Source organism: Bacteroides sp. 2_2_4, assembly GCF_000157055.1.
GTDB classification, from domain to species: Bacteria; Bacteroidota; Bacteroidia; order Bacteroidales; family Bacteroidaceae; genus Bacteroides; species Bacteroides ovatus.
This window is the reverse complement of sequence record NZ_EQ973358.1, coordinates 142,760-226,033: the sequence shown is the minus strand read 5'-3', so window position 1 is coordinate 226,033 and position 83,274 is coordinate 142,760. Positions and strand designations below refer to the sequence as shown.

General features: G+C 40.5%; 72 protein-coding genes and 2 tRNA genes. 48 read left to right on the top strand and 26 right to left on the bottom strand.

The features are described from left to right. Positions 1-22: 22 nt before the first annotated feature. Complete coding sequence (gene guaA / locus BSCG_RS18605; RefSeq protein ID WP_004304584.1) at positions 23-1,546, bottom strand: glutamine-hydrolyzing GMP synthase; 1,524 nt, start codon at positions 1,544-1,546, stop codon at positions 23-25. 131 nt (positions 1,547-1,677) lie between these two features. Then, on the bottom strand, positions 1,678-2,124 hold the full coding sequence (gene mscL / locus BSCG_RS18610; RefSeq protein ID WP_004301777.1) for a large-conductance mechanosensitive channel protein MscL: 447 nt from the start codon (positions 2,122-2,124) through the stop codon (positions 1,678-1,680). Between the two features lie 142 nt (positions 2,125-2,266). Between mscL and gap the strand changes: the two genes are divergently transcribed. The 7 genes from gap to BSCG_RS18645 all read left to right on the top strand — a co-directional run bounded on the left by gap (position 2,267) and on the right by BSCG_RS18645 (position 9,528). Further along, positions 2,267-3,277 carry a type I glyceraldehyde-3-phosphate dehydrogenase gene (gene gap / locus BSCG_RS18615; RefSeq protein ID WP_004301776.1) on the top strand — a complete coding sequence of 337 codons (1,011 nt, stop codon included), beginning with the start codon at positions 2,267-2,269 and terminating at the stop codon, positions 3,275-3,277. Between the two features lie 172 nt (positions 3,278-3,449). Beyond that, entirely contained in the window at positions 3,450-5,510 is a 2,061-nt protein-coding gene (locus BSCG_RS18620; protein WP_004308572.1) for a M3 family metallopeptidase, read from the top strand. 24 nt (positions 5,511-5,534) lie between these two features. Beyond that, positions 5,535-6,050 (top strand): DUF4847 family protein, encoded by a 516-nt coding sequence (locus BSCG_RS18625; RefSeq protein WP_004301774.1) that lies wholly within the window; start codon positions 5,535-5,537, stop codon positions 6,048-6,050. Positions 6,051-6,058: 8 nt separating this feature from the next. Next, positions 6,059-6,508, top strand: coding sequence for a dCMP deaminase family protein (locus BSCG_RS18630; protein WP_004301773.1), 450 nt, complete (start codon positions 6,059-6,061; stop codon positions 6,506-6,508). A 30-nt stretch (positions 6,509-6,538) separates the two neighbouring features. After that, positions 6,539-8,287 carry a S41 family peptidase gene (locus BSCG_RS18635; RefSeq protein WP_008775476.1) on the top strand — a complete coding sequence of 583 codons (1,749 nt, stop codon included), beginning with the start codon at positions 6,539-6,541 and terminating at the stop codon, positions 8,285-8,287. Next, a complete protein-coding gene (locus BSCG_RS18640; RefSeq protein ID WP_004308571.1) occupies positions 8,265-8,792 on the top strand; it encodes a 5-formyltetrahydrofolate cyclo-ligase in 528 nt (175 codons plus the stop codon). The genes BSCG_RS18635 and BSCG_RS18640 overlap by 23 nt, the downstream gene beginning before the upstream one ends. After that, a complete protein-coding gene (locus BSCG_RS18645) occupies positions 8,737-9,528 on the top strand; it encodes a histidinol-phosphatase (RefSeq protein ID WP_004320889.1) in 792 nt (263 codons plus the stop codon). The genes BSCG_RS18640 and BSCG_RS18645 overlap by 56 nt, the downstream gene beginning before the upstream one ends. Here BSCG_RS18645 and BSCG_RS18650 read toward each other — a convergent pair. Then, on the bottom strand, positions 9,515-9,802 hold the full coding sequence (locus tag BSCG_RS18650; RefSeq protein ID WP_004301769.1) for a DUF721 domain-containing protein: 288 nt from the start codon (positions 9,800-9,802) through the stop codon (positions 9,515-9,517). The two genes, BSCG_RS18645 and BSCG_RS18650, sit on opposite strands and share 14 nt — an antisense overlap. After that, the gene (recF, locus tag BSCG_RS18655; protein WP_008775475.1) at positions 9,789-10,907 is read right to left on the bottom strand and encodes a DNA replication/repair protein RecF; all 1,119 of its coding nucleotides are present in this window, start codon (positions 10,905-10,907) and stop codon (positions 9,789-9,791) included. The genes BSCG_RS18650 and recF overlap by 14 nt, the downstream gene beginning before the upstream one ends. Positions 10,908-11,067: 160 nt before the next feature. Between recF and BSCG_RS18660 the strand changes: the two genes are divergently transcribed. The 9 genes from BSCG_RS18660 (at position 11,068) to BSCG_RS18700 (ending at position 21,192) form a co-directional block, all read left to right on the top strand. Beyond that, positions 11,068-11,751 (top strand): tetratricopeptide repeat protein, encoded by a 684-nt coding sequence (locus BSCG_RS18660; protein ID WP_004301767.1) that lies wholly within the window; start codon positions 11,068-11,070, stop codon positions 11,749-11,751. 156 nt (positions 11,752-11,907) lie between these two features. Next, positions 11,908-12,402 carry a 6,7-dimethyl-8-ribityllumazine synthase gene (ribH, locus tag BSCG_RS18665; RefSeq protein WP_004301766.1) on the top strand — a complete coding sequence of 165 codons (495 nt, stop codon included), beginning with the start codon at positions 11,908-11,910 and terminating at the stop codon, positions 12,400-12,402. Positions 12,403-12,452: 50 nt separating this feature from the next. Then, a tRNA-Tyr gene (locus BSCG_RS18670) sits at positions 12,453-12,535 on the top strand. Positions 12,536-12,543: 8 nt separating this feature from the next. Beyond that, positions 12,544-12,616: transfer RNA gene (locus BSCG_RS18675), tRNA-Gly, on the top strand. Between the two features lie 62 nt (positions 12,617-12,678). Continuing rightward, positions 12,679-13,938, top strand: a complete 1,260-nt coding sequence (locus BSCG_RS18680; protein WP_004308568.1) for a Gfo/Idh/MocA family protein — start codon at positions 12,679-12,681, stop codon at positions 13,936-13,938. Positions 13,939-14,244: 306 nt separating this feature from the next. Continuing rightward, positions 14,245-15,654, top strand: a complete 1,410-nt coding sequence (locus tag BSCG_RS18685) for a Gfo/Idh/MocA family protein (RefSeq protein WP_008775474.1) — start codon at positions 14,245-14,247, stop codon at positions 15,652-15,654. A 114-nt stretch (positions 15,655-15,768) separates the two neighbouring features. After that, positions 15,769-16,659 carry a YitT family protein gene (locus BSCG_RS18690; RefSeq protein ID WP_004301761.1) on the top strand — a complete coding sequence of 297 codons (891 nt, stop codon included), beginning with the start codon at positions 15,769-15,771 and terminating at the stop codon, positions 16,657-16,659. A 72-nt stretch (positions 16,660-16,731) separates the two neighbouring features. Next, a complete protein-coding gene (locus tag BSCG_RS18695) occupies positions 16,732-20,073 on the top strand; it encodes a glycoside hydrolase family 2 TIM barrel-domain containing protein (RefSeq protein WP_008775473.1) in 3,342 nt (1,113 codons plus the stop codon). 30 nt (positions 20,074-20,103) lie between these two features. Continuing rightward, positions 20,104-21,192 carry a phosphotransferase enzyme family protein gene (locus tag BSCG_RS18700; RefSeq protein ID WP_008775472.1) on the top strand — a complete coding sequence of 363 codons (1,089 nt, stop codon included), beginning with the start codon at positions 20,104-20,106 and terminating at the stop codon, positions 21,190-21,192. On the opposite strand, the gene BSCG_RS18705 is transcribed toward BSCG_RS18700, so the two are convergent. Genes BSCG_RS18705 through truA form a run of 3 tightly spaced genes read right to left on the bottom strand, consistent with a single transcriptional unit; the run spans position 21,184 to position 23,614 of the window. Then, positions 21,184-21,834 carry a DUF3256 family protein gene (locus BSCG_RS18705; RefSeq protein ID WP_004304571.1) on the bottom strand — a complete coding sequence of 217 codons (651 nt, stop codon included), beginning with the start codon at positions 21,832-21,834 and terminating at the stop codon, positions 21,184-21,186. The two genes, BSCG_RS18700 and BSCG_RS18705, sit on opposite strands and share 9 nt — an antisense overlap. 44 nt (positions 21,835-21,878) lie before the next feature. Beyond that, complete coding sequence (locus BSCG_RS18710) at positions 21,879-22,781, bottom strand: DMT family transporter (protein ID WP_004308564.1); 903 nt, start codon at positions 22,779-22,781, stop codon at positions 21,879-21,881. Positions 22,782-22,810: 29 nt separating this feature from the next. Then, positions 22,811-23,614 (bottom strand): tRNA pseudouridine(38-40) synthase TruA, encoded by an 804-nt coding sequence (gene truA, locus BSCG_RS18715; RefSeq protein WP_004320895.1) that lies wholly within the window; start codon positions 23,612-23,614, stop codon positions 22,811-22,813. Between the two features lie 129 nt (positions 23,615-23,743). Here truA and BSCG_RS18720 point away from each other — a divergent pair, with 129 nt between their 5' ends. The 3 genes from BSCG_RS18720 to BSCG_RS18730 all read left to right on the top strand — a co-directional run bounded on the left by BSCG_RS18720 (position 23,744) and on the right by BSCG_RS18730 (position 27,207). Further along, the gene (locus BSCG_RS18720) at positions 23,744-24,241 is read left to right on the top strand and encodes a hypothetical protein (RefSeq protein ID WP_008775470.1); all 498 of its coding nucleotides are present in this window, start codon (positions 23,744-23,746) and stop codon (positions 24,239-24,241) included. A 20-nt stretch (positions 24,242-24,261) separates the two neighbouring features. Beyond that, positions 24,262-25,914, top strand: a complete 1,653-nt coding sequence (locus BSCG_RS18725) for a flotillin family protein (protein ID WP_008775469.1) — start codon at positions 24,262-24,264, stop codon at positions 25,912-25,914. Positions 25,915-26,076: 162 nt separating this feature from the next. Further along, positions 26,077-27,207, top strand: a complete 1,131-nt coding sequence (locus BSCG_RS18730) for an AAA family ATPase (protein WP_008775468.1) — start codon at positions 26,077-26,079, stop codon at positions 27,205-27,207. Positions 27,208-27,591: 384 nt separating this feature from the next. On the opposite strand, the gene BSCG_RS18735 is transcribed toward BSCG_RS18730, so the two are convergent. Continuing rightward, positions 27,592-28,029 (bottom strand): DUF6078 family protein, encoded by a 438-nt coding sequence (locus BSCG_RS18735; RefSeq protein ID WP_008775467.1) that lies wholly within the window; start codon positions 28,027-28,029, stop codon positions 27,592-27,594. Between the two features lie 194 nt (positions 28,030-28,223). Here BSCG_RS18735 and BSCG_RS18740 point away from each other — a divergent pair, with 194 nt between their 5' ends. The 21 genes from BSCG_RS18740 to miaA all read left to right on the top strand — a co-directional run bounded on the left by BSCG_RS18740 (position 28,224) and on the right by miaA (position 48,974). Continuing rightward, positions 28,224-29,084 carry a hypothetical protein gene (locus tag BSCG_RS18740; RefSeq protein ID WP_008775466.1) on the top strand — a complete coding sequence of 287 codons (861 nt, stop codon included), beginning with the start codon at positions 28,224-28,226 and terminating at the stop codon, positions 29,082-29,084. Between the two features lie 84 nt (positions 29,085-29,168). After that, positions 29,169-29,846 (top strand): DUF5715 family protein, encoded by a 678-nt coding sequence (locus tag BSCG_RS18745; RefSeq protein WP_008775465.1) that lies wholly within the window; start codon positions 29,169-29,171, stop codon positions 29,844-29,846. A gap of 101 nt (positions 29,847-29,947) precedes the next feature. After that, a complete protein-coding gene (locus BSCG_RS18750) occupies positions 29,948-30,964 on the top strand; it encodes a PhoH family protein (RefSeq protein WP_004301740.1) in 1,017 nt (338 codons plus the stop codon). 71 nt (positions 30,965-31,035) lie between these two features. Next, positions 31,036-31,980 carry a phosphoribosylaminoimidazolesuccinocarboxamide synthase gene (locus BSCG_RS18755; protein WP_004301731.1) on the top strand — a complete coding sequence of 315 codons (945 nt, stop codon included), beginning with the start codon at positions 31,036-31,038 and terminating at the stop codon, positions 31,978-31,980. Positions 31,981-32,142: 162 nt separating this feature from the next. Continuing rightward, the gene (gene ubiE / locus BSCG_RS18760) at positions 32,143-32,880 is read left to right on the top strand and encodes a bifunctional demethylmenaquinone methyltransferase/2-methoxy-6-polyprenyl-1,4-benzoquinol methylase UbiE (protein ID WP_004308553.1); all 738 of its coding nucleotides are present in this window, start codon (positions 32,143-32,145) and stop codon (positions 32,878-32,880) included. A 17-nt stretch (positions 32,881-32,897) separates the two neighbouring features. After that, positions 32,898-33,926, top strand: a complete 1,029-nt coding sequence (locus tag BSCG_RS18765; protein WP_008775464.1) for a hypothetical protein — start codon at positions 32,898-32,900, stop codon at positions 33,924-33,926. 6 nt (positions 33,927-33,932) lie between these two features. Further along, positions 33,933-34,679, top strand: a complete 747-nt coding sequence (locus tag BSCG_RS18770) for a shikimate dehydrogenase family protein (RefSeq protein WP_004304542.1) — start codon at positions 33,933-33,935, stop codon at positions 34,677-34,679. Positions 34,680-34,697: 18 nt separating this feature from the next. Continuing rightward, positions 34,698-35,648 (top strand): alpha/beta hydrolase, encoded by a 951-nt coding sequence (locus BSCG_RS18775; RefSeq protein ID WP_032849422.1) that lies wholly within the window; start codon positions 34,698-34,700, stop codon positions 35,646-35,648. A 72-nt stretch (positions 35,649-35,720) separates the two neighbouring features. Beyond that, positions 35,721-36,653, top strand: a complete 933-nt coding sequence (locus BSCG_RS18780; RefSeq protein WP_004308545.1) for a TPM domain-containing protein — start codon at positions 35,721-35,723, stop codon at positions 36,651-36,653. A gap of 48 nt (positions 36,654-36,701) precedes the next feature. Next, positions 36,702-37,283 (top strand): LemA family protein, encoded by a 582-nt coding sequence (locus BSCG_RS18785; RefSeq protein ID WP_008775461.1) that lies wholly within the window; start codon positions 36,702-36,704, stop codon positions 37,281-37,283. A gap of 69 nt (positions 37,284-37,352) precedes the next feature. Continuing rightward, complete coding sequence (locus tag BSCG_RS29615) at positions 37,353-37,697, top strand: hypothetical protein (RefSeq protein WP_130060920.1); 345 nt, start codon at positions 37,353-37,355, stop codon at positions 37,695-37,697. Positions 37,698-37,731: 34 nt separating this feature from the next. Continuing rightward, entirely contained in the window at positions 37,732-39,501 is a 1,770-nt protein-coding gene (locus tag BSCG_RS18790; protein ID WP_004308543.1) for a TIR domain-containing protein, read from the top strand. 128 nt (positions 39,502-39,629) lie between these two features. Continuing rightward, positions 39,630-40,796, top strand: coding sequence for an AIR synthase related protein (locus BSCG_RS18795; protein ID WP_032849421.1), 1,167 nt, complete (start codon positions 39,630-39,632; stop codon positions 40,794-40,796). Between the two features lie 3 nt (positions 40,797-40,799). Then, positions 40,800-41,912 carry a peptide chain release factor 1 gene (prfA, locus tag BSCG_RS18800; RefSeq protein WP_008775459.1) on the top strand — a complete coding sequence of 371 codons (1,113 nt, stop codon included), beginning with the start codon at positions 40,800-40,802 and terminating at the stop codon, positions 41,910-41,912. Between the two features lie 76 nt (positions 41,913-41,988). Beyond that, positions 41,989-42,813 carry an orotidine-5'-phosphate decarboxylase gene (pyrF, locus tag BSCG_RS18805; RefSeq protein ID WP_004304532.1) on the top strand — a complete coding sequence of 275 codons (825 nt, stop codon included), beginning with the start codon at positions 41,989-41,991 and terminating at the stop codon, positions 42,811-42,813. A gap of 30 nt (positions 42,814-42,843) precedes the next feature. Beyond that, entirely contained in the window at positions 42,844-44,073 is a 1,230-nt protein-coding gene (locus BSCG_RS18810; RefSeq protein WP_008775458.1) for an HD domain-containing protein, read from the top strand. 83 nt (positions 44,074-44,156) lie between these two features. After that, positions 44,157-45,197 carry a UDP-3-O-(3-hydroxymyristoyl)glucosamine N-acyltransferase gene (gene lpxD / locus BSCG_RS18815; RefSeq protein ID WP_008775457.1) on the top strand — a complete coding sequence of 347 codons (1,041 nt, stop codon included), beginning with the start codon at positions 44,157-44,159 and terminating at the stop codon, positions 45,195-45,197. An 11-nt stretch (positions 45,198-45,208) separates the two neighbouring features. Next, a complete protein-coding gene (locus BSCG_RS18820) occupies positions 45,209-46,594 on the top strand; it encodes a bifunctional UDP-3-O-[3-hydroxymyristoyl] N-acetylglucosamine deacetylase/3-hydroxyacyl-ACP dehydratase (protein WP_004301699.1) in 1,386 nt (461 codons plus the stop codon). Positions 46,595-46,612: 18 nt separating this feature from the next. Next, entirely contained in the window at positions 46,613-47,380 is a 768-nt protein-coding gene (gene lpxA / locus BSCG_RS18825; protein ID WP_004320906.1) for an acyl-ACP--UDP-N-acetylglucosamine O-acyltransferase, read from the top strand. A 21-nt stretch (positions 47,381-47,401) separates the two neighbouring features. After that, on the top strand, positions 47,402-47,956 hold the full coding sequence (locus BSCG_RS18830; RefSeq protein ID WP_004308535.1) for an IS1096 element passenger TnpR family protein: 555 nt from the start codon (positions 47,402-47,404) through the stop codon (positions 47,954-47,956). 121 nt (positions 47,957-48,077) lie between these two features. Continuing rightward, positions 48,078-48,974, top strand: coding sequence for a tRNA (adenosine(37)-N6)-dimethylallyltransferase MiaA (miaA, locus tag BSCG_RS18835; RefSeq protein ID WP_008775456.1), 897 nt, complete (start codon positions 48,078-48,080; stop codon positions 48,972-48,974). 49 nt (positions 48,975-49,023) lie between these two features. On the opposite strand, the gene BSCG_RS18840 is transcribed toward miaA, so the two are convergent. The 3 genes from BSCG_RS18840 to BSCG_RS18850 form a co-directional block, all read right to left on the bottom strand. Beyond that, positions 49,024-50,655 (bottom strand): M56 family metallopeptidase, encoded by a 1,632-nt coding sequence (locus BSCG_RS18840; protein WP_008775455.1) that lies wholly within the window; start codon positions 50,653-50,655, stop codon positions 49,024-49,026. Between the two features lie 23 nt (positions 50,656-50,678). Beyond that, entirely contained in the window at positions 50,679-51,047 is a 369-nt protein-coding gene (locus BSCG_RS18845) for a BlaI/MecI/CopY family transcriptional regulator (protein WP_004301694.1), read from the bottom strand. A gap of 139 nt (positions 51,048-51,186) precedes the next feature. Continuing rightward, positions 51,187-51,489, bottom strand: coding sequence for a hypothetical protein (locus BSCG_RS18850; protein ID WP_008775454.1), 303 nt, complete (start codon positions 51,487-51,489; stop codon positions 51,187-51,189). Between the two features lie 154 nt (positions 51,490-51,643). Between BSCG_RS18850 and BSCG_RS18855 the strand changes: the two genes are divergently transcribed. The 3 genes from BSCG_RS18855 (at position 51,644) to BSCG_RS18865 (ending at position 55,884) form a co-directional block, all read left to right on the top strand. Further along, a complete protein-coding gene (locus BSCG_RS18855) occupies positions 51,644-53,854 on the top strand; it encodes a S9 family peptidase (RefSeq protein WP_032849420.1) in 2,211 nt (736 codons plus the stop codon). Beyond that, the gene (gene lipA / locus BSCG_RS18860) at positions 53,854-54,702 is read left to right on the top strand and encodes a lipoyl synthase (protein WP_004308530.1); all 849 of its coding nucleotides are present in this window, start codon (positions 53,854-53,856) and stop codon (positions 54,700-54,702) included. The genes BSCG_RS18855 and lipA overlap by 1 nt, the downstream gene beginning before the upstream one ends. A gap of 63 nt (positions 54,703-54,765) precedes the next feature. Then, complete coding sequence (locus tag BSCG_RS18865; RefSeq protein WP_008775452.1) at positions 54,766-55,884, top strand: hypothetical protein; 1,119 nt, start codon at positions 54,766-54,768, stop codon at positions 55,882-55,884. On the opposite strand, the gene BSCG_RS18870 is transcribed toward BSCG_RS18865, so the two are convergent. The 3 genes from BSCG_RS18870 to BSCG_RS18880 are packed head-to-tail and all read right to left on the bottom strand — an operon-like array spanning position 55,850 to position 58,480. Next, on the bottom strand, positions 55,850-56,554 hold the full coding sequence (locus tag BSCG_RS18870; protein WP_004304520.1) for an SAM-dependent methyltransferase: 705 nt from the start codon (positions 56,552-56,554) through the stop codon (positions 55,850-55,852). The genes BSCG_RS18865 and BSCG_RS18870 overlap by 35 nt on opposite strands. Before the next feature lie 54 nt (positions 56,555-56,608). After that, positions 56,609-57,616, bottom strand: coding sequence for a hypothetical protein (locus BSCG_RS18875; protein WP_004304519.1), 1,008 nt, complete (start codon positions 57,614-57,616; stop codon positions 56,609-56,611). Positions 57,617-57,622: 6 nt separating this feature from the next. Further along, positions 57,623-58,480, bottom strand: coding sequence for an enoyl-ACP reductase (locus BSCG_RS18880; RefSeq protein ID WP_004324962.1), 858 nt, complete (start codon positions 58,478-58,480; stop codon positions 57,623-57,625). Between the two features lie 352 nt (positions 58,481-58,832). Here BSCG_RS18880 and BSCG_RS18885 point away from each other — a divergent pair, with 352 nt between their 5' ends. The 3 genes from BSCG_RS18885 (at position 58,833) to BSCG_RS18895 (ending at position 63,690) form a co-directional block, all read left to right on the top strand. Then, the gene (locus BSCG_RS18885; RefSeq protein ID WP_008775451.1) at positions 58,833-60,452 is read left to right on the top strand and encodes a glycoside hydrolase family 28 protein; all 1,620 of its coding nucleotides are present in this window, start codon (positions 58,833-58,835) and stop codon (positions 60,450-60,452) included. Between the two features lie 165 nt (positions 60,453-60,617). Next, entirely contained in the window at positions 60,618-61,859 is a 1,242-nt protein-coding gene (locus tag BSCG_RS18890) for a DUF4861 domain-containing protein (protein WP_008775450.1), read from the top strand. A gap of 154 nt (positions 61,860-62,013) precedes the next feature. Beyond that, a complete protein-coding gene (locus BSCG_RS18895) occupies positions 62,014-63,690 on the top strand; it encodes a glycoside hydrolase 43 family protein (protein ID WP_004301683.1) in 1,677 nt (558 codons plus the stop codon). 82 nt (positions 63,691-63,772) lie between these two features. On the opposite strand, the gene BSCG_RS18900 is transcribed toward BSCG_RS18895, so the two are convergent. Together BSCG_RS18900 and BSCG_RS18905 are read right to left on the bottom strand one after the other, a co-directional pair. After that, complete coding sequence (locus BSCG_RS18900) at positions 63,773-64,201, bottom strand: DUF6575 domain-containing protein (protein ID WP_004301681.1); 429 nt, start codon at positions 64,199-64,201, stop codon at positions 63,773-63,775. A 2-nt stretch (positions 64,202-64,203) separates the two neighbouring features. Beyond that, on the bottom strand, positions 64,204-64,578 hold the full coding sequence (locus BSCG_RS18905) for a hypothetical protein (RefSeq protein WP_004301677.1): 375 nt from the start codon (positions 64,576-64,578) through the stop codon (positions 64,204-64,206). 179 nt (positions 64,579-64,757) lie between these two features. Here BSCG_RS18905 and BSCG_RS18910 point away from each other — a divergent pair, with 179 nt between their 5' ends. Further along, positions 64,758-65,408 (top strand): HAD family hydrolase, encoded by a 651-nt coding sequence (locus BSCG_RS18910; RefSeq protein WP_004301675.1) that lies wholly within the window; start codon positions 64,758-64,760, stop codon positions 65,406-65,408. 23 nt (positions 65,409-65,431) lie between these two features. Here BSCG_RS18910 and BSCG_RS18915 read toward each other — a convergent pair whose 3' ends face one another. Together BSCG_RS18915 and BSCG_RS18920 are read right to left on the bottom strand one after the other, a co-directional pair. Next, positions 65,432-65,833, bottom strand: coding sequence for a HEPN domain-containing protein (locus BSCG_RS18915; RefSeq protein WP_004301673.1), 402 nt, complete (start codon positions 65,831-65,833; stop codon positions 65,432-65,434). Then, complete coding sequence (locus BSCG_RS18920) at positions 65,830-66,153, bottom strand: nucleotidyltransferase domain-containing protein (protein ID WP_004301671.1); 324 nt, start codon at positions 66,151-66,153, stop codon at positions 65,830-65,832. The genes BSCG_RS18915 and BSCG_RS18920 overlap by 4 nt, the downstream gene beginning before the upstream one ends. Before the next feature lie 264 nt (positions 66,154-66,417). Here BSCG_RS18920 and BSCG_RS18925 point away from each other — a divergent pair, with 264 nt between their 5' ends. After that, positions 66,418-67,557: a glycoside hydrolase family 88 protein gene (locus BSCG_RS18925; RefSeq protein WP_008775447.1), complete on the top strand. Its 1,140-nt coding sequence runs from the start codon at positions 66,418-66,420 to the stop codon at positions 67,555-67,557. Positions 67,558-67,623: 66 nt separating this feature from the next. Here BSCG_RS18925 and BSCG_RS18930 read toward each other — a convergent pair whose 3' ends face one another. From BSCG_RS18930 to BSCG_RS18965, 8 genes are all read right to left on the bottom strand, one after another. Next, positions 67,624-71,910, bottom strand: a complete 4,287-nt coding sequence (locus BSCG_RS18930) for a two-component regulator propeller domain-containing protein (protein ID WP_008775446.1) — start codon at positions 71,908-71,910, stop codon at positions 67,624-67,626. A gap of 100 nt (positions 71,911-72,010) precedes the next feature. Next, complete coding sequence (locus tag BSCG_RS18935; protein ID WP_008650825.1) at positions 72,011-74,542, bottom strand: hypothetical protein; 2,532 nt, start codon at positions 74,540-74,542, stop codon at positions 72,011-72,013. A 1,047-nt stretch (positions 74,543-75,589) separates the two neighbouring features. After that, a complete protein-coding gene (locus BSCG_RS18940; RefSeq protein WP_008650823.1) occupies positions 75,590-76,090 on the bottom strand; it encodes a DUF4251 domain-containing protein in 501 nt (166 codons plus the stop codon). Between the two features lie 178 nt (positions 76,091-76,268). After that, positions 76,269-76,754: a DUF4251 domain-containing protein gene (locus BSCG_RS18945; RefSeq protein WP_008650822.1), complete on the bottom strand. Its 486-nt coding sequence runs from the start codon at positions 76,752-76,754 to the stop codon at positions 76,269-76,271. Positions 76,755-77,190: 436 nt separating this feature from the next. Continuing rightward, positions 77,191-79,143, bottom strand: a complete 1,953-nt coding sequence (locus BSCG_RS18950; protein ID WP_008775445.1) for a discoidin domain-containing protein — start codon at positions 79,141-79,143, stop codon at positions 77,191-77,193. Next, positions 79,143-80,558 (bottom strand): O-antigen ligase family protein, encoded by a 1,416-nt coding sequence (locus BSCG_RS18955; RefSeq protein WP_224262857.1) that lies wholly within the window; start codon positions 80,556-80,558, stop codon positions 79,143-79,145. Before BSCG_RS18955 ends, BSCG_RS18950 begins: the two co-directional genes overlap by 1 nt. 515 nt (positions 80,559-81,073) lie before the next feature. Next, positions 81,074-81,691: a WG repeat-containing protein gene (locus BSCG_RS18960; protein ID WP_008650819.1), complete on the bottom strand. Its 618-nt coding sequence runs from the start codon at positions 81,689-81,691 to the stop codon at positions 81,074-81,076. 9 nt (positions 81,692-81,700) lie between these two features. Further along, entirely contained in the window at positions 81,701-83,092 is a 1,392-nt protein-coding gene (locus BSCG_RS18965; RefSeq protein WP_008650818.1) for a T6SS effector amidase Tae4 family protein, read from the bottom strand. Between the last annotated feature and the right edge of the window lie 182 nt (positions 83,093-83,274).

Sequence of the window (83,274 nt, the reverse complement as noted above, 5' to 3'; positions counted from 1 at the left end):
ATTTTTATGATGGATAATGTTATTATTCCCATTCAATGGTTGCTGGCGGCTTGGAACTGATATCATAGGTTACACGGTTCACTCCTTTCACCTTATTAATAATATCATTCGATACCTTACCCATAAATTCATAAGGTAAATGTGCCCAATCAGCCGTCATGGCATCTGTAGATGTCACAGCACGCAAAGCAACCGCTCTTTCATAAGTACGTTCATCTCCCATTACGCCCACAGACTGTACCGGCAACAAGATAACTCCTGCCTGCCATACTTTATCATACAATCCCCAGTCACGCAATCCCTGGATGAAGATATCGTCAGCATCCTGCAGAATACGTACTTTTTCAGGAGTAATATCTCCCAAAATACGCACTGCCAGTCCCGGTCCCGGGAACGGATGACGAGTAATCAGATGCTCCGGCATACCCAGCTCACGACCTACCCGGCGCACTTCATCCTTAAATAACAAACGAAGCGGTTCACACAACTTCAGATTCATCTTTTCAGGAAGACCGCCTACATTATGATGGCTCTTTATCACTGTGCCCGTAATAGACAATGACTCAATACAATCCGGATAAATGGTACCCTGCGCCAGCCATTTCACGTCTTTTATCTTGTGAGCCTCCACATCAAATACATCGATGAAGCCCTTACCTATAATCTTACGCTTACTTTCCGGTTCAGCCACACCAGCCAGTTCTGCGAAGAACTTAGCGCTGGCATCAACGCCAATCACATTCAGACCGAGACACTCGTAATCCTTCATCACATTCTTGAACTCATTCTTACGTAGCATACCGTGATCTACAAAGATACAAGTCAAGTTCTTACCGATAGCCTTGTTTAACAACACTGCTGCAACTGAAGAATCAACTCCGCCACTCAAACCGAGAACGACTTTATCATCCCCCAACTGCGCTTTCAGCTCGGCAACCGTACTTTCAATGAAAGAAGCCGGCGACCAGTCTTGTTTGCAACCGCAAACATCTACCACAAAGTTCTTCAGGATTTGAGTTCCGTCTTCACTATGGAATACTTCCGGATGGAATTGAACACCCCACACTTGCTCACCTTCTACCTGATAAGCAGCAATCTCGACTTTATCTGTTGAAGCTATTTTCTTGAAATTATCAGGAATAGCAGTAATCGTATCTCCATGACTCATCCATACCTGCGATCCATCACGTACACCTTTAAATAGCACATTATCTTTGCAGAAAGAAGTCAAGTGAGCACGTCCATATTCGCGTGTTCCGGCTGGTTCCACTTTTCCGCCATTGGTGTATGACATAAATTGTGCACCATAACAAATACCCAATATCGGATATTTACCACGAATTTCACTCAAATCTACTTTGAAAGCATCTTTATCGTAAACCGAGAAAGGACTTCCGGAGAGAATGACTCCTTTAATAGTAGGGTCTTCTTTAGGAAATTTGTTATAAGGAACAATTTCACAATACGTATCCAATTCACGTACACGACGGCCTATAAGCTGTGTTGTCTGCGAACCGAAATCAAGAATTATTATTTTTTCCTGCATATCAATGGTTGGATTTTGAATAAATTGAGTTGCAAAAGTAGAAAAAAGTACGCAATCTATATTAATAATGAAGAGAAAAATAAAGGAGATTCACAAGTTTATACTTGGAATCTCCTTTATTTTAATTAGAATCAACTATTCTTTTCTTTCAGCAAATCGCGTATCTCCGTCAACAAGACTTCTTCCTTCGTTGGTGCAGGAGGAGCCGGAGGAGTAGCTGGCACTTCTGCCTGTTTTTTAGTTGTCAGTTTCGTAATCAACCGTATAAATAAGAATATAGCAAAAGCAATAATCAGAAAATCAAAGGTGGCTTGCAGAAACTGACCATAATCCAATGTCACAGCCGGAGCTATCTCCTTACCGTCAGCACCGATCTCCGCCGCTTTCATCACCCATTTCAAATCCGTAAAGTTCACACCGCCAACCAGTAAACCAATCGGAGGCATAATAACATTAGCAACCAATGATGATACGATTTTTCCAAACGCACCACCAATAACTACACCGACAGCCATGTCTATGACGTTACCTTTCATAGCAAACGCCTTAAAGTCCTGTAAAAATGTGCTCTTTCCCATCTTTTTTCAATATTTAATGTGAATTTAATATGCGAATATAAAAACATTTTTGTAATTTTGCACCGCATTTGAAAATAAAACAAGTGCGCAGGTCGAGAGATATTTGAACAAATATTATAAAACCCTTAAAAGTTTAAACAAAATGATTAAAGTAGGTATTAATGGATTCGGACGTATCGGACGTTTCGTTTTCCGCGCTGCAATGGAGAGAAACGATATTCAAATCGTAGGTATCAATGACCTTTGCCCGGTTGATTACTTGGCTTACATGCTGAAGTATGACACAATGCACGGACAGTTCAACGGTACTATCGAAGCAGATGTTGAAAACAGCAAACTGATCGTTAACGGTCAAGCTATCCGTATCACAGCTGAAAGAAATCCGGCTGACTTGAAATGGAATGAAGTAGGTGCAGAATACGTTGTTGAATCTACAGGTTTGTTCTTGAGCAAAGACAAAGCTCAGGCTCACATCGAAGCTGGTGCAAAATATGTTGTAATGTCAGCTCCTTCTAAAGATGACACTCCGATGTTCGTTTGCGGTGTAAACGAAAAAACATATGTAAAAGGTACTCAATTCGTATCTAACGCTTCTTGTACTACTAACTGTTTGGCTCCTATCGCTAAAGTATTGAATGACAAGTTCGGTATCCTTGACGGTTTGATGACTACAGTTCACTCTACAACTGCTACTCAGAAAACAGTTGACGGTCCTTCTATGAAAGACTGGAGAGGTGGTCGTGCTGCTTCTGGCAACATCATTCCTTCTTCTACTGGTGCTGCTAAAGCTGTAGGTAAAGTAATCCCTGCATTGAACGGCAAATTGACTGGTATGTCTATGCGTGTTCCGACTTTGGACGTATCTGTAGTTGACTTGACAGTTAACTTGGCTAAACCGGCTACTTACGCTGAAATCTGCGCTGCAATGAAAGAAGCTTCTGAAGGCGAATTGAAAGGTATCCTGGGTTACACTGAAGATGCAGTAGTTTCTTCTGACTTCTTGGGTGACGCTCGTACTTCTATCTTCGACGCTAAAGCAGGTATCGCTTTGACTGATACTTTCGTTAAAGTTGTATCTTGGTATGACAACGAAATCGGTTACTCTAACAAAGTTCTTGACTTGATCGCTCACATGGCATCAGTTAACGCTTAATTAGAAGCCTGAACAATATAGAAACCGCTGCGGGAAACCGTAGCGGTTTTTTTATACATTTCATTTTATATATTGTTAAAAAGCAACGTGTTATCCGTTGAATAAGCTACAATTTTAGTAGCTTTGTAATTCTATGGAGAGATTATTAATAACATTGATACTAGTTTGCACTATGAACAATATAACAAATGCCCAGAATCCTTTCTACGGGCAATACCACACGCCGCACGAAGCCGTGCCGTTCGACCGGATTGAAACTGAACATTATGAGCCTGCTATCCTCGAAGGAATCAAGCTACAAAATGCTGAAATAGAGGCCATCATACAGAATCCGGAAAAGGCAGATTTTACCAATACGATAGAAGCTTTCGAAGAGTCAGGGAAATTACTTGACAAAGTAGTTGCCGTCTTCGGTAATATGTTGAGCGCAGAAACGAATGACGATCTACAAGAACTCGCTCAAAAGATTATGCCGTTGCTTAGTGAACACAGCAATAATATCACACTGAACGAAAAGCTATTCGCACGTGTGAAGGAAGTGTATAACCAAAAAGAGACTTTGCAACTGACACAGGAACAAAAACAGTTACTGGAAAATGCATATAACAGTTTTATTCGTCATGGCGCCAATTTAGAAGGAGAAGCACGGGAAGAATACCGTCGTCTGACTACCGAATTGAGTAAATTGACGCTTACCTTCAGTGAAAACAACCTGAAAGAGACGAATGCTTATCAAATGCTGTTAACGAAAAAAGAGAGCCTCGCCGGACTACCTGAAATTATCATAGAAGCAGCTGCAGAAACGGCCAAGAACGAAGAAAAAGAAGGATGGGCATTCACACTTCACGCTCCGAGCTATATTCCTTTCATGACGTATTCTGACAATCGGGATTTACGTCAAAAACTCTATATGGCTTATAATACCAAATGTACACACGATAACGAATTCAATAATATCGACATCGTAAAAAAGATAGCCAATACACGCATGAAAATAGCCCAGTTACTGGGATACAAAGATTATGCGGAATATACGCTAAAGAAAAGAATGGCTGAAAACAGCAAGTCGGTATACAAGCTGCTCAACCAACTGCTGGAAGCATACACTCCTACTGCACAACAAGAATATAAAGAGATACAAGAACTGGCTCGCGAAGAACAGGGAGCTGATTTCGTTGTCATGCCTTGGGACTGGAGTTATTATTCAAATAAACTAAAGGACAAAAAATTCAATATCAACGAAGAAATGCTCCGCCCTTACTTCGAACTGGAACAAGTGAAGAAAGGGGTGTTTGGCTTGGCAGAAAAGTTATATGGAATCACTTTCCGGAAAAATACAGAAATTCCGGTTTACCATAAAGAGGTAGAAGCCTTTGAAGTGTTTGATAAAGACGGTAAATTTTTAGCCGTCTTATACACCGATTTCCATCCGCGTCCGGGAAAGCGGGCCGGAGCCTGGATGACGAGTTATAAGGACCAATGGATAGATAAAAAGACCGGTAAAAACAGCCGCCCTCATGTATCCGTTGTGATGAACTTCACCAAGCCAACCGAGAATAAGCCCGCTTTATTGACTTTCAATGAAGTAGAAACATTCTTGCATGAGTTCGGGCATAGTCTGCACGGTATGTTTGCCAATTCTACTTACAGGAGTTTAAGTGGAACCAATGTATATTGGGATTTCGTGGAGCTTCCCTCGCAAATTATGGAAAATTTCGCCATAGAGAAAGATTTCCTCAATACCTTTGCCCGCCATTATCAGACGGGAGAAGTATTGCCGGATGAATTGATAAAACGCCTTGTAGATGCATCAAACTTCAATGTTGCGTATGCTTGTCTACGACAAATAAGTTTCGGTTTACTTGATATGGCATGGTATACGCACAACACTCCTTTTGAAGGAGATGTGAAAGCTTATGAACAAGAAGCCTGGAAGGATGCGCAAATATTGCCGGTAGTACAAGAAGCTTGTATGAGTACGCAATTCTCCCACATCTTTGCCGGTGGATATGCCGCCGGATACTATAGCTACAAATGGGCGGAAGTATTGGATGCCGACGCATTTTCATTATTCAAGCAAAAAGGGATATTCAATCAGGAAGTGGCAGACTCATTCCGCAATAATATTCTGTCGAAAGGAGGAACGGAACATCCGATGATACTTTATAAACGTTTCCGCGGACAGGAACCGAGCATTGATGCTTTGCTAATCAGAAATGGGATAAAGAAATAAGTATTAAGTTATTAGATATTAAATATGAAGAGAAGTATATTTCAAATAGTAGGATTGCTTTTATTGCTTCCTTTATTTTCAGGATGTAATGATTCGGACGATGTAGCTGCTATCTTTACAGGAAAAACCTGGAAACTAAATTATATCACAGTAGATGGAGGTCATGAGATGTTTGGCTTTTGGGAGAATGAAGAACAAGAGAAAGCAAGTATTAAAGAGCTTAATAAAAACGGTACATATAATATTGTATTTGATGGCACAGTAGATGGAGATGTTATTAACGGAAATATAAAAGGAACTGTAATTGCAACCAGTACTTTTGAAGGAAAATGGAATGCCAACGCCAAAAACAATAGCTTCAAAGCTACAGTTACCACTGCAGGTAGTTATGGCGACGACAAACTCGCCAAAAATTTTATAGAGGGGCTTAATGCAGCTACATCTTACGAAGGAGATAGTAATAACTTATACCTTTTATACAAACCGGCATCCGGTAAGCAAACTTTCCGTATGGTTTTCCGGGTAGTAAGCAGTAAATAGTAAACAACATGGACACTGAAAAGAAACAATTAGAACTTGACAAACGTTATATACGTATGGCCAGTATATGGGCTGAAAATTCCTATTGTCAACGCCGTAAAGTAGGAGCTTTAATTGTTAAGGATAAAATGATTATCTCCGACGGATATAATGGAACACCTTCCGGATTCGAGAATGTATGTGAAGATGAAAACAACCTGACAAAACCATACGTTCTGCATGCGGAAGCCAATGCCATTACCAAAATAGCGCGTTCAAATAACAGTAGCGACGGTGCTACCATGTACGTCACCGCCTCTCCTTGCATCGAATGTGCAAAGTTAATCATACAGGCAGGAATCAAACGGGTAGTTTATTCCGAGCATTACCGCCTGGAAGATGGAATAGAGTTATTAAAACGGGCGGGAATCGAAGTTATCTACACAGAGTTAGATGATAATTCCTCTCCAAATAAATAAGAAGACGAACGTTTTAAAAAAGGAATAGACATGAGTACAAAAAACTCTTCACGTTTTACACCTGTCATCATAGCAGTCAGTGTGGTAGTCGGGATTCTTATCGGTACATTTTATGCCAAGCATTTTGCCGGCAACCGTTTGGGTATCATTAATGGTTCCTCCAATAAGCTAAACGCTTTGTTACGCATTGTAGACGATCAATATGTCGACACCGTAAACATGGCCGATTTGGTAGAAAAAGCCATGCCGCAAATTCTAGCCGAACTGGATCCGCATTCAACTTATATCCCAGCCCAAAATCTCGAAGAAGTCAACTCTGAACTGGAAGGCAGCTTCAGCGGAATTGGCATCCAGTTTACCATACAGAATGACACCATTCATGTCAATGCTGTTGTTCAGGGAGGTCCTTCTGAAAAGATAGGATTAATGGCGGGCGACCGCATTGTTACTGTAGATGATAGCTTGTTTGTCGGCAAGAAAGTAACGAACGAACGGGCTATGCGCACCTTGAAAGGTCCGAAAGGCTCACAGGTAAAATTGGGAATCAAACGAACAGGAGAAAAGGACTTATTACACTTCAACATCACACGTGGAGACATTCCTCAAAATACCGTAGATGCTGCTTACATGGTAAACGACGATATCGGTTATGTGAAAGTCAGCAAATTCGGACGTACCAGCCATGTGGAATTGCTTAATGCATTAGCACAACTCAACCACAAAAAATGCAAAGGTCTAATCATTGACCTGCGCGGTAATACCGGAGGATATATGGAAGCTGCTATCCGCATGGTAAATGAATTCTTGCCTGAAGGTAAGTTGATCGTATATACTCAAGGCCGTAAATATCCACGTGCAGAAGAATTTGCCAACGGTACGGGTAGTTGTCAGAAAATGCCGCTCGTTGTATTGATTGACGAAGGATCTGCTTCCGCCAGTGAAATTTTCACCGGAGCTATTCAAGATAACGACCGGGGTACAGTTGTAGGACGCCGTTCTTTCGGTAAGGGACTTGTGCAACAGCCTATCGATTTCAGTGACGGATCGGCTATCCGCCTGACAATCGCCCGCTACTACACCCCATCCGGACGTTGCATCCAACGCCCATACGAAAGCGGTAAAGACCGTAACTACGAGCTGGATTTATACACCCGTTACGAACATGGAGAATTTTTCTCACGTGATAGTATCAAGCAGAATGAGAGCGAACGTTATAATACCAGCTTGGGACGTACTGTGTATGGCGGCGGTGGTATCATGCCGGATATATTCGTACCGCAGGATACAACGGGAGTCACTTCTTATCTATCGACAGTTATTAACCAGGGACTGACTATTCAGTTCACATTCCAATACACCGACAATAACCGGAAGAAGTTAAGCCAATACGAAACTGAGGAAGAATTACTAAACTATCTTCGTCATCAGGGTTTGGTGGAACAGTTTGTCCGTTTTGCCGACAGTAAAGGAGTGAAAAGAAGAAATATCCTCATTCAGAAATCATACAAACTATTGGAAAAGAACCTCTTTGGCAACATCATCTACAATATGCTTGGACTGGAAGCCTATCTCCAATACTTCAACAAAACAGATGCTACTGTCATTAAAGGTATTGAGATACTTGAAAAAGGAGAAGCTTTCCCCAAAGCTCCGGTAGCCGTTGAAGAAGAAGTGACGAAGGATAAAAAAGATGGAAAGAAAAAAAGAACTGCGCAAGCATATAGCATTACTGAAGACCCAACACGCGGATTCAACTATGCGAAAGCTGCAATCAGCTAATATACTTGCCGCCCTTGAAGCCCATCCGGCTTTCAGGGCGGCAAATACTGTATTACTATACCATTCGCTGAATGACGAAGTAGATACACATGCCTTTATTCAAAAATGGAGTAGCGAAAAGCGGATTCTACTCCCTGTAGTAGTAGGCGATGATTTAGAACTACGGATATACACCGGACCGGAAGACATGTCAATCAGCGGTATCTACGGTATAGCAGAACCAACCGGAGAAATATTCACAGACTATGCGGCCATAGACTTCATCGTCGTTCCCGGAGTAGCTTTCGATGCTAAAGGTAACCGTTTGGGGCGGGGAAAAGGATATTATGACCGTCTCCTGCCACGCATACCATCAGCCTATAAAGCAGGAATCTGTTTCCCATTTCAATTAGTAGAAGAAGTTCCGGCGGAATCATTCGACATCCGCATGGATATAATCATAACAATCAATGAAGACGAATTATCACACCCACACCACCCGCTGCCATCATGCGACAGGGAGTGACGAAGAATTTGTTTTAAGTGCCATCAAAGGCGGCTATCAAGAATTAGGCTTTTCTGACCACACTCCGTGGAAATATCACACTGATTATATATCCGACATCCGGATGCTTCCCGAAGAGTTACCGGGATATGTGGAAAGTATCCGTTCGCTGCAAGAGAAATATAAAAATCAAATCAGCATAAAAATAGGATTGGAATGCGAATACTTTCCTGAATACATACACTGGTTAAAAGGAATCATCAAAGAATATAAACTGGACTATATCATCTTTGGAAATCACCATTTTCACACAGATGAGAAGTTCCCCTACTTCGGCCGGAATACAGATTCGGTAGACATGCTCGAACTCTATGAAGAGAGTGCTATTGAAGGAATGGAAAGCGGACTATTTGCCTACCTTGCCCATCCGGATTTATTTATGCGTTCTTACCCCGAGTTCGATCGTCATTGTAAGCTAGTCAGCAGACATATCTGCCGGACGGCAGTACGGTTAAACTTACCGTTGGAATATAATATCGGATATGAAGAGTACAATGATATTCATGGTATTACTACCATTCCTCATCCAGATTTCTGGAAAATAGCCGCCCATGAAGGTTGCACCGCTATCATCGGCGTAGACGCCCATAACAATCAATATTTGGAAAACCCTTTTTATTACAACCGTGCAACCGAAACACTCCGGAAGCTAGGTATAAAGGTTATAGACAGAATATCTTTCTTCAACGAAAAATAATATTTGTAATTACGGTAGCTCCGACTCTCTGATTCAGCGTGCGCACCAATACCTCACGCCCCATCATCAATTCCTGACGAAGAGCTGCGGAAGTCAGATGCACATATAATGTCTGATTACGAATATAAAGATTGCTGGTATAAGCCGCTGCCGGTCCCAAGATTTGAGGCCAGGCATCCAGCAGTCTTTGTTCGTTCAGCGGAGATTCCAAACTCTCCTGACGAAGAAACTGTTGAATCAGTTTTCCTATTTGTTCGGCATCATTGCGCTTCATTATCAGCCTCCGTTTCTTGAATTGTGCCCTCTTCTACACGAAATATTTTATAATCGCTGCCTACCTTATGTAAAATACGGTCGAGATGTCCCCGGTTCGTGTCCGTTATAAATATCTGCCCGAAATTGTCTCCAGCCACCAGCTTCACTATTTGCTCTACACGGGAAGCATCCAACTTATCGAAAATATCATCTAATAATAATAAAGGAACAGTCCAGCCGGTACGCTTCAAGAAATCAAACTGCGCCAGTTTCAATGCTACCAGATACGTTTTGTTCTGTCCCTGCGAACCTTCTTTCTTTATCGGGAATTCACCCAACAACATATTCAACTCATCTTTATGAATCCCACGCAAAGAGAATCCCATTATCTTATCCCTCTCCCTGCTTTGCTTCAACACTTCCAACAAAGAAGCATCCCGCGCATGAGACTCATAAGATAATCCCACCACCTCTTTATCCTGCGAGATAAAGGAATAGAAAGATTGGAAAATAGGAATAAACTCCCGGATAAACGCTTCACGTTTCTGGAATACGATTGCACCGGCTTGCGCCATCATCTCCTCCCATACAAGAAACAGCTCCTCCTCCACCGAAAACTCACTCTTCAACAATGCGTTACGCTGCGCCAATGCTTTATTATACCGTATCAGCGCTTCAAGATATTCCTTATCATACTGCGAAATCACTACATCCATAAACCGGCGACGCTCCTCACTTCCCCCGGCTATCAATTCGGAATCGGCAGGTGAAACCATCACCAAAGGCAGAAAACCGATGTGGTCCGAAAAACGGCTATATTCTTTCTTATTCCGCTTAAATTGTTTCTTCGAACGGCGTTTCATCCCACAATAAATCTCTTCAGGAGTTCCGTCCTCCGCTTCATAAAAGCCCTGAATCACGAAAAAGTCTTGTTCATGACGAATATTTTGAGAATCAATCGGGTTTCCGGAGCTCTTACAGAAAGACAAGAAATACACCGCATCCAGCAAATTCGTCTTTCCCATTCCATTCAGTCCGAAAAAACAATTCAGCTTAGCAGAGAATCCCAGTTCTACCTCTTCCAGATTCTTATAGTTTAATATGGATATTCGTTTCAGTATCATTGTGTACACGTTAATTTGTTCACAAAAGTAGCAAGATTTTCGTGGTTTTCGGGTGTAAAACAAAAAAAGATGCTTCTAAATTTCGTTTGTAGATATAAAAAAACTACTTTTGCGAGTCGAAATATCAAACTGTGAATAATAACAAAAAGAATCATATAAAATGGCAGAACAAAAGAATCAGAACGAACATCTGAACGTAGAAGATGCACTGACACAATCGGAAGCATTTCTTATCAAGTACAAAAACGCAATTATTGGCGGTGTTGTTGCTGTGATTATTATTGTAGCAGGTTTTATCATGTACAAAAACCTCTATGCTGAACCACGTGAAGAAAAAGCACAGGCAGCTCTTTTCAAAGGACAGGAATACTTTGAACAGGATGCTTTTGAACAAGCTTTGAACGGTGACAGCATCGGTTATACAGGTTTCCTGAAAGTTGCTGATGACTACAGCGGAACAAAAGCTGCCAATTTGGCAAAAGCTTATGCTGGTATTTGCTACGCACAACTTGGCAAATATGAAGAAGCAGTGAAGATGCTGGACAGCTTCAATGGAAAAGACCAAATGGTTGCTCCGGCAATTTTGGGTGCTGCAGGTAACTGCTATGCACAACTTGGCCAATTAGACAAAGCGGCTTCTACTTTATTGTCGGCAGCAGACAAAGCTGACAACAACACATTAAGCCCGATCTTCCTGATACAAGCTGGTGAAATCCTGGTAAAACAGGGAAAATATGACGATGCTGTAAACGCTTACACTAAGATCAAGGATAAATATTTCCAATCTTATCAGGCTATGGACATCGACAAATATATCGAGCAAGCTAAATTGATGAAAAAATAATATACCATCTATTATATAAGGAAATCGAGGCACGGATTACACCGGATTAAGCGGACTATCTATTAAAACCGTGGAATCCGTGAAATCCGTGCCTTTCTTCTTAAATCTCTCATACTCTCAAATCTTCATTTTATAATTCTCAACTTTTAATTAACTATGGCAACAGCTTACCATAACTTATCCGAATATGATTTCAATTCCGTTCCGAATGCAGAAGCAATGAAATTTGGTATCGTCGTATCCGAATGGAATTTCAATATTACCGGTGCTTTACTGAAAGGCGCAGTCGATACATTAAAAAAACATGGAGCAAAAGACGAAAATATTCTGGTGAAAACTGTACCGGGAAGTTTCGAACTTACTTTTGGAGCCAACCAAATGATGGAAAATTGCGATCTTGATGCAATTATTGCAATTGGTTGCGTAATTAAAGGAGATACCCCACATTTTGATTATGTTTGCATGGGAGCAACCCAAGGAATTACCGAATTAAACGCAACTGGCGATATACCAGTCATTTACGGATTAATTACCACAAATACAATGGAGCAAGCAGAGGATCGTGCCGGTGGCAAACTGGGTAACAAAGGAGATGAATGTGCAATTACTGCAATAAAAATGATCGATTTTGTTTGGAGTTTAAATAAATAGTTGTATCTTTGCACCGCAATTGAGAAACAAACCTCCTCAAAAGCAAAAAAGGGCAAATACCAGAGTGGCCAAATGGGGCAGACTGTAAATCTGCTGTCTTTCGACTTCGGTGGTTCGAATCCATCTTTGCCCACAAAAATTGCGGAAGTAGCTCAGTTGATAGAGCATTAGCCTTCCAAGCTGAGGGTCGCGGGTTTGAGCCCCGTCTTCCGCTCTCCAAAGAGAATCTGAGAAATTAGATTCTCTTTTTTTGTTTTATTTTAGACCGCTAAGCTTATGAAAAATTCTCCGGTACAATCGCATGTACTCCGACTAGCACATCCCCCTATCCCCACTGTCCACATCGGGATTATAGGACTGGGCAATCGAGGATTGCTCACCTTACAACGTTATCTGCAAATTGAAGGAGTAGAAATCAAAGCTCTTTGTGAAATAAGAGAAGGAAATCTAAGTAAGGCCCAACAACTATTAAAAGAAGCCGACCGTTCCGAAGCCACCGGATATACCGGAGTGGAGGGATGGAAGAAGATGTGCGAATCGGATGAAGTAGATTTAATATTCATCTGCACCGACTGGTTAATGCATACTCCAATGGCAACTTTCGCAATGGAATGCAATAAACATGTAGCTATTGAAGTTCCGGCTGCTATGAGCGTGGAAGAATGTTGGCAATTGGTAGACACTGCAGAAAAAACCAGGCGACACTGCATCATGCTCGAAAATTGTTGTTATGACCCCTTTGCACTAATGACTCTCAACATGGCCCAACGAGGATTGTTCGGAGAAATCATGCATGTAGAAGGAGCCTACATTCACGATCTTCGTTCAATGTACTTTGCCGAAGAGAGCGAAGGCGGCTATCACAACCATTGGGGAAAAAGATACAGCATCGAACATACAGGCAATCCTTATCCCACTCATGGGTTGGGCCCCGCCTGCCAGATACTGGATATTCATCGCAGTGACAGAATGGAATATCTCGTGTCCATGTCTACTCATCAGGCAGGAATGAGCGAGTATGCCCGCAGACTATTCGGCGAATATTCACCGGAAGCCCACCAGAAATATCAATTGGGAGACGTAAACACCACTCTTATCCACACGCTCAAAGGGAAGACAATCATGCTTCAATACGACATATCCACCCCACGTCCTTACAGCCGCCTTCAAACAGTATGCGGCACACTGGGATTCGCCCAAAAATACCCTGTCCCCTGTATCGCCCTAGATCCTAATGGAGACACTCCACTTGAAGGAGAACTGCTAGAAAAAATGATGGCACGCTATAAACATCCTTTTAACGCAACCATTGGCGAAGAAGCACATCGCAGAGGCCTACCCAATGAAATGAATTATGTTATGGATTACCGCCTTATTCATTGTCTGCGCAACGGGCTTCCACTGGATATGGATGTATACGATGCAGCCGAATGGTCGTGTATCACAGAACTAAGTGAAAAATCTGTACTGAATAAGAGCATGGCAGTAGAAATACCGGATTTCACCAGGGGAGCCTGGAAAAAATACAAATACTAGGTTCTATCAGAAGTACAGACGAAGTAGGTAGTTTACCCCAACAGGAGCAGTAAACGTTAAGCAATTCTAAAAAGGTGACTTCTTTTTAGGAAGAGCCTTTTTATGGCATGTCTTTTATATGTATTTGACATCACATAAGCCTACACAAAATCAGGTAGAAAAAGTCAGACTCATCTTTTACCTCATAATAGAAACTTTTATGATGAAAATATCGATTATAAATATAAATAGTTGGCTAATTAATTACTATTTTTGACACGTAAATGAAAAACATCGAATAACCCCTATTAAAAACTTTAAAATATGATGAAGAAACTATTTACAGTCACGGCTATCGGCTTGGCTTTGTTAACTTGGCACACCAGTTGTACTCTACAACCAAAGGCTCCCGAAGCCTTTACTCCTATCAAAGTAGAAACTCCTGCCCGCCCTGCCGGACAAGAAGATGTAATCCAACTCGTTACTCCTAAAATTGATACCGTTCGTGTCGGTTTCATCGGATTAGGAATGCGTGGTCCTGGTGCCGTGGTACGCTGGACCCATATCCCGGGAACTAAGATTGTAGCATTATGCGACCTGCTTCCCGAACGTGTTGAAAAATCACAAGAAATTTTGAAGAATGCCGGACTTCCTGAAGCTGCTTCTTACAGTGGCTCGGAAGAGGCATGGAAGCAACTTTGTGAACGGGACGATATTGATCTGGTATACATAGCCACCGACTGGAAACATCATGCAGCAATGGGTGTTTATGCCATGGAACACGGTAAGCATGTAGCTATCGAAGTTCCTGCCGCCATGACACTGGATGAAATCTGGCAGCTAATCAATACTTCCGAAAAGACACGTAAGCATTGTATGCAGCTCGAAAACTGCGTATATGACTTCTTTGAACTGACTTCTTTAAATATGGCACAACAAGGCGTATTCGGAGAAGTACTTCATGTAGAAGGTTCATATATCCATAATCTGGAAGATTTCTGGCCTGAATACTGGAATAACTGGCGAATGGATTATAATCATCTACACCGCGGTGATGTATATGCTACCCATGGCATGGGCCCTGCTTGTCAGGTACTTAATATCCACCGTGGTGACCGCATGAAAACATTGGTATCGATGGATACGAAAGCTGTCAACGGACCGGCTTATATTAAGAAACAAACAGGAGAAGAGGTGACTGACTTCCAGAATGGTGACCAGACTTCTACCCTGATTCGCACAGAGAACGGTAAAACAATGTTGATTCAGCACAACGTAATGACTCCACGCCCATACAGCCGTATGTATCAGATAGTGGGAGCCGATGGTTACGCAAGCAAATATCCGATTGAAGAATATTGCCTGCGACCTTCACAAGTTGATTCAAAAGATGTGCCTAATCATGAGAATCTGAATGCACATGGTTCTGTACCTGAAAACGTAAAAAAAGCCTTGATGGATAAATATAAAGATCCTATTCATATAGAGTTGGAAGAAACAGCCAAGAAAGTAGGTGGACATGGTGGTATGGACTTTATCATGGACTACCGTCTGGCATATTGCTTGCAGAATGGACTGCCATTGGATATGGACGTTTATGACCTGGCAGAATGGTGTTGCATGGCTGAACTTACCAGACTTTCTATCGAGAACAATTCAGCTCCGGTAGAAGTACCCGACTTCACTCGCGGCGGATGGAATAAAGTACAAGGCTACCGTCACGCTTTTGCAAAATAAAACAGCATATTTCCTTTTAGCACGAGCATAATGAACCAATCCGGCTTCTCCTCTAAAGCCGGATTATTCATGGGTTCGTGTTTGAACATTTTATAGATTATCATAATCACGTTTATGAAAACAGCTATTCCAAAGCCTTCTAAGCAAAGCATTATCCGTGAAGCCAGAGATTATGTAATGATTGCCATCGGCATGATTTTGTATGGTATCGGTTGGACCGTTTTTCTGTTGCCTAACGATATCACCACCGGGGGAGTACCGGGTATTGCTTCTATCGTATATTGGGCCACAGGTTTTCCGGTACAATATACGTACTTCAGCATCAACTTCTTCTTGCTACTACTGGCCCTCAAGTTGCTGGGACTAAAGTTTTGCATCAAAACTATTTTTGGTGTATTTACCCTCACCTTCTTTCTGTCCGTCATTCAAAAATTGACGGCAGGTTTCGGGCTTCTCCACGACCAGCCCTTTATGGCATGTGTCATCGGAGCATCCTTCTGTGGAGGCGGCATAGGTGTTGCTTTTTCGGCTAATGGAAGTACGGGAGGTACAGATATTATTGCAGCCATCATCAACAAATACCGGGACATCACATTAGGAAGAGTCGTGCTCATCTGCGATATGATTATCATTTCTTCCAGTTATTTTGTCTTAAAAGACTGGGAAAAAGTGGTGTATGGGTTTGTAACTCTTTATATTTGTAGTTTCGTTCTCGACCAGGTAGTGAATAGCGCCCGTCAATCCGTACAGTTCTTTATCATATCCAACAAATATGAAGAAATAGGACGGCATATTAACGAATACCCACACCGGGGAGTAACGATTATCAATGCAACCGGCTTTTATACAGGACGAGAAGTTAAGATGATGTTTGTATTAGCCAAGAAAAGGGAATCGCCTATCATCTTCCGGTTAATAAAAGACATAGACCCGAATGCATTTGTATCGCAAAGTGCTGTCATTGGAGTATATGGAGAAGGATTCGATCATATTAAAGTAAAATAAAAAAGAAATGAAAAACCAATATTGAGAAACATGAAATTTCGACCAACCCCCAACTTATTAACAGGCATTTTCATGGGAATATTTTCCCTGACAACACTTAGTACAATGGCTGAGAAAGCCGTGAAACCTTATTGGCAGGACGTGCAGGTAGTTGAAGTTAACAAAGAGTATCCACGTACTTCTTTTATGACATACAACAATCGCGCTGATGCCTTGAGTGGCAAGTTCGAACGAAGCAAGTATTACCGCTTGCTGAACGGAACCTGGAAATTCTACTTTGTAGACTCTTATAAAAAACTTCCCGAAAACATTACCGATCCGAACACCAATACAGATTCGTGGGATGATATTCAGGTGCCCGGCAACTGGGAAGTACAAGGACACGGAATAGCCATCTACACCAATCATGGTTATGAATTCAAACCGCGCAATCCACAACCTCCTACTCTTCCCGAAGCCAATCCGGTAGGAGTTTATCGCCGGGACATCGATATTCCGGCAGACTGGGACGGGCGGGATATCTACTTGCATTTGGCAGGAGCTAAGTCCGGCGTATATGTATATATCAACGGACAAGAAGTAGGATATAGCGAAGACTCCAAGAATCCGGCAGAATTTCTTATCAACAATTACGTGAAGCCGGGAAAGAACGTACTTACAGTTAAAATCTTCCGTTGGAGCACCGGTTCCTATCTTGAATGTCAAGACTTCTGGCGTATGAGTGGTATTGAACGCGATGTTTTTCTGTATTCACAGCCTAAAGCAGCTCTCAAAGATTTCCGAATTAAGTCTACGCTGGACGACAGTTACAAAAATGGAATCTTCGGTTTAAATGTCGATTTGAGAAATCACGAAAAGGCTGCAACTAATCTTATATTAGTTTATGAACTATTAGATGCACAAGGAAAAGTTGTAGCTACTGAAGAGAAGACAGCCTATATTCCATCGAACGAAGTACGTACACTTTCTTTCGATAAGAATCTGACAGATGTCAGCACATGGACCTCCGAACATCCGAATCTATACAAACTGTTGATGACAGTAAAAGAGAATGGCAAAATCAATGAAATCATTCCTTTCAATGTAGGATTCCGCCGGATTGAGATCAAGCCTATCGAACAGAAGGCTGCTAACGGAAAACCGTATGTCTGCTTATTCATCAACGGTCAGCCTCTGAAACTGAAAGGGGTAAATATCCACGAACATAATCCGTCAACAGGTCATTATGTTACAGAGGATTTAATGCGCCGTGACTTCGAACTGATGAAACAACATAACTTAAACAGTGTACGCCTTTGCCACTATCCGCAAGACCGCCGTTTCTATGAGCTTTGTGATGAATACGGACTTTATGTATATGATGAAGCCAACGTGGAAAGCCACGGAATGTATTATGATCTCCGGAAAGGCGGTTCACTGGGTAACAATCCCGAATGGCTGAAACCGCACATGGATCGTACCATCAATATGTTTGAACGTAATAAGAATTATCCGAGCGTTACATTCTGGTCGCTGGGAAATGAAGCCGGAAACGGATATAATTTCTATCAGACTTATTTGTGGTTGAAAGAGGCAGACAAAGATCTGATGGATCGTCCGGTCAACTACGAACGTGCTCAATGGGAATGGAACTCCGATATGTATGTTCCGCAATATCCGGGTGCCGACTGGCTGGAAAATATCGGAAAGAATGGTAGCGACCGTCCTGTAGCTCCTTCGGAGTATGCACATGCCATGGGAAACTCCACGGGAAACCTGTGGGGACAATGGCAGGCAATTTACAAATATCCGAATCTCCAAGGTGGATATATCTGGGACTGGGTAGACCAAGGTCTTCTCCAAAAAGATAAGAATGGAAGAGAATACTGGGCCTACGGAGGTGACTTCGGCGTAGACGCACCTAGCGATGGTAACTTCCTCTGCAACGGTCTTGTCAATCCGGATCGTGGTCCGCATCCGGCAATGGCTGAAGTGAAATATGTACATCAGAATGTAGGTTTTGAAGCAGTAGATGCCGCAGCCGGTATATTCAAAATCACCAACCGTTTCTATTTCACTAACCTGAAAAAATATCAGATTCACTACAATGTACTTGCTAACGGAAAGACAATAAAAGGTGGAAAAGTATCTTTGGATATTGCTCCGCAAGCCTCTAAAGAATTCACCGTACCGGTAAATGGTCTGAAAGCCCAACCGGGAACAGAATATTTTGTCAACTTCAGTGTAACAACCACAGAGCCTGAACCGTTGATTCCAACCGGATATGAAATTGCATACGACCAGTTCCAACTTCCTATCCAGGCAGAGAAGAGTATATATAAAGCAAACGGTCCGGCATTGAAAACAACGATTCAAGGAGATGAATTAATCGTTTCTTCCTCCAAAGTAAACTTTGTATTCAACAAGAATAGCGGATTAGTAACCTCGTATAAAGTAGATGGTACAGAATATTTCAAAGACGGATTTGGTATTCAGCCTAACTTCTGGCGTGCTCCTAATGATAATGACTATGGTAACAGCACTCCTAAACGTTTGCAGGTATGGAAACAATCAAGCAAAAACTTCCGCATAACGGATGCCACCATGACAGCAGAAGATAAAGCAGTCTCCTTAAATGTAACCTACTTACTGGCTGCCGGCAACTTGTATGTTGTCACTTACAAAATCTATCCGAACGGAATAGTTAACGTAAATGCCAAATTCACATCAACGGATATGCAGCCTACAGAAACAGAAGTTTCCGAAGCTACCCGCATGGCTACATTTACTCCCGGAAGTGATGCTGCCCGCAAGGCTGCCTCCAAACTGGAAGTCCCCCGTATCGGTGTGCGTTTCCGCTTGCCGGCACAGATGAACAATGTACAATACTTTGGCCGTGGCCCGGAAGAGAATTATATCGACCGCAATCACGGAACGCTCGTTGGCGTATATAAGACAACAGCGGATCAAATGTACTTCAACTATGTGCGTCCACAGGAAAACGGACATCACACTGATACCCGTTGGATCGCTTTATCTCCTAATAAAGGAAACGGCCTGGTGTTGGTAGCGGACAGTCTTATCGGTTTCAATGCCTTGCGCAACTCTATCGAAGACTTTGACTCTGAAGAAGCTCTGCCCCACCCTTACCAATGGAATAACTTCAGCCCGGAAGAGGTTGCCAATCACGACGAGAACGCTGCCCGCAACGTATTACGGAGAATGCATCATGTCAACGACATCACTCCCAGAGATTTCGTTGAGGTTTGTGTAGATATGAAGCAACAAGGAGTAGGCGGATATGACAGTTGGGGTGCTCGCCCGGAACCTTTCCACCAGATCCCGGCTAACCGTGATTACCAGTGGGGCTTCACATTAGTACCCGTTCGCTCGGCTAACCAGGCCAACGAAGCTGCTAAATATGATTATCGATAACCTTAGTATAAATTTTTAAAGAAAAAAAACATGAAAGATTTATCTAGCATCGTAGCTAAATTTAAAGTCCAAGGTACGATAGAAGAAATCAAACCTTTGGGTGCAGGACTTATCAACGACACTTATAAAATAAACACCAAAGAAGCAGATGCTCCCGACTATGTTTTGCAACGCATCAATCATGCCATTTTCCAGAATGTAGAAATGCTTCAATCCAATATTAGCGCTGTTACCAATCACATTCGCAAGAAACTGACGGAAGCCGGAGAATCGGATATAGACCGCAAGGTGTTGAGTTTCCTCGAAACAGAAGAAGGTAAAACATACTGGTTTGACGGTGACAGTTATTGGCGTGTGATGGTATTCATCCCACGTGCAAAAACGTATGAGACGGTAAATCCCGAATATTCCAATTATGCAGGAGAAGCCTTCGGTAACTTCCAGGCTATGCTGGCCGATATTCCGGAAACATTGGGTGAAACCATACCCGATTTCCACAACATGGAGTTCCGTCTCAAACAACTACGTGAAGCCGTTGCGAAGGATGCTGCCGGACGGGTAGCAGAAGTGAAGTACTATCTGGATGAAATAGAGAAACGCGCAGATGAAATGTGTAAGGCTGAACGTTTATATCGTGAAGGGAAACTTCCCAAACGCGTTTGCCATTGCGATACGAAAGTGAATAACATGATGTTCGACGAGGATGGTAAAGTGCTTTGTGTCATTGATCTGGATACGGTAATGCCTAGCTTTATATTCTCCGATTATGGTGACTTCTTACGTACAGGTGCCAACACAGGTGATGAAGACGACAAAGACCTTGAGCGTGTAAACTTCAATATGGAAATATTCAAAGCATTTACCAAGGGCTATCTGAAAGGAGCCAAATCATTCCTGACTCAGATCGAGATTGAGAATCTTCCTTATGCGGCGGCTTTATTTCCATACATGCAGTGTGTACGGTTCCTGGCAGATTATATCAACGGAGATACTTATTATAAAATCAAATATCCGGAACATAACCTCGTTCGCACCAAAGCACAATTCAAATTACTTCAAAGTGTGGAAGCAAACACACCGGAAATGATAGCGTTCATCAACGAATGCTTATTAAATTGAGAATGCTCCATTTTTCCAATGGTAGACTACAGGGCGGCGGAGAAACGGTTTCAGTTTCTCTGCTGTTTCTTTTGACATATAGTCGGGGGTTGTTAACGTAAGTGTCAGTTCCGTATTTTCTTTATTAAAATCGGCTTTCATCAATAGCATATCTGCCGAACGGCGTGCTTCATCAAACTCATAAACTCCTGCTGAATCGGGAGCATTCAGAAAATCATCCATCAGGGGCAGGGTAATAAAGAGAGATGTTGTAAGCGGTTTCCAGTCGTCCGTATAGAAATGGATGCTGCTATCACAGGCAGGAGCACAAACAGTAGAGACTGTACAGATTACGTTCGTTGAATCATTTAATGCCAACACTTTCATCTGCCAGGTCGATTGAGCTGACATTTGCATACGGATATAGTCTTTGCTAAGATCAGTCATCTCCGACTTCTTGCCAAAACGGTTTTCTACTTGCGCTTTCATCTTACTTTCCAGAAAGTCTATGCAATCTTCACGATTCACTTTTGTAAGCAAGGGGCTTAGAGAATCCGGCATATTCACAAACAACGTTTTGGCCTCTTGTGCCTGAAGAGCAGTCGAAACAAAAAGTCCGACAGCAGAGAAGAATATAGTAATAACAAGTTTATTTATTTTCATATCTATCTTATTTAACCTATGACAAACAGTCTTGTGTAACTGTTTTAACTTTTAGACCCCAAATATAAGAATATCATTCCGATTAACACCAGTATAAGGTCAATCGCTTTGCTTTTTAAATTCTTTTCACGGAAGAAAAGCGCACCGAAAGTAAAAGAAACAACCACACTTCCCCGACGGACCATCGAAACGATAGAAATCATCGAATCGTCGTAACTTAATGCGTAAAAGTAAACAAAATCGGCAGCAGAAAGGAAAATGGAGATCAGGATAATCGTCCAATCCCAGTGGAACGGAGTAGTGGACTTTCTTTTAGGCCACCAAAGCAACAACAGGATAGGACACATGATAAACACCTGATAAACATTATACCAGGATTGCACCAACATCGGATTCAGAGACTTCATCAGATATTTATCATACAAACCACTGATAGCACCTGTAATGGCAGCCAGTACAATAAAAAAGATCCATTTGTTATGCTTAAAATCAATTCCTTCTTTCTTTCCCGAACGGCTCAACATAAAGAAAGAGGCAATAGCCAGCATCACACCAATCCATTGATAGAGATTCAATCGTTCACCGAATACCAGCATAGCTCCCACGAGCACCATCACCGGACGGGTGGCATTGATAGGTCCCACAATGGTTATGGGTAAATGTTTCATTCCGAAATATCCGAATATCCACGAAGACAATACGATGAACGACTTGATGATAATATATTTATGCTGTTCCCAACCAGCAACGGGAACATTGAATATTGTTCCTCCCAACAAGTCCGGTTGATAAACGGATATCAGGATAAACGGTAGAAAGATGAGACTGGAAAAGAATGTATTTAGAAACAAAACAGGAAGTACTGCATTATCTTTCAACGATTTCTTCTTGAATACATCATAAAAGCCCAGCAAAGTAGCCGAGAGGAATGCTAATAATAACCACATGAGAATATTTATTATTTACTAATTACCAATTATAAGTTATCAGCGACAGACGGTTCGCCGGTTATGGATGATTGCTGGTCATCACATTCAAATATACTTTCCGGGTATTCCACGTTGACCAGAAACAGGGCTTGCCCCGGAGCAGATGTCCCGGCTTTACAACGGTCCTGCTGTTCTATAATCCGCCGGAAACCTTCAACAGTCAGTTTCCCGCGTCCCACTTCAATGAGCGTGCCTACAATGGCTCGCACCATATTCCGCAAGAAACGGTCGGCACGAATGGTAAACACCCAGGTAGCATCTTCTTCCTGCGTCCATTCTGCATGAGTGATATGACAAATATTGGTCTTTACATCCGTATGAAGTTTACTGAAACTCGTAAAATCGTTGTACTCGAAAAGGATACGCGCTGCTTCGTTCATGCGTTCATAATTCAACTGGTTATAAAGACGCCAGCGATATTGCCTGTTAAAAGGATATTTCGATGTCGTCACATAATATTTATAAGTTCGCGCAGTCGCATCAAAACGGGCATGGGTATCCGGCCGAACCCGGCAAACACGATAAATGGAAATATCGGGAGGTAGCAGACGATTTAATTTATCAGTTACAGAAGTAGTATCCAACAGTTCATCGGAATCAAAATGAGCAACCATCAGAGAGGCATGCACTCCCGCATCCGTCCGGCCTGCTCCTATTACTTCAATTTCGCGACGCAGAAAGGTAGACAATGCCTTCATCAGACATTCCTGCACACTAATCCCATTCGGTTGAATCTGCCAACCGTGATAATTGGTTCCGTCGTAAGCCAAATAAATAAAATACCTTTGCACGCTAATTCCTCTTTTTTAGGGTTTTCGCGCGCAAAAGTAGTCATTTTATCTCATTTATCTTTGTATAATTCGCATAAACCTGTATATTTGGAGAACAAAATAATCATGATTCACTAATACCTCACAATTATGAGTAGTACCATTTTCCTTATTATTGCCCTTGTGACAACAGGAATATTTGTAATCCAATTCGTTCTATCCATCTTTTTCGGAGACATAGATGCAGATGTAGACGTAGATGCTGACATCAGTAGCGTAGTTTCTTTTAAAGGACTAACTCATTTTGGAATCGGATTCGGCTGGTACATGTATTTAGCGGGAAACACTGAAATTCAAAGTTATGTCATCGGAATTCTGGTGGGTCTTTTCTTTGTTCTCGCTGTGTGGTTTCTCTATAAGAAAGCTTATCAACTGCAACAAGTGAATCATTCTGAACAGACAGATCAACTTGTAGGACGAGAATGTACCATCTACTTCAAGCAAAGCGACAGCAAATATACAGTACAAACAAGCCGAGACGGAGCAATGCGCGAAGTAGACGTCATCTCCGAATCCGGAAAAGCATATCAGACAGGTGACAGAACAATCATCACCAGTTACAAAGACGGAACGCTATTCATTCAATAACTATTCAAATACACAATTTTATGACACAAGAAATGTTGATTATGGCTGCTATATTAGTGGCAGTCATCCTACTCACTTTTATTGGTATTCTTTCTCGTTACCGCAAATGTAAGAGTGATGAAGTCCTCGTTGTATATGGTAAAACAGGAGGAGATAAGAAGTCGGCGAAGCTATATCACGGTGGTGCAGCTTTCGTATGGCCGATTATCCAGGGATACGAATTCCTTTCCATGAAACCAATGCAGATTGAATGCAAATTGACGGGTGCACTGTCTGCTCAGAATATCCGTGTGGATGTGCCGACTACCATTACTGTAGCTATCAGCACTGATCCCGAAGTAATGCAAAATGCAGCTGAACGTATGCTGGGTTTGACGATGGACGACAAACAGAATTTAATTACCGATGTCGTATATGGTCAGATGCGTATGGTGATCGCCGATATGACTATCGAAGAATTAAATTCAGACCGCGATAAGTTTCTGGCTAAAGTAAAAGACAACATCGATACAGAACTTCGCAAGTTCGGTTTGTATCTGATGAACATCAATATCAGTGACATTCGTGATGCTGCCAACTACATTGTCAACTTAGGTAAAGAAGCTGAAAGTAAAGCTCTGAACGAAGCACAAGCTAACATCGAAGAACAGGAAAAGCTGGGTGCTATCAAAATTGCCAATCAGATTAAGGAACGCGAAACCAAAGTTGCAGAAACGCGTAAAGATCAAGATATCGCCATCGCAGAAACGAAGAAACAACAGGAAATCTCGGTTGCCAATGCAGATAAGGACAGAATTTCTCAAGTAGCCATCGCTAATGCGGAAAAAGAATCACAAGTAGCAAAAGCTGAAGCTGAAAAGAATATCCGTATCGAACAGGCGAATACCGAAAAGGAAAGCCGTGTTGCCGAACTTAACTCGGATATGGAAATCAAGCAGGCGGAAGCTGCCAAGAAAGCTGCTATCGGACGAAATGACGCACAGAAAGAGGTGGCCCTGTCAAATTCAGAACTGGCCGTGACGCAAGCTAATGCCGACAAGCAAGCCGGTGAAGCTGCTGCTAAGTCGGAAGCTGCCGTACAGACTGCACGCGAAATTGCCCAAAAGGAGGTAGAAGAAGCTAAAGCACGTAAAGTGGAATCTTCATTGAAAGCTGAAAAGATTGTTCCTGCGGAGATTGCCAGACAGGAAGCTATTCTACAGGCTAATGCCATTGCCGAAAAGATTACTCGTGAGGCAGAAGCACGTGCGAAAGCTACTTTGGCACAAGCGGAAGCAGAAGCAAAAGCTATCCAGATGAAACTGGAAGCAGAAGCGGAAGGTAAGAAACGTTCATTACTTGCTGAAGCGGAAGGTTTCGAAGCAATGGTAAGAGCAGCTGAATCGAACCCGGCTATCGCTATCCAATACAAAATGGTAGACCAATGGAAGGAAATCGCCGGCGAACAGGTAAAGGCATTCGAGCACATGAACTTAGGAAATATCACTGTATTCGACGGAGGAAACGGCGGCACAAGCAATTTCCTGAATACACTGGTGAAAACGGTAGCTCCAAGTCTTGGCGTACTGGATAAGTTGCCTATCGGTGAAACGGTGAAAGGTATTATTAATCCGGACAGTAAAACGGAGGAAAAGCCTGCAACGAAAGCTGAAGAGAAGAAGGATAAGAAATAATCCTGCTCCGACAAATAATAGTGCGCTGATAAAAGAAAATGATTGTTCTTTCATCAGCGCACTATTTATATACACATAAATAAAAAAAGTCTTTGAATATTCCCCAATTATTACGTTCTTTGTATTACATAAAACATGTAACATGAAAGATATAAATAAGATATGAAACCATATAATCCATTCCTTGTGTACGGTTATAACAGTCCGGAATACTTTTGTGACCGGGAAAAAGAAACTGATAAAATGATTTCAGCTTTACAAAACGGGCGGAATCTGACATTAATATCCCCTCGCCGTATGGGAAAGACGGGACTCATCAAAAATGTATTCTACCGGATGAAACAGGAAAAGAATCCGAATACCGCCTATTTCTACATGGATATCTATCCCACACGCGACTTAAAGGCATTCATACAATTGCTTGCTCAAAATGTTCTCGGAGAATTGGATACCCTGTCCCAAAATGTACTCCGTCAAATGACCGCTTTCTTCAAATCTTGCCGTCCCATAATCAGTGCTGACGAAAGAAGCGGCATGCCTACCGTAACTCTGGACTTTGTTCCCGCCCATGCCGAACAGACACTAAAAGAAGTGCTCGACTATATAGCAGCCTCAAAAAAACATTGTTACCTTGCCATTGATGAGTTCCAACAGATTACAGAATACCCGGAAAAAGGTATAGAAGCATTGCTCCGTTCCCATATCCAATTCATGCCAAATGTACACTTTATATTTTCCGGAAGTAAAAAACATGTAATGGAAGAAATGTTCAGTTCAGCAAAACGACCTTTTTATCAAAGTACCCAAATTATTGTGTTAAAGGAGATTCCGTTGGAGAATTATTATTCGTTCGCACACTCATTCTTTGCCAAAGAAAAAAGAGAGCTACCGTTAGAAACATTCTCCTACTTATACCAACTTGAAAACGGACACACTTGGTATATTCAAAGCATACTCAACCGATTGCATGAGAAAAAAATCAACCCTATTGATAACCGACTGGTAGATAGCTGTATAAATGACATTTTAGATGAACAGGAAACCATATACCAAAGTAACCTGACACTACTAACCAACAATCAAGTGGATCTATTGAAAGCTATTGCCACAGAAGGCTGTATAAAAAGTATAAATGCCAATGACTTCATCAAAAGGCATCATCTAAAAACGCCCAGCAGCGTTAATGTGGCACTGAAGTCCTTACTAAATAAAGAGCTGATATATAATACATCAGAAGGCTATATTGTCTATGACCGTTTTTTCGGAAAATGGCTGAAAGACACAGTGATCTAACCTTAGCCACACTAGAAATGATTTGGCAATTTCATTTCTCATATTCTCATAAGATTTAATTAATAATCTACTAATCAACAATATATAATATGAGAAATACCTTATTGAAAAGTATTTCTCATATTATTTTGCCTGAAAAGTCGTAAATAACCGGTATTTCTCATACTTATCATCATGCATTTCTCATACCGGAATTGCCATTAAATAAATGGAAGCACACACCTTCTTCTTACTTTCATCATAGGCCCGCTTTGTCCCATATATTATGGGAAAAAATTCCCTGATTGGAGGGAAAAGATTCCCCTATTTTGCGGGAAAGTATTCCCGAATTTTATGAGAATACTTTCCCACAATATATGGGACTACCGGAACTAGCGAACATCCTTAACCAAGATCATAATATTCTATGTATTCGTCAAATTGAGGTGATCCGGCAACACCCCTCTTACGGAAAAGTCCTTGTATATATTCCTGTTCTTTGGGTTTAATCAATCGTTCTTTGTTGCAGCAACGGTAATAAACAGTCTTACCGAAATAGGAAATCATCTGTCGTTTGATAATGTTGGCATCAGCAAGCGGCACACGGTCCAATATATGTTTCATTCCCCGTGCAAAAAGCAAAGGCTTTTCATCAATAAAGTAAGTGCAGTCTCCGCCATCGGAAGTGATATGTTCGGGATTGATAACCGTTACAGCAGCCCGTTCTTTCGGCATCCGGAGAGTTACTTGTCGACGCAGACATTTGTCCGCACGCAAACAATGTCCATTCAAGCAATGAGCGAAGCTGACGGGCATAGAATTGTAATCGAAATCTGTTTTCATGTGTGTTATGTTTAGTGGGAAAACAACCTATTCTTTTGATAAGCAGTCACAAATGTATGAAAATTGCTTGATGGCAGGAAATAAATATAACATTTAATTAATTATATTGATTAAATCCATATATTTGTCTCCAACATCAACACAGGAACTTATACAACTATATCTCTCCTGCTAAACTATAAAACAGAATAATCATGAAGACAAAACATTTACTTGGAGCGCTACTGTCATTTCTTTGTACCATTTTTCTTTTTAGTTGCGGTAATGACGATGAAAAAGAAATATATCCCTTATCTTTCGAAAAAGAATATTATGAACGACCCTTGCTAGGAGCAACCAATATTATGATTAGAGGCGGAAACAGAGACTACACTGTAACCGTAGAAAGAACAGAGATTTTGAGTATAAGTGTAGATTTATCCAGTTCCACAGGAATGGGAAGTTTATTAGTCTATCCCAAAAAGAAAGGAGAAACAAAGGTAAGCGTAAAGGACAATATCACCAACGAAACTGTCGACTTAAAAATTAAAATTACAGACGCCTATCTGGCGTATTCAATAAAAGAAAGCAATCATCCGGCACTTTCCAATGGTACTGCGGTCTATCTGATCAACAATGAAGCAAAAGACTGTTATTTCTTCCATTATAATTATTCTCAACACGAACTATCCCCTACTCCGATAGCCAAAGGAACATACGATTTTTCAGTCAAATTAGAAAATGGTTCCGGCAACTCGTCTCCTACATACCCCATACCTTATTTAACATTAAATTATGCATCTGACGAACAAGGAAATTTCACAGATGCATCAACCCCTCCCACCTCTCACAAATTAAGATTTGAACTATTTGATGGAGTTACAAGTGTAAATGCTGTTGTCAATCTTATACAAAGATATTTAAAGGTAGATTGGGAGCAACTGATTAACAAGGCTCTTACTAGAAGTGATTATTTGATAATACCAACGCTGAAGACAACAATAGACAACACGGACTATACCATTATAGGCACTCTTGATACCCATCCGGAAATACCGGAAAATATTTTAGAGTGACCCATAAAAGATATGAGGCGGAAAATAATGCAAAGCATAGAACGTATGAAAAAATAGCGTATATTTGCGGGCAAAAAATACAAAATGACTACTTACAAGCTTCGCATATTACCGCTATTTTTACTTGTTATTGGGCTTACAACGCTTACTTCAAGCTGCAAAAAGAAAGACATGTCACTGAAATTGAACAAGCCGCACAACATTCGTGGTGTTGTCAGTTACAAACGTTCTTTCCCAGATTTGAACGATGCACATCTGGAAGTCGCTAAAAAGATAGGTATTAGCCCGCTGGCAGACCGAGAAGAAGCGGAAGCTATGAAAGAAAAGTTGACTCATATCACTGATAATGAATTTTATGCAGTGGATTCATTGACACATTCCATTCCCTACCTCGTTCCACGTGCCAGCGCATTGCTCGATACAATTGGCTCCAATTTTCTCGATTCATTGGCTGCCAAAGGGCTGAATCCCAATCAGATAATCATCACCTCCGTACTACGTACTGAAAACGATGTGAAACGTCTCCGCCGTCGCAATGGAAATGCCTCCGCCAACTCGGCACATTGTTTCGGGGCTACTTTTGATGTTAGTTGGAAACGTTTTAAGAAAGTGGAAGATAAAGACGGTCGCCCTATGCAGGACGTGAGTGCCGACACACTGAAACTTGTTCTATCCGAAGTTTTAAGAGATCTACGACAAGCTGAAAAATGCTATATCAAATACGAACTGAAGCAAGGTTGTTTCCATATTACTGCCCGATGAACGGAAGATGAATGTAAATTGCAGTAAAATTCACCTCCAAACAATCAGAGAATCCAAAACGTTTCATTAAATTTGCAGAAATTTTTCTTTAATACAACTTAATGATAGAGAAGCTGATTGTTCTTGAGGACATTGATCCGGTTATTTTTTACGGCGTAAACAACGCCAACATACAGTTAATTAAAGCTTTATATCCAAAGCTACGCATAGTTGCCCGAGGCAATGTCATCAAAGTGCTGGGCGACGAGGAAGAAATGTGTGCCTTCGAAGAAAATATCACCAAACTTGAAAAGTACTGCGCCGAATATAATTCACTGAAAGAAGAAGTTATCATTGACATTATAAAAGGAAATGCTCCGCAAGCGGAACAGACAGGAAACGTGATTGTGTTCAGTGTCACAGGAAAACCTATCATCCCCCGAAGTGAAAACCAGTTGAAACTGGTAGAAGGATTCGCCAAGAATGATATGGTATTTGCCATCGGTCCGGCAGGTTCGGGAAAGACATACACCGCTATCGCCCTCGCCGTACGTGCATTGAAGAATAAAGAAATCAAAAAAATCATCCTTAGCCGCCCCGCCGTAGAAGCCGGAGAAAAGCTCGGTTTCCTGCCCGGCGACATGAAAGATAAGATCGACCCATACCTGCAACCTTTATACGATGCCCTGCAAGATATGATACCTGCTGCCAAGTTAAAGGAATACATGGAATTGAACATTATCCAGATTGCCCCGTTAGCCTTTATGCGCGGACGCACGCTGAATGATGCGGTCGTCATTTTGGACGAAGCCCAGAATACTACCACACAGCAAATCAAAATGTTCCTCACCCGTATGGGTATGAACACCAAAATGATTGTGACGGGAGACATGACACAGATTGACCTCCCCGCTTCACAAACATCGGGATTGGTGCAAGCTCTCCGCATCTTAAAGGGAGTGAAAGGTATCAGTTTTGTTGAACTGAATAAAAAAGATATCGTACGCCATAAACTGGTGGAACGTATCGTGGATGCTTACGAAAAATTCGACAAAGAAGCGAAAGCCGAACGGGAGAAACGGAAAAACGAACAACTGGTTATCAACGGCGAACGTCCGGTGAAACTGGCCAAAGACTAATCGTCTTTAGATTCGGAATCCTATTGCGACTTGTTATTTGTAACTTGTAATTTGTAATTATAATAAAGACAATGAAAGCATTAACAAAAACAGATTTCAACTTTCCGGGACAGAAAAGCGTGTACCACGGAAAAGTGCGCGATGTGTACAACATCAACGGCGAAAAACTCGTCATGGTAGCAACCGACCGTATTTCGGCCTTTGACGTAGTACTTCCTGAAGGTATTCCTTACAAAGGACAAATGCTGAACCAGATTGCAGCTAAATTCCTCGATGCCACTACTGACATCTGTCCGAACTGGAAAATGGCTACTCCGGACCCAATGGTAACGGTAGGCGTATTGTGTGAAGGTTTTCCGGTAGAAATGATTGTACGCGGTTACCTGTGTGGTAGCGCATGGCGTACTTACAAAAGCGGCGTACGCGAAATTTGCGGCGTGAAGTTGCCGGACGGAATGCGCGAAAACCAGAAATTCCCGGAACCCATCGTTACTCCGACTACGAAAGCTGAAATGGGATTGCACGACGAAGACATCTCTAAAGAAGAAATCCTAAAACAAGGACTGGCTACTCCGGAAGAGTATGAAATTCTCGAAAAATATACATTAGCTCTCTTCAAACGCGGTACTGAAATCGCAGCAGAGCGCGGACTGATCCTCGTAGATACAAAATACGAATTCGGTAAGCACAATGGCACTATCTACCTGATGGACGAAATCCACACTCCGGATTCAAGCCGCTATTTCTACTCTGAAGGTTATCAGGAACGTTTCGAAAAAGGCGAACCGCAGAAACAACTTTCTAAAGAATTCGTTCGCGAATGGTTGATGGAAAACGGCTTCCAAGGCAAAGACGGTCAGAAAGTACCGGAAATGACTCCGGCTATCGTACAAAGTATCAGTGACCGCTACATCGAATTGTTCGAAAACATCACCGGTGAGAAATTCGTGAAAGAAGATACTAGCAATATCGCTGAACGTATATTCAAAAACGTCGAAACTTTTTTGAACAGCTGATAAGCGATAAATGACAGATAATAAATGATAGTTGATAGATGATAAATGATAGTTAATATGCAGCTTATCGCATATAACTATTAACTCTGTCATCTTCCAACTATCATTTATCAACTATCTTCTTCAACTATCAACTATCATTTATCAACTATCAACTAAAAAATGGATTACCCGCAACAACATATCAAGCCTTACGACGAAGAAGGAAAAAAGACCGAGCAAGTGGAACGTATGTTCGACAACATCGCACATGCCTACGACAAGCTGAACCATACCTTATCTTTAGGTATCGACCGCAGCTGGCGCAAAAAAGCTATTGCCTGGTTACACCCTTTTCAACCGCAGCGAATGATGGATGTAGCGACCGGTACAGGGGATTTTGCCATCCTCGCCTGCCGCAAACTGCAACCTGCCGAACTAATCGGCACGGACATCTCGGAAGGTATGATGAATGTGGGACGTGAAAAAGTAAAAAAGGAAGGACTGTCGGATAAAATATCTTTTGCCCGGGAGGACTGCACTTCACTCTCTTTTGCCGACAATGATTTTGACGCTATTACTGTAGCTTTCGGTATCCGCAACTTCGAAGACCTCGACAAAGGGCTCTCCGAGATGTGCCGCGTACTGAAACCGGGCGGTCATCTTGTTATTCTGGAACTTACCACTCCGGACCGCTTCCCGATGAAACAACTGTTTTCCATCTACTCTAAAGTCGTCATTCCATTATTGGGTAAGCTTCTATCCAAAGATAACAGTGCCTACCGCTATCTGCCGGACACCATCAAAGTATTTCCTCAAGGGGAAGTCATGAAAGGAGTCATCGCCCGAGCCGGTTTTAGCGAAGTCAACTTCAAACGGCTGACCTTTGGTATCTGCACTCTTTATACCGCAACCAAATAACCTAATAATGTAACCTTATGAAAACAACAAAATCAATTGGACTATTTCTACTCTGCATTTTTTGTTGTATCAATTTCACCTCTTGTGATCCGGCAAACAATGGAGGAGATGACCTAATATGGGATTTTGCTCCCATAGTTCTTTACATTTCAGTACAGGATGCTCAAGGCAATGACTTACTGAATCCACTCACCAAAGGCTCTATTGCCAATCAAGGAATAAAAGCGATCTACAAAGGGGAGACTTACGAAAAAGATGCTCCGCTAAACGAACGCACCAGAGCTTATATGGCCTATTTCACAGGTCTGCAAACAGGAGTAAGCAAAGACGGAAAATATTATCTGACTTTCGGAGAATTCAATGGCGATCATACATTCGATAATGAGAAAGTAGAAATAGACTGGAATGATGGAAAAGAACCATCTGTCATCACTTTTTCCAGTAAACTGACCTGGAAATCAAAGAAAGAACCCGTATTCGACCGGAAATTCTGCCTGAACGGACAAGAAATTGACCAGAAACAAGGTTTAGTAATTACCAGACCCCCCTCTCAATCTGAACAGAAATTCGATATCGTTGCCATAGAATATGGCATAGATGTAGAAACGGATGAAATTAAAGAAAAAATAAAAGCCGATTTAGAGAGTAAATCTCCCTATACCAATGGAGAATCATACAGTATATCTATTCAGGAAAAGAACTCCGGTACATATACATTACTCAACTCTGATGGCTTTCCTATAACAGAAAAAGAATTCGCAATCGAAGAAGCAGAAGCTCACGGTATGTATGGAATAACGACTGAAATAGCCAAAACTTGCAGACTTATTCCTCCTGACGACCAAATATACAACCATATAAAATTGAAATTAGGCATTGACGGCGAGAAGTCATCTAACACTTTCAATATCTTTATCGGCCGCCCTTATAATTTCTGGATATACGAAGATTTGACGGAATACTATAAAGACAAATACCCTGACGGTAAAGTAAAAGAAATAGTACGTCTTCTAAAAAGTAAACCCAATAACCCAACTAAGCAATAAATGATTATGGAAAAATATGGTTTAATCGGCTACCCTCTGCGACATTCTTTTTCTATCGGATACTTTAATGAGAAATTCAAATCCGAAGGTATCAATGCAGAGTATGTGAATTTTGAAATTCCCAGCATTAATAACTTCATGGAAGTTATCGAAGAGAATCCCAATTTATGCGGACTTAATGTGACTATCCCCTACAAAGAACAAGTGATTCCTTTTTTGGATGAACTCGACCGTGATACCGCAAAGATAGGTGCAGTGAATGTCATTAAAATCATCCGCCAGCAGAAAGGAAAAGTCAAACTGGTTGGCTACAACTCCGACATCATCGGATTTACTCAATCCATTCAACCTTTATTGCAGCCTCATCACCAAAAAGCATTGATTCTGGGTACTGGCGGAGCTTCCAAAGCCGTCTACCACGGGCTGAAAAACCTGGGTATTGAAAGTATATTCGTATCACGCACCCACAAAGCCGATGATATGCTGACTTATGAGGAGCTGACTCCCGAAATTATGGCAGAATATACAATCATCGTCAACTGTACTCCCGTAGGTATGTTTCCTAAGGTAGATTTCTGCCCTAATATTCCTTATGAGCTACTGACTCCAAACCATTTGCTCTACGATTTGTTATATAATCCGAATGTTACACTGTTCATGAAAAAAGGAGAAGCACAAGGGGCTGTTGTTAAAAACGGTCTGGAAATGCTGCTGCTCCAGGCATTTGCCGCATGGGAGATATGGCATAAATAAGGATTAGAGAGAGTTTTTATGAGGAGAAAAGTTGTATATAGCATCATTATTATCATGCTGGCATTGACCGGCTGCACCATCGGAGGAAGTTTTTATATGTTAAACTTTTCATTGACTCCGAATGCCAAGATTTTGTCTAAAGATGCTGACTCTTATCCCTTCATGTATAGAAACTACCCTTTCCTACGTCCATGGGTGGACAGCCTGAAACAAGTGGATGCATTGAAAGATACTTTCATCATCAATCCGCACGGAATACAACTTCATGCGTATTATGTTGCTGCTCCGCAACCCACCAGTAAGACAGCCGTCATTGTGCATGGACATACAGATAATGCTATCCGTATGTTTATGATTGGTTATCTGTATAATCGAGATTTAGGATATAACATATTACTTCCCGACCTGCAACATCAGGGAGAAAGTGAAGGCCCGGCCATCCAGATGGGATGGAAAGACCGTTGGGACGTATTGCAATGGATGAACATTGCCAATGAAATTTTCGGAGATAGTACACAAATGGTTGTACACGGCATTTCAATGGGAGGTGCGACAACCATGATGGTGTCCGGTGAGGAACAGAAGCCATTTGTTAAATGTTTTGTTGAGGATTGCGGCTACACCAGCGTATGGGACGAATTCTCACATGAGCTTAAAGCCAGTTTCCACCTTCCTCCTTTTCCACTAATGTATACCACAAGCTGGCTCTGCGAAAAGAAATATGGATGGAATTTCAAAGAGGCTTCCTCACTGAAACAAGTAGCCAAATCACAGCTTCCGATGCTGTTTATTCATGGGGATAAAGATACGTATGTACCCACCTGGATGGCATATTCGCTCTACGAAGCCAAACCGGAACCCAAAGAACTATGGATTGTGCCGGGAGCGGCTCATGCAGTTTCATACAAAGAGAATAAACAGGAATACACCGACCGAGTCCGTGCATTCGTCGGGCGATACATTCATTAAACCTATTATAACAAGGAGTTTTAGATTCATAACAGAAAAAGTTTCTATATTTGCAAACGTAAAATAATCGTTATGAAATCAATATTGACTTTTATACTAGCTACTTTTCTTCTGTTCCCACTACAAGCTCAAGAGAAAGTATACACGGTGGACAACCTCCCGAAAGTTCACCTGCAAAACAAAATGCAATATGTTTGCAACCCGGCCGGCATACTTTCACAGGCAGCTTGTGACAGTATAGACTCCATGCTTTATGCCTTGGAACAACAAACAGGAATTGAAACGGTGGTTGCCGTAGTTCCATCAATCGGAGAAGAAGATTGTTTCAACTTCTGCCATCAGTTACTTAATAAATGGGGTGTAGGGAAGAAAGATAAAAATAACGGATTGGTTATTTTGTTGGTTACAGATCAACGTTGTATCCAGTTTTATACCGGTTATGGTTTGGAAGGAGTGCTCCCCGATGCGATCTGTAAAAGGATTCAAACCAGATATATGATTCCTTACCTGAAAGACGGAAATTGGGATGCCGGAATGGTGGCCGGCCTAAAAGCGACTTGTCAGCGGCTTGACGGTTCTATGGAAAATGATGCTCTCTCCGATTCGAACAGCGGTGGTTCTTTTGATTTTGTTCTTGCCATTCTTTGTTTTATTGCTATTGGCGGAGGTCTTGCTTTCTTTTCGGCACGCAAACAAAGCCGTTGTCCGAATTGTGGTAAACATCAATTACAGAGAAGCGGAAGTGCTGTCGTATCCCGAATTAACGGGGTGAAAACCGAGGATGTTACCTATACATGTAGAAACTGCGGACATACCATCATACGCCGCCAACAAAGTTATGATAATGATTACCACCACCGGGGAGGTGGCGGAGGTGGTCCATTTATTGGAGGCTTCGGCGGAGGTAGTTTCGGAGGCGGAGGCGGTTTCGGTGGAGGCAGCTTTGGCGGAGGCAGCTTTGGCGGAGGAATGGGCGGTGGCGGCGGCGCCGGTTCTCGTTTCTAAAGAAAATAAGTAGAAAACAAATTATCAAATTCAATAAAAACAAGAAACATGAAGAAGTCAATTATTATCATCTTAGCCGTTGTGGCTATCCTTGTCATATGGGCAGTAAGTGTATATAACGGTCTGGTTACTATGGACGAGAATGTAAGTGGTCAATGGGCAAATGTAGAAACTCAATACCAACGTCGTGCCGACTTGATTCCTAATCTGGTAAACACCGTGAAAGGATATGCAACACATGAGAAGGAAACATTGGAAGGAGTTGTTGCCGCACGTAGCCAAGCAACTCAAATTAAAGTGGACGCTGCCGATCTGACACCAGAAAAGTTGGCGCAATACCAAAAGGCACAAGGTGCTGTAACATCAGCACTGGGCAAGTTATTAGCTATTACCGAGAATTATCCGGACTTAAAAGCTAATCAAAACTTCCTGGAATTACAGGCTCAACTGGAAGGAACTGAAAACCGTATCAATGTAGCGCGCAAAAATTTCAATGATGCTGCACAGGTTTATAACACCAATATCCGCCGTTTCCCCAAAAATATCTTTGCAGGAATGTTCGGCTTTGATAAGAAAGCATATTTTGAAGCAGAAGAAGGAAGTGAGAAGGCTCCGAAGGTAGAATTCTAAAAAGAGGCTAAATCGATCTTTATATTTTACATTTAGAGATACTTAGCAATATAAATAAATCTTTAGCTGGTGGGAAAAGAAGAAACTTTCCCACTATTTTTATTTATATCCACCTCACATTTTACAAAAGATGGCCCAGATAAGCATGGTTTTCTAATAGAAAAGTACATTTATTTTCCATTTAATCACAAATGTCATTTTACAGCATTAAATCATTATATTCGTGATGCAATCTTAAAGCATTCGCTTGGAAATAATCAAGTATCTGTTTCAATAGAGAATCAATTAATTATCAAATTTTCAACAACTATTTTAAGTACTAATATCGAACACTACTTTATGTCGTCTTTTTTTTCACAAAATATTTCTTTGTTATTCTTTATTCCACTCAAAAAGAGTATATTCGCACTATAAATCAGAGGTCACATTTTAGTAAATACAATATAACATGAAATACAAATACGATGTTTTTATAAGCTATTCACGCAGAGATTACGTTGATGAAAACTACAATGTAATACCTGGTAATGCCATAGCGGAAATCCAAAATGTATTCGATGAAAATGGTATTACCTACTGGTTCGATAAAGACGGAATTTACAGTGGACAAGAGTTCATTGAAATTATCACAGGCGCAATAGCTGAATCTAAGATGCTCATATTTATATCCTCCAAACATTCAAATGAATCGATATGGACTGCGGGCGAAATATTCGAAGCTTTGGATGGAGAAAAAGCAATCATTCCTGTAAAAATAGATAATTGCCAGTACAACAAAAAATTTAAACTTCTGATACGTCCATTAGATTATATCGATTATCAAGAAAATCCCCAAAATGCATTAAAAGATTTGCTCCGTGCCATTAATAAAGTCAAAGAAGATATTGCCCAAAAACAACGGGAAGAAGAAAAGCTTAGACAAGAGAAAGAGGCTGAAGCAAAGAAGGAAAAGATAAAAGAAGAAATCAGCATTTTGGCAAAAGACTGTCAACGTTTGACTTTACAACAAATAGATGTAGTCAACCAAATATTTGAAAAACAAACATATATAGGAAATACAACCAAGATATGCCCTATATGTGATAAGGAAGTGTCAATATCTTCTAATTTTTGCAGCAGATGTGGTTGGACTTTTCCTATATTATACTACATTGATGGAAATGACACTTATCAATTGGATGAGAAACAATTGTCTGTAGCGCGAACCAATTGGCGTAGTATAAATATGGTGAGCGAACTGCAGACCATAAAAAGTAATTTAGAAATCGAAAATCAACGATTGCAACGTTCTCTTTTGCAGGCTACCGAAGATTGCAATAGTATGAATGAGAATTTAAAAAAGAATGAATCTGCCATACAAAAAGCTAAGATTGAAATCAAGCAGATGCAAATCCTAAATAAAGAATCAGATTCTCGAATCAAAGAATTAGAGTTTTCCATAATAGAAAGCACAAGAGAAAATGAAAAAATAAAAAATGATTTACGCGATAAAGAGAAGCGTTTATTGTGTTCTATAGAAGAAAACAAACAATTACAAAAACGCCTGTCCGATGAACAAACTAAAGCTAGAAAAGTACAGAAAGAATATGAGGATCTTTTAGCAGAGCAAAAAGTCAAAACACAACCTCAATCAAAGCCTATCGTACCCAAACAAGAAGCGCCTTCTGTCAACAGATCTACAAATATGGCATCAGGAAATTCGTCTGTAGTAAATTCAAATAAAAACAAAGCATTCAAGAACAAGAATGATGTATTTGGATTGGTTCGAAGTTTATGTACAGGATCTTTAATAACTCTTGACACCAATATCATCACTGCAGGTTTACGTATATATCCTTTAATTCAAATCTTAGATAAAGATTATGAATTAACATATAGTGAGAAAGCAATCAGTAATCTATTTACCATAGGAAATCTTGTTAATGCAATATGGGAAAGAAAGACTTCTATAATTCCCAATACACTTCCGCCAGCTCAAAAGAAGAGAAAGTTCAGTTCTAAAAATGATGTATTCAATTTCGTTCGCCCTTTCTGCAAGGGAAAACTAATAACACTTAATACAGGTTTCTATGTTGCAGAAATTCAGTATGCTGATTTAAGAAAAGCATTGCTTGAAAAGTACAATATAAACATCAGTGAATATAGTTTAAGGTGCCATGCCACAGTCGGAAAACTGATTGATTCAATCTGGAGTGAACATATAAAATATGCATTATAATCTTGGCTTTACACGCATAGCCGTATGATAATCGAAAGTTTACTCCGGAATTTACCTGACTGTTTTTCTAGGCTGTACCAAAAAAAAGCTGTACTTTTGCAGCCGTATACAATATAATTCTATAACTCATGAGTAATCAACGATACATGATGCGTGGAGTAAGCGCATCAAAAGAAGATGTGCACAACGCCATCAAGAACATCGACAAAGGAATCTTTCCAAAAGCGTTTTGCAAAATTATCCCGGACATATTGGGAGGTGACCCGGAATATTGCAATATTATGCATGCCGATGGTGCCGGAACCAAATCATCTCTCGCTTATATGTACTGGAAAGAAACGGGTGATTTGTCCGTTTGGAAAGGTATTGCGCAGGATGCATTGATTATGAATATCGACGACCTGCTTTGTGTAGGTGCCGTAGACAATATTCTTGTCTCTTCTACCATTGGACGTAATAAACTGTTGATTCCCGGAGAAGTAATCTCCGCCATCATCAATGGAACAGATGAATTGCTGGCCGAACTCCGTGAAATGGGTGTAGGGGTATACGCGACCGGTGGTGAAACTGCTGATGTCGGCGACTTGGTTCGTACGATCATCGTTGACTCTACCGTAACTTGTCGCATGAAACGTTCAGACGTTATCGACAATGCCAATATTCGTCCGGGTGACGTGATCGTTGGTTTGGCTTCTTACGGACAAGCTACTTACGAAAAAGAATACAATGGCGGTATGGGCAGCAATGGTTTGACAAGTGCCCGTCACGATGTATTCGGAAAATATCTTGCTGAAAAATATCCGGAAAGCTATGATGCCGCAGTTCCTGAAGAATTAGTTTACTCCGGCAAGTTAAAATTGATAGACAGTGTAGAAGACTCTCCAATTGATGCAGGCAAGTTAGTGCTCTCCCCTACTCGTACATACGCACCAGTAGTGAAGAAATTACTCGATGCACTGCGCCCGGAAATCCACGGAATGGTGCACTGCTCCGGTGGTGCACAAACCAAAGTTTTACACTTTGTTGAAAACGTTCGTGTAGTAAAGGATAATCTTTTCCCTGTTCCTCCTTTATTCAAAACTATTCAAGAACAAAGTGGTACGGACTGGGCAGAAATGTACAAGGTATTCAATATGGGACATCGCCTCGAAGTTTATTTATCACCGGAACATGCAGAAGAAGTAATTGCTATTTCCGAGTCATTCGTTATCCCGGCACAGATTGTAGGACGTGTTGAAGCATGTGAGCAAACAGAATTAATCATTAAGAGCGAATTCGGAGAATTTAGATACTAAAGAATGGCAGATAACAGTACCATATTAGAAAAATTAGACGGACTCGTAGCCCGTTTTGAAGAAACATCTACCCTTATCACAGACCCGGCAGTGATTGCCGATCAGAAACGTTACGTCAAGTTGACTAAAGAATATAAGGAATTAGACGACTTGATGAAAGCAAGGAAAGAATATATCCAATTACTGGGTAATATTGAAGAAGCTAAAAATATCCTTGCTAATGAATCGGACGCCGAAATGCGCGAGATGGCGAAAGAAGAAATGGACAATAGTCAAGAGCGCCTTCCGGTATTGGAAGAAGAAATCAAACTGATGCTTGTCCCTGCCGATCCGCAAGACAGCAAGAACGCAATTCTTGAAATCCGTGGTGGTGCAGGAGGTGATGAAGCAGCTATCTTTGCCGGTGACCTCTTTCGTATGTATGCCAAATTCTGTGAAACCAAAGGTTGGAAGATGGAAGTCTCCAATGCAAACGAAGGAACAGCAGGAGGATTCAAAGAAGTTGTTTGTAGTGTCACGGGCGATAATGTATATGGAATTTTAAAATATGAATCGGGAGTACACCGCGTACAGCGCGTTCCTGCTACCGAAACACAAGGACGTGTTCATACTTCTGCCGCATCAGTGGCGGTACTTCCCGAAGCTGAAGAATTCGATGTAGTCATCAACGAAGGAGAAATCAAATGGGATACTTTCCGAAGTGGTGGTGCCGGTGGACAGAATGTAAATAAGGTAGAATCCGGAGTACGTCTGCGTTATATCTGGAAGAACCCGAATACAGGCATTGCCGAAGAAATACTTATTGAATGTACCGAAACACGTGACCAACCGAAAAATAAGGAACGTGCTTTGGCCCGTCTCCGTACATTTATCTATGACAAGGAACATCAGAAATACATCGATGACATTGCCTCCAAGCGTAAAACAATGGTATCGACCGGAGACCGTTCTGCTAAAATCCGCACCTACAACTATCCACAGGGACGAATCACCGACCATCGCATCAATTACACGATTTATAATCTTGCTGCATTCATGGACGGGGATATTCAAGACTGTATCGACCACCTGATCGTAGCAGAAAACGCGGAACGCTTGAAAGAAAGCGAACTTTAGAAAAATGAAGAGTTGATAGTTGAGAATGATTTCTTAGAAATAGTCAATAGTAAATTGTATAATAGTAAATAATAAGATGGATAAGCAACAATTATTTGAAAACATAAAGCGCAAAAAATCATTCCTTTGTGTAGGACTTGATACTGACATCAAGAAAATCCCGGAGCATCTGTTGAAAGAAGAAGATCCGATCTTTGCATTCAACAAGGCCATCATTGACGCGACAGCTGATTTGTGCATCGCCTATAAACCCAATCTAGCTTTCTATGAAAGCATGGGCGTAAAAGGATGGATCGCATTTGAAAAGACAGTAAAATACATCAAAGATAATTATCCGGACCAATTCATCATCGCTGACGCAAAGCGTGGTGACATCGGAAATACTTCTGCAATGTACGCCCGCACCTTCTTTGAAGAACTTAATATCGACTCTGTAACGGTAGCTCCTTATATGGGCGAAGACAGCGTTACTCCGTTCCTTACCTATGAAGGTAAATGGGTGATTCTGTTGGCATTGACTTCCAACAAAGGTTCACATGACTTCCAACTAACAGAAGATGTAAACGGTGAACGTCTGTTCGAGAAAGTATTACGTAAATCACAAGAATGGGCTAGTGACGACCGTATGATGTATGTGGTAGGTGCCACTCAAGGACGTGCTTTCGAAGATATTCGTAAAATTGTTCCGAACCATTTCCTTCTCGTACCAGGTGTAGGAGCACAAGGCGGCTCGCTCGAAGAAGTTTGTAAATACGGAATGAACAGTACATGCGGATTAATTGTTAATTCCTCACGTGGTATCATCTACGTAGATAAAACAGAGAAATTTGCAGAAGCTGCCCGCACCGCCGCACAAGAAGTACAGGCGCAAATGGCTGAACAACTCAAAGCAATTCTCTGAAAAGAGAAAAAGGATCTCTAAAGAAAACGAATGCCTTACGAAAGAAAGATAATTAACGACCCCGTATTCGGGTTCATCAATATTCCAAAGGGGTTACTGTACGATATAGTACGGCATCCCCTTTTGCAGCGTCTTACCCGCATCAAGCAGGTAGGATTATCATCTGTTGTATACCCCGGTGCGCAACACACCCGCTTCCAACACTCTTTAGGTGCTTTTCACCTGATGAGTGAAGCTATCACCCAACTGGCTTCTAAAGGTAATTTTATTTTTGACAGCGAAGCGGAAGCTGTACAGGCGGCCATCCTGTTACATGATATAGGACATGGTCCCTTCTCACATGTACTGGAAGATACTATAGTAAAAGGAGTCTCCCACGAAGAGATTTCCCTCATGCTGATGGAACGGATGAACAAAGAGATGAACGGTCAGCTTAGTCTTGCCATCCAAATCTTCAAGGACGAATATCCGAAACGCTTTCTACATCAACTCGTAAGCGGTCAGTTGGATATGGACAGACTTGATTATCTTCGCCGTGACAGCTTTTATACAGGCGTGACAGAAGGAAACATCGGTTCCGCCCGAATTATCAAAATGCTTGATGTAGCGGATGACCGACTCGTTATCGAATCCAAAGGGATCTATTCTATTGAGAATTTCCTCACGGCACGTCGCTTGATGTACTGGCAAGTATACCTGCATAAGACATCCGTCGCATACGAAAAGATGCTGATTAGTACTCTATTACGTGCCAAAGAATTAGCTTCCCAAAGAGTGGAACTGTTTGCATCACCCGCATTGCGTTTTTTCCTTTACAATGATATCAATCCTACGGAGTTTTATAACAATCCCGACTGTCTGGAGAATTTTATCCAGCTAGACGACAATGATATATGGACAGCCTTGAAAGTGTGGAGCACCCATACAGACAAGGTACTTTCTACTTTAAGCACGGGAATGATAAACCGAAATATCTTTAAAGTGGAAATTTCGTCGGAACCTATTAGTGAGGACAGAAAAAAAGAATTAACTTTGCACATCAGCCAGCAACTAGGCATAACCCTTTCCGAAGCGAACTATTTTGTCTCTACCCCCAGCATCGAAAAGAATATGTATGACCCGGCAGATGACAGTATTGACATTATCTACAAAGACGGTACTATCAAAAATATTGCCGAAGCATCGGACATGCTGAACATCTCATTATTGTCCAAAAAGGTAAAGAAATACTATCTCTGCTATCAGAGATTACACAGATAAGTATAAAATATTCATGCAATAACACGGAAATCTGAAAAAAAAAATCCGTTATTTGTGAACTAATTAAATTTTAAATTAAAGACATGGAGTTCTCGGCTAAGCAAATTGCAGCATTTATCCAAGGGGAAATCATTGGAGACGAAAACGCTACGGTACACACATTCGCTAAAATTGAAGAGGGAATGCCCGGAGCAATTTCTTTCCTGTCAAATCCCAAATATACACCTTACATCTACGAGACACAATCAAGCATTGTCCTGGTTAATAAGGACTTCACTCCCGAGCACGAAATTAAAACTACTCTGATAAAAGTAGACAATGCATATGAAAGTCTGGCTAAATTGCTCAATCTTTATGAGATGAGCAAGCCTAAGAAACAAGGTATAGATTCATTAGCTTTCGTTGCACCCAGCGCCAAAATTGGTGAGAACGTATACATCGGTGCATTTGCCTATATTGGTGAAAATACCGTGATTGGAGATAATACCCAAATTTATCCACACACTTTTGTTGGAGACGGCGTGAAGATAGGCAACAGTTGCTTGCTGTACTCCAATGTAAATGTTTATCATGATTGCCGCATAGGTAACGAATGTATCCTGCACTCGGGTGCAGTGATTGGAGCTGACGGATTTGGTTTTGCTCCCACTCCGAATGGATACGATAAGATTCCGCAAATCGGAATTGTTATTCTGGAAGATAAAGTAGATATAGGTGCTAATACTTGTGTAGACCGTGCTACAATGGGAGCTACGGTAGTGCATAGTGGTGTCAAATTAGACAATCTGATACAAATAGCACATAATGATGAAATAGGTTCACATACCGTAATGGCTGCACAAGCCGGAATTGCCGGTTCTACCAAAATTGGTGAATGGTGTATGATCGGAGGTCAGGTAGGTATTGCAGGACATTCCAAAATAGGAGACAAAGTTGGTTTAGGTGCACAGTCAGGTGTACCCGGAGACATTAAATCCGGTAGCCAGCTTATCGGAACTCCTCCTATGGAACTGAAGCAATACTTCAAAGCATCCGTCGCACAAAGAAGCCTGCCGGATATGCAGAAAGAACTGCGTAATCTGCGCAAAGAAGTAGAAAAATTAAAACAACTATTAAATAAGTAAATAAGTAACCAATGCTGAAACAAAAAACGCTGAAAGATAGCTTTTCACTGAGCGGGAAAGGTCTTCACACTGGACTTGATCTCACTGTAACATTCAATCCAGCTCCGGACAATCACGGATATAAAATCCAACGCATTGACGTAGAAGGACAACCAACTATTGACGCAGTAGCCGACAATGTAACAGAAACCACCCGTGGTACTGTATTGTCGAAAAATGGAGTCAAAGTAAGCACCATTGAACATGGTATGGCAGCCCTTTACGCATTGGGCATTGATAACTGCCTGATCCAAGTTAACGGACCGGAATTTCCTATTTTAGATGGTAGTGCACAATATTACGTACAAGAAATAGAACGTGTAGGAACAGTAGAACAAAATGCCGTCAAAGACTTTTATATTATCAAGTCTAAAATTGAGTTCCGGGATGAAACGACTGGTTCTTCTATCATTGTACTACCTGACGAGAATTTCAGTCTGAATGTACTGGTTTCTTACGATTCGACTATTATCCCGAATCAGTTTGCTACCCTTGAAGATATGCATAATTTCAAAGACGAAGTGGCTGCCAGCCGTACTTTCGTCTTTGTTCGTGAAATAGAGCCGTTGCTCTCCGCCGGATTGATTAAAGGTGGCGACCTGGACAATGCGATCGTAATCTACGAACGCAAGATGTCACAGGAAAGCTTCGATAAGTTGGCAGATGTGATGGGAGTACCTCACATGGATGCCGATCAGTTAGGCTATATCAATCACAAACCGTTAGTTTGGCCCAATGAATGTGCCCGTCACAAACTGCTGGATGTCATTGGTGACCTCGCTTTAATTGGCAAACCGATTAAAGGCCGTATCATCGCTACCCGTCCGGGACACACCATCAACAATAAATTTGCCCGCCAGATGCGGAAAGAAATCCGTCTGCACGAAATACAGGCACCAAGTTACGACTGTAACCGCGAGCCGATAATGGATGTAAACCGCATCCGCGAATTGTTACCGCACCGCTATCCTTTCCAACTGGTGGACAAAGTGATTGAAATTGGTGCCAACTACATTGTAGGTATTAAAAACATCACAGCCAACGAACCTTTCTTCCAGGGACATTTTCCACAGGAGCCCGTTATGCCGGGAGTACTTCAAGTGGAAGCAATGGCACAAGTCGGAGGCTTGCTCGTCTTGAATTCCGTAGATGATCCTGAACGTTATTCTACCTATTTCATGAAAATAGATGGAGTGAAATTCCGTCAGAAAGTAGTGCCGGGAGATACAATCATCTTTCGTGTAGAACTGCTGGCACCTATCCGCCGTGGCATTTCTACCATGAAAGGATATGCGTTTGTCGGCGAGAAAGTTGTTTGCGAAGCAGAATTCATGGCACAAATAGTAAAAAATAAGTAATAATTGATATTTAAAAGCATGATAAGTCCTTTAGCGTATATCCATCCCGAAGCTAAGATCGGAGAAAATGTAGAAATTGCGCCTTTTGTATTTATAGATAAGAACGTAGTTATCGGCGACAACAATAAAATTATGGCTAACGCCAATATTTTATACGGTTCACGTATTGGTAACGGAAACACGATTTTTCCGGGTGCCGTTATCGGAGCCATTCCGCAGGACCTCAAGTTTCGCGGTGAAGAATCGACAGCCGAAATCGGAGATAATAATCTGATTCGTGAAAATGTAACAATCAACCGTGGTACGGCAGCTAAAGGGCGCACGATTGTGGGAAATAACAATTTATTGATGGAAGGTGTACACGTAGCACACGACGCATTGGTTGGTAACGGATGTATCATCGGTAACTCTACCAAGATGGCAGGCGAAATCGTCATTGATGATAACGCGATTGTCAGCGCCAATGTATTGATGCATCAATTTTGTCATGTAGGCAGTCATGTAATGATTCAGGGCGGATGCCGTTTCAGTAAAGATATTCCTCCTTACATCATTGCAGGACGCGAACCGATCGCTTTCAGCGGAATCAACATCATCGGCTTGCGCCGTCGTGGCTTCTCCAATGAAGTGATCGAAAGTATTCACAATGCATATCGTATCATCTACCAAAGTGGTTTGAACACGACAGAAGCATTGAAAAAAATAGAAGATGAATTCGAAAAGAGTCCGGAAATTGACTATATAGTCAATTTTATCCGTAATTCAGAACGTGGTATTATTAAATAAACAGTTCAAAATAGTCATATTATGATATACAGATTTACTATCATATCTGATGAAGTTGACGATTTTGTCAGAGAAATACAAATTGATCCGGAAGCAACTTTTTATGACTTCCATGAAGCAATACTGAAATCAGTAGGGTACGCAAACGACCAGATGACTTCTTTCTTTATCTGCGATGACGACTGGGAAAAAGGAAAAGAAGTAACCTTAGAAGAAATGGACGACAATCCGGAAATAGATAGCTGGGTAATGAAAGACACTGCTATCAGTGAACTGGTAGAAGACGAAAAACAGAAACTGCTATATGTATTCGATTACATAACAGAACGTTGTTTCTTCATCGAACTATCCGAAATTATCACCGGAAAAGATATGAATGGTGCCAAATGTACCAAGAAATCAGGAGATGCTCCTAAACAAACGGTAGATTTTGAAGAAATGACCGCTGCGGGAGGTTCTCTTGATCTGGATGAAAACTTCTATGGAGACCAGGACTTCGACATGGAAGATTTCGATCAGGAAGGATTTGACATAGGTGGTGACACTAGCAGCCCATACGAAGAAGAAAAATTTTAAGTATTAAATATCAAGTATTAGGTATTAATTGCTATGTAGTGTCAGGCAGTTAATACCTAATATTTTTTTAGTCCCGTACGCTTTAATACTTAATACTTCTATACTTAATACTTAAAAATCTATGCCTACTCTCATTGTTCTTATAGGTCCTACAGGTGTGGGGAAAACGGAGTTGAGCCTGCGCTTGGCAGAAACATTTCAGACAAGCATTGTATCTGCCGATTCGAGACAGCTTTATGCCGAATTAAAAATAGGCACGGCAGCTCCTACTCCCGACCAACTCAAACGTGTCCCCCATCAACTGGTCGGCACGCTCCACCTCACAGACTATTACAGCGCTGCCCAATACGAAACAGAAGCACTGGAAATTCTGGAGAAATTATTCACGCAACACGAAGTCGTGATTCTCACTGGTGGCTCAATGATGTATGTAGACGCTATCTGTAAGGGAATTGACGATATTCCTACCGTTGATGCGGAAACCCGTCAACTCATGTTACAAAAGTATGAAGAGGAAGGCCTTGAACAACTCTGCGCAGAACTTCGCTTGTTAGACCCGGAATATTACCGGATTGTAGATCTGAAGAATCCCAAGCGGGTAATTCATGCGTTGGAGATTTGCTATATGACCGGACGCACTTATACTTCTTTTCGCACCCAACAAAAAAAACAGCGTCCTTTCCGTATACTGAAAATCGGCCTGACTCGTGATCGGGAAGAACTTTATGAGCGTATCAACCGTCGGGTAGACCAGATGATGGAGGAAGGATTATTGGAAGAAGTACGCTCCGTACTTCCCTATCGTCACCTCAATTCACTCAATACAGTAGGTTATAAAGAACTGTTCAAATATCTGGACGGAGAATGGGAACTCTCCTTTGCTATAGACAAAATCAAGCAAAACTCCCGCATTTATTCGCGTAAACAGATGACCTGGTTCAAAAGAGATGAAGAAATAAAATGGTTCCACCCGGAACAAGAAACGGAGATACTAGCGTACCTCCGTCAATCTTTATAACATTATATTTTGACAATATTTAGAAACAGAAGACATCTAAAATCTACTGCTATTCTTCAGATGCAGTTACTTTTATTGTTGAAGTCACTGTATCATTAATAGCACGAATAGAAATTTGACGGGCTTGATATTCTTCTTTCACTAATAGATTTACTTCAATCACTCCATTCTTTCCCTTATCACCATAAGCAGCCAATGCAGTCTTATCTTTCAATACAGATATACTCCTAATACGATCAGGAGAAATATTCGCTAAAGGATCATCACCAGTAGCCTCTTTGCCATCAATTATAACCAAAGGTTTACCTCCATCAGCAGAACGAAACGTAGCTCCCCAACTCTTTGCCCCACTATTTAATGCATCCAACCTTGTTTTATTAATGCCTTCGATTTCAATCTTTCTCGGCGCAAACTTTTTTTCCGAATATAGTTTTATATCCATCACTCCATCCTTAGCCTTTTCTCCATAAACCTTAATAGCTTTTTCAGGACCTATGACAGACACACTTTCAATACATTCAGGATTCAAAGCATTTACTACTTCACGATCAGACTCTTTCCCATTAATAATAACCAAAGGTTTTCCTTCATCGGAAATTCCTTGTACCGAAATAGCCACCTTCTTTTTCCCGGATGTTAAGACAGAATCTTTTTTTTCTGTACGATAACCTACCACTACTACCTTATTCTTGGTAGTATCAACAAGCTCCTTAACAACATTTTCTTCACTCTTTGTTTCTACAATTTCCGCCAAATCATTAACTTTGACTGCAGAAATCTCTTCCACTTTTTCAGAGATTTCAGGACGGGCAAAAGCAGTTACTGCAATAGCTGCCAACGGAAGTACATACAAGTACTTCAACCGTGCCCACGGATTCGATTTTTCTTTTAACATCATAGTGATACGTTTTTTAAGTTTACTGTGATTAAAGCTGTTGGCCATAGAGTAGAGCCTTGTGCCAACGGCTTTTTTTATTAATAATAGTTGATATTCTTTCGCGTTTACACCCTCATTAATGACGGTCTCGTCCGCTTCATATTCGTGAACGTTCTGCAACTCCTGTTTCAACAACCATGCACTAGGATTGAACCATTGGAAAAAGATGCAAATATCCGCCACCAATAAATCTACTGAATGACGATGGTGAATATGAGCCATTTCATGAATAAGGATTTCCCTCCCGTTTTCCTCCAGGTCTTTTCGGCTGATAACAATATACTTCATCCAACTGAACGGAGCTATCTCCTGATTGTGCACCACAAGTGTAACCCCTTTCTCCAACTTCTCATGTTTACCGGAATGTATCAACCGGAAGAGACAAATCAAAGAATAGATATTGCGACAGGCAAGAAATAGAATACCCGCCAGATAGACCAGCAGAACCACCTGTACCCAAGATATAGCCGACGTCTCCTGCACTGCACCGACATTGGCAGGAGTAGCCTCCAACTCTGCCATCAATAGCAATTGTTCAATGGAAAGCACAGCCTGCTGCACTTCAACCTGATGCCGGGTAGTTACTTCGATACAAGGAATGAGTAATGAAAAGAACAACACTCCCAATAAAGCCATACGATTGAAACGATGAAAGGTTTCCTTGCTAAGTAATAACCGGAAAAACAGGTAAAACAGAACAAGACAAACAGATGATTTTAATATATAAATGAAGAAAACTCCCATAGCATAGATTTTCGTTTAATAGATTAGTGTTTTTTGTCAGCCTGTTCCACTTCCTCGATGAGCTGTTTCAATTCATCCAAGGAAATATCTTCCTCCTTAACCAAAGAAGAAACGGCATTCAGGTAAGAATTATTAAAATACTTACTAATCACATTCCGCAGCGTTCCTTTACGAAAATCTTCTTCACTAACTACGGGATAATATTGATAGGTATTTCCGAAAGTATAATGAGCTAGAAAACCTTTTTCTTCCAACCCACGCACAATCGTAGATAATGTATTGAAATGTGGCTTGGGATCTTCATAGAAAGCCAACATTTCCTTCACGAACAAGGGACCTTTTTCCCAGAAAAAGCCCATGATTTCTTCTTCTTTTGCTGTTAATCCTTTCATATCTGCAACTTTGTTTGCCGCAAATAACGAAAAGTTTTAGTTCATAAACTAATTTATCTAGTTAAAGTAAACTAAAAGATATAGTTAAGACGAATAATCTACTATTAAACACCTGTGAAACAGATTTATTACATCTCTTTTAGCTCCACAGTTTATTGACAATAAAGTTGCCGATATAAAATAAGTCGCCCATAAAAACAATACTGAATACCAGAAAAGTGAAACAAGTACTCCACCGGGCTCCTCCATCCTCTTCGCCGCGTTTGATACGGAGCAGGGAACTATGCAAACAATCACCTGCTATGAACAGCACAAACAAACTCGGTATCAAGTCACCCCACGATACCAACCACAGATTATCCCCCTTCCCCAACAGGAATGTCAATGCTACGGCCAATAAGAAGACAGAAGCATATTGCAAGTCTTTTCTTTTTGAATTCATAGTGGTAATGTTTAAAGTCCTTTTCACAAAGATATTGAATCTCACCCAATAATCCTTATCAAATCTATATAAAAATCGGTCAGGCTTTGTTGAATCTAAGTTTATTGTTACTTTTGCAAGTACGAATTAAAACCAAAACCGATTATAAAAGCAGATGAAAAAGATCAGCATCACTTTATTACTCTGCCTTCTCTGTCTGACCGGAATGGCACAAGGACAAAAGGCACTCGATTTAAAAGATATCACCTCCGGACGTTTCCGCCCGGAAAATATCCAGGGAGTAATCCCCATGCCTGATGGCGAACACTACACGCAGATGAACGCCGACGGCACGCAGATCATTAAATACTCTTTCAAAACAGGCGAGAAAGTAGAAGTGATTTTCGATGTAAGCACTACACGCGAATGTGACTTCAAGAACTTCGACAGTTACCAGTTCTCGCCCGACGGTCAGAAATTGCTGATTGCTACTAAAACGACACCTATATATAGGCATTCATACACAGCTGTACATTACATTTACCCTTTGAAACGAAATGATAAGGGCGTTACGACAAACAACATTATTGAACGGCTGTCTGACGGTGGACCTCAACAGGTCCCCGTCTTTTCTCCAGACGGTACAATGATTGCTTTTGTCCGCAACAATAACATATTTCTTGTTAAGCTGCTTTATGGCAACAGTGAAAGCCAGATTACGGAGGATGGCAAACAGAACTCTGTACTCAACGGCATCCCCGACTGGGTGTATGAAGAAGAGTTCGGTTTCGACCGTGCTTTGGAATTCAGCGCTGATAATACACTGATCGCTTTCATCCGCTTCGATGAGTCAGAAGTTCCCTCCTACTCTTTTCCGGTATTTGCCGGACAGGCACCCCGTATTGATGCCTTAAAAGATTATCCGGGTGAATATACCTACAAGTATCCGAAAGCCGGATACCCGAATTCGAAAGTAGAAGTACGCACGTATGACATCAAGTCACACGTCACCCGTACGATGAAACTCCCGCTGGATGCAGATGGATACATTCCACGCATCCGTTTCACAAAGGATGCCAACAAATTGGCTATCATGACATTAAACCGTCATCAAGACCGTTTCGACCTTTACTTTGCCGATCCTCGCTCAACACTTTGCAAACTAATGCTCCGTGATGAATCTCCTTATTACATAAAGGAGAATATTTTCGATAACATCCAGTTCTATCCCGAATATTTCAGCATGCTTAGCGAACGTGACGGTTACAGTCATCTCTATTGGTATAGCATGGGAGGTAACTTGATTAAAAAGGTTACTAACGGTAAGTTCGAAGTGAAAGATTTTCTGGGATATGATGAAGAAGATGGTTCTTTCTATTATACCAGCAACGAAGAGAGTCCTCTGCGCAAGGCTGTCTATAAAATAGATAAGAAAGGCAAAAAGACCAAATTGTCTCAACAGGCAGGAACCAATACGCCTCTCTTCAGCAAATCGATGAAGTATTATATGAACAAGTTCTCCAGCTTGGATACTCCTATGTTGGTTACCTTGAACGATAATTCAGGCAAAACGCTCAAAACGCTTATTACAAATGATGCGTTGAAGCAAACATTGTCCGGATATGCAGTACCACAAAAAGAGTTCTTTACTTTCCAGACTACAGATGGCGTGAAGTTGAATGGCTGGATGATGAAACCGGTTAATTTCTCCGCATCCAAAAAATATCCGGTACTGATGTATCAATATAGTGGCCCGGGTTCCCAACAGGTATTGGATACTTGGGGAATCAGCTGGGAGACATACATGGCAAGCCTCGGTTATATCGTGGTATGTGTAGATGGTCGTGGCACTGGAGGTCGTGGAGAAGCTTTTGAGAAATGTACCTATTTAAAAATTGGCGTCAAAGAAGCCAAAGACCAGGTGGAAACAGCGCTTTACCTAGGCAAACAAACGTATGTGGACAAAGACCGCATCGGTATCTGGGGTTGGAGTTATGGCGGATACATGACTCTTATGAGCATGAGCGAAGGAACTCCCGTATTCAAAGCCGGAGTAGCAGTAGCCGCACCGACCGACTGGCGTTTCTATGATACGATTTACACCGAACGCTTCATGCGCACTCCCAAAGAAAATGCGGAAGGATATAAGGAATCATCAGCCTTCACCCGTGCCAACAAACTTCATGGCAACTTGTTGCTGGTACATGGTATGGCAGATGACAATGTTCACTTCCAGAACTGTGCAGAATATGCCGAACAGTTAGTTCAGCTTGGAAAACAATTTGATATGCAAGTGTACACGAACCGTAATCATGGAATATATGGTGGCAACACCCGCCAACACTTGTACACACGGTTGACCAACTTCTTCTTGAACAACTTATAATGACGGATAGAGTACGTAAGCCCGAATGGCTGAAAATTAATATCGGTGCCAACGAACGATACACCGAAACAAAGCGAATTGTCGACTCCCACTGCTTGCACACGATATGCAGCAGTGGGCGTTGCCCTAATATGGGGGAATGTTGGGGAAAAGGAACAGCCACCTTCATGATTGGCGGTGACATCTGCACGCGTAGCTGTAAATTTTGCAACACACAGACAGGACGTCCCCATCCGTTAGATGCAAACGAGCCTACCCATGTAGCAGAATCCATCGCACTGATGAAATTGGATCATGCCGTCATCACCTCTGTAGACCGGGATGATTTACCTGATTTGGGTGCAGAGCATTGGGCACGTACCATCCGGGAGATAAAACGGTTGAATCCACAGACAACCATTGAAGTACTGATTCCGGATTTTCAAGGCAGAATGGAGTTGGTAGATTTAGTAATTGACGCCCGGCCCGACATCATATCACACAATATGGAAACTGTGCGCCGCATTAGTCCACTAGTCCGCAGTGCAGCAAATTATGATACAAGCTTACAGGTTATCAGACATATTTCCGAAAAGGGAGTCAAATCTAAAAGCGGCATAATGGTCGGACTGGGTGAAACTCCGGAGGAAGTCGAAACATTGATGGACGATCTGCTAGCAACCGGTTGCCAGATTCTTACCATAGGGCAATACCTGCAACCGAGTCATCGGCATTATCCCGTTGTGGCATACATCACTCCGCTGCAATTCATGAAATATAAAACAGTTGGTTTAGAGAAAGGATTCAACATCGTAGAGAGTGCTCCCCTTGTTCGTTCCTCCTACCATGCAGAGAAACATATTCGTTAGCAAACAAAACACATACACTATTTGTTTTATAGATAGAACCGACAAATAAACATAAATATAGAGATGGATCATAAAGGAATACTTTCTTCCGCATTTAACATGTCGCTGGGTTTTATCCCCGTTATTATTTCCATTTTATTGTGTGAACTTATAACGCAAGACACGGCTATTTACATCGGTACAGGTATAGGTATTATAGGAATATACCTTTCTTATCGACGTAAAGGATTGTTAATTCCTAATTTTATCCTCTATATAGCGACCGGAGTGCTGGCACTATTATCCGTAACAGCTCTCATTCCTGGTGATTATGTTCCCCCCGGTGCGCTCCCGCTTACTCTGGAAGTCAGTATTCTCATTCCAATGCTAAGTCTTTATATGCATAAGAAAAGGTTTATCAACCACTTCTTAAAACAGATAGGTTCTTGCAACAAACGTTTATATGCTCAGGGAGCAGAAGCCGCCGTTGTATCTGCTCGCATTGCCTTGATTTTCGGAATACTGCATTTTATTATAATCAGCATCACCGTCATTTTCCAAAACCCACTAAGTAAGACAAGTCTGTTTGTACTCTATAAAGTGTTACCTCCTACTGTCTTTCTTATGAGCATCCTGTTCAACCAGATCGCTATCCGTTTCTTCAATCACCTAATGTCTCACACAGAATATGTTCCTATTGTGAATACCAAAGGAGACGTGATCGGGAAAACCCCTGCGATAGAAGCTGTTAATTATAAGAACGCATACATCAATCCGGTGATAAGAATTGCCATATCCACTCATGGAATGCTGTTCCTTTGCGACAGACCGTCAACAGCCATTTTGGACAAAGGAAAAGTGGACATTCCCATGGAATGTTATCTCCGATATGGAGAATCTTTAGAGGCGGGTGCCACCCGTTTGATTAACAATGCTTTCCCGCACGAAAAAGATATCAAGCCAGAGTTCAATATCGTTTATCACTTTGAGAATGAAGTAACCAATCGTCTTATCTACTTATTCATCGTTGATATCAAGGATGATTCCATCCTTTGTACCCCTCGCTTTAAGAACAGTAAGCTATGGAGCTTCAAACAGATAGAGGAAAACTTGGGAAAAGGCTTCTTCAGTAGCTGTTTCGAAGATGAATATGAACACCTAAAAGACGTTATTTATATAAGAGAAAAATACAGGGAATCTTAGACAATTCAGGCACATGTCCCTTCCAGTCCTTCACAGTACGCGTCTGTATATACTCTCCTTCACATGTAATATCGGCAGCAATACAAAGCTTTGTTTGAGGACGACAGTTTAACAAAATATCTTCTATCATCTTATGATTCCGGTAAGGCGTCTCAATGAAAAGTTGTGTCTGATTTTCAGCATACACACGCTGCTCCAATGTTTTCAGTTTCTTGGCACGTTCCCCCGGTTCAATCGGCAGATAACCATGAAACGCAAAGCTCTGCCCGTTAAAGCCCGAAGCCATCACGGAAAGAATAATTGAAGAGGGTCCAACCAAAGGAACTACCTTCAGTTTTTTACGTTGTGCGATGGCAACCACATCCGCTCCCGGATCAGCTACCGCCGGACAACCGGCTTCGGAGATAACTCCCATTGAAGCTCCGCCTACCAAAGGTTGCAGATAACCGGAAATATCTTCAGGTGAAGTATGTTTGTTCAACGGATAAAATGTCAACGCATCAATATCAATCTCCCGGTCCACCTTTTTCAGGAAACGACGGGCAGAACGAACATCTTCGACTATAAAATACCGGATACCGGAAATAATTTCCTTATTATAAGAAGGCAACACCTTTTCAATAGGTGTATCGCCTAAAGTCACGGGCAACAAATAAAGGGCAGTTTCCACTTATTAAATTGAGAATTGAAAATTAAAAATTGAGAAATAAGAAAGAGAAACGATTCAGGAAGCCAGGTAGTTAGATTCACTTAACATTTCGTGGTAATCAGTAAATTCCAGAAGATCTTTCAGCTTCATATCCTTATGCTTTTTCATGTAAGAAGCAATGATTCTTGCTCCCATCCATGTACCTATCAATGCCGGAGCTTGAGCACCCAACATATCAACAGCAGGAGCAGGCTTCATATAATAGCGGATCACCATCGGGTCACGAGCATGCAGATGATCGTTGGTACAGATATAATTCCATATCTCCTTTTCATTATCCTTGCACCAGTCGCTTTCCTCCTTAGAATACCCCATTGCTTCACCAATATCACTATATCCCAATAAGTTTTGCACTACGTAATTGATCTTCCCCGTATGCATCATCAAGTCAATCAAACAAGTACCCTCATGATAGTTCATTCCATAACGGCTCAAAAGATAAAAAGCAAAACAATCCGGCACAATCCGTTCCGGACGCATCGAGCGACATTGATAATCGTAATAGAAACGCTTATAAAGAGGATAATCTTCCCCCATATATTTATCAAGACTGATTCCCAATAAAGAATCCACTAAAATAATAGATTCGTTGAAAGCGGATACTTGCGAATAGATAAACGGCACTTTCGTATCAGGCACTTCCTTTTTCAGTTTCCGAAATCCTTTGCTAAGTCCTTTTTCCACTTCATCCAGATTAGGATATTTTGCTTCTACATCGCTAAGCAAACGAACCAAAGTCGTATCCGAATAGAATTTTTGCAGACGTTGCGAGATGGTATCATCTTTCACCGTACCGATAGACAATACATCCTCAATCAGGATTTTCGTCGGCATACGGTAGTCCATCGTCAACTTCTGCATAGCAGAAAAACTGTTGGAGCGAACATATTCGCTCAACAGCTTATCATATCTCAGAACAGAAATCTCTTCTTCCTTCTGCTCCGTACCCTTTCCTGTGCTTATCCCGCAGGAGGTGAAAAGCATACTCATTAATATAATAAGAAGAGAGATCCGTAGTTTCATAATCTTTTATCCGTAAATGATGTTACCATTTTCGTCCATGTACTCATCGAGTCCTTTCTCGTAAGTAGCCATGGCACGAAGACTCATACCTACGCTGGAGAATCCACCGTCATGGAATAAGTTCTGCATAGTCACCTTACGGGTAAGATCGGAGAACATCACGATGCAATAATCGGCACATTCGTCAGCCGTTGCATTTCCGAGCGGAGACATACGGTTGGAGAAGTCGAACAGTTTGTCCATACCCTTCACGCCCGAACCGGCAGTAGTAAATGTAGGCGACTGTGAAATCGTGTTCACCCGTACGCTATGTTCGCGTCCATAAATGTAACCGAAGCTGCGAGCAATAGACTCCAACAAAGCCTTTGCATCTGCCATATCATTATAGCCATAGAAAGTACGCTGTGCGGCTACGTAGCTCAAAGCAACGATAGAACCATAATCAGCAATAGCATTCAGTTTCTTGGCCGACTGAATCATTTTGTGGAATGAAACAGCTGAAATATCCAATGTCTTATCCAACATCCCATAGTCAAGGTCATCGTAAGTACGTTTCTTGCGCACGTTGGGAGACATACCGATAGAGTGGAGTACAAAATCAATTTGTCCACCCAGTATATCCATGGAGGTCTTGAATACATTCTCCAAATCTTCTACGCTAGTGGCGTCTGCCGGAACAACTTGGCAATTTAATTTTTGGGCCAAAGCATCGACTTCTCCCATACGGATAGCCATCGGAGTATTTGATAATGTAATGGTTGCACCTTCTTCTACGGCACGCTCTGCCACTTTCCAGGCAATAGACTGATCGTTCAAAGCACCGAAGATAATACCTCTTTTTCCTTTCAACAAGTTGTAACTCATATCTTTTAATAGTTAAATTTTGTGCAAAGATAGGAACTTTCTGCATAAAAACACGAGAAGTGTGCAAATAATAGACAGAAATGACAAAAAATACACGTAATCTATCAATTAGTCCACATCGCCTTAGGCTTTCCCACCTATCTTTGCAATCGATAATTAAGAGGTTTTTTCATAATATTTATTTAAGGTTAGAATTAGGTTAACATGAATTCGTCTTATTCCTCTCCTGCAGGCTGCCTGCGACAGATCGCCTGCGGAAGGACATAAGAATTATGAAATCATCCTTATTAATCATCAACCAACTACCAAGAAAAACAATAGATGTATAACCCTATAGAAATTAAGTTACTAAATGAACACATTGACAAAAAGACTCTTCTGGATGGCCGTATGCTGTTTACCGTTTATCTCATCGGGATGTAAACAAAGCGAGACTGCTGTAAAAGAAAGCTCAATCAGTGACGCTCTTTACCAGAATTTACCTTTTGAAATGCCGAAAGTACAGCAACCGGTTTTTCCTGCTTACGAAGTAAACATTGAGAAATTCGGAGCCAAAGGAGACGGTCTGTTCCTGAATACAAAAGCAATCAACGATGCTATTAAAGATGTAAATCAGCATGGAGGGGGTAAAGTGATTATCCCGGAAGGCATTTGGTTGACAGGACCTATCGAACTGTTGAGCAACGTGAATTTATATACTAAACAGAATGCATTGGTACTCTTCACCGGTGATTTTGAAGCATATCCTATCATTGCCACATCCTTTGAAGGATTGGAGACTCGTCGTTGCCAATCGCCGATTTCCGCACGTAATGCAGAGAATATCGCTATCACCGGACATGGTACATTTGACGGAAACGGCGACTGCTGGCGTCCAGTAAAAAAAGGAAAGCTGACTGCTTCTCAATGGAAAAAACTGGTAAAATCAGGAGGTGTTCTCGACGAAAAACAAGAAGTATGGTATCCCACTGCCGGCTCATTAAAAGGTGCAATGGCTTGCAAAGACTTCAATGTACCCGAAGGTATCAACACAGATGAAGAATGGGCAGAAATCCGTCCATGGTTGCGTCCGGTACTATTGAGTATCGTCAAAAGTAAAAAGGTACTGTTGGAAGGCGTTACTTTCAAAAACTCACCAAGCTGGTGTCTGCACCCCTTGTCTTGCGAAGATTTCACAGTAAATAATATCATGGTCATCAACCCCTGGTATTCTCAAAACGGTGATGCTATCGACTTGGAATCTTGTAAAAACGCTCTAATTATCAATAGTGTGTTTGATGCGGGAGACGATGCAATCTGTATCAAATCCGGTAAAGATGAAGATGGTCGCCGACGTGGTGAACCTTGCCAGAACGTTATCGTGAAAAATAATACAGTACTGCATGGACACGGTGGATTTGTAGTAGGAAGTGAAATGTCGGGTGGCGTGAAGAATATCTATGTAGAAGACTGCACATTTATGGGCACAGATGTAGGTTTGCGCTTCAAGAGTACCCGCGGACGTGGCGGTGTGGTAGAAAACATCTACATTAATAATATCAACATGATTAACATTCCGAACGAACCTTTGTTGTTCGACTTGTTCTATGGTGGAAAAGGCGCCGGTGAGGAATCGGAAGAAGACTTGCTGAACCGCATGAAGACAAGTATTCCTCCGGTAACGGAAGAAACACCCGCTTTCCGCAATATTCATATCTCTAATATTGTTTGCAGAGGTTCGGGACGTGCCATGTTCTTCAATGGTTTGCCGGAAATGCCGATCAGCAATATTACTGTTAAGAATGTCGTGATGACAGAAGCTACGGACGGCGTTGTTATCAGCCAAGTCGACGGAGTTACTTTGGAGAATGTATATGTAGAATCATCAAAAGGCAACAATATACTAAATGTCAAAAATGCCAAGAATCTGACTGTAGACGGGAAGGTTTATGAGGAACTGGGTGCAAAAGAGGAGATTTTAAGTCTCAAATAAAAAACTCATTGCCATTCTGTGATGCAAAATAGAAACCACAATATCATTATATAGAGTAAAAAGCTCAAATAGCAGACTATAATCTCCTCAAAAGAGACACAGTCTGCTATTTTTTCTGCTATTTTTGCAAGGAGAAATACGACGTATAATTTCAGCCTTAGAAACATGAAGAAGAATCTTTTTATTATTACTTTCTTTTTAGGAGCTTTCAGCCTGTCTGCCCAAACGCAGAAACAGGAGAAAACCATCACAGTTGAAGTACAAAACAACTGGAATCAGCCCAAAGCGGATGCTCCGGTTGTTATCAATCTACATGAGTTGCACGCTGGTTTCAAAGTAAAATCAGCCGTTGTCATGGAAGGAAGGAAGGAAATTCCTTCGCAGTTGGACGATTTGAACCGGGACCGCAAGATGGACGAACTGGTCTTTGTTGCCGATCTTCCTGCCCATGGTAGAAAAACATTTCAGGTTACACTTTCTTCGGAAAAGAGTACAAAGACTTATCCTGAACGAGTTTATGCCGATATGTTTATTGTAGACAACAAGAAAGGTAAACATCAACGGGTACAGGCTATCACCGTTCCCGGCACTAGCAATATATACAGCATGGTACGTCCTCACGGTCCGGTTTTGGAATCGGAACTGGTAGGATACCGTCTTTATTTCAATGAAAAACAGACACCGGATATTTACGGCAAGTTCAACAAAGGACTGGAAATCAAAGAATCGCAGTTCTATCCGACGGATGAGCAGTTAGCTAAAGGATTCGGAGATGACGTACTTCGCGTGTTCGACAGTTGCGGACCGGGTGCATTGAAAGGTTGGGACGGACAAAAGGCAACCCATATTACTCCAGTGGACACTCGTACAGAACGTATCATCTCTTATGGACCGGTGCGGGTGATTGCAGAAATTGAAGTGACCGGATGGAAATATCAGGATCAGGAACTGGATATGATGACACGCTACACGCTTTATGCCGGACATCGCGATCTTCATATCGAAACATTTTTTGACGAACCGCTCAATAAAGAAGTTTTCTGCACAGGTGTGCAAGACATCGTAGGTACTTCCAAATCTTTCTCCGATCATAAAGGACTCGTAGGAAGTTGGGGAACAGACTGGCCGGTAAACGATACCGTAAAATATGCTAAAGAAACTGTAGGGCTGGGCACTTGTATTCCCCAACGTTATGTAAAATCGGAAGAAAAGGATAAAGCCAACTTCCTTTATACCATTACCGCCCCGGGAAATAAATATTTCCAGTATCACACTACTTTCACCTCGATGAAAGAGACATTCGGATATAAAACGCCGGAAGCATGGTTTGCTCATCTCCGCGAATGGAAAGAAGAGCTGGCTCATCCGGTGACAGTGAGAATAAAAGATAACCGCCCCAATAAATAGGGTAGAAACAAATACAACTAAACAAAAATTACGAGGTATCTACCAATTTTTCTATGACTCTGCACAAATATTCCTCCTTGTGCAGAGTCTTTTTATTTACCTTTGCCATCAGATAAAACCAACGAATCATATCTATAAATAATCTATCTATAACATGAAACGATTGACACAGACTTTAGCCTTTTGCTTATTAACGGTTTTCACCGCAGTAGCACAGAAGAACTATGTATCTGAAGTATGGGTTTCCGACCTCGGAAACGGTAAATACAAAAATCCGGTGCTTTATGCCGACTATTCCGATCCGGATGCTTGCCGTGTAGGAGATGATTTCTATATGACTTCATCCAGTTTCAACTGTTTGCCGGGATTGCAAATCCTTCATTCTAAAGATTTAGTCAACTGGACAATCATCGGTGCCGCAGTTCCCAATGCCCTCTCCCCTATCGAAACTCCGGAACGGCCGGAACACGGCAATCGTGTATGGGCTCCGGCTATTCGTCATCACAACGGTGAGTTTTACATCTTTTGGGGAGATCCCGATCAGGGAGCTTTTATGGTGAAAGCCAAAGATCCGAAAGGTCCGTGGAGCGAACCGGTCTTGGTGAAAGCGGGAAAAGGTATCATTGACACTTGCCCGTTCTGGGATGAAGACGGAAAAGTATATATGGTACACGCATACGCAGGAAGTCGTGCCGGACTGAAAAGTGTAATCACTATCTGCGAACTGAATGCAGAAGCAACAAAAGCGATCACTCCTTCCCGTATAATTTTCGACGGTCACGAAGCACATCAGACTTGCGAAGGTCCTAAAATGTACAAGAGAAACGACTATTATTATATCTTTCATCCGGCCGGCGGTGTGCCGACAGGCTGGCAGGTCGTATTACGTTCTAAAAACATCTACGGTCCTTACGAATGGAAAACAGTACTTGCGCAAGGTAACTCTCCTGTCAACGGTCCTCACCAAGGTGCATGGGTAGATACTCCTACCGGAGAAGACTGGTTCCTCCACTTTCAAGATGTCGGTGCTTACGGACGCATTATGCATCTCCAACCGATGAAATGGGTGAACGACTGGCCTATTATCGGTATTGATAAAGACGGTGACGGCTGCGGAGAACCTGTTTTGACTTACAAGAAGCCAAATGTCGGTAAAACATATCCTATCTGCACTCCACAAGAAAGTGACGAATTTGATGGGTATACACTTTCTCCGCAGTGGCAATGGCATGCTAACATTAATGAAAAATGGGCGTATTATGCAGGTGACAAAAGCTATGTCAGATTATACTCTTATCCGGTAGTAGAAGATTATAAGAACCTGTGGGATGTAGCCAACCTCTTATTACAAAAAACTCCTTCTGATAATTTTACCGCAACAATGAAACTGACGTTCAGCCCTAACCAAAAGAATAAAGGCGAACGCACCGGACTTGTCGTTATGGGCAGGGATTATGCCGGACTTGTTCTAGAAAATACAGACAAAGGTTTGGTTCTGTCGCAAGTTGAATGTGACAGAGCAGATAAAGGCAAACCAGAAGAAGTGAAAGCCGCTGTTGATCTTTCGCAAAACACGGTTTATCTGAAAGTGCGTTTCAGTTGTGACGGAAAGAAAATCAAGGGTAGTGAAGGCGGACATGACCTCATTGTGATGTGTAATTTCAGCTATAGCCTCGACGGAAAGAAATATGAATCATTAGGTGTTCCTTTCCAGGCAAGAGAAGGACAATGGATTGGTGCCAAAGTCGGTATGTTCTGTACGCGTCCGGCTATTAAAACGAATGACGGCGGTTGGGCAGACGTTGACTGGTTCCGTATTACGAAGAAGTAATCAAAGTATATATAAGGATGAAAAAAGATTGTCCCACAACTTTCAAGCAGTAGCGGGACAATCTTTTTTATCTTCTTTAAACTTACATACAAGCCCAGCCAAATTTACGAACAAGCTCTGCAAGCAGACTACGGTCTTTTATTGGCAAATTAATGACCACATTCTCGCGCTTCTCTCCAGATAAAACATATCCCTCAGCCGGCAATTTATCTTCCAACAATACACTTTCCTTTAATAACGTTTTCTGGTATTCACCCGATTGAAACACAACATCGTAATACTCATGTTCATTTTCAGGCTGTAGATAGAGTAAACGCAAATCGGCTTTACCTGCTAAGAAGGATTCAAGTCTACGTGTAGAGATACGTATTCCCGTATAGCGATAAACCGTCTCATCATCATATAAAAGACAAAGATACAGTGTATCAAAGGCATCTCTTGCCACAAAAAGCTGAGGCACATCACAGAAATCCAGAATTTTGTCTATCCTTAACACATCTTCCATTCCCATAATCAGACTATTTTAGCTTGTAAAACATTAAAATCCTTTGTTCTCCACCAAGAATAATGTGCTATATCAAATGTTTTCTTTAACACTCCATCTTTTGGTTCCAATATGACTAAAGCAATATTTGCCTTCTTGAACTTAGGAAGCTTTAATCTTTTCTCCGCTTCTTCCCTCTCTGAAAATAGAGAGACTGCCCTTGTCACACATTCATCTATTCCTAATCCTTTAAAGACCTTATCCGGCTGCATTTTTCTTTGCGAAAAGAAATCTTCTGTTGTAACAGGATTACCATTTGCAATTCTATAATAACAGCCTTCGCACCGCTTCGCATCCGTTGGGGGACATTGTTCAGGCAATGCCTCAAACCATTCTGCATTCATTATTCTTTAGTTTTTCGCAAAGTTAAGCCAATCTGGTAGAATAACAAATATATTTCCGGCTTTGTTGTTCATTCGATATTCTCTAAACTATTGCCTCATTCTTCCCAATCTCATTTTTTTAGTATACCTTTGCAGAATAAAAGATTTAAATATAGAATTAACTATAAACATAAGCCTTAATGAAAAAACTAATAATATTCGATTTGGACGGTACATTATTAAATACTATCGCAGACCTCGCCCATAGCACTAATTATGCTTTGAATAAATTAGGATACCCCACACACGATGTAGAAAAGTATAACTTCATGGTAGGAAATGGTATCAACAAACTCTTTGAACGTGCATTACCCGAAGGAGAAAAGACAGAAGAGAATGTGCTCCGGGTAAGAAAAGAGTTTATTCCTTATTATGATATTCACAATGCAGACGATAGTCGTCCTTACCCGGGTATTTCAGCGTTATTGTCTTATCTGCAATCCGCAGGCATTCAGATTGCCGTAGCCTCCAACAAATATCAGGCCGCTACCGAGAAACTGGTTGCCCACTACTTTCCGGAAATTCATTTCACTGCCGTTTTCGGCCAACGGGAAGGAGTAAATGTCAAACCTGATCCAACAATCGTTTTTGATATATTAAAACTTGCCGATGTACGAAAAGAAGATGTTCTTTATGTAGGTGATTCCGGTGTAGACATGCAAACAGCAGCCAATGCCGGTGTAACCGCTTGCGGAGTGACATGGGGATTCCGACCACGCACGGAACTAGAAGAATTTAATCCGGCATATATGACAGATGTGGCCGAAAAAATAAAAAAAATGGTCTTTTAACGATGATATCCTTACAAGAATAATTATGATTCGGCAAGTAAAACTTCAATAGTCTCAATAAGTTCTCTTGCCGGAGCTTTTATCGTACTGATTTCATCCTCCGATATTGAATAAATGCAATTATAATCCCCTTTTTGCCGTAATTGTTCCATACGCGCCAAAAAACTTCCCAAACGTGCACTAATTTTGCCTGTTTTTATAAAATTCAAGCCAAAGCAAGCTATCAACCCATCATGGGTTTTACATGATAATCCATTTTGTATTAATAAAGCCTGAACAGCATGAAAACAGGCATAATAATATCTATTGGAAGCAATATCCCAATACTTCAGATCAAACATCTCATCTGCTTGTTTCAAAAATACTTTAGCTTTCTCCAACTGTAATATCACCAAAGAATTACGTTCTTCATCTGTCAATTTCATACTAATTCAATTCCTTCCTGCTCTACATTTTTATAAAATGGTGTAATACAACTTGCAGCCCATTCTTTCATCGTATACATAATCGGATTAATTCGCGCTCCCAAGTCCCATCCCAACATAGTTAAGGGAAAGCTTACCTTATCATAATCTTCAGGCTCCAATTTTTCTTTATCTAAGATAATCAAAATATCCCAATCAGAATCAATCCGTGCATCCCCACGAGCTTGAGAACCAAACAACAAAGCCTTGCCACCTTTTGGTAAATGCTCTGTCAATGCCTGCTTAATAGACTCTAATATTTTATTTGTATGACTTTTCATATTCGTCTCCCCTTACTCTTCTACAAATATACAATAAATATCAATACAACAATATGACTTACAAAAAAATCGCTCTTGCTAATTATTCATACTTGGTTCTTATCCATGACTAATATGAATAAAGAATAAAGTCTAATATTACATATTTTCCGTACAAATTTCAATATCACTTTCCTTACAATGCATTTTCTTTGCAACAGGTAAAGAAAGGCTCACCTTTGTGTGCCTAAATCTAAGAACAATAGTAATCTAATTTATTATAAAATGAAAAAGCATCTTATACTATTTTTTGCAGGAGTAATATTGAGTTACGGGAATATAAAAGCACAAACAGCTCCCGATAAAAAAGAAATTCTCAAAGTAACCCTTCAGGTGAACGACTATTTCATGAAAAAATATGCCGATTATCGTACTCCTTCTTTTGTGAAAAAAGTAGTTCGGCCCAGTAATATCTGGACACGAAGTGTATATTACGAAGGCTTAATGGCACTCTACTCCATCTATCCCGCAGACGAATATTATCTCTATGCCAAAGAATGGGCGGATTACCACCAGTGGGGCTTCCACCGGGGAACAACCACCCGTAATGCAGATAATTACTGCGCCAGCCAAATCTATCTCGATTTATACAACATTTGCCCTGATCCTGAGAAAATACGGAAAACGAAAGCCAATATGGATATGCTGGTCAACACTCCACAAGTAAACGACTGGTGGTGGATAGATGCTATCCAGATGGGGATGCCTATATTTGCCAAAATGGGGAAACTTACAGGCGAACAGAAGTACTTCGACAAGATGTGGGATATGTACGAATATACCCGTAATAAACACGGAGAGAACGGAATGTTCAATGTCAAAGAAGGTTTGTGGTGGAGAGACCATAATTTCGACCCTCCATACAAAGAGCCGAATGGTAAAAACTGTTATTGGAGCCGCGGTAACGGATGGGTATATGCCGCTTTAGTACGGGTAATGAATGAAATTCCATCTGATGAAAAACATCGCCAAGATTACATCAATGATTTTCTAACCATGAGCAAAGCACTGAAACAATGCCAACGTGAAGATGGCTTTTGGAATGTCAGCCTCCACGATCCGTCAAACTTCGGAGGCAAAGAGACTTCCGGCACAGCTCTTTTTGTATATGGTATGGCTTGGGGCATACGCAACGGTCTATTAGATAAAAAGACCTATCTGCCTGTAATCATAAAAGCATGGAATGCTATGGTGAAGGATGCAGTTCATCCGAATGGTTTTCTTGGTTATGTACAGGGAACCGGCAAAGAACCGAAAGACAGTCAGCCCGTCACATACGACAAAGTTCCTGATTTTGAGGATTTCGGAACAGGATGTTTCCTTCTTGCCGGAAGTGAAATCTATAAGTTAGACCTCAATATGTAACTGATAAACATACTTATCTTGAATCCGGTCTATCCTTCACAAACCGGATTCAAGGTAAATATATAACTACGTTTTACTTCTCTCCCCTCTTTGATAAGCCGAAGGAGATACTCCAAACTGCGCTTTAAAACATTTACTGAAATAAAGAGGATCGTTAATACCCACTTTATAAGAAACTTCCGCAACAGTCAGATTCCTTTCAGTCAAAAACAGTTCGGCAGCCTTCTTCATTCGTACAACACGCAAATATTCATTCGGTGAGTATCCGGTCACTCCCCGTAATTTCTTATAAAATACAGTTCGTCCCATCCCCATCATCTGCGCAAATTCATCAATAGAAATGTTGTATTGAGAATAAATCTTTTCCACCACAGCCACCAACTGATCTGCAAACTCCTTATCCCGGTCCGTGTTACATAAAGCAGGACGCACTACCCCCGGTTCACTGGAAAACTTCTTCCGTAACTTTTCGCATTGCTCTATCAGCCGGAACACCTGCGCAAGCAAAAGCTTAAAACTAAATGGCTTTGCAACATAAACATCCGCTCCCGCTTCAAGTCCTTCCAGGTGCTTATCCGGTGAAGTCAAGGCAGTCAGCAGAATAATAGGAATATGACTTGTCGCAAATTCAGTTTTCAGTTTCTTTGTCACTTCGAAACCGGTCATCCCAGGCATCAATACATCGCAGATAATCAAGTCTGCGTCATAGTTGCATGCCTTTTCAAATCCGGATATTCCATCCGCAGCCACTTCTACTTCAAAATAAGCACTAAGCTCCTCCTGCAGGAACCCACGAATATCATTATCGTCTTCGATGACTAATATTTTATGTTTTCTTGATGTGGTGACTGTCTTTTCATGTTCCTGACATTCCTCTGAAAGCTCCTGCAAATGGTGAGTCTGCATATTCGCTTCTTCCAACAGGAGATTGCCGGGAACCAGGAAGTCTTTTTCCGAATAAACAGTTTTATCAGTCGGAATACATACCGTAAATACGGAACCTCCCCCTCCATTATCTTTATATTCAATCGTTCCCTTATGCACCTGCACCAATTCATGGCTCAAATGCAACCCTACTCCAATGCTATCTCCGGAGAAACTACTTTGCATGAAACGTTTAAACAATTCTCCCTGCTTTTCTTTAGGAATACCTACTCCGGTATCCGCTACCTGAATGTATAAACACTTCTTCACCTCATCCACATTCACAGAAAACAGAATTGTCCCACCCGAAGGAGTATACTTAAAAGCATTTGAAAGTAAGTTATACACCACCTTATCCAAATTACCTTTATCAATAAACATTTTATAGGATGGCACAGACGGCAAAAAGCGGAAATCCATATTCTTCTGTTCTGCTACGTCACTGAAACTTAAATATATTTCGTACAGGAAAGCAACTACATCAGTTTCCTGCAGAGAAAGAGCCAACTTGTTGTTCTGCATTTTTCTGAACTCCAGCAACTGATTAATCAGCCTCAACATACGTTGTGTACTTTTATCCATGACTTTCAACGGATGCAATAAGGCTTGTGGAATATCATCCATCCGGTACATTTTCTCCAATGCTCCTTGGATCAATGTAAGCGGAGTACGGAATTCATGAGAGATATTTGTGAAAAATACCAGTTTATACTCTGTCAGTTGTTTTTCAACATTGATGCGGTTGCGCAACCTATTGAAATTAAAAATGATACGATATGTAAAGTACAAAGCTATTAACATCAGGATGAAATATCCAAGCATAGCCCAATTTGTTTTCCAAAACGGAGGCACGATAACAATCTTCAAAGTTGTTTCGGTATCATTCCAAATACCGGCACCATCACAATATTTCACATGGAAAATGTAACTGCCCGGCTCCAGATATTTATAAGTGGCAAAACTTAACGAAGACGGAACATTCCATCCCTTGTCATAGTTTTCCAGCCAATACATATACTTGATTTGACCATTATCCGAATAATCGAGAGTAGAAAAATCAAGCATAAAAGAATTCTGGAAATATTTCAATGTAATCTTATCCGAATAGGCTAAAGATTCTTGCAAAGGAGAACCCGGCATATTAGGCTTCACCTGAATTCCATTAACGGACAATCCTGTGATAACAATAGGAGAAAGCAATCTCTCTGTTGGAATCTTCTTCGGGTCAATAATCGTCAATCCGTAGTTTGTTCCAAAAATCAGTTTACCGTCTGCCCCCATACACGCACTGTTCTCGCTATACACATTTCCTAATGTATAAGATGAGAAGAAATAATTCTCGAAAGAATGGCTGTTGGGATTGAACCTTGAAATTCCATATTCCGTAGCAATCCATAATTGTCCCGAATGATCTTCCAAAATAGATTGCACCATATTATTAACCAGTCCTTCCGCTATTCCATAATGTGTATATTTCAAAGACTGACAGTCGTCTGACAGTTCGCATAGATTCAGCCCGGCACCCGAAGTACCTACCCACATGCGCCCTTTGCTATCACGAAACAGGCAACGAATCTCATTGCTGCAAAAATTGCCATCGGTGTAGCTGAACAAATGATAGTTATCTTCATTAGCGATCAATGAGTCAGGGTGGAAAATGCAGATACCTTCACTTGTGCCCATCCATATCATCCCTTTCTCATCTTCTGCCATTACTCTGACTATCCGTAAGCCATACTTCTTTCCTTGAAAGAAACGACGGAACTTGTATTGTCCTTTTTCCGTTGATTCTGCCAGATCCAGTCCTCCTCCAAATGTCCCCACCCACATACGATCTTTCTTATCGCGAAGAATGGAATAAATATTAGAATGAGATAAGGCAAAAGGATTAGACGGATCCGTTTTATACCACGTATCTCCTATTTTTAGTCCGTCTCCCCGGGTTCCTATCCATATATTCTCCTGACTATCTTCTGAAATCGCATAAATATTATAGGGCAAATAATGATTATCTATTTTAGTTTTCAGATGAGAATCATAATTATACAATCCACCTCTTCGCGTTCCTACCCATATATCTCCATTCGACATTTTAGTCAGTAACCGGATTGTATTCGAACGGTCAAAAACATCCGGTGATTCTGGATAGACATGTGTAATGCCTTTATTTGAAATGGAAATATGAGACAAACCGGAATATTCGGAGCTTACCCATATCCCTCCTGTTCTGTCTTTCATCAAACATAACAAAAAATCTGACCCTATAGGTCCTGCATTCTTCCCTTCGGAAACAAAGTGTTCCAACCGGTCCTCCTGAATATCGTAGGTGAAAAGTCCGTTTCCATAAGTTGAAATCCACACAATCCCCCGGTCATCACGCACCACATGATAGCGTTCATAATCTATATATTTCATCTTCTCTTCAGGAATCAGTTGAAAATTCTTTATTTCTCCGCTCTTCGAGTTTATGTAATAAATTCGTCCAGTGTTATTGTAAGCCCAACAATCTCCATAATTGTCATGAATAACTTTTCCATTATTTATTTTCAATTCCCGGCAAGGAGTTATTTGAAAATTCTGAAAATCAAATTCATATACCCCTTCGCTAGAAGTAAATATAACCCATTTATCTTTTATCAATGAATGTGTACTGACAGATGTATTACCGGCAATAGCAGACAGCGACGCTAAACAGTCTATTTTTTTCGATCCATTTACACAGCGATACACATCTCCACTCTTTGTCAGAAAATACATATCCTCTCCATGAGGGAAAGAAGAAGAAAAATTCAATTTCCTATCGATAAATTCAACTTTCCCTTTATAAACAGACGCAAGTCCCCGCATGGTACCAATCCAGATCCTGCCACTAGAATCTTCATTTATAAATTTAATCCGATCATCGGGCAGGTTTCCAAATTTCGTTCTAAACTTCACAGAGGTCATAGTCCGATCGTCCTCACAAACAATTTGACGCACACCATTCCTTCTATGCCAAAGCCACACATCTCCATTAGAGGACATAAATATTTCTGAATAGTTCTCTCCATCACTTCCGGTACCGGTAAAATCTACAAAACAAGCTTTCTGTAGATCATAACAGCTGAATAATTCCGGCACAGTCTTTATCCACAAAAAACCATTCTTATCCTCTGCCACATGTTTTATTCTGTTATCTGCTAAAGAAATCCGATCGTGTTTCCCGCTTTCCAACTGATAAGTAAGAAAAGTATTTCCATCATAACGGGTCAATCCGTCTAAAGTACCCAACCATAAGAACCCTTTACTGTCCTGAAACATGCATCGTACAGAATTACTAGGTAGCCCATCACTGGTTCTCATTTGTTTGGAACTAAGTTCAATATCAGCATACAAATCCGATAAAGAAAAACTTAACAAAACGAAGAGGCATAATAATTTATATTTCATATAGTGGTTGGGGTTATTTTGATTGCTGGTTACAAAGATACATCTTTTGCACTGCAACATAGAATGTAACACTATGAAAAAGTAAAATCTCCATATAAATTTATTCTTTAATAATACACTTCCCACGATTTATCCCCTCTGCATTGATCGTCATTTGTCGACAAGTAGCATTATTATAAAAACTAACGTTCACTTTTCCATTATTATCAGTCCTCACATCAGGATTCCAATACAAAGTTCGACGAAAATCGATATCTCCCGGAACACTATTACTATGATTTACCTGATAGAATTCTCTTACAGGAGAAAAGGCTTTGAAAAAAGTATAACGCATTCCCTTCTTATACTTGTCATGCAACACATCGTTATATAAACGGACGATGAATAATACCAGCCTTTGGTTAGCCTGAAAAACAGCATCATGTAAATGTCTCATACTATAAAAATCTGATGTCGGATCACTCGGAGGATAATAGCCATAATTACTATCTATGTTTCTCACTATCCAAGCCCGAAGATTTCCATCATACACTTCTATTGTTTTTATATTCTCTATCGGATGATCGGAAGCACCGATGCCCTTTCGCGGATTAACAGAACCTCCACCATCTAAAATATAACAAATAGCACTATTAGCATACGTATACGCAGTATCTACCATGTTTACCGCAGAAATATTTCTTTCCATATATTCCCCCAATGTTCCTGGATAATCCTTCCCTTGATCCATCAGCCTACTAATATCCTTTTCCACATTACAAACCAGATCCGGAAATATCTCATTCTTTATCTGTTTTTTCTTTATCACCACTTGAGGAAGATTCTGTATCATACCTAAAACATTACTATTGGCCAGACTATCTGAAGTATCTGCAAAAACAATAACCGTATCCTTCACCTGAAAGTCCGAAATAGAATAACTGCGGGCTTCCGGACTAAAAAGGCGGTCGAGCATAATCCTGCAATGTTTCGGTTTGCCTTTCGAAGTCACAGAAAGAGCCAGCTGCCATTCACCGTCTACTGCCGCATGATCCGGCAACAGGAAATGGAAACGCCCTTTTTTGTCAGTTTTGCAATGACCATGGAAAGAAGCACTATCCTTAACAATCCAAAACACAACATCCACATTCGCTTCCACCTTATTCTTGAGTAAAGATTTCACTACACCACTCACTGGTAAACCCTCTTCAGCATAATGTGCCACATGAAAAGGAGATACCCCCGCCATCACCTGCCAATTGTAACGGCGCCACCCCTGTACCATCATCAATAAGTCCAACTTCATACGATTACTACGGTCGTCCGTCCCGAAATATTGCATCGGATGAGCGATGTAACCTCGTATTTCAGAAGAGAGCAACAAGTCTGTCAGGATATTCTCATGATAACCAGTATGAATTTCTGTGCCAGCATCACGCACAGACAATGAAAAACTGCCTGATACAGGATTACCGGACAAATCTTTCACAGCAAGTGATAGTCTCACCTTTTCTAAAGGTTTATAGAAAGGTTTATCCGCCTCCACCGTAACACGGCAATATTCTAACGGAGCACGATTAAAAGCCAAACGGTCTGCCAAAATTTTGCCATCCTGATTATAAAGAGTAAATTGAAGGCAACCGGCAGGAAGTTTTCCTTTATTCAATTGATAAATATAAGGTTTATCACCCAAAATTAAAGCTTCTGCTGAATAAACTGTACCACGACATGATACAGAAACGGCTAAAGTATCAGCCGGCAAGTCCGGAGATTTTTGCAGATGTACCTGATAAGTCTCTGCATCCAAATCTGTCACACGCATCACATATCCTGAAGAAATAATGTTTGAAAAAGAAAAGTCATATTTCTTTCCATCATAATCGGCTACAATTTTATATGTAATCTTATCAGGAATCATTTCAAAAAATCCCATGCCTTGGTGATAAGTGGAGAAATATGAAACCAGTTCACCGGAAGAATCATATACCGCACCTGTTATATTCAAATCTTCTCCATTCTCTCCTGTAGCTTTGAAACCGATTCTCGAACGTAACCCAACCACAGCATTTCCTCCTTCAGGATAAAAGGAAAGGTTGACTTTCTTAGCTTTTGTGTTTTTTTTACGTTCGTCTTTCAAGCCAAAACCACTATCCATCTTCCGATCAGTATAATACCCTTCTATTTCTGGAGAATCATAAACAGGAAATACACGAGAAAAAATACAATCGTCACCAAAATTCAACATACTTCGAGTGTAAGCACGAACTTCATAGAACCCACTATGATAACGGGAACTCAAGGCAAATTCACCATGACATTCGCCATTTTCAAGCTTTAATTGGCGGTCATCCACTATTATTCCTTGTGGAGTCAACAGCTCTACATGTAACACTTTGCTTAAAGTGGTGGGACGAAGTTGCTCTGCAAATACCGCATAAGCCTTAAACCAGATAGTATCACCCAAATAATATCCAGTATTGTCAAAATGAAGATACACCTTTTCTTGAGGGTTCAGTTGATTGAATTGATTTATCGCTTTTACATAGCCAGGTAATGAACGGACACTTATAGATTGGGCGTATAATGGTGGAACTATTATAATATATAATAGTAAAATAGCGAAAATTGCTTTTATTTTAGTTATGTGTTTCATGACTTTTTAAGATTTACACAAGCAAAACTAGCCAAAAGGAATAATGAATACAAAAAACTTAGCAGGCTATTTCGAAACAAGGATTATTATCCATATTTATGTCATTTTTTCCATATACTGACCAATGATTTGCATTGGTTCATAATCGGTACGGTTATGAACAATTCAATGCTTTTCTCTATAACATGGTCAATTCTTCCATCTCCTTCACTTTCCTCTGTTTCTTCGATGAATAAGGAGTTTGCAGGTGAATAGTCGGTCTTTCACCTTCTCTTCATCGTGAATCAAATCAAATAGCTGCTTCCTGATTTAACCATTGAACAAGATTAGTAAAGCTATTTCGTAATTAGTTTCAACCCTATTTGAAACTAAAAGTTTCACGCCGAGAAACAAAGTGTTTCATGCTTTGAAACGAAGTGTTTCACACCGAGAAACGAATCGTTTCAAGCAGTGAAACTATTTTTGAAACTAATCGCCACAGGTGAAGAGGTGGTGAAGTTGTTACCCTTCACCCGCAAACTCCTTATTCATCGAAGAGACAGAGAAAAGGTGAAAGAAAACATAGAAAGATTGAAAATAAATATCCGATGAGAAAATCCATTCTATTCTGTAATAATTAAAAACCACACCGATTAATTACTAATCCGTTAATCACTATTTAATTACTTTGTGCACCATTATGAGCTTCCCAACTAAATTTCAAAAGAGCAACTACACCCAAACTTCATATTAAGAAGAGCTATTTTGATTTAGTTTTTTTAAAGAATGCTCCTTACCAATTAGTTTTCCCGTTCAATAATATATTTGTTTTAATCTCTTGATATAGTTGACTGATTCGTATCTTCTATAACCGAGTTGTCGAATTTATGTTTTTTCTTTCCAAAAGTGAAACGATAATTTACTGATAAGCTAATCACATGATCGCTGACGCGAGGTGTTCGGCTTTCACTTCTTCTTTCATAGCCAATTTGTTGAAGGTGTCCTTTAGAGACTGCCTTGTACGGTGTTCGCATATATAAATCAATATTCCAGTTGTTGATACTGTAACTAGCTCCGAATCCCAGCATTCCGGGAGAATGAGTCATAAGACCGGAAGTGATTTTGATGGTGTTGCATAAAAACATTGACAATCGCCCTTCCATCAAGATACACAACAACCTTAAAGTTGAATTTATCAACCTTTGTCCGTACTGAAAAATTAATATGTGTATTCCCTTTCCTATCTATATCCATGGTATATTTTTTGAGGGGTACCTGAAAGCGAAGTTCATTTCCTCTGCCGCTATAAGGTATATCAGATTCCTCAACAAAAAAAAGATCGGAAAAGACTGAATCATTTTTAATTTCTATCGAATTCTCGGGGTAATCTAATTCTATGTATTCCCCAGATGGAGGCATATAAGTGCCTACGTTTATCTTATAGTCTCCTGATGCAACGATCTTTTCGATAACTTCCGGATTATATTCTTTCTTGCTTTGAGCTGAAAGGATAGGAGCCCCTATCAACATTATCAAAAACAATATAAGAATTTGTTTATTTGTTTTCATAATAATTACAAATTAGAATATAGATACTTTTTCAATTTTTAATGATACGCTAAAATAGTACACTTTCCCTTGCCTCGCTCCCACTCTTCTATTCCATTTTCCAGTATCACAGCATAATTCTTCCAATTCTGATACTTTTCACGGAGAAGTGTCTACAGGTATTGCGGGTATATTTCGATCATTCTCTTCGCATATCCAATTCTCCCATATAATTTACACTTTGATTGTGTTGCATAGTGACATTGATGTTCGCACTTCCATTAGAATATACCTCAATTTTAAAATTGAAATAGTCTGCTGTCGTACGTGTTGAAAAACAGATACGAGCATTCCCTTTTTCATCTATATCCATAACATATTTTTTGATAGGAGCCTGAAAGATAAGTTGATTTCCCCTATCGCTATAAGGAATATCAGATTCCTCGAGATAAAGGAGGTCGGAAAATACCGAATCATTTTTAATTTCTATCGAATCCAAGTAATTCAATTGTTTAGGATCTCTATATGGAGGGATGTAAGTGTCCACATATATCTTATAATTCTTTGAACTGATAATATTTCTGACGACTTCCGCTCTTTGCTCCTTCCTGTTTTGAGCAGAAAGAGTGAGAATTCCCGCTAACACTACAACAAGTAATATAAAGACCTGCCTTTTTGTTTTCATATCAATTACAAATTAGAATATAGATATAATTATTTCAACATTTAATGATATGCTAAATAGGATACTTACCCTTCCTTCGCTCACATTCTTCTATTCTCGCCTTTATCATTTCAGTATAGGCTTTAATACAATCTTAAATCGTTTCTTCATATTAGTAAATAATCGTTTAGCTCATTTTCCAGTTTCGTCCATATCACATAAGATAAAGAGCTCATTTTTACATAATATTAGTGCAAATAAAAGTTTATCACTCTTGTTGTAACAAAGGACGACATTTATAAATTAGAATGCAAACTTCAACCGTATACAAATGCGTATACATATATAGATTTGTCCTGGAAGGCAATACGGCTAATTTCACTACTCCATACGAATGCAAGGCTTTTACATATCATTCGGAGCACTCATGGAAAGAAACGAAACTTTTCATAATCTATTAATACCATATTTGCTTAGAATCTCGATATAAGAAGATTCGTTCGTCTTTTCCTCTACTTCGATTCTTTAATAACAGCAAAGCATTTTGCGGAACATTGTGAAATGTCAGTTCAAAATCATCTGCTATTTGTTTCTCTATTGAATGCCAACCATCTATATCCCAATAAAACAACTCATATGTATCGCCAACACATATATTATTACCATCATTGCGAATCATATAACCAATTCTTTCTACTTGCTTAGGTTCCCCCAAATCCAACCCAACCCATCCGTTTCTTACCGTTTTAGATGCAAAATATGATAATGGATTCAGATCGAAAGCAGCCTTCCGGAGATAATTTGGATTGCTACTCCGTTCTTCAGAACCGATTATTTCACCTGTCAGTTTTTTGTTTCCTACTGTATAGAATATAAGTTCAGCTATGTTACAGCGAAAGGGTCGAGGACTAAAATAGCGCCAATACCGGTACCGGGTAGTATCAGAAATAAGTATATTTCCAGAAACACTATATTCGTCAAACGTATGCAATGTTTTCGCATCACTGAAGTCTTCTTTATTAGCCGCCTGAAACATACCTCCTTTTAAACGTTGTGCCGCAATAAAAGCTTTGCGAATTAAAGGATATTTTCGTTTAACGAAGATACTTTGTGTATTCTCCTTGCCCGGTATAAGAAACTCTAATCTCCCTCTTTCATTTAACAATGCCGGATAATTAAACGGTTTAATTTTACCGTCTATATAGTATGCCGGCATATATACCGCTCCTTTTTCAACCTTTTCGAAAGTCACTTTTTTCCGACTATTTATCCGGCTAAAGCCAATAGGAGTCCAATCTACACCATTAAAAATCGTTAGATAAGCGTATTTTTCCTTTGACTCCTTTTTCTCTGATAAAACGGGAAATACGGGAGATTCTGTCGCAGCATATTCATCGGTCACATCTTTCATAAACAAGTCTTGAAATACCGGTGGAATATCTGAAGAATGTTGGTTCATTAAAACCAGATCAGGATTGGCAGAGTAAGTTCTTCTATATACTTTTCCCTTACATTCTCCGGGGCGGACACTTGCCAAGAAAGGCTCATGCCCTCCCTCACATGGAATTCTTCGGTTATGGTCTGTCAGTACACTTAACCATGAATGAGCATTGTTATTTGTCGCCCATTGTAGAATAAAATCATAGGAAACAGGAAAACCTTTACTTCTTAAAATAGCCAACGCAGTTGTAGTCCTCGTTTCGCATGAATTAGAAGGTATATTACACCAGAATGGCACTTTGTATAAATAATGCCCGTTCATATTTTTTCTCACATGTATAATTACCGTATCATGCAATTTCATATTAATGGCTTCGGCAGCCCAATAAGAGGTTTTGTTCCAAAGATCGTTGTGTTCGAAGTCTTGCAATGTATCATTGGCTATGGGACGCAAGACGGTTCGCCAATTATCAAAAGCTTGTGTCTCTGTACATTTATATGGTAATAGATATTCGCAGAACTCATTAAAAGTAATTCCTTTAGCCCAGTTTCCTCGTTGCCAATCTTCAAATGCTATGTTTATGTTCTGTATCAAATAATCTGCCGTGATAATGGAACAATCCTCTACCCTTTCAAAACATTCCGCCGGATATTGGCGTATCAGTTTGTTTAGCTTGTCAACCTTCTTGTTCATTGAGGTTTTGGAGAAAATAATTTTCTCCGATGCTTTACAATAATTTTCATAGTTTCTGCCAATAAAAGAATAATGTCCGGGCATATTCATAATCAAGAATCGAGCAGCTTTTAATTTCAAACTGTCAGCCTCATTCTGGCTATAATATTGGATTACTTTTTCCAGTTCTCCACGATTAGATTGCGCCAAATCGAGCGTCTTTTCCAATCTTCTATTATCTGTACTCTGACAAGACAGTAATACTCCCAATACTAAAAATAAAATTAATTTCTTCATTACTTTGTTACCATGTTTTTAGTTAAATGATCCCTAAGTATTTTTCTTACTTCTGTTTTGATCTTAATGGATATTGTGTTCTCTTGTTTGACAGGCTGGTGTAGTATTCGTTCTCCAATAGCAACCATTTGATTCATGTTTTTTTCTTCCCGATATAATAGAAACAGTTCATATTGGGGAACAATTAACGAAGGGTTGATATGGTATGCGAAAATGAAACACTCTTTGGCACGACTAAAAAGTTTTCGGCTTTTATACCTTCTTCCCAGCTCACACAATCCGTAAGATGAAGGATATAATTCTACATATTCTTTTAATAAATAGAATTCCTCGCAAGCAGGTAATTTATTCGCTATGGAATTATAATAATGATTCAATAAAGTAAGATCATATTTTATATCATTATAAAGTTCCTGTGCAATACGTTCATGTTTATTATAGGCTTTTTCAAGTTTGGAATAAGTAAGTATTCCACTTATTCCTACATATATTCCTGATATGATTACTCCTAAAATAATAATTTTTGTCCACAATCCGAGGTGGTTTCTTAATATCCTACTCTTTATCGGAAGTAGTGCTATTAGAAAAGGTAGCAGAATCATTAAACGATAGTGCGCCATAGGATATGAAAAACAGGCAAAAATTCCCCAGGTTAGAAGAAAAGCCCTTTGTTGTCGGACACCTTTGGAAGAAGAATGAAAGGACAAAGAATTTACAATCAAGATTAGAAAAGCTACTCCTATTAGTCCTTGCGTGACAAGTACCGACAAATATTCGTTGAAAGGATATAAAGGGTTGCCAGCATAGTCTACATTGTCAGAGTCCGGATTTTGCATAAAGAAGGCAGCCTGATAGTTGGGGAATTTCTCTCTGAACATTCCTGTCCCATGCCCGGTTATTAGTTTGTCTTTACTCATGTCCAAACAGATACCCCAAATGAACAAACGTCCATCTGCCGATGCTTTCTTATATTGATAAGCAGATATTGCTGCGATTATGGCAATACCTATTATTATACATTGGACAATAAGACTCTTTTTAATAAATGCTTTACTTCGTTGAATGACAATGCTATCCGTATGCCATAAAAGATAACATAATCCTATGATGGCAGCTATCCATCCGGCTCGTGAATGAGTCAGTACAAGAGCGTTTATCTGTAAAACACCGCTTATGAATAAGCATATTTTTTTGAAACAAATACGTGTTATTATAAGAAGATAAACGGAAATGCAGAATGAACAAGCGAGAAATCCTCCGGCAAGACTAGGATTGAAAAAAGAACCGGTACAATTAAACAACAGATGCTCGCTTTCCACCCATCCGTAGTTTTGCAAAATGACCAATACTGCTTCCAACGTTCCAATTATTGCGATGGATAAACTTCCCGTTCTCTGCTGTTTATCCGTCATCATTCGGATTGATATATAAATAAGGCAAACAGACAGAAACTTAAGTAGAAAAAGATTTGTAACAGGTAATGGGCGTATGAAGAAGCTGTTGAAAAGTATATATCCGGCATAACAGGCAATAATGATGTCCACCATTGAGATTTCGGGAAACCTTTTGTTCCTTATAGCTAATCCCAATGAGACAATTGCCAAGCAAGCGGATATAATAGTTTCTATGGAGATTAAGATATAGTCTGATAAGATTGTTTTATATATAAAATTGATAGGTAGCAACAGTATCCCCCATAAGCATATCTGCAAAAAATAAAGCATGAAATTCATTCTTGTATTTAGCATTTTAAAGTTCATATCTTTTCACTGGTATATTTAGGGGAGTATGCCTCTATTAATTTAAGCACTAAAATACAGTTTTATAAGTAGATGACAGGGGAGGAGGATACGTATATATTTGTTCTATGCCAGATATCTACATATCCTCTAACACCCACCCCGCACAATTTCTTTATTTAATGACTTTTCTATTCCGGTTCTAAATCTCCAGAGCTCTTCACCTTATACCATTTTCCGTCTTTTTTTAAATAATTTTCTTTTCCGTCATCATACATAGCTGGGATTACGATATTTCCTTTTGTATCCATTGCTCCCCATTTTCCACCAGAAAATTTTCTATGTTCTTTATCTATCCATATCCAATTTCCTTTTTCACAAAATATAGCAAGACCATTTTCTTGAAAAGGGAATATAAACCCCCAATTGGGCTTAATAACTATTTTCCCATTCATATTTGCAAAGCCTATTTTTCCATTCTCTATAATTCGAAATAAGCCATTCGATATTATATCCGGACCGAGTTCAAAACTACAAACTTGAAATAGGACTTTTTCACTTCTGTCAATTGCATATACACCTTTCTTATCCTTAAGAAGAACAAATGCTATTTTATCAAATACATCAGTAAAAAGATAGGGGTATTTCCCTGCAGGAATAATAACTTTCCCACTCGAATCTACATAGCCAAGGGTTGCATCAACAGCCTCGAAATTAGGATAATAATAAATATACAGTTTGTTATCTTGGGCATACATGTTCATTGAGATGAACACTAAAAGTATTGTTATTATAATATTTATTTTCATGTCTTTCTTTTATTTAAGATTCCAAAAATATAGATTTTTACACTCATAGTACGGATGATCTGATGATATGGTATTTGTTCCATCCCAAATATCTACATGTCCTCCAGCACCCCAACCACAATCTGTTTGTCCAATAATTCCAGTTTTTCCTTTAATATCCTCCAAGGTGACAGTCTGGTGTGTACCATATTTTCCATCAAGATAAGGAATTATATCGGCAACTTTATAATAATACCATTCATTCTGACTATTACGATCTGCATCTCCTGATATTGTTTTTTCGTACGAAAATGGAATTTTATGGCTTCCTCCACACATATTTAATGCATAGCTTAATCTAACTGTGCAACCGTTCACAAAGGCTGGATTACCTTGATAATTAACAAGTACCTTTCCACCTATTAATTTTGCTACATCAATAGGCTCCATTTTAGCAACGATTTTGAATTTCTCTGTAATTGTACTAAAAGGAGGAAGACTTATGAAAGAAGGACGATCGGAAGAACTTCCCCCTGATGATCCACCACCAGGCGAACCGCCTCCTCCTCCCCAGACTCCACCACCAGAAGGAATCTCCTCTACCTCTTCATCCTCTGAACAAATATGACCATAAGGTACATACTGTGCACAAAAGCCACAAAAATAATCCTCGTCATCATCATCATCATCTTCACCATCCGGTGTTATGTCAACTTCTTCAAGCCATCCTCCGTCTATCGTATTTCGGGTGAGGCTCATCCCAATATTATTAATATTTTGAAAGATCTCTTTTTTGATTTTCCGGGATAATGCTTTATCTTTGAATGTAGCGGGTGAATATGACCATAAGCACTTTCCAGACTTTACTCTGTCTGCCACTATCATCTTACTGCTCACTATGTTGTTATACACTACATATCCGGACAAATTGCCATATAGACTTTTATCATGGATAACCTTTTCAGTGAAAGTACTTTTGTTGGCACGATAATAATTCAGGGACGGCATTATCGTCACATAAGCTGCATCATAATTACCCGTTTTATCTCTCCGTACACACAGTGTTTGCGAAATCGGAATTCTGTAGTTCTTCTTCTCTCCCTGTTTGCCTATTTTAACTCGGCGTATGTAGTTGTTTCCGGCAATAATAGGTACATATACATACTCATAATTTGCATCCTGCTTAATGTGAGCTTTATGCCAGCAAGGAGTAACTTCCCCGGGTGACATATTTTTGTTTTGCACTAATTTACTTTTTTCTGCAGCTTCAGAGATAGTTTGCTCATAATAATTACACGCCTCTGATACGAATAATTGAGCTTCACTGTCAGATAAGATACCAGGTGAGTCGTCCACTTGACAAGAAGCCAGAAGAACAGTAAGCCCTAGCAAGCTTCGAATTAGTTGTGTTGAATGTTTCATAAGAAATAGTTATAAGTTAACAATAAAAATTAGTCATCTAGCTGCTAATAATAAAAAAGTATGTAAGTATAAAGGCTTACACAATGACAGCTTGTGTAAAAAAACGATATTTTAAGTTTAGATACAAAAATCAACCATATACAAAGTGCGTATACATAGTTAATGTATACGCATTTGTATAT

Bases quoted from the DNA above. Each gene is read 5' to 3' on its own strand.
- BSCG_RS18900 (WP_004301681.1), bottom strand. From the start codon at position 64,201: ATGGGAATGGAAGATGTGTTAAGGATAGACAAAATTCTGGATTTCTGT.
- BSCG_RS18695 (WP_008775473.1), top strand. From the start codon at position 16,732: ATGGGAATATTTTCCCTGACAACACTTAGTACAATGGCTGAGAAAGCC.
- BSCG_RS18930 (WP_008775446.1), bottom strand. From the start codon at position 71,910: ATGAAATATAAATTATTATGCCTCTTCGTTTTGTTAAGTTTTTCTTTA.
- BSCG_RS18680 (WP_004308568.1), top strand. From the start codon at position 12,679: ATGAAAAATTCTCCGGTACAATCGCATGTACTCCGACTAGCACATCCC.
- BSCG_RS18720 (WP_008775470.1), top strand. From the start codon at position 23,744: ATGAGTAGTACCATTTTCCTTATTATTGCCCTTGTGACAACAGGAATA.
- ribH (WP_004301766.1), top strand. From the start codon at position 11,908: ATGGCAACAGCTTACCATAACTTATCCGAATATGATTTCAATTCCGTT.
- gap (WP_004301776.1), top strand. From the start codon at position 2,267: ATGATTAAAGTAGGTATTAATGGATTCGGACGTATCGGACGTTTCGTT.
- BSCG_RS18740 (WP_008775466.1), top strand. From the start codon at position 28,224: ATGAAGACAAAACATTTACTTGGAGCGCTACTGTCATTTCTTTGTACC.
- BSCG_RS18890 (WP_008775450.1), top strand. From the start codon at position 60,618: ATGAAGAAGAATCTTTTTATTATTACTTTCTTTTTAGGAGCTTTCAGC.
- BSCG_RS18640 (WP_004308571.1), top strand. From the start codon at position 8,265: ATGCGAAAGCTGCAATCAGCTAATATACTTGCCGCCCTTGAAGCCCAT.
- miaA (WP_008775456.1), top strand. From the start codon at position 48,078: ATGCCTACTCTCATTGTTCTTATAGGTCCTACAGGTGTGGGGAAAACG.
- BSCG_RS18705 (WP_004304571.1), bottom strand. From the start codon at position 21,834: ATGAAAATAAATAAACTTGTTATTACTATATTCTTCTCTGCTGTCGGA.
- BSCG_RS18620 (WP_004308572.1), top strand. From the start codon at position 3,450: ATGAACAATATAACAAATGCCCAGAATCCTTTCTACGGGCAATACCAC.
- BSCG_RS18810 (WP_008775458.1), top strand. From the start codon at position 42,844: ATGCCTTACGAAAGAAAGATAATTAACGACCCCGTATTCGGGTTCATC.
- BSCG_RS18855 (WP_032849420.1), top strand. From the start codon at position 51,644: ATGAAAAAGATCAGCATCACTTTATTACTCTGCCTTCTCTGTCTGACC.
- BSCG_RS18775 (WP_032849422.1), top strand. From the start codon at position 34,698: ATGAGGAGAAAAGTTGTATATAGCATCATTATTATCATGCTGGCATTG.
- BSCG_RS18725 (WP_008775469.1), top strand. From the start codon at position 24,262: ATGACACAAGAAATGTTGATTATGGCTGCTATATTAGTGGCAGTCATC.
- BSCG_RS18940 (WP_008650823.1), bottom strand. From the start codon at position 76,090: ATGAAAACAAATAAACAAATTCTTATATTGTTTTTGATAATGTTGATA.
- BSCG_RS18635 (WP_008775476.1), top strand. From the start codon at position 6,539: ATGAGTACAAAAAACTCTTCACGTTTTACACCTGTCATCATAGCAGTC.
- BSCG_RS18685 (WP_008775474.1), top strand. From the start codon at position 14,245: ATGAAGAAACTATTTACAGTCACGGCTATCGGCTTGGCTTTGTTAACT.
- mscL (WP_004301777.1), bottom strand. From the start codon at position 2,124: ATGGGAAAGAGCACATTTTTACAGGACTTTAAGGCGTTTGCTATGAAA.
- BSCG_RS18710 (WP_004308564.1), bottom strand. From the start codon at position 22,781: ATGTGGTTATTATTAGCATTCCTCTCGGCTACTTTGCTGGGCTTTTAT.
- BSCG_RS18910 (WP_004301675.1), top strand. From the start codon at position 64,758: ATGAAAAAACTAATAATATTCGATTTGGACGGTACATTATTAAATACT.
- BSCG_RS18895 (WP_004301683.1), top strand. From the start codon at position 62,014: ATGAAACGATTGACACAGACTTTAGCCTTTTGCTTATTAACGGTTTTC.
- BSCG_RS18755 (WP_004301731.1), top strand. From the start codon at position 31,036: ATGAAAGCATTAACAAAAACAGATTTCAACTTTCCGGGACAGAAAAGC.
- BSCG_RS18730 (WP_008775468.1), top strand. From the start codon at position 26,077: ATGAAACCATATAATCCATTCCTTGTGTACGGTTATAACAGTCCGGAA.
- BSCG_RS18875 (WP_004304519.1), bottom strand. From the start codon at position 57,616: ATGAAACTACGGATCTCTCTTCTTATTATATTAATGAGTATGCTTTTC.
- BSCG_RS18690 (WP_004301761.1), top strand. From the start codon at position 15,769: ATGAAAACAGCTATTCCAAAGCCTTCTAAGCAAAGCATTATCCGTGAA.
- BSCG_RS18845 (WP_004301694.1), bottom strand. From the start codon at position 51,047: ATGAAAGGATTAACAGCAAAAGAAGAAGAAATCATGGGCTTTTTCTGG.
- BSCG_RS18650 (WP_004301769.1), bottom strand. From the start codon at position 9,802: ATGAAGCGCAATGATGCCGAACAAATAGGAAAACTGATTCAACAGTTT.
- BSCG_RS18770 (WP_004304542.1), top strand. From the start codon at position 33,933: ATGGAAAAATATGGTTTAATCGGCTACCCTCTGCGACATTCTTTTTCT.
- BSCG_RS18660 (WP_004301767.1), top strand. From the start codon at position 11,068: ATGGCAGAACAAAAGAATCAGAACGAACATCTGAACGTAGAAGATGCA.
- prfA (WP_008775459.1), top strand. From the start codon at position 40,800: ATGGCAGATAACAGTACCATATTAGAAAAATTAGACGGACTCGTAGCC.
- BSCG_RS18790 (WP_004308543.1), top strand. From the start codon at position 37,732: ATGAAATACAAATACGATGTTTTTATAAGCTATTCACGCAGAGATTAC.
- BSCG_RS18645 (WP_004320889.1), top strand. From the start codon at position 8,737: ATGAAGACGAATTATCACACCCACACCACCCGCTGCCATCATGCGACA.
- BSCG_RS18885 (WP_008775451.1), top strand. From the start codon at position 58,833: ATGAACACATTGACAAAAAGACTCTTCTGGATGGCCGTATGCTGTTTA.
- BSCG_RS18965 (WP_008650818.1), bottom strand. From the start codon at position 83,092: ATGAAACATTCAACACAACTAATTCGAAGCTTGCTAGGGCTTACTGTT.
- BSCG_RS18925 (WP_008775447.1), top strand. From the start codon at position 66,418: ATGAAAAAGCATCTTATACTATTTTTTGCAGGAGTAATATTGAGTTAC.
- pyrF (WP_004304532.1), top strand. From the start codon at position 41,989: ATGGATAAGCAACAATTATTTGAAAACATAAAGCGCAAAAAATCATTC.
- BSCG_RS18820 (WP_004301699.1), top strand. From the start codon at position 45,209: ATGCTGAAACAAAAAACGCTGAAAGATAGCTTTTCACTGAGCGGGAAA.
- BSCG_RS18780 (WP_004308545.1), top strand. From the start codon at position 35,721: ATGAAATCAATATTGACTTTTATACTAGCTACTTTTCTTCTGTTCCCA.
- BSCG_RS18955 (WP_224262857.1), bottom strand. From the start codon at position 80,558: ATGATGACGGATAAACAGCAGAGAACGGGAAGTTTATCCATCGCAATA.
- lpxD (WP_008775457.1), top strand. From the start codon at position 44,157: ATGGAGTTCTCGGCTAAGCAAATTGCAGCATTTATCCAAGGGGAAATC.
- BSCG_RS18945 (WP_008650822.1), bottom strand. From the start codon at position 76,754: ATGAAAACAAAAAGGCAGGTCTTTATATTACTTGTTGTAGTGTTAGCG.
- BSCG_RS18950 (WP_008775445.1), bottom strand. From the start codon at position 79,143: ATGAAGAAATTAATTTTATTTTTAGTATTGGGAGTATTACTGTCTTGT.
- BSCG_RS18745 (WP_008775465.1), top strand. From the start codon at position 29,169: ATGACTACTTACAAGCTTCGCATATTACCGCTATTTTTACTTGTTATT.
- ubiE (WP_004308553.1), top strand. From the start codon at position 32,143: ATGGATTACCCGCAACAACATATCAAGCCTTACGACGAAGAAGGAAAA.
- lipA (WP_004308530.1), top strand. From the start codon at position 53,854: ATGACGGATAGAGTACGTAAGCCCGAATGGCTGAAAATTAATATCGGT.
- BSCG_RS18840 (WP_008775455.1), bottom strand. From the start codon at position 50,655: ATGGGAGTTTTCTTCATTTATATATTAAAATCATCTGTTTGTCTTGTT.
- BSCG_RS18905 (WP_004301677.1), bottom strand. From the start codon at position 64,578: ATGAATGCAGAATGGTTTGAGGCATTGCCTGAACAATGTCCCCCAACG.
- BSCG_RS18830 (WP_004308535.1), top strand. From the start codon at position 47,402: ATGATATACAGATTTACTATCATATCTGATGAAGTTGACGATTTTGTC.
- BSCG_RS18850 (WP_008775454.1), bottom strand. From the start codon at position 51,489: ATGAATTCAAAAAGAAAAGACTTGCAATATGCTTCTGTCTTCTTATTG.
- BSCG_RS18750 (WP_004301740.1), top strand. From the start codon at position 29,948: ATGATAGAGAAGCTGATTGTTCTTGAGGACATTGATCCGGTTATTTTT.
- lpxA (WP_004320906.1), top strand. From the start codon at position 46,613: ATGATAAGTCCTTTAGCGTATATCCATCCCGAAGCTAAGATCGGAGAA.
- BSCG_RS18865 (WP_008775452.1), top strand. From the start codon at position 54,766: ATGGATCATAAAGGAATACTTTCTTCCGCATTTAACATGTCGCTGGGT.
- BSCG_RS18935 (WP_008650825.1), bottom strand. From the start codon at position 74,542: ATGAAACACATAACTAAAATAAAAGCAATTTTCGCTATTTTACTATTA.
- guaA (WP_004304584.1), bottom strand. From the start codon at position 1,546: ATGCAGGAAAAAATAATAATTCTTGATTTCGGTTCGCAGACAACACAG.
- BSCG_RS18920 (WP_004301671.1), bottom strand. From the start codon at position 66,153: ATGAAAAGTCATACAAATAAAATATTAGAGTCTATTAAGCAGGCATTG.
- BSCG_RS18625 (WP_004301774.1), top strand. From the start codon at position 5,535: ATGAAGAGAAGTATATTTCAAATAGTAGGATTGCTTTTATTGCTTCCT.
- BSCG_RS18880 (WP_004324962.1), bottom strand. From the start codon at position 58,480: ATGAGTTACAACTTGTTGAAAGGAAAAAGAGGTATTATCTTCGGTGCT.
- BSCG_RS18915 (WP_004301673.1), bottom strand. From the start codon at position 65,833: ATGAAATTGACAGATGAAGAACGTAATTCTTTGGTGATATTACAGTTG.
- BSCG_RS18630 (WP_004301773.1), top strand. From the start codon at position 6,059: ATGGACACTGAAAAGAAACAATTAGAACTTGACAAACGTTATATACGT.
- BSCG_RS18960 (WP_008650819.1), bottom strand. From the start codon at position 81,691: ATGAAAATAAATATTATAATAACAATACTTTTAGTGTTCATCTCAATG.
- BSCG_RS18700 (WP_008775472.1), top strand. From the start codon at position 20,104: ATGAAAGATTTATCTAGCATCGTAGCTAAATTTAAAGTCCAAGGTACG.
- BSCG_RS18785 (WP_008775461.1), top strand. From the start codon at position 36,702: ATGAAGAAGTCAATTATTATCATCTTAGCCGTTGTGGCTATCCTTGTC.
- BSCG_RS18735 (WP_008775467.1), bottom strand. From the start codon at position 28,029: ATGAAAACAGATTTCGATTACAATTCTATGCCCGTCAGCTTCGCTCAT.
- BSCG_RS18795 (WP_032849421.1), top strand. From the start codon at position 39,630: ATGAGTAATCAACGATACATGATGCGTGGAGTAAGCGCATCAAAAGAA.
- recF (WP_008775475.1), bottom strand. From the start codon at position 10,907: ATGATACTGAAACGAATATCCATATTAAACTATAAGAATCTGGAAGAG.
- BSCG_RS18765 (WP_008775464.1), top strand. From the start codon at position 32,898: ATGAAAACAACAAAATCAATTGGACTATTTCTACTCTGCATTTTTTGT.